This window comes from Enterococcus sp. C53 (genome assembly GCF_040887425.1).
GTDB lineage: Bacteria > Bacillota > Bacilli > Lactobacillales > Enterococcaceae > Enterococcus_B > Enterococcus_B hirae.
On record NZ_JBFOFT010000003.1, the window covers coordinates 173,015 to 288,357 of the forward strand.

General features: G+C 37.0%; 104 protein-coding genes, 2 pseudogenes, 1 riboswitch and 2 other annotated features (1 of these 109 cut by a window edge). Of the genes and pseudogenes, 76 read left to right on the plus strand and 30 right to left on the minus strand.

The annotated features are described in order from the left end of the window. A protein-coding gene (locus tag AB3I42_RS05815; RefSeq protein WP_081124984.1) for a hypothetical protein crosses the window boundary here: on the plus strand, positions 1-349 show its 3' portion. It extends 857 nt beyond the left edge of the window; the window shows 349 of its 1,206 coding nt (coding positions 858-1,206); its start codon lies off the left edge, out of view; the stop codon is at positions 347-349. Positions 350-674: 325 nt separating this feature from the next. On the opposite strand, the gene AB3I42_RS05820 is transcribed toward AB3I42_RS05815, so the two are convergent. Then, entirely contained in the window at positions 675-971 is a 297-nt protein-coding gene (locus AB3I42_RS05820) for a hypothetical protein (protein ID WP_368022375.1), read from the minus strand. Between the two features lie 237 nt (positions 972-1,208). Between AB3I42_RS05820 and AB3I42_RS05825 the strand changes: the two genes are divergently transcribed. The 3 genes from AB3I42_RS05825 to AB3I42_RS05835 all read left to right on the plus strand — a co-directional run bounded on the left by AB3I42_RS05825 (position 1,209) and on the right by AB3I42_RS05835 (position 3,132). Beyond that, positions 1,209-1,778 carry a GNAT family N-acetyltransferase gene (locus AB3I42_RS05825; protein ID WP_010720398.1) on the plus strand — a complete coding sequence of 190 codons (570 nt, stop codon included), beginning with the start codon at positions 1,209-1,211 and terminating at the stop codon, positions 1,776-1,778. Positions 1,779-1,850: 72 nt separating this feature from the next. Continuing rightward, positions 1,851-2,207: an iron-sulfur cluster biosynthesis family protein gene (locus tag AB3I42_RS05830; RefSeq protein ID WP_010736822.1), complete on the plus strand. Its 357-nt coding sequence runs from the start codon at positions 1,851-1,853 to the stop codon at positions 2,205-2,207. A gap of 25 nt (positions 2,208-2,232) precedes the next feature. Further along, the gene (locus tag AB3I42_RS05835) at positions 2,233-3,132 is read left to right on the plus strand and encodes a metallophosphoesterase (RefSeq protein ID WP_010736823.1); all 900 of its coding nucleotides are present in this window, start codon (positions 2,233-2,235) and stop codon (positions 3,130-3,132) included. A 158-nt stretch (positions 3,133-3,290) separates the two neighbouring features. Here the strand turns inward: AB3I42_RS05835 and AB3I42_RS05840 are convergent, their stop codons facing one another. Then, positions 3,291-4,427 carry a hypothetical protein gene (locus tag AB3I42_RS05840; protein WP_368022376.1) on the minus strand — a complete coding sequence of 379 codons (1,137 nt, stop codon included), beginning with the start codon at positions 4,425-4,427 and terminating at the stop codon, positions 3,291-3,293. Positions 4,428-4,580: 153 nt separating this feature from the next. Further along, on the minus strand, positions 4,581-5,315 hold the full coding sequence (locus tag AB3I42_RS05845; RefSeq protein WP_010720393.1) for an MIP/aquaporin family protein: 735 nt from the start codon (positions 5,313-5,315) through the stop codon (positions 4,581-4,583). Between the two features lie 314 nt (positions 5,316-5,629). On the opposite strand from AB3I42_RS05845, the gene AB3I42_RS05850 reads away from it, so the two are divergent. From AB3I42_RS05850 to AB3I42_RS05875, 6 genes are all read left to right on the plus strand, one after another. Beyond that, positions 5,630-6,046 (plus strand): CidA/LrgA family protein, encoded by a 417-nt coding sequence (locus AB3I42_RS05850; RefSeq protein ID WP_010720392.1) that lies wholly within the window; start codon positions 5,630-5,632, stop codon positions 6,044-6,046. After that, positions 6,039-6,740 carry an LrgB family protein gene (locus tag AB3I42_RS05855; RefSeq protein ID WP_010720391.1) on the plus strand — a complete coding sequence of 234 codons (702 nt, stop codon included), beginning with the start codon at positions 6,039-6,041 and terminating at the stop codon, positions 6,738-6,740. Before AB3I42_RS05850 ends, AB3I42_RS05855 begins: the two co-directional genes overlap by 8 nt. 63 nt (positions 6,741-6,803) lie before the next feature. Further along, positions 6,804-8,339, plus strand: a complete 1,536-nt coding sequence (locus AB3I42_RS05860; protein ID WP_010736825.1) for a helix-turn-helix domain-containing protein — start codon at positions 6,804-6,806, stop codon at positions 8,337-8,339. Then, positions 8,329-8,550, plus strand: a complete 222-nt coding sequence (locus AB3I42_RS05865) for a DUF2829 domain-containing protein (protein WP_010720389.1) — start codon at positions 8,329-8,331, stop codon at positions 8,548-8,550. The genes AB3I42_RS05860 and AB3I42_RS05865 overlap by 11 nt, the downstream gene beginning before the upstream one ends. Continuing rightward, entirely contained in the window at positions 8,547-9,308 is a 762-nt protein-coding gene (locus tag AB3I42_RS05870; protein WP_181914256.1) for a 3-oxoacyl-ACP reductase, read from the plus strand. Before AB3I42_RS05865 ends, AB3I42_RS05870 begins: the two co-directional genes overlap by 4 nt. Before the next feature lie 192 nt (positions 9,309-9,500). Continuing rightward, positions 9,501-10,010, plus strand: a complete 510-nt coding sequence (locus tag AB3I42_RS05875) for a QueT transporter family protein (RefSeq protein ID WP_010720387.1) — start codon at positions 9,501-9,503, stop codon at positions 10,008-10,010. 327 nt (positions 10,011-10,337) lie between these two features. Here AB3I42_RS05875 and AB3I42_RS05880 read toward each other — a convergent pair. The 3 genes and pseudogenes from AB3I42_RS05880 to rpsD form a co-directional block, all read right to left on the minus strand. Continuing rightward, positions 10,338-10,496 (minus strand): annotated as a pseudogene (locus AB3I42_RS05880) (transposase); the annotation flags it as partial. Positions 10,497-10,736: 240 nt separating this feature from the next. Then, positions 10,737-11,285: a biotin transporter BioY gene (locus tag AB3I42_RS05885; protein ID WP_181914257.1), complete on the minus strand. Its 549-nt coding sequence runs from the start codon at positions 11,283-11,285 to the stop codon at positions 10,737-10,739. 324 nt (positions 11,286-11,609) lie between these two features. Then, positions 11,610-12,221 (minus strand): 30S ribosomal protein S4, encoded by a 612-nt coding sequence (gene rpsD, locus AB3I42_RS05890; RefSeq protein WP_010720384.1) that lies wholly within the window; start codon positions 12,219-12,221, stop codon positions 11,610-11,612. A gap of 447 nt (positions 12,222-12,668) precedes the next feature. On the opposite strand from rpsD, the gene AB3I42_RS05895 reads away from it, so the two are divergent. The 7 genes from AB3I42_RS05895 to AB3I42_RS05925 all read left to right on the plus strand — a co-directional run bounded on the left by AB3I42_RS05895 (position 12,669) and on the right by AB3I42_RS05925 (position 20,799). Beyond that, entirely contained in the window at positions 12,669-13,304 is a 636-nt protein-coding gene (locus tag AB3I42_RS05895) for a DNA alkylation repair protein (protein ID WP_010736829.1), read from the plus strand. A 21-nt stretch (positions 13,305-13,325) separates the two neighbouring features. Next, positions 13,326-14,099, plus strand: coding sequence for a Cof-type HAD-IIB family hydrolase (locus AB3I42_RS05900; protein WP_010720382.1), 774 nt, complete (start codon positions 13,326-13,328; stop codon positions 14,097-14,099). A 167-nt stretch (positions 14,100-14,266) separates the two neighbouring features. Further along, the gene (locus tag AB3I42_RS05905) at positions 14,267-15,064 is read left to right on the plus strand and encodes a TIGR00282 family metallophosphoesterase (RefSeq protein WP_010720381.1); all 798 of its coding nucleotides are present in this window, start codon (positions 14,267-14,269) and stop codon (positions 15,062-15,064) included. Between the two features lie 15 nt (positions 15,065-15,079). Beyond that, entirely contained in the window at positions 15,080-15,454 is a 375-nt protein-coding gene (locus AB3I42_RS05910) for a YlbF family regulator (RefSeq protein WP_010736830.1), read from the plus strand. Next, entirely contained in the window at positions 15,438-18,050 is a 2,613-nt protein-coding gene (gene mutS, locus AB3I42_RS05915) for a DNA mismatch repair protein MutS (protein ID WP_034866492.1), read from the plus strand. Before AB3I42_RS05910 ends, mutS begins: the two co-directional genes overlap by 17 nt. Before the next feature lie 63 nt (positions 18,051-18,113). Continuing rightward, complete coding sequence (mutL, locus tag AB3I42_RS05920; RefSeq protein ID WP_181914393.1) at positions 18,114-20,213, plus strand: DNA mismatch repair endonuclease MutL; 2,100 nt, start codon at positions 18,114-18,116, stop codon at positions 20,211-20,213. A gap of 28 nt (positions 20,214-20,241) precedes the next feature. Next, on the plus strand, positions 20,242-20,799 hold the full coding sequence (locus tag AB3I42_RS05925; protein ID WP_010736833.1) for a nucleoside triphosphate pyrophosphatase: 558 nt from the start codon (positions 20,242-20,244) through the stop codon (positions 20,797-20,799). Positions 20,800-21,022: 223 nt separating this feature from the next. Here AB3I42_RS05925 and AB3I42_RS05930 read toward each other — a convergent pair whose 3' ends face one another. Then, positions 21,023-21,142: a putative holin-like toxin gene (locus tag AB3I42_RS05930; protein WP_288323030.1), complete on the minus strand. Its 120-nt coding sequence runs from the start codon at positions 21,140-21,142 to the stop codon at positions 21,023-21,025. 464 nt (positions 21,143-21,606) lie between these two features. Continuing rightward, positions 21,607-23,592, minus strand: a complete 1,986-nt coding sequence (gene treP / locus AB3I42_RS05935) for a PTS system trehalose-specific EIIBC component (protein ID WP_010736834.1) — start codon at positions 23,590-23,592, stop codon at positions 21,607-21,609. Between the two features lie 233 nt (positions 23,593-23,825). Between treP and treR the strand changes: the two genes are divergently transcribed. From treR to AB3I42_RS05975, 8 genes are all read left to right on the plus strand, one after another. Further along, positions 23,826-24,539, plus strand: coding sequence for a trehalose operon repressor (treR, locus tag AB3I42_RS05940; protein WP_181914258.1), 714 nt, complete (start codon positions 23,826-23,828; stop codon positions 24,537-24,539). 77 nt (positions 24,540-24,616) lie between these two features. Continuing rightward, the gene (gene msrB, locus AB3I42_RS05945) at positions 24,617-25,060 is read left to right on the plus strand and encodes a peptide-methionine (R)-S-oxide reductase MsrB (RefSeq protein WP_034698687.1); all 444 of its coding nucleotides are present in this window, start codon (positions 24,617-24,619) and stop codon (positions 25,058-25,060) included. A gap of 307 nt (positions 25,061-25,367) precedes the next feature. Next, a complete protein-coding gene (gene ruvA / locus AB3I42_RS05950) occupies positions 25,368-25,970 on the plus strand; it encodes a Holliday junction branch migration protein RuvA (protein ID WP_010720373.1) in 603 nt (200 codons plus the stop codon). 12 nt (positions 25,971-25,982) lie between these two features. Beyond that, entirely contained in the window at positions 25,983-26,984 is a 1,002-nt protein-coding gene (gene ruvB, locus AB3I42_RS05955; RefSeq protein ID WP_010736838.1) for a Holliday junction branch migration DNA helicase RuvB, read from the plus strand. Between the two features lie 92 nt (positions 26,985-27,076). Continuing rightward, entirely contained in the window at positions 27,077-27,658 is a 582-nt protein-coding gene (locus tag AB3I42_RS05960) for a TetR/AcrR family transcriptional regulator (protein ID WP_010736839.1), read from the plus strand. A gap of 13 nt (positions 27,659-27,671) precedes the next feature. Next, a complete protein-coding gene (locus tag AB3I42_RS05965; protein WP_010720370.1) occupies positions 27,672-28,136 on the plus strand; it encodes a low molecular weight protein-tyrosine-phosphatase in 465 nt (154 codons plus the stop codon). A gap of 136 nt (positions 28,137-28,272) precedes the next feature. Further along, entirely contained in the window at positions 28,273-28,647 is a 375-nt protein-coding gene (locus tag AB3I42_RS05970) for a hypothetical protein (protein ID WP_010720369.1), read from the plus strand. A 163-nt stretch (positions 28,648-28,810) separates the two neighbouring features. Further along, positions 28,811-29,146, plus strand: a complete 336-nt coding sequence (locus AB3I42_RS05975; RefSeq protein WP_010736840.1) for a hypothetical protein — start codon at positions 28,811-28,813, stop codon at positions 29,144-29,146. Positions 29,147-29,752: 606 nt separating this feature from the next. Here AB3I42_RS05975 and brnQ read toward each other — a convergent pair. The 5 genes from brnQ to AB3I42_RS06000 all read right to left on the minus strand — a co-directional run bounded on the left by brnQ (position 29,753) and on the right by AB3I42_RS06000 (position 36,550). Further along, positions 29,753-31,108: a branched-chain amino acid transport system II carrier protein gene (gene brnQ, locus AB3I42_RS05980; RefSeq protein ID WP_181914260.1), complete on the minus strand. Its 1,356-nt coding sequence runs from the start codon at positions 31,106-31,108 to the stop codon at positions 29,753-29,755. A gap of 408 nt (positions 31,109-31,516) precedes the next feature. Beyond that, positions 31,517-32,872: an amino acid permease gene (locus tag AB3I42_RS05985; protein ID WP_010736842.1), complete on the minus strand. Its 1,356-nt coding sequence runs from the start codon at positions 32,870-32,872 to the stop codon at positions 31,517-31,519. Between the two features lie 271 nt (positions 32,873-33,143). Further along, the gene (locus AB3I42_RS05990) at positions 33,144-33,884 is read right to left on the minus strand and encodes an amino acid ABC transporter ATP-binding protein (protein WP_010720365.1); all 741 of its coding nucleotides are present in this window, start codon (positions 33,882-33,884) and stop codon (positions 33,144-33,146) included. Between the two features lie 12 nt (positions 33,885-33,896). After that, positions 33,897-35,492 (minus strand): ABC transporter permease subunit, encoded by a 1,596-nt coding sequence (locus AB3I42_RS05995; protein WP_010720364.1) that lies wholly within the window; start codon positions 35,490-35,492, stop codon positions 33,897-33,899. Positions 35,493-35,741: 249 nt separating this feature from the next. Continuing rightward, a riboswitch (Lysine riboswitch) is annotated at positions 35,742-35,916 on the minus strand. 331 nt (positions 35,917-36,247) lie between these two features. Further along, the gene (locus tag AB3I42_RS06000) at positions 36,248-36,550 is read right to left on the minus strand and encodes a hypothetical protein (RefSeq protein WP_010736843.1); all 303 of its coding nucleotides are present in this window, start codon (positions 36,548-36,550) and stop codon (positions 36,248-36,250) included. Positions 36,551-36,771: 221 nt separating this feature from the next. Here AB3I42_RS06000 and AB3I42_RS06005 point away from each other — a divergent pair, with 221 nt between their 5' ends. The 4 genes from AB3I42_RS06005 (at position 36,772) to AB3I42_RS06020 (ending at position 42,185) form a co-directional block, all read left to right on the plus strand. After that, positions 36,772-37,497 (plus strand): NAD-dependent protein deacylase, encoded by a 726-nt coding sequence (locus AB3I42_RS06005; RefSeq protein WP_010736844.1) that lies wholly within the window; start codon positions 36,772-36,774, stop codon positions 37,495-37,497. After that, positions 37,484-38,338, plus strand: coding sequence for a chorismate mutase (locus AB3I42_RS06010; protein ID WP_223603318.1), 855 nt, complete (start codon positions 37,484-37,486; stop codon positions 38,336-38,338). The genes AB3I42_RS06005 and AB3I42_RS06010 overlap by 14 nt, the downstream gene beginning before the upstream one ends. After that, the gene (locus AB3I42_RS06015) at positions 38,331-38,852 is read left to right on the plus strand and encodes a transcription repressor NadR (protein WP_010720360.1); all 522 of its coding nucleotides are present in this window, start codon (positions 38,331-38,333) and stop codon (positions 38,850-38,852) included. The genes AB3I42_RS06010 and AB3I42_RS06015 overlap by 8 nt, the downstream gene beginning before the upstream one ends. 237 nt (positions 38,853-39,089) lie before the next feature. Then, positions 39,090-42,185 carry a hypothetical protein gene (locus AB3I42_RS06020; protein WP_181933797.1) on the plus strand — a complete coding sequence of 1,032 codons (3,096 nt, stop codon included), beginning with the start codon at positions 39,090-39,092 and terminating at the stop codon, positions 42,183-42,185. A 209-nt stretch (positions 42,186-42,394) separates the two neighbouring features. On the opposite strand, the gene def is transcribed toward AB3I42_RS06020, so the two are convergent. Beyond that, entirely contained in the window at positions 42,395-42,958 is a 564-nt protein-coding gene (def, locus tag AB3I42_RS06025; RefSeq protein ID WP_010720354.1) for a peptide deformylase, read from the minus strand. A gap of 248 nt (positions 42,959-43,206) precedes the next feature. Here def and rpsO point away from each other — a divergent pair, with 248 nt between their 5' ends. From rpsO to AB3I42_RS06045, 4 genes are all read left to right on the plus strand, one after another. Continuing rightward, positions 43,207-43,476: a 30S ribosomal protein S15 gene (gene rpsO / locus AB3I42_RS06030; RefSeq protein WP_010720353.1), complete on the plus strand. Its 270-nt coding sequence runs from the start codon at positions 43,207-43,209 to the stop codon at positions 43,474-43,476. Positions 43,477-43,658: 182 nt separating this feature from the next. Next, positions 43,659-45,782, plus strand: coding sequence for a polyribonucleotide nucleotidyltransferase (gene pnp / locus AB3I42_RS06035; RefSeq protein ID WP_081123139.1), 2,124 nt, complete (start codon positions 43,659-43,661; stop codon positions 45,780-45,782). A 234-nt stretch (positions 45,783-46,016) separates the two neighbouring features. Beyond that, positions 46,017-46,274 carry a GlsB/YeaQ/YmgE family stress response membrane protein gene (locus tag AB3I42_RS06040; RefSeq protein ID WP_010720351.1) on the plus strand — a complete coding sequence of 86 codons (258 nt, stop codon included), beginning with the start codon at positions 46,017-46,019 and terminating at the stop codon, positions 46,272-46,274. Positions 46,275-46,400: 126 nt separating this feature from the next. After that, positions 46,401-48,395, plus strand: a complete 1,995-nt coding sequence (locus AB3I42_RS06045; RefSeq protein ID WP_306690287.1) for a KUP/HAK/KT family potassium transporter — start codon at positions 46,401-46,403, stop codon at positions 48,393-48,395. Between the two features lie 199 nt (positions 48,396-48,594). On the opposite strand, the gene AB3I42_RS06050 is transcribed toward AB3I42_RS06045, so the two are convergent. After that, positions 48,595-49,512, minus strand: coding sequence for a hypothetical protein (locus tag AB3I42_RS06050; RefSeq protein ID WP_368022377.1), 918 nt, complete (start codon positions 49,510-49,512; stop codon positions 48,595-48,597). A gap of 387 nt (positions 49,513-49,899) precedes the next feature. On the opposite strand from AB3I42_RS06050, the gene AB3I42_RS06055 reads away from it, so the two are divergent. Next, positions 49,900-51,225, plus strand: coding sequence for a hemolysin family protein (locus tag AB3I42_RS06055; RefSeq protein WP_181933795.1), 1,326 nt, complete (start codon positions 49,900-49,902; stop codon positions 51,223-51,225). Positions 51,226-51,561: 336 nt separating this feature from the next. Next, positions 51,562-52,419, plus strand: coding sequence for a DUF2382 domain-containing protein (locus tag AB3I42_RS06060; RefSeq protein WP_010736851.1), 858 nt, complete (start codon positions 51,562-51,564; stop codon positions 52,417-52,419). A 122-nt stretch (positions 52,420-52,541) separates the two neighbouring features. Here AB3I42_RS06060 and AB3I42_RS06065 read toward each other — a convergent pair whose 3' ends face one another. The 3 genes from AB3I42_RS06065 to AB3I42_RS06075 all read right to left on the minus strand — a co-directional run bounded on the left by AB3I42_RS06065 (position 52,542) and on the right by AB3I42_RS06075 (position 55,343). Then, on the minus strand, positions 52,542-53,927 hold the full coding sequence (locus AB3I42_RS06065; protein ID WP_181914265.1) for an MATE family efflux transporter: 1,386 nt from the start codon (positions 53,925-53,927) through the stop codon (positions 52,542-52,544). Between the two features lie 268 nt (positions 53,928-54,195). Then, on the minus strand, positions 54,196-54,519 hold the full coding sequence (locus tag AB3I42_RS06070) for a DUF960 domain-containing protein (RefSeq protein ID WP_010720345.1): 324 nt from the start codon (positions 54,517-54,519) through the stop codon (positions 54,196-54,198). A gap of 215 nt (positions 54,520-54,734) precedes the next feature. Continuing rightward, positions 54,735-55,343: a 50S ribosomal protein L25/general stress protein Ctc gene (locus AB3I42_RS06075; RefSeq protein ID WP_010736853.1), complete on the minus strand. Its 609-nt coding sequence runs from the start codon at positions 55,341-55,343 to the stop codon at positions 54,735-54,737. 327 nt (positions 55,344-55,670) lie between these two features. Between AB3I42_RS06075 and AB3I42_RS06080 the strand changes: the two genes are divergently transcribed. The 14 genes and pseudogenes from AB3I42_RS06080 (at position 55,671) to AB3I42_RS06145 (ending at position 68,246) form a co-directional block, all read left to right on the plus strand. Next, on the plus strand, positions 55,671-56,387 hold the full coding sequence (locus AB3I42_RS06080; protein WP_014834347.1) for a 16S rRNA pseudouridine(516) synthase: 717 nt from the start codon (positions 55,671-55,673) through the stop codon (positions 56,385-56,387). An 11-nt stretch (positions 56,388-56,398) separates the two neighbouring features. After that, positions 56,399-57,094: a YjjG family noncanonical pyrimidine nucleotidase gene (locus tag AB3I42_RS06085; protein WP_368022378.1), complete on the plus strand. Its 696-nt coding sequence runs from the start codon at positions 56,399-56,401 to the stop codon at positions 57,092-57,094. Positions 57,095-57,177: 83 nt separating this feature from the next. Next, complete coding sequence (udk, locus tag AB3I42_RS06090) at positions 57,178-57,807, plus strand: uridine kinase (protein ID WP_010720341.1); 630 nt, start codon at positions 57,178-57,180, stop codon at positions 57,805-57,807. Positions 57,808-57,951: 144 nt separating this feature from the next. Then, a complete protein-coding gene (locus AB3I42_RS06095) occupies positions 57,952-58,551 on the plus strand; it encodes a TVP38/TMEM64 family protein (protein WP_010736855.1) in 600 nt (199 codons plus the stop codon). A gap of 23 nt (positions 58,552-58,574) precedes the next feature. After that, positions 58,575-59,066 carry a GNAT family N-acetyltransferase gene (locus AB3I42_RS06100; RefSeq protein ID WP_010736856.1) on the plus strand — a complete coding sequence of 164 codons (492 nt, stop codon included), beginning with the start codon at positions 58,575-58,577 and terminating at the stop codon, positions 59,064-59,066. 451 nt (positions 59,067-59,517) lie between these two features. Then, positions 59,518-60,807: pseudogene (locus tag AB3I42_RS06105) on the plus strand (hypothetical protein); the annotation flags it as partial. Continuing rightward, positions 60,791-61,255, plus strand: coding sequence for a YaiI/YqxD family protein (locus AB3I42_RS06110; protein WP_010720337.1), 465 nt, complete (start codon positions 60,791-60,793; stop codon positions 61,253-61,255). The pseudogene AB3I42_RS06105 and the gene AB3I42_RS06110, both read left to right, overlap by 17 nt. Before the next feature lie 126 nt (positions 61,256-61,381). Next, positions 61,382-61,747, plus strand: coding sequence for a DUF2512 family protein (locus AB3I42_RS06115; protein ID WP_181914266.1), 366 nt, complete (start codon positions 61,382-61,384; stop codon positions 61,745-61,747). A 169-nt stretch (positions 61,748-61,916) separates the two neighbouring features. Continuing rightward, on the plus strand, positions 61,917-62,993 hold the full coding sequence (locus AB3I42_RS06120; RefSeq protein WP_010736859.1) for a D-alanine--D-alanine ligase: 1,077 nt from the start codon (positions 61,917-61,919) through the stop codon (positions 62,991-62,993). A 76-nt stretch (positions 62,994-63,069) separates the two neighbouring features. After that, positions 63,070-64,422, plus strand: a complete 1,353-nt coding sequence (gene murF, locus AB3I42_RS06125) for a UDP-N-acetylmuramoyl-tripeptide--D-alanyl-D-alanine ligase (protein WP_010736860.1) — start codon at positions 63,070-63,072, stop codon at positions 64,420-64,422. 322 nt (positions 64,423-64,744) lie between these two features. Continuing rightward, a complete protein-coding gene (locus AB3I42_RS06130; RefSeq protein WP_010736861.1) occupies positions 64,745-66,256 on the plus strand; it encodes a DEAD/DEAH box helicase in 1,512 nt (503 codons plus the stop codon). A gap of 129 nt (positions 66,257-66,385) precedes the next feature. Further along, complete coding sequence (gene acpS, locus AB3I42_RS06135) at positions 66,386-66,736, plus strand: holo-ACP synthase (RefSeq protein ID WP_010720332.1); 351 nt, start codon at positions 66,386-66,388, stop codon at positions 66,734-66,736. 15 nt (positions 66,737-66,751) lie between these two features. Next, positions 66,752-67,873, plus strand: coding sequence for an alanine racemase (gene alr / locus AB3I42_RS06140; RefSeq protein ID WP_181914268.1), 1,122 nt, complete (start codon positions 66,752-66,754; stop codon positions 67,871-67,873). A 10-nt stretch (positions 67,874-67,883) separates the two neighbouring features. Continuing rightward, on the plus strand, positions 67,884-68,246 hold the full coding sequence (locus tag AB3I42_RS06145; RefSeq protein WP_010720330.1) for a type II toxin-antitoxin system PemK/MazF family toxin: 363 nt from the start codon (positions 67,884-67,886) through the stop codon (positions 68,244-68,246). Between the two features lie 323 nt (positions 68,247-68,569). Here AB3I42_RS06145 and rpsN read toward each other — a convergent pair whose 3' ends face one another. Further along, positions 68,570-68,839, minus strand: a complete 270-nt coding sequence (gene rpsN, locus AB3I42_RS06150) for a 30S ribosomal protein S14 (protein ID WP_010736862.1) — start codon at positions 68,837-68,839, stop codon at positions 68,570-68,572. Positions 68,840-69,061: 222 nt separating this feature from the next. Between rpsN and AB3I42_RS06155 the strand changes: the two genes are divergently transcribed. The 6 genes from AB3I42_RS06155 to AB3I42_RS06180 all read left to right on the plus strand — a co-directional run bounded on the left by AB3I42_RS06155 (position 69,062) and on the right by AB3I42_RS06180 (position 80,767). Beyond that, positions 69,062-70,006, plus strand: a complete 945-nt coding sequence (locus AB3I42_RS06155; protein ID WP_010736863.1) for an NADP-dependent oxidoreductase — start codon at positions 69,062-69,064, stop codon at positions 70,004-70,006. Between the two features lie 258 nt (positions 70,007-70,264). Further along, a complete protein-coding gene (locus AB3I42_RS06160) occupies positions 70,265-72,970 on the plus strand; it encodes a YhgE/Pip domain-containing protein (protein ID WP_306690284.1) in 2,706 nt (901 codons plus the stop codon). A 560-nt stretch (positions 72,971-73,530) separates the two neighbouring features. After that, a complete protein-coding gene (locus AB3I42_RS06165) occupies positions 73,531-75,354 on the plus strand; it encodes an amino acid permease (RefSeq protein WP_010736865.1) in 1,824 nt (607 codons plus the stop codon). Positions 75,355-75,513: 159 nt separating this feature from the next. Further along, a complete protein-coding gene (locus tag AB3I42_RS06170) occupies positions 75,514-76,224 on the plus strand; it encodes a hypothetical protein (protein ID WP_010736866.1) in 711 nt (236 codons plus the stop codon). 128 nt (positions 76,225-76,352) lie between these two features. Beyond that, on the plus strand, positions 76,353-77,384 hold the full coding sequence (gene queA / locus AB3I42_RS06175) for a tRNA preQ1(34) S-adenosylmethionine ribosyltransferase-isomerase QueA (RefSeq protein WP_010736867.1): 1,032 nt from the start codon (positions 76,353-76,355) through the stop codon (positions 77,382-77,384). Positions 77,385-78,130: 746 nt separating this feature from the next. Further along, entirely contained in the window at positions 78,131-80,767 is a 2,637-nt protein-coding gene (locus AB3I42_RS06180; protein WP_368022379.1) for a cation-translocating P-type ATPase, read from the plus strand. A gap of 132 nt (positions 80,768-80,899) precedes the next feature. Here the strand turns inward: AB3I42_RS06180 and AB3I42_RS06185 are convergent, their stop codons facing one another. Continuing rightward, a complete protein-coding gene (locus AB3I42_RS06185) occupies positions 80,900-81,901 on the minus strand; it encodes an acyltransferase (protein WP_081115146.1) in 1,002 nt (333 codons plus the stop codon). Positions 81,902-82,229: 328 nt separating this feature from the next. Beyond that, complete coding sequence (locus AB3I42_RS06190) at positions 82,230-84,983, minus strand: putative mucin/carbohydrate-binding domain-containing protein (protein WP_258924797.1); 2,754 nt, start codon at positions 84,981-84,983, stop codon at positions 82,230-82,232. A 419-nt stretch (positions 84,984-85,402) separates the two neighbouring features. On the opposite strand from AB3I42_RS06190, the gene AB3I42_RS06195 reads away from it, so the two are divergent. The 3 genes from AB3I42_RS06195 to AB3I42_RS06205 all read left to right on the plus strand — a co-directional run bounded on the left by AB3I42_RS06195 (position 85,403) and on the right by AB3I42_RS06205 (position 86,823). Beyond that, a complete protein-coding gene (locus AB3I42_RS06195) occupies positions 85,403-85,906 on the plus strand; it encodes a hypothetical protein (RefSeq protein WP_242623587.1) in 504 nt (167 codons plus the stop codon). Between the two features lie 291 nt (positions 85,907-86,197). Further along, positions 86,198-86,761, plus strand: a complete 564-nt coding sequence (locus AB3I42_RS06200; protein WP_181914269.1) for a hypothetical protein — start codon at positions 86,198-86,200, stop codon at positions 86,759-86,761. Continuing rightward, on the plus strand, positions 86,758-86,823 hold the full coding sequence (locus AB3I42_RS06205; protein ID WP_350281776.1) for a hypothetical protein: 66 nt from the start codon (positions 86,758-86,760) through the stop codon (positions 86,821-86,823). The genes AB3I42_RS06200 and AB3I42_RS06205 overlap by 4 nt, the downstream gene beginning before the upstream one ends. Positions 86,824-86,924: 101 nt before the next feature. Here AB3I42_RS06205 and AB3I42_RS06210 read toward each other — a convergent pair whose 3' ends face one another. Beyond that, a complete protein-coding gene (locus tag AB3I42_RS06210) occupies positions 86,925-87,626 on the minus strand; it encodes a DUF975 family protein (protein ID WP_181914270.1) in 702 nt (233 codons plus the stop codon). Positions 87,627-87,834: 208 nt separating this feature from the next. Between AB3I42_RS06210 and tgt the strand changes: the two genes are divergently transcribed. From tgt to AB3I42_RS06230, 4 genes are all read left to right on the plus strand, one after another. After that, positions 87,835-88,980 (plus strand): tRNA guanosine(34) transglycosylase Tgt, encoded by a 1,146-nt coding sequence (tgt, locus tag AB3I42_RS06215; RefSeq protein ID WP_010720296.1) that lies wholly within the window; start codon positions 87,835-87,837, stop codon positions 88,978-88,980. Positions 88,981-89,072: 92 nt separating this feature from the next. After that, positions 89,073-89,462 carry a preprotein translocase subunit YajC gene (gene yajC / locus AB3I42_RS06220; protein WP_010720295.1) on the plus strand — a complete coding sequence of 130 codons (390 nt, stop codon included), beginning with the start codon at positions 89,073-89,075 and terminating at the stop codon, positions 89,460-89,462. A gap of 272 nt (positions 89,463-89,734) precedes the next feature. Next, a complete protein-coding gene (adhE, locus tag AB3I42_RS06225; RefSeq protein WP_010736883.1) occupies positions 89,735-92,332 on the plus strand; it encodes a bifunctional acetaldehyde-CoA/alcohol dehydrogenase in 2,598 nt (865 codons plus the stop codon). 227 nt (positions 92,333-92,559) lie between these two features. Then, positions 92,560-93,696 carry a hypothetical protein gene (locus AB3I42_RS06230; RefSeq protein WP_081186349.1) on the plus strand — a complete coding sequence of 379 codons (1,137 nt, stop codon included), beginning with the start codon at positions 92,560-92,562 and terminating at the stop codon, positions 93,694-93,696. Positions 93,697-93,933: 237 nt separating this feature from the next. Here the strand turns inward: AB3I42_RS06230 and fni are convergent, their stop codons facing one another. The 4 genes from fni to mvk are packed head-to-tail and all read right to left on the minus strand — an operon-like array spanning position 93,934 to position 97,992. Continuing rightward, positions 93,934-94,980: a type 2 isopentenyl-diphosphate Delta-isomerase gene (gene fni / locus AB3I42_RS06235; RefSeq protein ID WP_034699329.1), complete on the minus strand. Its 1,047-nt coding sequence runs from the start codon at positions 94,978-94,980 to the stop codon at positions 93,934-93,936. Beyond that, positions 94,977-96,062 carry a phosphomevalonate kinase gene (locus AB3I42_RS06240; RefSeq protein ID WP_010720289.1) on the minus strand — a complete coding sequence of 362 codons (1,086 nt, stop codon included), beginning with the start codon at positions 96,060-96,062 and terminating at the stop codon, positions 94,977-94,979. Before AB3I42_RS06240 ends, fni begins: the two co-directional genes overlap by 4 nt. A gap of 12 nt (positions 96,063-96,074) precedes the next feature. Continuing rightward, entirely contained in the window at positions 96,075-97,052 is a 978-nt protein-coding gene (mvaD, locus tag AB3I42_RS06245; RefSeq protein ID WP_010736887.1) for a diphosphomevalonate decarboxylase, read from the minus strand. Beyond that, complete coding sequence (mvk, locus tag AB3I42_RS06250) at positions 97,045-97,992, minus strand: mevalonate kinase (protein WP_010720287.1); 948 nt, start codon at positions 97,990-97,992, stop codon at positions 97,045-97,047. Before mvk ends, mvaD begins: the two co-directional genes overlap by 8 nt. Positions 97,993-98,306: 314 nt before the next feature. On the opposite strand from mvk, the gene AB3I42_RS06255 reads away from it, so the two are divergent. The 7 genes from AB3I42_RS06255 to AB3I42_RS06285 all read left to right on the plus strand — a co-directional run bounded on the left by AB3I42_RS06255 (position 98,307) and on the right by AB3I42_RS06285 (position 105,113). Further along, positions 98,307-98,966, plus strand: a complete 660-nt coding sequence (locus AB3I42_RS06255) for a deoxynucleoside kinase (RefSeq protein ID WP_025480454.1) — start codon at positions 98,307-98,309, stop codon at positions 98,964-98,966. Between the two features lie 224 nt (positions 98,967-99,190). Then, a complete protein-coding gene (locus AB3I42_RS06260) occupies positions 99,191-100,096 on the plus strand; it encodes a magnesium transporter CorA family protein (RefSeq protein WP_010736889.1) in 906 nt (301 codons plus the stop codon). Between the two features lie 183 nt (positions 100,097-100,279). Continuing rightward, positions 100,280-100,405 (plus strand) — a sequence feature (ribosomal protein L20 leader region). Between the two features lie 43 nt (positions 100,406-100,448). Next, entirely contained in the window at positions 100,449-100,973 is a 525-nt protein-coding gene (gene infC / locus AB3I42_RS06265) for a translation initiation factor IF-3 (RefSeq protein WP_010720284.1), read from the plus strand. Positions 100,974-101,044: 71 nt separating this feature from the next. Beyond that, the gene (gene rpmI, locus AB3I42_RS06270; RefSeq protein ID WP_002289309.1) at positions 101,045-101,245 is read left to right on the plus strand and encodes a 50S ribosomal protein L35; all 201 of its coding nucleotides are present in this window, start codon (positions 101,045-101,047) and stop codon (positions 101,243-101,245) included. A 54-nt stretch (positions 101,246-101,299) separates the two neighbouring features. After that, entirely contained in the window at positions 101,300-101,659 is a 360-nt protein-coding gene (gene rplT / locus AB3I42_RS06275; protein WP_181914273.1) for a 50S ribosomal protein L20, read from the plus strand. A gap of 1,632 nt (positions 101,660-103,291) precedes the next feature. Beyond that, the gene (locus AB3I42_RS06280) at positions 103,292-103,849 is read left to right on the plus strand and encodes a DUF6056 family protein (protein ID WP_368022380.1); all 558 of its coding nucleotides are present in this window, start codon (positions 103,292-103,294) and stop codon (positions 103,847-103,849) included. A gap of 19 nt (positions 103,850-103,868) precedes the next feature. Beyond that, positions 103,869-105,113 carry a DUF6056 family protein gene (locus AB3I42_RS06285; protein WP_368022381.1) on the plus strand — a complete coding sequence of 415 codons (1,245 nt, stop codon included), beginning with the start codon at positions 103,869-103,871 and terminating at the stop codon, positions 105,111-105,113. Positions 105,114-105,245: 132 nt separating this feature from the next. On the opposite strand, the gene AB3I42_RS06290 is transcribed toward AB3I42_RS06285, so the two are convergent. From AB3I42_RS06290 to AB3I42_RS06300, 3 genes are all read right to left on the minus strand, one after another. Beyond that, positions 105,246-105,413, minus strand: coding sequence for a hypothetical protein (locus AB3I42_RS06290; protein ID WP_010720280.1), 168 nt, complete (start codon positions 105,411-105,413; stop codon positions 105,246-105,248). 132 nt (positions 105,414-105,545) lie between these two features. Beyond that, complete coding sequence (locus AB3I42_RS06295; RefSeq protein WP_014834326.1) at positions 105,546-105,977, minus strand: thioesterase family protein; 432 nt, start codon at positions 105,975-105,977, stop codon at positions 105,546-105,548. A gap of 2 nt (positions 105,978-105,979) precedes the next feature. After that, positions 105,980-106,828 carry an NAD(P)H-hydrate dehydratase gene (locus tag AB3I42_RS06300; RefSeq protein ID WP_010736906.1) on the minus strand — a complete coding sequence of 283 codons (849 nt, stop codon included), beginning with the start codon at positions 106,826-106,828 and terminating at the stop codon, positions 105,980-105,982. Positions 106,829-106,975: 147 nt separating this feature from the next. On the opposite strand from AB3I42_RS06300, the gene pepV reads away from it, so the two are divergent. Both pepV and AB3I42_RS06310 read left to right on the plus strand, forming a co-directional pair. Then, a complete protein-coding gene (pepV, locus tag AB3I42_RS06305; RefSeq protein WP_010720277.1) occupies positions 106,976-108,394 on the plus strand; it encodes a dipeptidase PepV in 1,419 nt (472 codons plus the stop codon). Between the two features lie 516 nt (positions 108,395-108,910). Beyond that, entirely contained in the window at positions 108,911-109,393 is a 483-nt protein-coding gene (locus tag AB3I42_RS06310) for a hypothetical protein (protein WP_014834325.1), read from the plus strand. Between the two features lie 701 nt (positions 109,394-110,094). Here AB3I42_RS06310 and AB3I42_RS06315 read toward each other — a convergent pair. Further along, positions 110,095-110,415, minus strand: a complete 321-nt coding sequence (locus AB3I42_RS06315) for a putative heavy metal-binding protein (protein ID WP_368022382.1) — start codon at positions 110,413-110,415, stop codon at positions 110,095-110,097. Between the two features lie 203 nt (positions 110,416-110,618). Between AB3I42_RS06315 and dhaM the strand changes: the two genes are divergently transcribed. From dhaM to AB3I42_RS06340, 5 genes are all read left to right on the plus strand, one after another. Further along, entirely contained in the window at positions 110,619-111,014 is a 396-nt protein-coding gene (gene dhaM, locus AB3I42_RS06320; protein ID WP_010736909.1) for a dihydroxyacetone kinase phosphoryl donor subunit DhaM, read from the plus strand. A 1-nt stretch (position 111,015) separates the two neighbouring features. Beyond that, a complete protein-coding gene (gene dhaK / locus AB3I42_RS06325; protein WP_014834323.1) occupies positions 111,016-111,999 on the plus strand; it encodes a dihydroxyacetone kinase subunit DhaK in 984 nt (327 codons plus the stop codon). A 14-nt stretch (positions 112,000-112,013) separates the two neighbouring features. Then, positions 112,014-112,616 (plus strand): dihydroxyacetone kinase subunit DhaL, encoded by a 603-nt coding sequence (gene dhaL / locus AB3I42_RS06330; RefSeq protein ID WP_010736911.1) that lies wholly within the window; start codon positions 112,014-112,016, stop codon positions 112,614-112,616. A gap of 224 nt (positions 112,617-112,840) precedes the next feature. Continuing rightward, positions 112,841-113,935, plus strand: a complete 1,095-nt coding sequence (locus tag AB3I42_RS06335; RefSeq protein WP_258924798.1) for a hypothetical protein — start codon at positions 112,841-112,843, stop codon at positions 113,933-113,935. 121 nt (positions 113,936-114,056) lie between these two features. Further along, positions 114,057-114,713 (plus strand): HI_0552 family protein, encoded by a 657-nt coding sequence (locus AB3I42_RS06340; protein ID WP_010736914.1) that lies wholly within the window; start codon positions 114,057-114,059, stop codon positions 114,711-114,713. A 375-nt stretch (positions 114,714-115,088) separates the two neighbouring features. Next, positions 115,089-115,294, plus strand: a binding site (T-box leader). Positions 115,295-115,343 lie beyond the last annotated feature (49 nt).

The window sequence follows — 115,343 nt, forward strand, 5'->3', positions numbered from 1 at the left end:
GCGAAAAAATCATCCAAAAAATGTAAAATTACAACAGAAGATGATGAAATTAGAAAAAATACGAAGTCAAAGAAAAAATAATATATATAAAAAAATAAAATACATAGTTTTAAAAAGAAGATATAACAATATTTATAAAAGAAATTGGAGGCTTTATAAACGGAATAAAATTGTTGAAGAATTTAAAAAAGATTCTCGTATTGTAGGAATCAACAATGAACAAATGCCACCTTCTATACCTCAATTAAAAAAAATGGGAGATATTCTTACCTTACCTAGCCAACAAAGAACTGAGCCTTCGTTACAATCATATGTTGTAAAGCAAGAGAAATACTTTTCTAGAACATAAGCTTGTTTAATAAAAGTACATTTTTTTTAAGGAAGATTAATGGTTATGGATTTGTATATAGATATATATATTTAGAAGATTTAAATAGGAGAAAAAATGAGACTGTCAGAAAATAATCTGTCAGTCTCTCTTTTGGTTATAAAGCAAGCTATTAGTAGCATTTAGGGAAGTCTGTCTTCAACATAAATTCATTTTCGACTTCATAAGGATTAATTCTAGGTTGATGCTGGGTAAATAATCGTGTGAAAAATTTTTTTATCATCTCGTTCGCCTCCTATGGTGTTGATAAGGATACTAAACGAATCATAAATAAAACTTAACTTTTTCACATTTTCGTTTCAGCTAATGTTTGGTAATTCAGAATCTTCAATGTACGATAAAATTCAGCTGGTAAATGTGCCCACCGTTTTAACAATTGGGAAAAATAACTTTTTCCGGCTTTGATTTTATACTCACCTAGTACCAAGCCAAAAGAAGGCATTAGTTTTTTTGATAATTGTTTAAATGTCGTGAGGGCTTGTTCTTTATCCTCGTTGACAAATAAGGTTTTTACTTCAATATAAGATCCTTCAATATTTTGGGTTTCTTCAATAAAATAGATTTTTTTCGTATATTCTCTCATAGGAACTCCTCCGATATCCATTGTATTTATTGGTTATTTCAACGATAACGAAAAGATGTTAATAAAACGTGAACAAAAAATTATTCTTTTTCAAGCAATGATTAAGGATTTTTTATTTTGAACTTTCCAGTCCTTTATTTTAGGCAGGTTTAAGAATTCTTTCAACGGAAGTAGTTGAAAGTTATAACAAATTTCGCTACAGTTAAGAAAACGAAAAAGCAAAAGGTGAGGATCGCGATGGAACAATTGATCAATCGAAATTTGGTTTTTGCGCAACATCAACGTATTGAAACAGAGCGCTTGATTTTACGCCCCGTTACATTAAATGATGCAAAAGACATGTATGACTATGCTCATGATGAAGAAACGACACGGTTTGTATTTCCAACACATCAATCCGTTGAAGATACGAAAAACAGCATCGCTAATTATTTTATGTCAGCACCTTTAGGGAAGTACGGTATTGAATTAAAAGAAAATCAACAATTCATCGGGACAATTGATTTAAGAGTACAAGAAAATGAAGATAACGCAGAGATCGGATATGCACTGAATAAGAACTATTGGGGAAGAGGATTTGTTCCAGAAGCGAGTCAAGCATTGATAAAATTAGGATTTGAAGAGTTAAACTTGGTCCGAATCTTTGCTTATCACGATGCAGAAAACCCTAAGTCGGGGCGTGTAATGGAAAAACTTGGGATGAAAAAAGAAGGAATCATCCCTGATGCAAGGCGTTTCAAAGGAAAAATCGTTTCAGTTGTCTTGCGAGGATTGACACGACAAGAATGGCAAGCAGGTAGAAGTTGATAAAGGTGTAGCATAAACAAGTTAGTTGCATCTGAGTTGTAAAATCATTAAGCTAAGTTTGAGGTGATAAGAATGGAATTATTACTAACAGATGAAGCAAAAGAAAAATTATTAGCACAACAAAACGAAGATGAACAGTTATTACTTGATATTGAAGACGGAGATGGTCCTTTTGCCGACAGTCGAGTAACTTGTCAGATTGATACATCCTTTCGTTTGATTCTCGTAAAGAAAGAGACAACAAAAGATTTGAGTTTATACTCTGTCAAAGTAGAAACAGCTGTTGGACCAATCTACATCAAAAAAAGTGCATTGATGTATCTAGATGATCCGACGACAATTGCAGTTGAACCGACTTATAAGAGTTTACAGTTAAAAGGCCCCAGTGGATTACTAAAAGGTAATCTTCAAATCATACATCACGAGTAGAAAATAGGAGACAGAAGGTAAGCGTATGGGAAACTTGGCAATTATCAGCGATTTACATGTAGATATCAATCAGTTTAGTGAACAAGAATGGCTGATTTTGTGGAAGGTTCTCACAGACAAAGGGATCACACGGCTTCACTTAGCAGGAGATGTGGCGAATAAAGTCGATCTTTGCCAAGCAGTTGTTGAATTTTTTGCCAAAAAAGGAATTCCTACAACGTTCAACTTTGGGAACCATGAATTGGCAGATGTTGAGGGAGAAGAAATGATGAATCATTTCCCGGATTCTCACTTTTTAAATGAACGATATCTGGCGTTGAATAAGCAGACAGTCCTACTTGGGATGAATGGTTGGTATGATTATCAATTCTCAGAGTTAAAAGAAAATAAACAAATTCTGCGTATGAAGAACCTTTACTGGTATGATCGTTTTATTAAACGAGAGGGAAGTGACATTGAAGTCAACGCTCGAGTTCTGATAGCAATGAAAAAGTTACTAGACCAGTTAGAAGCAAAAAAACTGGACGTTATTTTAACGACACATTTTGTTCCTAAAAAAGACTTTATTGTCTATCAAAACGCTCCATACGAACGCTGGAACAACTTAAATGCTTTTTTAGGTTCCGCTTCTTTTGGACAACTATTAGATCAATACGATAATATCAAACAGGTTGTTTTTGGACATACCCATCGCCGTTTTGAAGATAAACTCATTCATGGTACCCGCTATAGTTGCCGTCCTTTTGGCTATTATTATGAATGGCAATTGACGAGGGAGTTTGTACGAGAAAATCACTTGATCGATAGTTATCATCCCATGAAGTTACGCACGCTATTACGAAAACACGACCCAGAGTTTAATCGCTACCGCAATGAACATTTGTACGAAGAGTTTGCAAAAGCCATGACGACCATTTCTTATTAGAAGGGTTGTCATGGCTTTTTATTCCATTGTCAACGAGTAATATCATTTTTTGAAAATAGGGTTAGAACGGTCACGGTCTAACTATTTATTGCGGAGCTAGGCACTCGTTTATTTTTTCTTGTTGAGCACAATCGGATTATTGATTCACATTATCCCCTTTAGCGAATGAACTCATCTTTTGGCGTCCTTTTTTCGGTTCTTAGTCCGTTAGCTATCCTATTTTTTTCGTCAGTTATTTTTTCAAAAATATTGATCATATTTTTGGTATTGCCAGCTTTTGGATACTTACCCATTTTCGGATCTGCTATAATTGCTTTGTTTAACTGTATTGGTTTCTCTACTTTTGAAAGGTTACTAGAAGGCGTTTCTTTGAAGATTTCTTGAATTTCTGGATGATCGGCAAATATTTTTTTGTATATTTCATGTATTCTGTTTTTTTCTGTCATTGTTAAAGGCGAATGTTCATCATTCGCTCGTTTTCTCAATTTGTAAATTTCAAAGAAATAATCAGGAAGAGGAGATTTTATGTATTTTGATTTGATCACAGTTAAAAAACGTTTTTGGATCTCCAAAGTGGACTCGGGAACATCACTCCATTTTAATTTTTTTTTACCTTGTGAAGCGAGAAGGTTATGGCGGCAATGTAAGAGCGCAGTTTTTGCAGTAGCTTCTATTTCTTTGACCACACAATTTCCTTCTTTTTGTTCATGCATCGTATAGTCTAGTGACGAAAAGCTGTTAGAAGAGGAATGGTCAATAATTCTGTACAGAATATCATAACAAGTTTCGAGTTTAGGATGATCTCTCTGTGCAAACAATTCTTTACAAAGGGGAGCCATTTTCTCCGAAGGAATTTTAACCATATTTACAGATGAGTTTGACAGGTGCTTCCTTTTATCCACTAGAATAATTCTATAGTTTTTCGTTTCTTTGTAGATGAGTGCTCCGGAAACATGACCACTTTTTTTATTTTTCTTTATACTATAAGATAAGGGCAAAAGAATAAAATCTCGAGGATCATTTGAAATCATCCGCTTTAAAGTATGAAAAAGTTGTGTGTGACGAGTAAAAGAATAGAAATCCTTGCTTCGGTTGAGTGACTGAATCATTTTTAATTTGTCTTGCTTACGTACAAAAAATTCTTGTTCATCTTGTTGGATCATTTTAATATAAATAGAAAATAAAAGTGGGTAATTCACTTTATCATCTTCCGGAGACCATCTATTATTTTTCTTTAATGATAAAGAAAGAGCAAATATATCAAGATGTCGCTGAAGCTCTGTTTCGTAAGGCATAGGAGTTCCTCCATTTATAAAATAAATAGTAAAGTCTGCAATTTATTTTGCGTTCTTTGCATAGTATGACATAGGTTAAAAGAGGACAGAAATCAAATTTTTCTCCAAATAAAAAAACTTGGAATCGAAGTGATTCCAAGTTTTTTTGATAAATTAAGCCATAAATAAGAATTTGTATAAGAAGACAGCAACGATACCAGCACAAATCGGTGCAACAACAGGTACCCATGCATAACCCCATTGTGATGAACCTTTATGTTTTAATGGTAACAATGCGTGGACTAAACGTGGTGCGAAGTCACGTGCTGGGTTCAAACCAGGTCCAGTAGGTCCGCCGAGAGAAGCAACTAACGTCCATACTAAGAAACCAAGAGCTAAGTGTGCTGTACCAAGATTGTCTTGGAAGAAAGGTGCTTTAGTAATTCCTAGTGCACCAAAGAATAAAACAAATGATCCAAAGAATTCATTAACAAAACCATTGAATTTAGAACCAACACTGTTGATTGTTGAGAAAGTACCTAATACATGGTTTACATCGTCTGTTTGATCATAATAAGGTTTGTAGCAAGCTACAACGATCAATTGTCCAATTGCGGCACCAATCAATTGAGCAGCAATATAAGGTAATACTTCAGCCCATGGGAATAAACCATTTGAGGCAAGAGCAATTGTGAACGCTGGGTTAATATGATTTCCACTGATACCACCAAAAATCATTGCTGGCATCATTACACCACAGCCATAACCTACAGCGATCAACATCCAGTCACTTCCATAACCTTTTGTTCCTTTTAAATCTACGTTTGCTACAGCACCATTCCCAAGAATGATTAATAAAGCTGTACCGATCATTTCCGCCACAAGACGGGTCATAAGTGAATAATCCATATATACCTCCAAAATTTATAAAAATGCAAAAAAAAAGAAACAACAACACAATAGGTGTAGTGCTTCGCATCCGACGTTTTTATTGGTCATAAATAAGTGCAGATAAAAAAATGATTTCTATGTATAAAAGAAATCTGACCAACTTCCAAAACAACGTATGGAACTTTCCCACAAAACACCAACCTTAATTATAAATATACCAAAAAAAAACGATTATATTTTTCAAATATTGTACTTTAGAAACAGCACAATTTGAAAATTTCAGAAAAATATTGTTAGTAAAATGAAAGCTAACAATAAGGAGTGTTTCATAGATGAAATTTTTTCAAGAATTTTTTATTATCCTCTTTTTCTCAGTTTTAGGTGAAGGAACTCGTGTATTGTTCCATTTACCAATTCCTGGAAGTATCCTAGGTATCTTATTTTTGTTCCTAGCTTTTGAGATGCGACTAGTAAAGCCTGAGCATTTAGGAGGAACAGGTGATTTTTTATTAAATAATTTAACGATTTTATTCGTCCCGGCAGGGGTAGGTTTACTTGACTATTTTGGTGATATTGCGACAATTTGGCCTATTTTATTAGGTGCGGTAGTGATCTGTTCGATCGTAACGATGGTCGTAGCAGGCAAAACGGCAGAAGTAGTAGAAAAAATGTTACAATCTGTTCAATTGAAACAAACAAGTAGCCAAAAGTTGCAGAAAATCAAAAGGAAGGAGCAACAAATTGACTGAATTTATTCGTAACCCATTATTTGGATTAAGCTTAACGTTAGGTGTCTACGTATTATCAGATAAATTTTTACGCAAGTATAAATTGCCAATTATCAATCCGTTGGTATTGTCTATTTTAGTGATCATTCTTTTTCTTCATTTTTCTGGAATCAGTTACCAGGATTATAATGTGGGTGGGAATTTTTTGACCATGATGATTACGCCAGCAACAGTTGCATTAGCTATTCCCTTATATAAAAATTTTCATTTGTTAAAAGAAAATTTTTTCCCAGTCATTGCGGCAATCTTAGCGGGGATCGTAGCTAATTGCTTAGTCAGTGTGGGTATTGGCTATTTATTTACATTAAAAAAAGCGATGGTCATTTCTCTGCTACCTAAATCAGTGACAACAGCGATATCTGTTGATCTTTCTCATACGATGGGAGGAATCAATGCGGTCACGCTTGCAATTGTTGTTTCTACTGGCATCTTTGGGTCGTTGATCGCTACTCATATCTTTCGTCTTTTTAAGATCAGCAGTCCGATTGCTAAGGGGGTTGCGTTAGGAAGTACCTCTCATGCGATTGGTACAGCAAAGGCAATCGAATTGGGTGAGATCGAAGGGATTATTTCAGGCTTAGCCATTGGCGTCAATGGCATGCTGACCGTCTTTTTATTACCATTATTATTTCAGTTTTTTACTAACCTGTTTTGATGTTGTTTCCCAGGATTTATGCTACAATGAAAAAAACGTTCTAGCATAAAGGAGTGGTAAAAGTTGTATTTGTCATCTGAATATTTAAAACGATTTGATAAAGACCTTTATTATAAAATTCTCCTGCTGGAAAGTTTCGAGGATCATCAGTGGCACACGATTGCAGAACTGGCACAAACAGTCCAATTAGATGCAAGAAGTGTCGCTAAGTACTTAAACGAATTAACAAAAAATTACCATCAGTTCAACGAGAGCTCTCAAACATTGTTTATGAAAACCCCTCGTTCTGGCTATTCCTTTTATGATACGCTTGATTCTATCGAACATGAGCGTTTTTTGATTTTTCTCGTGCAAAGTACGCTGAAATACCAGCTATTGCACGATATTTTTTTTGAAGAGTTTCATACGATCTATCAATTTGCTCAAAAACAATATATCAGCGAATCAACTGCGCGTCGAAAGATCAACGAGTGGAGAGAACAATTAAAAAATTACGGGATTTATTTACAACGTGGGACTTATGTGGTGCAAGGAGAAGAAGAAATCATCCGGCTTTACCTTCACATGACGTTTTGGCAGTTGTTTCGTGGGAAAATTTGGCCTTTTGTAACGATTTCACAATTAGATGTGAAAAAAATTGCTGAACAAATCATGGCTTTTTTCAATGTTCGCCTTAATGAGATCAAAAAAAGAAGACTAGAGTATATGTTAGGAGCTTTCTTCTTGCGTAAATCTCAGAAGCATTACGTATCGTTAAACGAACGAAAGCGACAACTGATTACTGATAATCCTATGTTTCAAAAATTTTGTCATTGGATGCAACCAGTGTTTCCTAACTATTTTCAAAATGAAGAAGAATTAGGTGCGTTATTTTTAGTTTTGATGACACGAGAAGAGTACTATACGGATGAAGACATCCGAGAAGAAATGTTTGCTTTCCATCGAAGGAGACAAACACCACCCTACCATGCACTTTATGAAGCAAAAGAAGCATTAGCTCTCTATCAAGTGGAACAAGGATTGTCAGAAGAACCCTTAACAAAAGAAGCTGAAACCTATCTTTTTAGTAGTCATTTATTTGCCTATCTTTTTCCAGAAGCTAAGGAAACCATTGATGGGAACGACAGTGACTTTATAAATCATTTGATGATCGAAAACAGTGAAATTATCCAGTGGCTCGATTTGTTTTTTGAGACCGAGCAAAAAGTGGATCAGCTAGCATTTCAAAATACGTCTTTTTTGATGGGGCGGTATTTAACGGTTTTAAAGACAATGGGTGCATTTACACCAAAGTTACCGCAGATCACGATTCTTTTGATGACAGATTTCCCTCTGTTTGAAGAGCAGTTGTTAATAGAAGACTTACATCGTTTTTTTCGAAATGTTTATTGTTTGAAATTTTTACCAACAGATTATCGGGGACGAGAAGTTGATTTATTACTTTCAACGAGCAAAGTGCATCGTAAACCATGGTCTGATTTAGAATATTTTATCGTGAATGGAGAGTTACAGTTAAACGATTATATCCAATTGTACCAAAAATTTGTGTTGATCCAAGACCGAAAAGACAAAGAAAGGAACGAAATAAATGACATTTGAAGAAATTTTACCAGCATTAAAAAAAGGGAATAAAGTGATTCGAAAAGGTTGGAGTGGTTTTGAATTGTATGTCGTTCTTGTTTCAGGAGAAGAATTTGACGGTTGTCCCGTTACCCCTTACTTTTTAATCAAAACAAGTGACGAAGGATTTTCCAGTTTTGCGCCTACAGTCTGTGACATTTTAGCTGAAGATTGGATCATTGTGGAATGAAAAATAGATACAGTGATCTAACAGAGAAAGTTGTTTTTGTCACTGGAGCAGCTTCAGGTATCGGACAGGCACAAGCTAAAGGCTTTTTAGAACAAGGTTCGCGGGTGTTTGGTTTTGATCAGCAATTAGGCCGAATGGACGATCTATCCCAGCAATTTTCTGAAACCTTTGCTTATTTTTTAGGTGATATCACGAATCATTCTTTGTTAAAAAAGGCGGTTGAACAGTGTCACGAAACGTTTGGAAAAGTTGCGATCTTGCTGAATACAGCAGGAATTTTAGATGAGTACCAGCCATTGTTGGAAACAGATGAAGCTTTATGGGATCGAGTGTTTGCTGTTAATGTCAAGAGTATGTTTCAGCTAACGCACTTAATCCTTCCAGACATGCTTGAGGAAGAAACAGGGACAATCATCAATATGGCATCAATTGCTGGCTTTGTCGGTGGTGGTGGCGGGATTGCCTATACCAGCGCAAAGCATGCGATCGTTGGTTTTACGAAACAATTAGCATTAGATTATGCTTCTCAAGGTATTCGTATCAAAGGGATTGCGCCAGGAGCAATTCAAACACCTATGAATGCAGCTGATTTTGCAGGAAATGGTGAGATGGCGGAATGGGTAGCGAATGAAACGCCTGTTAAACGGTGGGCACAACCAGAGGAAGTTGCTGAACTAACGTTGTTTTTGGCAACCCCTCAAGCAAGCTATATCCAAGGGACGATCATTCCAATCGACGGTGGTTGGTTATTAAAATGATTTTGTCTTTTTTATTGTTTTCAGATAAGCTATGATTAGCGAATTTATTCGCACTACGGCACTTCAGTTGGAAGTCAATTCCCATCCTTTGGTCGTAGTTATTACCAAGAGTTGAGAGAGACGAGATCTTTTGTGGCATTTTTGACCACAAGGATGATCGATTGTATCCCGATCTTGTAAAGGAGAAAGAATATGGATCAAAAGAAAATTCGTTCTACTAATCGTTTTACCACAGCAGAAATTGCTCGAATGGCACTTGTAACAGGCTTATATGTGGCAGTTACATTCGTGTTGTCAGTTATCAGTTTTGGTGCCATTCAAATACGTCTTTCCGAAATGTTCAATTATTTGTCGCTCTATAATAAAAAGTATATTTTGGCTATCACGCTAGGTGTTGCTTTAGCCAATCTTTCCTCTCCATTGGGATGGATTGATGTAGTAGTTGGTAGTATCAGCACCTTACTTGTCTTATTGATTAACTATGAGATAACGAAACGAGTAAGAAACATGAAAATAAAAATGGTGATTACAGCTTTGGTCTTTGCATTTTCTATGTTTACAGTTGCTGGACAATTGAAGCTATTCTATCAATTACCCTTTTTCTTCACTTGGGGAACTGTTGCTTTGGGTGAGCTAGCTTCCATGCTAGTGGGAGGAGTCATCATTTATTGGGTCGGACAAAAAGTAGATCTAAAAAAATAAACGACGATTTAGCTAAGTCTAAAAATAGAAGATAAAAAGCTTACGATTGAAAGCTTTTAGATTGAAGGGACTGGGACAAAAGTTGTCTCAGTCTCTTCTAGTATCTCTAAAAAACGAATAAACGGTGAGACAAAAGTAGCATCTTCGGAAATAAGCCGAAATTTACCAAAAATTTGAGAAGCAATTTTCGGAAATTCCTTCTTATTTCTTGATGCTGAACACTTTTGTCTCAACCTCTTTTTTATATGTCTATTTTCAAAAACAAAAGAAAAATTTGTCTTCTTTTCTTTAGAAAAATACTCTTTTTTCGCTTGATATTTTTTGATTTAGCTTTTTCATATTTAGACAAGCAAAAGTAAGCCCGATTTTCATGTGCATTTTTACAATTCCTATTTGATTGGTATAACGTAACCCATGAAATTCTTTTGTGGTGCTGAATATTCGTTCAATCGTTTCTTCTCTTTTTTTATAGAGATCTTTAAACTTACTTTGTTTTGAAAGCATCAGGTACAGCTCCAATTTATCGTTCTGTTTTAACGTATAAAAAAGACAAAGCACTATAAATAAGTACTTTGTCTATAGTCTGAAAGCTTACGATTGTAAGCTTTTTTTATTTATTATCAATTCAAGGAATTTAGGTAATGCCACAATCAGTTTGAATCAGTGACGATTTTATTTTAAAAAATTTTTCGTAAAGGAATACAACGTAGTAGTTGTTTTGTCTAGTTATTTATCCATACTAAACAACTGAAGTCGAGACATACGTTTTTTTAGAAACAGACCTACCGAAGCGGCAGCAATCGATTTGATTGCTTCAGGGATTATAAAAGGAAGAAATCCACTTAAAAATGCAGTGTGAAGAGAAAGACTGCTACTGATCATTAACCAAAGCATGCCACAGCATAATGCGGCTGCTGAACCAACTAAGTTTGCGGATATTGTCAGAGGATAGCGAGAACCGACTTTCTCCATGATAAATCCAATTAGCCAAGACTGGAGGATAAAACCAACTAGATAGCCACCGGTAGGACCGAATAATACACCAATTCCTCCAGACATCCCCGAGAAAACAGGTAACCCAATAAGACCTAATAAAAGATAGATCAAGACGGAGACAGTTCCTGTTCTCTTACCAAGGAAAGTAGCAGTTAAACCAATGGCAAAAGTCTGTCCAGTCAAAGGAATTAGACCTAGAGGGAAAGTGAATTGTGAAAGAACGGCAATGATCGCTGCAAATTCTGCAGCAAGAATGAGTTCTTTGAGTGATTTTGTCATAAGTTCTCCTTTGTTAACCATTTTTATTTTCTAAGTTAACGAAATTGTATAAGAAAAATTATTTTTTGTAAAGTATATTTTTTAAATAAACGAAGTATTCCTTCAAAATATTAGTCTATCTTCCTTTGAGGATAGGTTATATGTTCAGTTAAATATTGTTTCATTTTGAACTTTTTGGCAAGTCTCAACATATGATTCTAGGAGAGTTACACGGGCGAATCAAATTCAAATAAAGAAGAGAGCTAGAAAAGAGAGAGGGAAATCTACATAAAAAAAGCCCAACTATCGAATAGATAGTGGGCTTGTAAGCCAAAGCTTTGAAAATTATAGGCTTTGGTTGTAGTATTCAACGACAAGAGCTTCGTCGATTTCTGGATATAGTTCGTCACGTTCTGGTAAACGAGTTAATGAACCTTCCAATTTTTCAGCATCGAAGCTTACGAATGCTGGACGACCAACAGTTGCTTCAACAGCTTCTTTGATTGTTGTCATGTTTTGTGATTTTTCACGAACTGAGATCACTTGACCAACTTCAACGTGGTATGAAGGGATATCAACGCGTTTGCCATCAACCATCACATGACCATGGTTAACTAATTGGCGAGCTTGACGACGAGTAGTTGCAAGACCTAGACGATAAACAACATTGTCTAAACGTTGTTCTAGTAAGATCATGAAGTTAACCCCGTGTTTACCTTCTTTGATTTTGCTAGCTTTAACGAACAAGTTACGGAATTGACGTTCGTTCATTCCGTACATGTGACGTAGTTTTTGTTTTTCAGTTAATTGCATACCGTATTCTGATTGTTTGCCACGGCTGTTTGGTCCATGTTGACCTGGAGCGTAAGGGCGACGTGCTAATTCTTTTCCTGTGCCTGATAATGAAATACCTAGACGACGAGAAATTTTCCATGATGGTCCTGTATAACGAGACATTAAAATTTCCTCCAATAAAATAAATTTAGTTTTTGGAGTAAAATAATCCGATAAAAAATTCATAATCGTGTAGTCCATTCTTCAATCTTCACCTTTGCAGCCGCGGTTACGCAATTGAACCCGAATCGGGGCAATGAACTAGGGACGAAATTATTATTTTTCCGCTGCATTATTTTACACAAAGTCCAGTATAAGGGAAACAAGGTGAAACTGTCAAGTACGTTTCTCTTTAAAAACGCTTTACAAACCTTGTTTCACTCTATAAAATAAGAGGGTATCTTTTAAAAGCATGAAAAATAAACGTACCAATCTTAAAAAGAAATAAATGAAGGATCATGCTTGTGTAAGCACAGCCTATTTTCAACCTACAGAGCCACTAAAAGGTAGTGACAGTGATTTTTCAGCTGTCACCTAAGATACGGGCTTGATTTTTCAAGGAGGACTGTCTTGGAACTTTTAGTTTTTCAAAAAAATGAAGAAAAAGCACATCCAATGGAAATGTATATGAGAAATCAGTTCTCATTTGCAGGTGTGCCCAAACCAGAACGTTGGAAATTGCAACAAACACTTTTGCGTGAAAGCAAAGTGCTTGATGTTCCAGACCTTTTTTTCCTTGTTTTCTATTATTATGAAAAAAAAGAACGGGAGTATCAGTACCTGGCGATTGATTTGATTCAACAAAACATCAAACGTTTATCATTGGATGAGTTGGTCGAATTGTCTGTATTGGTACCGGAAAAAGCATGGTGGGATACGATTGATGCTTGGCGGAAAGTTTATGCTACATGGTGTAAACTTCATATGGAACAATTAGAGACGGTTTCTCTTTTGTTTGAAAAAAAAGAAGATTTTTGGCTTCGGCGAATAGCAATTACGTTACAGTTAGGATTTAAAGAAGCTACCAATCAGCTGTTGTTGGATCGAGTGATTACTGAAGATCGCTCCTCAAAGGAATTTTTTATTCAAAAGGCGATTGGGTGGGCATTGCGCGATTACAGCAAGACAAATGTTTCTTGGGTAAAAGAACAATTGACAAAAGAATGGTCTGCTTTGACAAGAAGAGAAGCAAGCAAGTATTTATAAGAAAGTGAGTCGACTAAAAAAATGAAACGTAAATTATTTGCTTTTGATATTGATGGGACGCTACTGGACACAAATAAACAAGCATTAGACAGCACAAGAGAAGCCTTGGATAAGTTACGTAAAGCAGGACATTTGGTAACGATTGCTACTGGGCGTAGTCGTTTCCATGCGCAAGAGGTTATCCGAGATCTAGCATTTACAAATTATATCTTATGTAATGGCGCTGCTGGATTTTTAGATCATGAACAAGTTTATAAAAATTTGCTTGACCGTGAACAATTAGACAATTTTGTCAAAGAAGCACAAGATAAAAATATCGATACTGCTTTTGTGAGTCTAGATAATATCAAACGTTATTCTTCCAATCATGTGGGAATGATGGAAGAGGCAATGCATTCTTTTGGCGCTGTTTTACCTGAACTTGATCAGTACTTTGTGGAAGAACAAGATATCTATCAAGCTTTAGCATTTTTTGATCAGAATTACGATCATCATTTTTCTAGTTACGATAAGATTCGATTTGTTCGTTGGCATGAAAAAAGTGTGGATGTTGTTCCACATGACGGTTCAAAAGCAGCCACGATTTTACACCTAGCAGAACAAGTCGGAATTGCGCAAGAAGATATCATTAGTTTCGGTGATGGCCAAAATGACCGAGAGATGCTGCGTATGTCAGGCATTGGTGTTGCAATGGGAAATGCAGTTCCAGAGGTACAAGCAGAAGCGAAGTTGGTTACTGATACAAATGATGAAGATGGAATTTGGAAAGCATTGAAGCAACTTTCCATGATTTAAATAAACAAGTATAATCTAGGATAGTAAAAAGAACTAGTTGGAGACTGACTTCAGCTAGTTTTTTAGTAGTTTCAGATGAGGGTTACGCAGAGGATTTTTCTGCCCTTTTCTTTCTACAAAAAAACAACTATAATATAGAATGATGTTAAAAGAGAAGAGGAAAACGTGTGCGGGTTTTATTTATTGGTGATGTAGTAGGTTCAATGGGAAGAGATATGATTACAACCTATCTTCCTCGTTTAAAAAAGAAATATCAACCACAGGTCACAATTGTAAATGGAGAAAATGCAGCTTCTGGAAGAGGAATAACTGAAAAAATTTATAAAAAGTTTTTACAAGACGGTGTAGATGTTGTCACGATGGGCAATCATACTTGGGACAACCGAGATATTTTTGAATTTATCGATCAAGCAAAAAAAATCGTTCGTCCAGCAAACTTTCCTGAAGGAACGCCAGGTCAAGGAATGGTATTCGTGAAAGTCAATCAAGTAGAACTAGCTGTAATCAACATGCAAGCACGTTCTTTTATGGTCGACTTAGATGATCCATTCCGCAAGATGGATCGCTTGATCGCCGAAGCAAAAAAAAGAACGCCAATCATTTTCGTTGATTTTCATGGAGAAACGACAAGTGAGAAACAAGCCATGGGATGGTTCTTAGATGGAAAAGTCTCAGCGGTCATTGGGACCCATACGCATGTACAAACCAATGATGCTCGGATTCTACCGCAGGGAACTGCCTATTTAACTGATGTAGGTATGACAGGTCCTTATGACGGAATTTTAGGTATGCGCCGAGAACCAGTTATCGAAAAATTTTTAACAGCTTTGCCGAAACGTTTTGAAGTCGTTGAACGAGGACGAGGTATTTTGAGTGGCTGTTTACTGGAATTTGATGATGCAACTGGTAAAGCGAAAACCATCCAATTAATCCAGATCAACGAGGACCGTCCATTTTTAGAATAGAAAGTGAGACATCTTTTGCATAAAGAGCCGAATATTCAACGAGAAGCGGATAAATTAGCTCAACTTTTAAGTGAACATGAAACGATCATCCGCTACCACGAACTAGAGCGAAAAGTACAAACTAGTTCCTATTTAGAAAAGTTAACGGAAGATATCAAATCTGCACAAAAAGAAGCAGCAAACTATGCTTATTATGGAAAAAGAATAGCAGAAAAAGAAGCGAATGGTCGGGTTGAACAATTGACGAAACAATTTGATCAACATCCGATCGTAGTAGCTTATCGGAAACAATTGCTTGAAGCAAATGATTTATTGCATCATTTGACGAAAATGCTGCAAGATGAAATCAATAATTGGATAGAGGAGGAAGACAATGCCTCAAAAAACTAAGAATACTCCAATGATGGAACAATATTTAAGCATCAAGGCCCAATACCAAGATGCTTTTTTGTTCTATCGTTTAGGTGATTTTTATGAATTATTTTATGAAGATGCCATCAATGCGTCTCAAATTTTAGAGTTAACATTAACCAGCAGGAATCGTAATGCAGACGAACCAATTCCAATGTGTGGGGTACCCCATCATGCAGCACAAGGCTATATTGATATTTTAATTGAAAAAGGCTATAAAGTGGCTATTTGTGAACAAGTAGAAGATCCTAAGACCACCAAAGGGATGGTTAAACGTGAAGTGATTCAATTAGTAACACCTGGAACAGTCATGGATAGTAAGGGACTATCTGCTAAAGACAATAATTTTTTGACAGCAATTGTTAGCCAAGGCAACGAATTTGGATTTGCCTATGCTGATTTAAGCACAGGGGAGTTAAAAACTGCTCATTTGTTTGATGAAGAAGCTGTACTGAACGAAACGACGGCTTTGCAAACAAAAGAACTTGTTTTAGGAAATGAAATTAGTGAAAAACTTGCTGAGCAATTAAAGAATCGATTAGGATTAGTTTTCTCAAAACAAGAAACAAGTGAAGAAAATGCAGAGTTTAATTTCTTAACCAGTGAGCTATCCGATCCACTTGAAAAAGAAGTGACCGGAAAATTACTTACTTATTTAGCAGTGACACAAAAAAGAAGTCTTGCGCATATCCAAAAAGCGATCGAGTATCAACCGGATCACTATTTGAAAATGGATTACTATTCTAAGTTTAACCTCGAACTAAGCCAGTCCATACGTACAGGAAAAAAACACGGCACGCTTTTATGGTTGCTAGATGAAACGAAAACAGCTATGGGCGGGCGTTTACTGAAACAATGGCTTGACCGTCCGCTGATTCAACTCAATCAAATCAAGTCACGGCAAGAAATGGTAGCTTCTCTTTTGAATAGCTATTTTGAACGACTTGATCTACAAAGTGCATTGACGAAGGTTTATGATTTAGAACGCCTAGCAGGAAGAGTGGCTTTTGGAAATGTCAATGGGCGTGACTTGATTCAATTAAAGACTTCTTTAGAACAAGTACCGCTGATTCGTCAACTGATCGAAGGGATCGATCAAGGTCAGTGGACTGACTTATTGAAGGAAATGCAACCGATGGATGACCTGGTTCATTTGATTGATCAAGCAATTCAAGAAGACCCGCCCCTACAAATTACTGAGGGGAATATCATTAAAGATGGTTTTAATGATCAGTTAGATACGTACCGTTCTGCGATGACTAATGGGAAGCAGTGGCTAGCAGAGTTAGAAGCAAGAGAACGTCAGCAGACTGGGATCAAAAATTTAAAAGTTGGCTTTAATCGTGTATTTGGTTATTATATCGAAATCACTAAAGCGAATCTGGCAAATGTTGAACTGGAAAAATACGAACGTAAACAAACATTGGCCAATGCAGAGCGCTTTATCACACCAGAATTAAAAGAGTTAGAGACGCAAATTTTAGAAGCAGAAGAAAAGTCTGTTGATTTGGAATATCAGCTGTTTTTAGCAGTGAGAGAAGAAGTCAAAAAAGCGATCAAACCATTACAAATTTTAGCAAAATCAATCAGTACAGCCGATGTTCTGCAAAGTTTTGCTACGATCAGTGAGCGATACCAATATGTTCGTCCTGAGATGGTCTCGGATCGACACCAATTACTAATCCAAGAAGGTCGGCACCCAGTAGTTGAAAAAGTATTAGGACATCAAGAATATATTCCCAATAGTGTGGATATGGCTGAAGACGAAATGATCTTATTGATAACTGGACCGAATATGTCAGGGAAAAGTACGTATATGCGTCAGTTAGCATTAACTGTTTTAATGGCTCAAATGGGGTGCTTCGTCCCTGCGCAAAAAGCGATCTTACCAATTTTTGATCGGATTTTTACTCGGATTGGTGCAAGTGATGACTTGATTGCTGGACAAAGTACGTTCATGGTGGAAATGATGGAAGCTAATCAAGCGTTGCGGCATGCGACACCAAACAGCTTAATTCTTTTTGATGAATTAGGTAGAGGAACTGCGACTTATGATGGAATGGCATTAGCTCAAGCGATCATTGAATATATCCATCAACATGTACAAGCAAAAACGCTCTTTTCTACACATTACCATGAGTTAACAGTTCTAGAGGAAGAATTACCTCAATTAAAAAATGTACATGTAGGAGCTGTTGAAAAAGACGGCGAAGTAGTATTTTTGCATAAGATGATGGATGGCCCAGCTGATAAAAGCTATGGGATCCATGTAGCGAAAATTGCAGGGCTACCTTCTAATTTATTAGCAAGAGCTGCAGATATTTTGCATACATTAGAATCAGGAGAAGTGAGCCATCATTCCGTGGCTGTTACAAGTGAGCCGCTTGAAGCAATAGCACAACCAGTAACTGATACTGCATCGATAGAACAAGAAGAAACGCAACAACTGTCCTTGTTCAGTGAATTAAGCGATGCCGAAACAGCAGTTATTTCTACATTGAAACAAATGAATCTGTTAGAAATGACACCAATGGATGCATTGAATCAACTCTATGAATTGAAAAAACAGCTGTAAATCAACGATAAATAAGAAGAGTAAGCTCACTATAAATACTATATAGGAAGAAGGCGTAGAATGATGGCGAAAATCCAAGAATTATCAGAACGCTTAGCCAATCAAATCGCAGCCGGTGAAGTTGTCGAACGTCCAGCCTCGGTAGTCAAAGAACTTGTGGAAAATGCCATAGATGCAGGAAGTAGTCAAATCGATATTTTAGTTGAAGAAGCAGGATTAAAAACGATCCAAGTGATTGATAATGGAGAAGGTATTTTGACAGAAGATGTTGAGAACGCCTTTAAACGTCATGCAACAAGTAAAATCCACAATCGTGACGACCTTTTCCGAATTCGTACGCTTGGGTTTCGAGGAGAAGCATTGCCTAGTATTGCTTCTGTTTCAGAGATGACGGTAGAAACAGCCAATCAAGAAGAAACGCAAGGAACCTATTTAGAGCTTAAGGGAGGTGCGGTAATGGAACACCGCCCAGCTCCTTTAAGGCAAGGAACGAAAATCACAGTCAGCAATCTTTTCTTTAATACACCAGCACGCTTAAAATATGTCAAAACGTTGCATACTGAATTAGCGAATATCGGTGATATTGTGAATCGCTTAGCCTTAAGTCACCCGGCAATTGCTTTTCGATTAGTCCATGATGGGAATAAGATGTTAGCAACTTCAGGAAATGGCGAATTGAAACAAACGATTGCCGGAATCTATGGGTTGAATACAGCAAAGAAAATGTTGAAGATTGAAGCGAAAGATTTAGATTTTGAAATCTTCGGTTATATTTCTTTACCTGAAGTGACTCGTGCTAGTCGTAATTATCTTTCAACCATCATTAATGGACGTTTTATTAAAAATTTTTCCTTGAATAAAGCAATTGTAGCCAGCTATGGTTCAAAACTAATGGTAGGGCGATTCCCAATCGCTGTACTGGAAATCAAAATGGATCCATTGTTAGTGGATGTGAACGTCCATCCAACAAAGCAAGAAGTTCGTTTATCGAAGGAACAGGAATTAACTGAGCTAATTACTCAAGCGATTCAAAAAGCATTGGTACAGGAGAACTTAATTCCCAGTGCAGCTGACAACTTGCGATTCAAGAAAAAGGTTGCTGATCAACCAAAAGCGAAACAAATCGAAATTGATTTATCTTACGCTTTTGAAGAAGCGAAACCTAAGAAACCGCAAAGCTTGAATTTTGATCAAACAACCGGAACATTTTTTGTAGCGGAAGAAAAAAGCGAGTTTGTGCATGAATCTGTTGATAAGTCTGTGGATAATGTTGAAAACTCTCCTGTATTTTCTGAAGAAACTACTAGTTATCCAGAAAGCAAAAGAAAAACAGTGGATAACTCTGGTGATATTGTTGATAACTATGTAGAAAAACCAGTGGATAAGAGTGAAAATGAGTTATCCACTGTTGAAAACTTTTCCAACGAGCATGAAACTACAGCTGAAGAAGAAACTTCTTCAGAAACAGTTTATCGTGAGGATTTAGCGCTACATCCAGAGTTTGATTTAAGTCAAAATGGGCGCTCATTAGATCAAGCGATTCAGAAATTAGAAAATGAGCAGGTAACACAACGCTTTCCACAATTAGAATATTTTGGACAAATGCATGGAACGTACTTGTTTGCTCAAAGTCAGGATGGCTTATACATTATTGATCAACATGCAGCGCAAGAACGAATCAAGTATGAATATTTTCGAGAAAAAATTGGCGAAGTTTCTAACGATCTACAAGAACTACTTGTGCCGTTTGTATTAGATTATCCCAATAGTGATGCTTTGAAACTGAAAGAGAAAAAACAATTGCTTGAAGAAGCAGGTATTTATCTAGAAGAATTCGGTCAAAATAGTTTTATCGTCAGAGCACATCCTACTTGGTATCCATCTGGAGAGGAAGAAGCGATTATTCGAGAAATGATCGATATGTTATTAACAACGGGTAGTGTTAGCGTGAAGAAATTTAGAGAAGCCACAGCAATCATGATGAGCTGTAAACGTTCAATCAAGGCAAATCATTATTTGAATGAAGCTCAGGCGAGGGTTTTATTGAAGGACTTAGCCCAATGTGAAAATCCTTTTAATTGTCCTCATGGACGCCCTGTGTTGATCCATTTTACTAATTCAGATATGGAAAGAATGTTTAAACGCATCCAAGATCCACATTAATGAGTCTCATGAAAAGGAGAAGAAACAGATGAAAATTGTGTTAGCTTCGCAGTCCCCTAGAAGAAAAGAATTATTAGGGCGACTGGTTAGTGCATTTGATGTTCATCCGGCTGATATCGATGAAACACCTTTTGTTCAAGAAAAACCTAAAAATTATGTTGAGCGAATGGCAACTGAAAAGGCAAAAGTAGTCAAACATCAATACGATAATGATGTATTGGTGATTGCAAGTGACACGACAGTTGTTTTCAATGATGAGATCATCGGTAAACCAGCGGATGAACAAGAGGCAAAAGCTATCCTTCAAAAACTTAGTGGGAAAACGCATGAAGTATATACAGCCGTGGTGCTGACGAAAGGTGACCAAGAAGAAAAAATCTTAGCACAAGCTAAGGTGACCTTTTATCCTTTGACAACTAAGGATATCGAAGCCTATTTAGCAACCGGTGATTATATGGATAAAGCAGGTGCGTATGGTATTCAAAGTTTTGCAGGTGCATTTGTTAAAGAGATCCAAGGCGACTATTACAGTATTGTTGGATTTCCAATCGGTGCAGTTTACCAAGGTTTAAAAAAATTTATGTAGCTGCAGTTGACGGAAATCAGAAATTGAGATAGGAACGTTCAAGTTTGTGTCCACTACTTTCAGTCATATTTAGAATTGCAAAGTGTATGAGTGATTGGTATAATCAAGACGAAAGAGGAGTTGCGCTAACAACTCCTCTAGACAGCACCGCGAAAGACGGTGGCGGTTGAATTTAAATATTCGACAAAGAATAAGAATAGCCAGTCTCCCGCTAAAGTGACGGCTATTCTTTGTCGTTTTTAAGCATAGTGACGATCAAACTGACTAAAGCGATGGTGAACGTACCAAAGCCAAGTATGGTTTGAACGATCTCATATGCGGACAAAAAGTGAACTCCTTTCATAGATTTTAGTACTTATTCCCATAAGCACCACCACCTTTGTGAGAAGTTGCCACCGTCGATCCACTTTACTGTCGAATTTATTGTAGCATATTATCGCCACGAGAAACGTGTTTTTTAAAACATAAAAGTGTTATTTTTAGTTAAGGTTTTTAAGAGGAATTCTATCTTTGCGAAAGTTGTAAATACCTGAAGTAATTGGTATAATGAAAATGAAAGAGGGGTTGCGCTAACAACTCCCCTGGACAGCACCGCGAAAGACGGTGACCGTTTAATCAGATATTTCAAAGAGAAATAGCCAGACTTCGGTTAAAGTGACGGCTATTTCTTTTTGTCGTTTTTAAGCATAGTGACGATCAAACTGACTAAAGTGTTGATGAAAGTACCAACGCTTAAAGAGTGAAAAATAACCTGAAAAAATTCACTAAAAGAATTTTTTCAGGTTATTTTTCATATAGTAGTATTTTTTATTTTAGTTGCGCTTTTCCAATTTTTTCGCTATGACGAACGAGACCTGTTTGATCTAATGTTAAGGCAGCAACTTTTTCATTATTTGTTAATACAACTAAGATGTCCGTTTTCTTCCCAGCCTGCTCAATTGCTGTGAGGTCCATGTCGGCTAGTTGTGTTTTTGGCGTAACTGAATCGCCTTCTTTTACATGGATCGTAAAAGGCAGCCCATTCAATTCGACAGTATCTAGACCCATATGAACGAGAACTTCCAGACCTTCATTAGTTAAAAGACCAATCGCATGTTGTGTATCAAAAATATTTGTTACTTTACCAGCGACTGGAGCATAAACTTTTTCGTTGGAAGGTAGTACAGCATAACCTTCACCCATCATTTTTTGAGCAAAAACAGGATCTGCTACTTCGGTGATTTCCTTGATTTGTCCATCTGCTACAGCGAATAACTCTTCTGTCGGAGTAGAAACTGCTGTTGCATTGGCAGCTTCAAATTTTTGTGGTGAAACGTTGTTTCCATCAGCTGTTTGTAGTTGTAAGCCAGTTGTGTCTTCTACGGGTACAGCAGGATCGATTTTATTTAAGATCCCTTGACGTCTGAAGATTACGGTTAAACCAAATGGAACAATAACTGCAATGATCATAGAAATGATGAACGGAACCCAAGTTTCTGCTTGGATGGCTAGAATACCAGGTAGTCCACCAACACCAATTGCATTAGCACGTACATTCATCAAGTTGGCAAACATTCCAGCTAAACCTGAACCAACCATTGCGGCAACAAATGGGTAAACATATTTTAGATTAATCCCAAACATTGCAGGTTCAGTTACCCCTAGATAACAAGAAATCATTGCTGGAATCGAGATTTGTTCTTCTTTTTTATTTCCGCGATGTAAGAAGATGATCGCAAGAACTGCTGAACCTTGTGCGATATTTGATAAAGCAATCATTGGCCAAAGATTCGTAGAGCCGAAATCGGCAATCAATTGCATATCAATTGCATTCGTCATATGGTGTAAGCCGGTGATTACTAAAGGTGCATATAAGAAACCAAAGACGGCACTAAATAACCAACTGATTGAAGAAGTCAAGCCAGTATTAACAATATTTGAGATCCAACTACCGATTGTCCAACCCACAGGCCCTAAGATGACATGGGCAGCTAAGACTGTTGGGAGTAGAGAGAACAATGGAACAAATATCATAGAAATCGACTGTGGAATATATTTACGGAAGAAAATTTCAAGATAAGCTAACATAAATCCAGCAAGCATCGCTGGAATGACTTGTGCCTGATAACCAATCATATCAACTTGAGCAAAACCAAAATCCCAAAATGGAATATCAGCCGCAGCTGTTGATGCGACACTATAGGCATTTAATAATTGCGGTGAAACTAACGTAATCCCTAAAACAATTCCTAATATTTGTGTAGTGCCCATTTTTTTCGCGATACTCCAAGTGATACCAACTGGTAAGAAATGGAAAATTGCTTCGCCAGGTAGCCATAAAAAGCCGTTTACGCCGTTCCAAAATTGAGAGTGTTCAACAATTGTTCCACCAAGACTTTCAAATTGGATTCCTTCTAATACGTTCCGGAAACCTAAAATCAGTCCCCCTACGATAATGGCTGGAATCAATGGTGTAAAAATTTCTGCCAAAACAGCGATTGCTCGTTGGACAGGGTGGAGATTTTGTTTAGCAGCAACTTTACTTTGCTCCTTGGATACGCCTTCAACACCTGATACAGCAACGAAGTCGTTGTAAAAGGTTGAAACATCGTTACCAATAATGACTTGGAATTGCCCAGCATTGGTAAACATCCCTTTCACACTAGGAATATCTTCGATTGCTTCTTCATTGGCTTTTTTTGGATCATTTAAGACAAAGCGCATCCGAGTGGCACAATGACTAACTGCAGCAATATTTTCCTTTCCACCAATTTCCTTTAACAGTTTCTCAGCATCTGCTTGGTACTTTGCCATAGGAATAAACCCCTTTCTTTTTAAACTTGTATACACAAGTTATCTTATCCATACTATACTTGTTTCTTCCTACTATTGCAAGCGTTTTACAAGCGAAAAATGAAAAAATGTAATCGTTACACTTGGCTTAGTGTAGGGATATGTGAAAAGAGGGGGCGATTGAAATAACAAAAAAGCTGTAGTATAGTTTATATGCGAATAAAAGAAATTGAATATTAAGTGGAGGAAATGTAATGAATAAATTTAATGAAATTTTTTTAGATTTAGAGCAAAAAATTTTGGATCAACAATATCCTCCGCATACTTTGCTCCCTAGTGAAAATCAGCTGATTCAAATTTATGGTGTTTCACGAGAAACAATTCGAAAAGCGCTTAACTTGTTAACGACTGAAGGTTATATCCAAAAGAAACAAGGAAAGGGTTCGATTGTTTTAGACCGCAATCGATTTGATTTTCCAATTGCAGGATTAACAAGCTACAAAGAATTACAGGAAACACAACGAATCCCAAGTGAAACCATCGTTCAATTAATCGAAGAAACAGAAGTGGACCAATCATTGAGTGAAATAACAGGCTGGAAGAAAAAAACGCCGGTTTGGCATTTGATTCGTCAAAGGAAAATCAATGGAGAAGTGGTCATATTAGATCGTGATTATTTATTAAAAAATGTGGTACCAACTTTAACAGCAACACAAGCTGCTGGCTCGATCTACGAATACTTTGAAAATAAATTGCAACTAACGATTGCTTACGCCCAGAAAGAAATTACCGTTGAAGAAGTAACTCCTGAAATCGAAGAGATGATGGATCTACATGGAGATCGCTATGTCGTGGTAGTAAGAGGACTGGTTCACCTCGAAGATACAAGGTGTTTCGAGTATACAGAATCAATTCACCGTTTAGATAAATTTCGTTTCGTCGAGTTTGCTAGACGTCGTAAAGTCTAAGCAATTATTACTATGAGCAGAATGTTTGCTTCTGATACTTTTGTCGTTATGATTAAAAGAAAAAGGAGGCGTTTTTAGTGGGCGATTTCAAGAAAAATGAGCGTGATTTAAAAGAGGAATTATCTCCAATTTCATATGCTGTGACGCAAGAAAACGCAACAGAAAGACCATTTAGTGGGAAATATGATGATTTCTATGAAAAAGGGATCTATGTCGATATTGTCAGTGGGGAGCCATTGTTTAGCTCAGCCGAAAAATACGATGCGGGATGTGGCTGGCCGGCGTTCAGTAAACCAATCACTAGAAAAGATATTAAAGAAAAGGCCGACTTTTCTCATGGTATGCACCGAGTGGAAGTGCGAAGCAGTCAAGCAGATTCTCATTTAGGGCATGTATTCAATGATGGTCCTGCTGAAAAAGGCGGACTACGTTATTGCATCAATTCTGCGGCTTTAAAGTTTATTCCATATGAAGAAATGGAAGAACAAGGATATGGAGAATATCTATCACAAGTTGAATAAGGAAGAGCTTTATTTTTGGGTAAAAAATCTTGAGACAATTTTTGATTGTTTCAAGGTTTTTTCTTATTTATCTTTATTGAAGCGTTGTTTCCTGAATATTGATCCTTTGTTTTGAGGAAAGTGCTGAAACTCTGATCGTTCAAATTAAAATCTCTTGCAAAAAATGTTTATCCTAAAAACCTTGATAAACTTACGTTAAAAAGGAGAAGCGTAGCTCGATCTTCTGTTCTCTTTTTTCAAAAGAAAAAGTATGCTACAATGGAAGAAAATATGCGAACATACGTGTGTGAAAGAAAGAGGATAACAGATGTATGAATATCTTACAGGTGTAGTAACCTTTATCAATCCTTATTATTTAGTAATCGAAACAAATGGGATCGGTTATCAAATTGCATTAGGCAATCCCTATCGTTATAGTAGTAAGCTAAACAAAGAAATCAAACTTTACGTCCATCAGGTCATTCGAGAAGATGCACATCTTCTGTACGGATTTGATTCTTTAGAAGAAAAGCAATTATTTTTAAGGTTAGTTAGTGTTTCAGGAATTGGACCAAAAAGTGCCTTAGCGATTATGGCTAGTGATGATCATTCAGGATTGATTCAAGCGGTTGAAACAGGGGATGTGACTTATCTGACCAAATTCCCTGGTGTGGGTAAAAAAACAGCTCAACAAATGATTTTAGATTTAAAAGGAAAATTTGGCGAATTAAGTATCGATACGCCCTTCAATTTATTTGATGAAAGTACAGCACAAGATGCGACGGCATTATCAGAAGCAATGGAAGCTTTATCAGCACTTGGATATAGTGATAAAGAGGTCAAGCGGGTCGAGAAACAACTAAAAGAAGTAGAAAATCTCACAACAGATGAATACTTACGCCAAGCTTTAAAATTAATGATGAAAAAATAAGGAGGGAAAATGATGACCGATGAACAGTTATTATCCCCTGAAACGGGCGAGAATGAATTAAGTTTAGAGAAGACCCTCCGCCCACGGTTACTTTCCCAATATATTGGTCAAAAGAAAGTGAAACAGGAACTCAAAATATATATTGAAGCTGCCCGTCACAGGGAAGAGCCGTTGGATCACGTTTTGTTATATGGTCCGCCGGGATTAGGGAAAACGACAATGGCAATGGTGATTGCGAATGAAATGGCAGTCAATATACGAACAACTAGTGGTCCCGCAATCGAGCGACCAGGAGATCTGGTTGCTATTTTAAATGAGTTAGAAGCTGGCGATGTTTTATTTATTGACGAAATTCATCGATTACCTCGTGTAGCAGAAGAGATGCTTTATTCTGCCATGGAAGATTTTTACGTTGATATAATGGTTGGACAAGGACCAACTGCTCATCCTGTTCATTTTCCTTTACCACCTTTTACATTAATTGGCGCAACAACTCGTGCAGGTATGCTTTCAGCGCCACTTCGTGATCGATTTGGGATCATTTCTCATATGGAATATTATGAAGAAGCTGATTTAAGAGAAATCGTGATTCGTTCTGCTGATATTTTTCAAACAGAGATCATTGAAGAAGGTGCACTGGAAATTGCTAGACGTTCAAGAGGAACACCACGGATCGCTAACCGCTTATTAAAAAGGGTACGTGATTTTGCACAAGTACAGGGAGATGGCAAGATCAATCAAACCATTGCCAATCAAGCATTAACGTTGTTACAAGTCGATCAGGCAGGTTTGGATTATGTCGATCAGAAACTATTACGTACGATGATTGAATTATATGGTGGCGGACCGGTTGGATTGAGTACGTTATCTGTCAATATTGGTGAAGAAAGAGAAACTGTTGAAGATATGTATGAACCTTTTTTGATCCAAAAAGGTTTCTTGAAACGGACACCTCGTGGAAGGATCGCCACACCATATGCCTATGAACATTTTGGATATGATTATCAAGTATAAAAAAGGATACTTGAATCGACTGTCCATATAAATACTTTTTCAAGAAAATCGTAGAACTAGAAGTCTTTGTAAAGAAGATAGGAGATGATGAGATGGGCGATACACCGCATACTAAGCAATTGATTAAAAACGTATTGATTGATTTATGTCAAAAGCAGTCTTTTCAAAAGATCAGTGTACAGAAAATCGCCCATGAGGCAGGCATCAATCGCCAAACATTTTACTACCATTTTACAGATAAATACGATTTGTTGCGATGGGTGTATTACGAAGATTGTTTATGCTATTTAGATCCTCATTCTCTTTCTTTAGACAACTGGGAAGAGCAAGCATTAAAAATGTTGAAGGCAATTGCTACACAAAAAGAATTTTATGCGAACACTGTTACCTCTGACCAAGAAATACTACAAAAAGAGTTTACTGCTGTTATCCAGCAATCATTTATTAAGATTTTTGATCAAATGGATGAAGAAAAGCAGTTATCAAAAGCGGACAAATTGTTTTATGCTCGTTTTTTTTCTTATGGATGTAGTGGGGTTCTAATCAATTGGATTACACATGATTACGAAGAGACGCCTCTAGAAATCGCCGTCCAATTGTTCCGCTTAGCCAAAGATACAGAATTATATTCCTATCGGTTGTATGCAAAAGAAGAGCTGGAAACAAATGATTAGAAGGAGAGCAAACATGACGAAAGTTTTATTTGTATGTCTAGGAAATATTTGCCGTTCACCAATGGCAGAAGGTTTGTTGAAGAAAATGGTAGCTGAAGACGGACAATCTGATCGATTTTTGATTGATTCTGCAGCGACAAGCACTTATGAAGTGGGGCGTTCACCTCATAAAGGAACAAAGAAAATTTTAGAAAATGAGAACGTGGATACGAGTCAAATGATTGCACGCCAAATCACAGAAGAAGATTTTCAACGATTTGATTGGATCATTGGCATGGATCAATCTAACGTAGAGGATTTACAACGGATGGCACCGACCGACGCACAACATAAGATCCATTTATTTTTAAGTCGGGTTCCTGGAAAAGAAACACAAAATGTTCCTGATCCATACTATACCGATAACTTTGACGAAACTTACCAATTATTGACTGAAGGGCTCAAGTATTGGATGCAAGAATGGAAAAAAGATAAATAAAATAACGATATATTTATATAGGTAACGCTTTCTTTTTGTTGCTCAGTATAGATAATATTCTTGTTATTTCGTTAAATCTTAGGTAGAATATAGTTAATTAAGTAACACTTTCTTAGCTAAAGGAGGAGTGCATTCAATGAACGAAGAAACAGTATCACCAATGAAGAAATTGACCAAGTTAGTCACGCATACGTCGTATCAGCTTTTTGATTCTTTTGTAAATGACACTGAAAAAATAGCAGAGAATGTACGTTTGCAAGGAAAGTTTGTTTTAGAGCTGCAAAAAGCAGCTACTCAACATAGTTTAGTGATTTTACAAGTAAGAGCCAATCGAAAAAGTAATAAGTACGAAACGATTTCAGGCTGGGTAGCTACAAAAAATGTTGAAAAAGAAGTAGTCATGATTCGCCTACAAAACAAGGAACAACAAATACGAATGGTTCCAATTGATCAAATCGAAAAAATCACCAGTCTTTCTCCAGCAGGAGATCAAGAGCGGTTATCTAAATAGAAGCAAAAACAGCGATGGAATAGATTCTTCATTTTCCGTCGCTTTTTGCTTTTTGTCATATGATGTTGGCGACGAAGAGAAAACTTAAAATCAATATTAGAGCAGTACATAATTAAGTCATGAGGATAGATGGATTTTATCAATCAATAGAGAGGTGTTATGGATGCCAAAGAATCGTTTGATTAATTATATGACCAAAAATTGGAAGATAGCCGGATGGAATATATTTGATTCTTTATTCCTTTCTGCAGCTGCAATCGTTGTTTCTTTAAATATAGTGTTCGTCCTATTTCCAGATTTGGATAACTATTATACAAACGCATTAAATTTATTTTTGATTGGTCTGATGATGGTGTTTGTTGGCTTGGGAGAATCAGTAAAATCTAAAGTTGGAAAACGAATCGATGTCTTAGTTGGCAGTGTTTGGGTAATTTATTTCTGCCTCTATTACTTTACAGGTTTTCATAATCCTACTTGGATGAATTGGCAGTTTTTTTGATACAATAAAACGAAAACCAAGAATGATACTTTGAAAAATTGGTAAGACTACCAGGGATGACAAAAGCTGGCTAGTTGGTTATAGATAAACTAAAACACAAAATGGTTGAGACAAAACTATTTTTCAGGTTTGTCTCAGCCATTTCTAGTTCAATAAAAAAGTCCTGCTAGCCGGGGAGCTAGCAGGATAAGGAGTTAAAAATGAAAAAGTGTTGTTAGGGTTGTTTGTTGGTATGCTTATATATTACTCAGGAGTTGTGAATTTTTTGTGACGAAAGTTTTTGGAAGTTGGTAATTTTTTTAGGAAAATATATTTCTGCTAGCCATTTGACTAAATAATTAAATACATCCAATGGATTCATTCAAAAAGTAATTTTGTCAGTTATCTGTTGATTCTAATGACTTAGTAAAAAATTCAGAGCCGAAAATAGAAGTAAAATACACAGGTTCCTTCTTGTATATATAAATAGAGCATATTTGAAGCACTTTTCCACTGTTAGATGCAATCTAATAATGGAAAGTTACTTCAAATATGCTCTGTTCATTTCACAGAAGTGATGATAGCACACCGTTCCTTCTTTTAGAAGAATGATCGTTCTAGATGCCGTTACTCTACAACAGGTGTTTCTTTTTTAACCATACTCCAAATCAAGCCAATTACTAAACCAATCAATGCTGGGACGATCCAACCCATTCCTAATTTAAAGAATGGCAGATAATTCGTTGCGAAGTCTAACAACGTTTTGACAAAGCTGGTTTGCTTGATTCCGTCTGGGCAAGCATTTAAACCGTCTAAAATTGAAGCAATTAGTGTAAAATAAGTGGTCATGCGGTAAACAGCAGGACGTTGTTTAAACAATGGACCCACAAGAACGAGTAAGATCAAGGTCATTGCTAAAGGATAAATAAACATCAAGACAGGTAATGAAATTTGGATGATATTTGTCAATCCCACAGTAGCGACCAAACAAGCAAGTGCACTAGCTAGTGTCACAAATACAATGTAATTTCTTTTAGGAAACAGATCGGTAAAGGTTTCTGCGAAAGCAGTGATTAGTCCAATCCCTGTTTTTAAGCAAGCAAGGATCACAATAAGAGCGAGCAAGATGCTGCCATAAGTTCCTAAATAATGATCTGCGATTTGCGCTAAGGCGATCCCGCCATTTGAACTTAAAGCAAACCCACCGAGACTCATTGTTCCCACATAAGCAAGTAATGTGTAGATGATTCCCATCAAAACGATACTGATTGCACCAGATTTGATCGTATCCTTAGCAATCTCAGAAGGCTTTGTTACACCCATATTGCGAATCGTAGTAACAATAAGGATACCAAATGCTAAGGCAGCAAGTGCATCTAATGTATTGTATCCTTGAGTAAAACCAGTAAAGAAAGCATGTTCTTGATAACTAGGTTGGACAGTAGCATGATCGATTGCACCCAATGGATGAATAAAAGCAAGTACCAACAAGATTCCTAGTAAAATCAAAAAGGCAGGATTAAGGAATTTTCCTACATAATCAAGGATTTTAGTAGGCCGTCTGGATAACCACCAAGCAGTGAAGAAAAATAAAATACTAAAAATAACTAAAAATACATGTTGTTGCTTGGCTTGGATAAATGGAGCTAAACCAATTTCAAAAGAGGTAGTTGCTAATCTTGGTAAGGCGAAAAACGGTCCGATGACGAGGTAAAGCAAAACAGTAAAAACCAAAGCATATTTTTTGCCGATCCGTTCTGCTAATTCATAAACCCCTGATGTTTTTGAAACACCGATGGCAATTACACCTAAAAAAGGTAGTCCGATCCCAGTTACTAAGAAGCCAAGATTGGCCCAGAAAACGGCAGAGCCAGATTCTTGTCCCATGTGAACGGGAAAAATCAAATTACCAGCACCAAAAAATAAACCGAATAACATTGAACCGATAAACATACTTTCTTTGAACGTCAATTTTTTTTTCATAGATTTCTCCTTTACTTATTTATACTTTTTTTAAAGTAACAAAAATAACGTAGTTTAGCAATGTTTTTCTAATCAAATAATGAGTATAAAGTATTGATCTTGAGTTGAAATAATCATTATATCCTGAGTGGTTCTGTGAGAGAGTAATTGAAGGGGAGATGTTCTATAAGTAATTGACCAAAAAATCTGGAGGCTGAGCCAAAACTTGCCTCAGTCGCTTCTAGAAGCTCTAAAACCGAATAAATGGTGAGACAAAAGTGGCATCTTCGGAAATTCCTTCTTATTCTTGATGCGAAACACTTTTGTCTCAATCTCATATTCTAAAGATTTTTTGCGGCTTATAAAAAAGAGAGTCCTAACATACTTTTATCAATCTATTTTTTTTTAGTATGGATTGTTGTCTGTATTTCAAAGTGATTGTTTCTCGTATTTCATTCGATAAATGATCAATAACCCAATAAACCAAACAGGAGTTAAGAGTAAGGCAATACGTGTATCTTTGCCAAGAAATAAAACTAGACAAATGAAAATCATGTAGGCAAAAACAAGAAAATTACTATAAGGATAAAAAGGCATTTTGAACGTATGCTCTTTTTTACCTAACATACTTTTACGATATTTTAAGTGAGTGTAAACGAGTATTCCCCAGATAAATAAAAAGCAAGTAGTCGCAATACTGCTGACGAGTGTAAATACTTCACTAGGCATCACATAATTTAGGATAACGGAAATAAAAATCACAATAGTTGAAAAAACTAACGCATTTCCTGGTACACGGTGAGAAGTCAACTGACGGAATTTTTTAGGCGCGCTACCTTCTTGTGAAAGAGAGCGTAACATACGTCCTGTACTGTAGATCGCGCTGTTACAAGCAGAAGCCGCAGCACTCAATACGACTAAATTAATCAAAGAAGCGGCTACGGTGATCCCAATTTCTGAAAACACTTCGACAAATGGGCTGTTGTTCGCATCTAAGCTATTCCAAGGATAGATAGACATGATAACGAACAAAGAACCAAGGTAAAAAAGAATGATTCGAATAGGAATATTATTGATAGCTTCGGGTAAGACTTTCTCAGGGTTTTTGGTCTCACCAGCAACCAAACCGACTAATTCGATTCCTGTAAAGGCAAATGTGACCATCTGAAAGGAAAGAATGAATCCTTTCGTACCAGTTGGGAAAAAGCCGCCATGTGACCAGAGATTGGTGATACTAGCAGGTCCAGCACTTGTTTTGTAATGGGTAAGAATCATGTAAATACCAACGATAATAAATGCAATAATGGAAACGACTTTGATCAAAGCAAACCAAAATTCTAATTCACCAAATAATGAAACAGCCACCATGTTTAAACCAAGCAGTAAAATCAGAGCGATCAATTCAGGAAGCCATTGTGGGACTCCTGGAACCCAGTAACGGACATACATCCCGATCGCTGTCAAATCCGCCATGGCGATCGCAACCCAACAAAACCAATAAGTCCAACCTGTTACGAAAGCAACTTTTTTTCCAAGATATTCTGCAACAAAATCAAGAAATGAATGATTATTTGTATTAGATAATAAAAGTTCACCTAAGGCACGCATAATAAAGAAGCAAACGCACCCGGTAATAAGATAAGCCAGTAAAATAGAGGGACCAGCTAATTGAATCGTTTTTCCTGCTCCTAAGAAAAGACCTGTTCCGATCGCACCACCGATCGAAATCAATTGAACGTGTCTATTCTTAAGTCCACGCTGTAGTTCTTGTTGCTCTTCAACCATTGTTTAATCATCCTAACTAAAAAATTTGATAATTTCTATATTAATAGAATTTTCTAAAAATTACAACTTAATTCAGAAAATATTCAAAAATTCATTTTCAAACAAATGCAATCAGACCAATCAATCTAAGAAGAGAGGATTGATCGACTGATGAATTAATGAATGATGTTCAAATAAATTGCAGATAAACATGAGAAAATAGTGAATCATTTCCCAAAAAAGGAAAAGCCTTTATCAAAACGAACCTGTCGTTTCGGATAAAGGCTTTCTTCTATTTTTTTAAGATACGTGATAAAAACTCTTTGGTACGTTCTTCTTTTGGATGAACAAAAATATCATCAGAGGTTCCTTCTTCAGCAACAACACCTTTATCCATGAAGATGACACGATCAGAAACATCTTTTGCAAATTCCATTTCATGTGTCACGATAATCATCGTTAAACCAGTGTGAGCTAGGTCTTGAATGGTATTCAATACTTCTCCGACCATCTCAGGATCAAGTGCTGATGTTGGTTCATCAAATAACATTACATCTGGATCCATTGAGAGGGCTCTAGCGATTGCCACACGTTGTTTTTGACCACCTGATAATTGAGAAGGTTTGGCTTCAATATAACGTTCCATACCAACTTTTTCTAGATTTTCAAGAGCGACTTTACGAGCTTCGTCTTTGTTTCTTTTTAAGACAGTCGTCTGACCAGACATACAGTTTTCTAAGACATTCATGTTATTGAAAAGATTGAACGATTGGAATACCATTCCGACATTTGTTCGATATTTAGGCAAGTTATATTTTGGCGCAAGAATATTTTCACCATTATACATAATTTCGCCACCAGTAGGTTTTTCTAAAAGGTTGATGCAGCGTAAGAAAGTTGATTTACCAGAGCCAGAAGAACCAATGATGGTTACAACTTCACCTTTATGGATATCCATGCTGATGTCTTTTAATACTTCATTTTCACCGAAGCTTTTTCTTAAATGATTGATTTTAATGATTTCTTCACTCATGATTCTTCCTCCTTATTCCTGCAAGTTGGCGTTGTCAACTTCTTCAATTTTTGTATAGGCTGAAGGACCATCGATTTTTTTCTCCACTACACGCAAGATTCTGGTAATCGTAAAGGTCATAACCAAGTAAATGATACCTACGATTGTAAATGTTTGGAAGAATTGGAAGTTTGCTCCTGCAGCAGAGTTCCCTTGGAAGAATAGATCAGCTACACCAATAACACTTAAGACTGCTGTATCTTTGATATTGATAACAAATTCATTCCCGGTCGCAGGTAAGATGTTACGTAAGACCTGAGGAACAACTACTTTTCGCATTGTTTGTCCATGTGTCATACCAATTGCTTGCGCTGCTTCAAATTGTCCTTCATCGACAGCGAAAATACCACCACGGACGATTTCAGTCATATAAGCCCCAGTATTGATCGATACAATGAATAAGGCAGCAATTGTACGATCAAGGGAGATTCCAAAGGCTAATGCTAATCCGTAAAAGACGACCATAGCTTGAACCATCATTGGTGTTCCACGGAATATTTCAATATAAATCGATAGTAGTAAATTTGCTAACTTTTGGAAGAAACGTGTCACGGCATTGTCAGACTCAGGAATAGAACGGAAAACACCGATCAACAAGCCTAAGGTAGTTCCAATAACTGTCCCAATCAATGCAATAAATAACGTAAGTCCTGCACCACGAAGGAACATATTCCCATATTGATCCCAAATCGTTTTGAAATCAGTGAACAAACCAGCTTTTTCTCCCTCTGTATTTGTTGAAGCGGGTTGATCTTTGATTGCTTGATCCATAATTTCTGTACGTTCTTTTTGAGAGATACCGCTAAGAATTTGGTTAACTTTTTGGATATCTGGGTCACCTTTACGCATTCCAATAGCGATTTGGACATCTTCAGGATTTGTTTGAAAACCATTCTGACCAGTAAATTCTAACATTTTTAAATCTTTATTGACGCTAGTTGCTGTTACCCCTTCAGGTCGTTCGCTGACATAACCATCAATCATACCTGAAGCAAGAGCGGTACGCATCGCAGAGAAGTTATCCATTGCTTGTTGCTTTTGCACATCAGGAATTTGATCGATGACATTATAATGGAAAGTATTCAATTGAGCAGTAATCTTAGCATTTGATAGATCCGCCAAACTTTTTGCATTGGCATATTTACTATCTTTTTTGACGACTACAACAAGTTGTGATTCATAATAAGGATCGGTAAAATCAATTTCTTTTTTACGTTCTGCTGTGGGGCTCATCCCAGCAATGATCGCATCGATTTTGCCAGATTGTAACGCAGGGGCTAATCCATCCCATTTGGTTTGCATGATGACTAATTTTTTCCCTAATCCATCCGCAACTTTTTTGGCAATTTGGACGTCATAACCACCAGCATAGCTTTTTTGACCTTGGATCGGTACAGCGTTGTTGGCATCTGTTTGCTGTGACCAGTTGAAAGGGGCATACCCCGCTTCCATACCTACACGGAACTCATCTGTTGGTGTTTTCTCATCGGCATTCACGAAACTTCCTACAGTGAAGAATGAAAAAATAAATGCCATCAATAGGGTAAGTGTAACTGAACTTTTTTTCATAATCTTTCTCCTTTTCTTTTTACACATACGGCTCGACGATTTCATCAGGAATGAAACGGGCGAAGTTCCGCTTCAGCTAACTTAATTTTACTGTCAGATAGACGTACTTATCAAATTAACTGTTTACGCATAATTTTTTTACGAGCGGTTAAACAAATGCGTTGCAGTAGCTTATCAGGAGAAATAAAAAACGACCGCTTCAAGAATATAAAAGGGTCGCTAACATTTCACAAAAGTGATAAACCTCTCACAAAACATAGCGCAACTTAGCATCACTGCTAAGACAGTCCACAAGCTCTTAACTTGTGTCCCAACGTAAACTTCAAGCAAAGAAGAGTACATTTCGGCGATCTTCCCTAGTCCTGCTTCACGGTGTTTGCTTCACTCCACAGGGTTAATGATTCTCGCGACCTCTACCTCATTGATTGAGGTATCTCGTATTCAGTTATTTATACAAAAAATAGTTTACGATAGACAAAGCACTTTGTCAATCTATAACAGAAGTTTTCTTGTGAAGTATTGATAGCTATAGAAAATTTCTATAATTATACAAAAAATAAGAAAAATGATATTCAAAAAGAGCGAGAGTTGTAAAAGAATAATTATTCATTAAATAAATAAAAATTAGGACACGAATCTATTTAAGTGTCCTAATTCCTACTCATTATATAAATATAAAGTAAAGCAGTCGAAAAGATGAGCTGCTTAGCAATAGCTGACCCGATCAATCATTTTCGATCCTGGCTTTCTGTTTATTATGCTGTTTTACTAACTACTTTTTTTTCACGACCTAAGATTGCTTGAAGAATAATCGTTACGCCATAAATAGCCAATATTAGATAAATCAGACTTGAATATTGAGTGATTCCCCAACCCCATGTTCGGAAAATAACTAAGGTAATCGCTAAAACGATCGCAGCAAGTACATTGAAAAATGCAAATGCCCAAAGATTTCCATTTTCTTTACGAGCAAGGTAAAAAATTGAAAAATAAATACTTAATGCTAACCAGGCGATACAAGCTAAAATCACGCCCCAGTAAATAATGGATGGTACCATACCAACTCACCTCACTTTTGTTCTATATGCTTGGTTTATCGTACTATTAGATAGCAATAGTGATGATCATACCGAAGAATCTAGCAGTATTGTAGCACGTTTTCATTAGTTTGTCAGTCTATATTGTGAGATGTTTCTCAAAAAATGAAATCGTTTGAATAAAAAGTACGATCAATCAATAAACGAAAGATAGATGTATAATAAGAGAGAGGTGAAAGGAAATGAAAAAAGTAACCGTTGAAGAAGCGGTAGCAACAATAGCCACTAGTTCAAAAATCACTTTCCTAACTGGCGCTGGGGTATCAACGCCTTCTGGTATTCCCGACTATCGATCGTTAAAAGGAATCTATCATGGATTGGAACAACCCGAATACCTTCTAAGTCATGAAGCAATGAACAATGAGCCACAAAAATTTTATTCATTTGTGAAAAAAATATATCATCCAACAGCAAGACCAAATATTATTCACTTAGAAATGGCAAAGTTAGCCTCAAAAAAGCAAGTTTGGGTAGTTTCCCAAAATATCGATGGATTACATGAAAAAGCGGGAAGTCCAAAACTTGTGAATTTTCACGGAAATCTTTATCATTGCTATTGTAGGAAATGTGGGAACACCGTTTCTTGGGAAACCTATTTACAAACAGATCAACATGCAACATGTGGGGGACAAATTCGACCAGATATCGTGTTGTATGGGGAAGGATTTAATGATGAAGTCATAGAGCGAGCAACATCGGCTGTTCAACAAGCAGAGTTGATCGTCATCGTCGGAACGAGTTTTCAAGTACACCCGTTTTGTGACTTAATCCAATTTCGTAATACGAAGTCTCAAATCTTAGTAATCAACCAAGAGCCAATCCAGTTAGACCAAGAATATGATTTTCTGCAAACGGACGGTGCTATAGTATTTGAAAAATTATCAAAAGGAGCAAATTATGACCATTAGAACAGAAAAAGAAAAAATGATTGCTGGCGAATTATATTTTGCTAATGATCCGGAATTAGTAGCGGATCGTCAATACGCAAGAAGTCAAAGTACGATCATCAACCAAGCAGAAACAGCAGAGCTACGTTCTCAATTACTAAAAGAAACCTTTGGAAAAACGGGAGAAAAAATCTACATGGAGCCAACGATCAATTTTGATTATGGTTACAATATTCGTGTAGGTGAAAACTTCTATGCGAACTACAACTGTACATTTTTAGATGTAAGTACGATCGAAATCGGCGACAATTGCATGTTTGCGCCAAATGTTCAACTTTATACAGCCACTCATCCACTTCATCCAGTGAAAAGAAATAGTGGCTTAGAATATGCGAAACCAATCAAAATTGGTCATAATGTCTGGCTTGGTGGTGGTGTGATCATTACGCCAGGTGTTACGTTAGGAAACAATGTCGTAGTTGGAGCGGGTTCTGTTGTAACTAAATCTTTTCCTGATAATGTAGTGATTGCAGGTAATCCTGCTCGAGTAATCAAAAAAATATTAGAAGATCAACAACCAGAAAAACTTGAAGACTTACGTCAAACAATCGATCAGATTGATCAACAAATCGTCAAATTACTAGAAAAACGTATGGACACGGTAACGAAAATTGGCGAAACCAAACAAGCATCGAAAAAAGCAGTCTATGACGAAAAAAGGGAGCAAGAAGTATTAGAAAAAATCGCTAGTCGGTTAGAAAATACGAAATATAAAGAAACGATCACAGCGACATATATCGATCTGATGAAACATTCTCGTGACTATCAAAATGAATTAAATGGGGAGAAAGTGGATGATTGATGGAGAAGCACGGCGTAAAGAAATCCTGCATACCCTGGCAAATGAAGAAAAACCGGTCAGTGCCAGCAAATTCGCTTCACGGTTTCAAGTGAGCCGTCAAATTATCGTCGGAGACATTGCATTGTTAAGAGCATCAGGCGCGGCTATTATTGCAACGGCAAGAGGTTACGTTCTTGAAACCAATGAAACACAGAACGGCTTAGTGAGCAAGATTGCTGTCCAACATGGTCGTGAGCAAACAGAAGAAGAGTTGCGCTTGATCGTTGAAGCTGGTGGCGAAGTTTTAGATGTCATTGTAGAACATCCCTTATATGGTGAGTTGACAGGCATGCTTCATATCCAAACAACTCAAGAAATTGAATTGTTTATGAAACGCTATAAAAAAAGTAATGCTACGTTGTTATCTGAGCTGACCGATGGGATTCATCTGCATACCATCCGTTATCCAGATACTAATGTGTTGAGAACGATTAAGCAACAGTTGATAAAAGCAGGAATTCTCTACGAAGGCTAATGAAGAGCAGAGTAGTCTGGGATGAATATTTAAGAACATTAAATAATAAATAACTGGTATGATTTGTCCATTTATGAATCGTACCAGTTATTTTATTTTTTTGAAAAAGAAGGAAGAAACTAGTTTCATTTTCTAAGTAAAATGGGACAATAGGAAGTTTTGTAGCTGAATTTATTTTTTGATACTACTTCTTACAGAAGCATTCGTGACATAAATAAAATATAGGAGTTGAAGCGCATGATAGGATGGATTTATCAGTCTGAAAAAACAGTGATTAAAGGTGACTTTGAGGTGGTGGAATCCACAAATGATTATTCGAAGGATTTAGCAGAGGTGCTATTTGCCAATCAAGACAAACTAATGGATCATACCCGTAGACAACAATTTTTCAGGAATTTTTTGGATCATTTACCTCCAGCTGCAAAAGAAAAACGTTTGTGGAACGCCATTCAAGAGGTGACACGAAATTCTGAAGATTTTTCTTTCAATAGTATGTGGGATCAGGGAAGTCTCAGCGTTCATAATTTGTCTAAAGATAGTTTAGAAAAAGCAATAACGGATAAAATGGGGAAAATAGCTTTAGAAGTAGTTAAACGAACTCCTGATGTCCAACTACTTTGTTATTATGATCCTAAAATAAAAGCGTATACTCCTAACGATGAAATGCCCGTACATCAGTTATATCTTGCACGAGAAGAGTTAAAAGAACGAATGAGTGTGTTCAATCGTCAAGGAGAATGTTCACTTAATTTGCCGTGGGAAGAAAAAACGTCACTTGAAAATATTCTTTCTAATGGTAAAACCACACTTTTCTATGATCCAGAATCCAGCTTGAATTTAAAAGAAGCGGAAAATATAAACGATTATAAAAATATGATTGAGAATTTTATATATGACCATAGTTTGGTGTTAGATAATCCCTACGTTCGTCAAGACTTTCTTAAGAATTTTTCGCTGTATGTTCCTTTTGAGGAAAATGGTCTGACATTAGGAAAAGAGTTTCAGCAAGTTAGTACAAAATTTGAACATCTTTTATGTGACGATTTCTTTGATGGGCTAGATGCTTGGATAGAAGAAGTGGCTGTAATATTGGTCCGGCATAATCAAAACACCCAACTACTTATTCCTCATGAGCTAGAGGATGGTTTTTACAATCTACAGAATGATTCAGGACTAAACGGACGAGTATTCACTTTTGATCACGACCATCAGTTACACGTCCTCCCACAGGAGAAACCCTATACTTTGTTGGGACCAGAAATTGAGCAAGAACCTTCAATCATTGATAGTCATTTTTTAAGTCAAGATGTTTCGCCAGTTGAACTTCTGCAATTAACAACTAGTGTAAAATTTAAATTAACTATCTTAAGTGAACGATTCCCTCATTTAAAAGATCAAAAGATGGTTACAACTGTTACTAATGAGTTTTCTCAACTAACACAACAGCTTGAAGTACTTCATCGCAAAGTTGAGCAACAAAGTTTAGCAGACTTAAATCAATTTTCTGAAAATCGGTCTTCAATCCCTGCTTCTAAATTAGCTAAGCTGTTAAAGCTATCGAAAGATTACATAGATTATTACAGTTATTATAACGAAAATGAATTAATTGAGAATAAAAGTCATTTATGGAAAGATACGAAGAGAAAGATCGAAAACGAATTAAATAAACGGCAACGGGAAAAAGCTTGGCGCGAAGAAGCAGTAGCAGTTAATAAACTGTCAGAAAATGTGATTTGCTTTTCGGATGATGAAATCAACGTAAAATTAAAGGAAGCTAGCTTACAAATATCAATGTTAAATGGCTCTTTAAATAAAAATCAGACTGTAAAAAGTCTCCTAAATAAATGGAAGGATGCTCAATCTAAGCTAATAAAAGAACAATCTCAACGTTTATCTATGAAAAATTATGTACAGAAAGAGCTTAGTTATCTATCGAAAGAAAAGCTTGCTGAATGTGCAAATATAGCAGAACAGCGTATCAATGAATTAAAGACAAAAAATTTTGGAGATAACGCACTGGAACAACAGATTAGTTTTTGGATGAGATGCAAGAAAAGTTTACTATCTGAATTAAAGAGTATTGAAATGTTGGAAAAGCGGAAAAAAAACATAGCAGAATTCCCCTTTTTATACGAACAAAGCACCGTTGAACAAACGATCAGTTGGATCGATGACTACTGGGGATCGTTTTTCGATAGAAGTGAGCGTACAAAGAATCTCTTAAAAAAAAATCTTACCATTTGTCAAGAGGATCTAGAATTTAGAGCACAAGCAGATAAGCTACAATCTGAGATAAATCAACGACCTGTTTCAGAAATAAATGCGTTTTTACGAGCACTAGCAGAACGAATAGTTAAAATACAAACAAAACTACAAGAAATCAAATTAAACTCTTCTGAATATGACTGGCGGGACCCATATTCTGCAAAAAAAGAATTAGAGAAGTGGAAAAGTTTCGTGGTGGAAATATACAAGTCGCAGGCTGTTCTGATACAACCTGATCTATATGATAAAAATACAGTTGAGGATAAAATAAAACAATTGCCGAGTAATAATACCACGCTCTTTAATTTGATGGCTAGAAAAAGATGCGAGAAAGATCTTGCGTTACGATCTGAAGCAGAAACAATAATTGAAAATATAAAATGCAAAAATACTCCAGAAATAGTACATATATTAAAAAAAATAGAAGGTCAAATTGAAAAAATTAAAGTTGGGATCAATAAATTAAAAGTATCAAATTCTGAATTAGAGACAGAAATTACTAAAAATCAATTAATGCAAGAAGATGAGCCAATAGGAGAACGCAAAGATCAATTAAAAATCTTGACTCAGCAACTTCGTGCTCAGCGAGAGAATCAATGCTATGCGCAACAGAATGGAGAAAAACAGTTAGACAAATGGATGGAAATGATCGATGAAATAGAACGTTCGTTAAAAACAACCAACCGAATAAACCAAGCAATGGGGGAAAAGAAGAATCTCGAGCGAGAAATTGCTGAACTTAAAGCAAGAATCAATGCATTAGAGAAATCAAATGATCGAATAGAGAAAAAGGAGTTTATGTTAAACCAACTCCCGGAGAAACAAAATGACCGAATGGAGAAATTACAATGTAAGTCAAATTCTCTAACAGAGGAACTAGAGAAGACACACAATTTCCTATTTTATGTAAAGAATGGCGCCTACCTTTCTAAAAAATTTAGAGAACCAGAAAGTCCATGTAAGAAGAGAAAGTTGAAAGAACGTTTAGCTAGTTTGTGGATGAGAACCGTTCGACAAAAAGATCCAAAGGAAAAGACGGGTAGAGTACAGAGTGGAAGGGATCACTAATGAATCAAGAAAGCAGAACATTCCCAATCCGTTTTTTTAATCAGTTTAAAGTATAGCCTCGCTGATTCTTAGTAATATAAAAAAGGAGTGGGTCTCTCCACGCTAAAAAGCAGCATCTTCGAAAATCGCTACTTGTTTTTTCGAAGATGCTGCTTTTTAGTTCAATTTCTTACGAGTCATTTAGATTGAAATACAACTTTCAATCATTTTTATTCAATCACCAATACGCCTTCTTTAAGGGCAAATGGATTCTTTTCGTTGATATGGTCGTAGAACATCACGCCGTTGATATGATCAATTTCGTGTTGGACAACGATTGCCTCATAATTTTTCAAGCGGATTTTATGTTTCTCGCCATTCATATCTGTATAAGAAACCGTGATCTTAGCGTGGCGGACTACGTAGCCAGGTACTTCTCGGTCAACAGATAAACAGCCTTCTCCTTCGCCAAGGCAAGCATCTTGAACTGAGTGACTAAGGATTTTTGGATTATACATTACCGTACTTAGCGTGGGTTCTGTTACTTCTGGATCAGGGCTTGGCACGTGTACAGCAATGATGCGTTTAGAAATATCTAGTTGAGGAGCAGCTAAACCAACCCCTCCACGTAAGTTTAATTCTTCCGCTTTGATTGGATCTTGGCTATTTTTCAGGAATTCGAGCATTTCTTTTCCTAGGTCGATATTTTCTTTGCTTAATGGGAGAGCAACTTCTTCCGCTACTTCCCGCAAAGTAGGATTTCCTTCACGGATGATATTATCCATTGTGATCATGGAATATGTACCCCTTTCTTTTTAGACAGTTATACGTCTATTTTCGCATTATAGTTTAACATAAAATTTAAAAAGTAGGAGAAAGTTTGTTTAAAAACTAAATTTTCTTAATGATTCTTCACTTGATTTCTCCAGTATATTCAGGTAAAGTATAGCTGTATGCGTAAGGCATATCGCCTGTTACTTGGTTAAGCGAATCACCAACGTTTTACTCAGTCACAGGGGAATAATCGAAAGAGGTGAAAGAAATGGCAATTTCAAAAGAACGTAAAAATGAAATCATCAAAGACTATGCACGCCATGAAGGGGATACTGGTTCTCCAGAAGTACAAATCGCTGTATTAACGGAAGAAATCAACCACTTGAATGAACATGCACGTATGCATAAAAAAGATCATCATTCATACCGTGGCCTAATGAAAAAAGTTGGTCACCGTCGTAACTTGTTAGCTTACCTACGTAAGACTGATGTACAACGTTACCGCGAATTGATCAAACGCTTAGGTCTACGCCGTTAATTTTGACAAAAAGAGTGGGGTTCAAATGAATCTCACTTTTTTTACTGTAATACCTAATACAACCATTCTCGAAAAAAGCATGATAGACTCCTACTAACCAAATGAAAGCTGGATAAGCGACGTTTGGCGGTTTTCATTTGTTTAGTAGCGTCTTGCTTTCACGAGAAAGAAAAGGAGTAATTATGTCAGAAAAACAAATATTCAAAACGACATGGGGAGGCCGTCCCTTACAAATCGAAGTCGGTCAATTAGCAAAACAAGCGAACGGAGCAGTTTTAGTTCGCTATGGAGATACTGTAGTTTTAAGTGCGGCAGTTGCTTCAAAAGAAGCAAAAGATACTGACTTCTTCCCGTTGACGATCAACTATGAAGAAAAGATGTATGCTGCCGGTAAAATTCCTGGAGGATTTATCAAGCGTGAAGGTCGTCCAAGTACAGAAGCAACTTTAACGGCTCGCTTGATCGACCGTCCGATCCGCCCAATGTTTGCGGATGGCTTCCGTAACGAAGTTCAAGTAACCAACATCGTGATGAGTGTTGAAACAGATTGTTCACCTGCGATGGCTGCAATGCTAGGTTCTTCTTTAGCATTATCAATTTCAGATATTCCATTTGATGGACCAATTGCTGGTGTCGAAGTCGGCCGTGTAAATGGCGAATATGTCTTGAATCCAACAGTTGAACAAGCGGAACAAACAGATATTGAACTAAGTGTTGCAGGTACAAAACAAGCAATCAACATGGTTGAAAGTGGTGCGAAAGAAGTTTCTGAAGAAGATATGCTTGGAGCATTACTATTTGGTTTTGATGCAATCAAAGAATTAGTTGCTTTCCAAGAAGAAATCGTCCAAGCTGTCGGCAAAGAGAAAATGGAAGTTTCTTTGTTACAAGTAGATGCAGATTTGAAAAAAGAAATCTTTGATGCTTCTTATGCTACGATGAAAACGGCTGTTATGACAGAAGAAAAACTAGCTCGTGAAGACAATATCGAACAAGTAAAAATCGATATTCGTGAAGCTTATGCCGAAAAATTTATCGGGCATGCAGAGGAAGATCAATTACTAAAAGAAGTAAAACAAATTACTGAGGACTTAGAAAAAGATGTAGTTCGTGAATTGATCACGATCGACAAGATTCGTCCTGATGGGCGTAAATTGGACGAAATCCGTCCACTAGCTTCAGAAGTAAGCTTGTTGCCACGGGTTCATGGTTCAGGTTTGTTTACTCGAGGACAAACTCAAGCATTATCTGCTTGTACGCTTGCGCCACTAGGTGAACACCAAATTATTGATGGACTGGGAGTAGAAGTTAGCAAACGATTCATCCACCATTACAACTTCCCACAATTTTCTGTTGGTTCAACAGGGCGTGCGGGATCACCTGGTCGTCGTGAAATCGGACATGGTGCTTTAGGTGAACGTGCGCTAGCACAAGTGATTCCTTCAGAAGAAGATTTCCCTTATACAATCCGTTTAGTGGCAGAAGTTTTAGAATCGAATGGTTCTTCTTCACAAGCAAGTGTCTGTGCTGGGACATTAGCATTGATGGATGCCGGTGTGCCAATCAAAGCACCAGTTGCAGGGATTGCAATGGGACTTGTTTCAGATGGCGAAAACTATACGATTTTAACAGATATCCAAGGATTAGAAGATCATCTGGGAGATATGGACTTTAAAGTGGCTGGAACTAAAGATGGGATAACTGCTCTACAAATGGATATTAAGATCCAAGGAATTACGGAACAAATCCTAAAAGAAGCGCTAGCCCAAGCAAAACAAGCACGTATGGAAATCTTAGAAGAATTGACTTCAACGATTGCAGCACCTCGTGAAGAATTAAGCCCATATGCACCGAAAATCGAAATGATCCAAATCGACCCTGCGAAGATCAAAGATGTGATCGGTAAAGGTGGCGACACAATCAATGGTATCATTGAAGAAACTGGTGTGAAAATCGATATCGATCAAGATGGTAAAGTAAGTATTGCTTCATCTGATAAAGAAATGATCCAAAAAGCAATCAAGATCATTGAAGACTTAACTAAAGAAGTAAAAGTCGGTGAGGTTTATCTAGGAAAAGTAGTTCGTATTGAAAAATTTGGTGCTTTCGTTAACTTGATCAAAGGAAAAGACGGATTGGTTCACATCTCTCAACTTTCAAATGACCGTGTCAATAAAGTAGAAGATGTAGTCAAATTGGGTGATGAAGTCCTTGTCAAAGTAACTGAGATTGACAAACAAGGTCGCGTAAATCTTTCTAGAAAAGCGATGTTAACAGAAGATGGTTCTGAAAAAGAAACAAAATAATCGTTCAAACGATAAAATAGCAAAAAGAGTAATCTGAAGGGTGAAACGCCTACGCCAGTGAAAAATACTTGTTTTTGCTACATTGAAAAAGAAGGAGTGAGACAATGTCTTACTCCTTCTTTTTATAGCTAAAATCCCTCTGGAAAGTTTACTTGGATAAAAGCTATTCATAATCTTTGGTCTAATTTTCAAAATAACATAAAATAAAGGTGTATTTTTTAAGGAGGGAACGAGATGCTTTATTTTTTTCTGACTTTGATCGTTGGTGGCGTTTTAGGTCTGTTCGCTGGATTGATCTTAAATGAGGATGTACCTGGCGGTGTCACTGGAAATGTAGTGATCGGCTTTTTAGGAAGTTGGTTAGGAGAATTTGTTCTTGGTGAATTAGGTCCCTCGATCAAAGGATTCTACCTCATCCCTTCATTGCTAGGAGCTCTTTTTTGTCTCGGTGTGTATTCATTTTTAGCAGACTATATCCGTCGACATTACTAAATGAAATCTTGTATAATGATTTGACACTTCGTAGGGGTCTCTAGTTAAGTAAATCACATGAAATAAAAGATCAATGATTTGTGAAGAAAATACGATAGTGAACGAAAGTAGAAAAGAGGGGGACAATTGACAACAAAACACAACACTAAAAAAATTTCAATGGCTGGTCTATTAGTTGCGATGGGTGTAGTTTACGGAGATATTGGAACGAGTCCACTATATGTAATGAAGGCCATCGTAGAAGATAACGGAGGACTACGAGGTATCAATCCTGAATTTGTCCTTGGTTCGGTGTCATTGATTTTTTGGACACTAACATTACTTACCACAATCAAGTATGTGGTGATTGCGTTAAATGCCGATAACCACGGTGAGGGTGGGATTTTTTCTTTATATACACTAGTCAGGAAAGGAAGTAAATACTTGATCGTACCAGCAATGATCGGTGGAGCTGCTCTACTTGCTGATGGAGTATTGACCCCAGCGGTGACTGTCACGACAGCAATCGAGGGGTTAAGAGGTATCCCACAATTTTTTGATCGATTCGGTAACAATCAAAATATTATTGTCATTATTACATTAGTCATCATTTTCCTATTATTTATGGTTCAACGATTCGGTACCGAGATAGTAGGAAAAGCGTTTGGTCCGATCATGTTTTTATGGTTTACTTTTTTAGGTGTGATGGGTTTAATAAATTTCAGCCAAGACTGGACGGTGATCCGAGCGTTGAACCCCTACTACGCGATTCGCCTACTTTTTAGTCCAGACAATCGATTAGGTCTCTTTATTTTAGGAAACATCTTTCTGGCTACGACAGGGGCGGAAGCATTGTATTCTGACTTGGGGCATGTGGGGAAATTAAATATCCGTTTAAGTTGGCCTTACGTTAAACTTTGCTTAGTATTGAATTACTTCGGACAAGCGGCTTGGTTACTGAATATTTATCAAAATCAAGAGGTGCAACAAATCAATAATCTCAATCCATTTTTCCAAATGTTACCTAAAGGTTGGTTGATTATTGGCGTTGGGTTTGCTACGATCGCTGCGGTCATTGCTTCACAGGCTTTGATTACTGGATCATTTACATTGGTATCAGAGGCGATTAAGTTAAAACTCTTACCACGCTTGAAAATCATGTATCCAGGAAACAGTATCGGTCAGATGTATATTCCCGCGGTTAATTTGATTTTATGGTTGGCTTGTTCGTTGATCGTGGTTACTTTCCGAACATCACATCATATGGAAGCAGCCTATGGACTTTCAATTACTGTCACGATGTTGATGACGACGGTACTTCTTTATTTCTATTTGATCCAAAGCAACTATTCCAAATGGTTCGCCTGGATTGTGTCTTTCTTTTTTGGTGCGATCGAGATCATCTTTTTCATCTCAAGTATCGTGAAGTTTTTCCACGGAGGGTTTGTTGCGGTGTTGATGGCGATCATTATTTTAGCTGTCATGTTTATTTGGGAACAAGGAAATATCATCCGTGAGTCTGCTGCGGAAGATGTGGCATTAAAAGATTACATTCCACAATTAGCGGAATTAAGAGATGATCACTCATTGCCACTTTATCAAACTAATGTGGTGTTCTTAGTACCAGATATGGCCGAAGGAAAAGTTGGTAGACAATTTGTCTACTCGATTCTGGACAAACGACCAAAAAGAGCACGTGTATATTGGTTCGTACATGTGGAAGTGACGGATGAACCTTATACGAAAGAATACCAAATCGATATGATGGATACTGATTTTGTCGTACAAGTGAATCTCTTCTTAGGATTCAGAGTACAACAAGAAATCAATGTCTATGTTCGTCAAATCATTCATGATTTGATGAAACAAGGAAGATTACCAAAACAACCGCAGACTTATTCGTTAACTCCGGGAAGAGAAGTCGGTGATTTCCAATTTATCTTGATTGATGAAGTGATCTCAAATGTGACGACTCTCAGCAAATGGGAACGACAAATCATGCAAGCAAAACTTGCAATTAAAAAAATTGCGACCACGCCAGAAACTTGGTTTGGTTTAGAGTATAGTGAAGTAAAGCATGAAACAGTACCGTTACTAATTGGTGTAACAAGAAAAACGTGGTTAAAAGAAAGGAAAAATTAAACTTTAGCGAATAAAGTATTTACGTGAGGTTGTGACAGAAGTGTCTAGCTTTGAGAAATAAGCCGAAGAATCCGAAAATAGTTTCTCATATTTTTGGAATTCTTCGGCTTATTTCCGATAGAGCTACTTCTAGAACACCGTTTATTCATTTTTAGAGCGAAGAGTAAACTTTATGTCCTAGTCTCACTATTTTTAGTGATTAACGTTGTGGAGAGGTTTTATCTTTTTCCGTATTACTTAAAGGCTCGCTAGGGACACTATTTATGGCTTTTTCTGTCAAGTTTTTTATGCAAGATTTATTATGTAAGTCATTTTCCACTGTATTTGGTTTTATGTAAGTATGATAGATATAATCTTTCATATTGTTTCGTGTTTGTGGATTATTTTGGGTACTTGATAGTTTGTCTCTATTTTTGTCGGAATTCGCTATAATATTTGTTTGATTTGCTTCAATTATCTTTTTTGTTATAGTTTCTCGATCCTTTATTTCTGGCGAGTCAAGGTTAGCCATGATAAGTTTGATACTTATGGGCGTATAGCTTAATTCAGCTAAACATTCCAAGGTTTTGCTTAATTCACCTGTGTTAAGCATTTCTTTGAAATTGTCAATAGTTTTCAGTAACTCCTGGTTGGATGAAAAATCGGTTGACTTCTTTGATTTAGAAGCGTTAATTATTTTTTCTGTTTCAGCTATTCGATTGATTGATTTTGGTAACTGAAGGTTAGTCGTGATCATTTTGGTGACCGCTTTTCCATAGCCGAATGTAGCTAGAGCAGCTAAAGTTTCTGTTGGTCCATGAACTTTAAGCATCGCATTCCATATGTTGATAGTATCTAGTAACCTATCTTTGGATATGAACACCTCGGCGGTAGTGTTTTTGTTTGAAGGAAGAACTAGCTTTTTCCTAGATGTTCGATTACTTGGTTTTGGTAACCGAAGCTTATCCGCAATCAATTTGATGTCCGAATTTTTATAGTTGAATGCAGTTAAAGTCTCTAAAGTTTCGTTTTTTCCGTAAACTTTAAGCATTGCCTTCCATGCGTTAATTGTGTTTAGTAATTCCTGGTTGGATGAAAAATCGGTCGTTTCATTTGATTTATTCACATTATTTGGCATAAAAATGATCTCCCTCAAATTATTTTTTATTAAATTCATTGTAAAGTAATGATTCGGATATAGGAGATTTTTTTTTCTTTAATAAGAATTTTTTGGTTTTTTAACAAGAGTATGCAAGATGTTCCTAAAGTCTAGTAAAAGTTGCCTCTTCTTATTTAAGAATGACAAATATTGCGAAAGTAAAAGAAAAAAATGACATTTAATCACTGATTTATCAATCGTATTTATCAGATAGTTATCGCAAAAATGAAAAGAAAAATCAAAAGTAGGAGACCTTATGTGAAGAAAATCGGTCGTTTAAGAAGACGAAGGAGTTGTTTTTTAACCTATTTTCCCAAAAAAATTCAAAAAGAGGTACAATGGACATGAAAAGAGAGGTGGGAAGTTATGGTACTTAATTTTGCCATATTATTTTTGATGATTGCGGTGACTTCTTTTTTTGTAGCTAGTGAATTTGCATTAGTTAAAATCAGACGTTCACGTTTAGAACAATTAGAAAGAGAAAATGTAAAGAATGCCAAATTAGCATTATATGTCACGCATCATTTAGATAACTACTTGTCGGCTAGTCAATTAGGAATTACCTTGACTGGGTTGATCATTGGTTGGGTTGGCGAAGGCTCAGTGGCGGCGTTACTAGAGCCTTGGATCGGTCGATTGCCGTTTAGCTCAGCATTGAGCGGAACGATTTCTGTCGCATTAGGGTTTATCTTGGTGACATATATCGATGTGGTGATCGGAGAACTTTTACCTAAAAGTTATAGTATCGTGAATACAGAGCAAGTGGTCTTATTTGTTGTACGTCCGTTGCATTATTTTTATAAAGCAATGTTTCCTTTTATTTGGGTATTGAATCATTCTGCTGCGGCTTTAGGAAAAGTATTAGGTGTGAAATTAGTTTCAGAAGGAGAAGAGACATTATCTCAAGAAGAATTGACGTTAGTGGCTATGAATTCTTATGAAAAAGGAGAGTTGACGAAAGAAGAGTACTATTATTTAGAAAATGTCTTTGAATTTGATGATACGTTGGCAAAAGATATCCAAGTGGATCGAACCTCTATGCAGGTTTTTGAAGCTGGTGAGACAGTGAAAGATGCGATTCAAGCTTCTATTCAAAGAGGTCATACCCGCTACCCCGTTATTTCTGGGTCAAAGGATCACGTCCTTGGTTATGTTACTTTACCAGATTTGATTAAGCAGTCGTTTAAAGACGATCAATTAACAGTGGATGAGTTGGTGGAAGAACCAATCGTTACTTCAGAAACGATCCCCATCAAAAAATTATTGACGATCATGCGTAAAAAAGGAAAACATATTGCTATTTTAAAAGATGAGTACGGAGGAACGAGTGGTTTAGTGACGATTGAAGATATTTTAGAAGAAATCGTGGGGGAAATTCGGGATGAAACGGATTTGGATGAAGCATTGATAGCGAAACAAGCAGATGGGAGCTATATTGTTTCAGGAAAATTGACGTTAGATGATTTTGGTCGTTATTTCCACGTTACTATCCCTGAATTTGAAGAGTCTACTTTTATCACACTATCTGGATTTATGTCGAACCATGAAAAAAACATCAAGACAGGTACAGTGATCCAAATTGATTCTTTTCAATTTACGGTGTTAGAATATACCCATACACATGTGGACTATTTTAAAATCAAAAAACAAGAAATAGCAGAAAACAGTATCGATTCGAATAAAACAGAATGAAGAATCTGGGATAAACAAAATCCTACATTTCACGATCAAAAAAAATGAGAGAAGTAAGACAAAACATTCTAACCACTACCAAAAACGAATAAACCGATGTTTATACTTTCTTTTTGTCCCTTAGTCGGAAGCTTCCTACTCATTTTGGTGGACGGATCTCTTGATCATAAGATTTTAAACGATAGAACTGATGCCAATCTATTCGACTTAGCTGAATGGATTGGCATCTTTTTTACTTTGTAAACCATATATTTGTTCTAAAAAAAAATATCCGATAGAATAGATCTGTAAGCGGAATCACTAAATACAGACATACTATTAACAGGAGGGATTCACATGAATGAAAGAAATCTAACAGTTATTGGTAGTTACAGTACGAGGGAAGAAGCTTTATCAGTGATCGAACAATTGCGTGATGAAGGATACGATCGAGACGATATCATTATCTATACGACAAAAGATGCTGCTCAAAATTTTGGTTTTTCTGGTTTATCAGGAATTGATGTAGAAACGAATGTGGATGAGGTTGAAGGCACGCATGAAGAACGCTCGCTATGGGAACGGATCAAAGATACGTTCACTTCTAACACCTATGAGGAAGATTCGTATACAGAAAAAGCGGATGATTCTGTTAACGATGATCCATTGTATTCATACAAAGAGGATATTGCCGCTGGGAAAATAGTGATTACGGTTAAAGATTACAAAGCGCCAAATGAAGCAGTTGTTGAAAACGATCGGACTCAAAGTATGCCCGATCCAACGGATACATTAAATACAGATAATGAAAATATTCAACTCAAAGAAGAACAGTTAGATGTCAATACCCATGACGTGACAACTGGGGAAGTTGATATCCATAAACACGTTGTTAATGATACTAAAACAGTGGAAGTCCCTGTGAAGCGTGAAGAAATCGTTATCGAAAGAAAACCAGTAAATGCTGAAGCAAGCGATAATATTTCAGATGATTCTTTGGAAGACGAAACGATTACAATTCCTCTTAAAGAAGAACAAATTGATGTCAATAAACATACTGTAGTACGTGAAGAGGTAGGTATTCACAAAAAAGAGCATGAAGATATGAAACAAGTGACGGAAGAAGTAAGTCGTGAAGAGTTGGATATTGATACAAAAGGAGACGTTCGAGTAGAAGATACGGATGAAAATACTCGTAAAAATGATCATATATAATAATTGATCGCTAAAATCATCTAACCAGACTCCTTCGTTTTTTGAACGGAACATCATGTAAATTGCTAATAAAAAAGACATTTCTGCTTATCTGATCGATGAGAGAAATGTCTTTTTTTCTTTTATTGGATACTATTGTATTGGATTTCAGGATCATCCATAGCGTATTGTTGTTCATTCTCGAAAGATTTAAGTTGTTTCATTGAACGCAAGTAAGAGTATAGTAGAACAGTGACAGATCCTGCCCAAGCAAGTGGTGAAGCAGCTGCAGCACCCGTATAACCAAGTAAACCAGTTAAAATGATTGCTGCAAATGAACGCATGACTAATTCCATCATTCCTGCGAGTGTCGGAACCTTACTTTGACCAAGTCCTTGTAGTGTGTAACGTAAGATAAATAAAATCGCTAAGATCCAATATAAGGAACCATTGATATTGAAGTAAGTTTGAGCTAATTCAAAGACACGAGTCTCTGTCGGTGAAACAAACAACTGCATAAGTGAATGACCGAAGAAAATCACGATCGCACCTGCAACAATACTAAAGCCAATACTCATCATAAGTGTTTGCTTAACACCTTTTAAAATTCGACCATATTCTTTTGCACCATAATTTTGAGCAGTAAATGTTGCAATAGCAATCCCAAAGGACATCATTGGTTGGTTAGCAAATTGGTCAATTCTGCTGGCTGCTGCTTGAGCGGCTACGACATCTGTTCCTAAACTGTTCAACGCAGCTTGAAGGACGATGGCGCCAATGGCGATGATGGATGATTGAAAAGCCATTGGAAGAGCAGCGTTCAAATGAACACGAATCTCTTCTTTATCAAAGTGAAAATCTTTTTTACGTAATTGCAATAAAGGAATTTTTTTCTTGATATAAACTAAACATAGTAGGCTTGAGCAAACTTGGGCAATAACCGTTGCAATTGCTGCGCCTTCGACACCCATTCCAAAAGAAATGATGAAAATCAAATCAAGCACAACGTTGACAACCACTGCAATAATCAAAAAGAAAAGTGGTGTCCGGCTATCTCCAAGCGCGCGAATAACATTTGAAAGCAAGTTAAAACTCATAGATGCGAAAATCCCTAGTAAGATGATTGAAATGAACGTTTGTGCTTGGTCAATAATCTCAACGGGCGTTTGCATCAATTGCAGCATCGGACGAATAAATACTAAACTAAGGACGGTTAATGCAATAGTGACAACCAAACTGATAACAACACTTGCAGCAAAACTTTTCTTAAGACCACGATAATCTTTTGCACCATAACGCTGAGCTGTGATGATCGCTAATCCAGCAGTAAGACCTTGAGCGAAGCCAAGGATTAAAAAGGTCAAGCTTCCGGTTGCACCAACAGCAGCCAGCGCATTTTTCCCTAATGTTTGACCAACGATGATCATGTCGACCATGTTGTAAAATTGCTGAAAGACATTACCAATAAGTAAAGGAACGGTGAACATTAAGATTAGTTTAGCTGGACTTCCTTTTGTTAAATCGCGCATTTTTTAAACTCCTTATTGTCTATAAAATTTAGTTAGTAGTATATAGTGTTTATCCTGAGATTACTAGGTAAAAATGAAATAATTTTGATAACTTTCAATGTATTGCAGATTCATTTTCAAAGATATTTTCAATGATGTGCATCATAAAACAAGCCAAGAATTGAATCGCTGAATAAATTCAAAGAATGAAACGCAAAGAATAAATTCAAAGGATCAACTACTTGGCCTGGGCGTACAAATCAAAAGGGACAACGAATGGTTGTGAACCTTAATACTGTCTTATCTCGCTGGGTAAAAGAATGGTTTCTCTAGTACCATCATCATAAGCATATACTTGGCTTGGGAAACTTGATGAATAGTGAAACGGTAAATCGATTCCCATCTCAACATCACTACCAGCTTGCGAAAAATGCATAGTTACTTTTCCATTATTGTCGATTAAATCAAAGGCTAACATATTATCTAAGGGGATGACTCCCTTAAGGTCTAGGTCAATAATAAACCAGATACTATCAATCAGTTCATCTGGTAAACTTGATACAACACCTACAGAGGCATACCGGTTACGACTACTGTCAAAACTTTCAAACATCTGTTTAACCTCCTTCGTTTTATCGAATAGACATGTTTTATTTCTTCATTTAGGATAAACGATTTACTGTAACGATGGTTCATTCTAATAGACTTTTTTTAAAAATGCAACAAAAATCGTGTACTTTTTTTCAAAGTATAAGTTTTTTTTAAGGAGAGAAAAAAACGTGCCAAAAGCGAAGGTTACCAACGCTTTTGACACGAACAAGTCACTTGTTATTCTTCCGTTGAACCAATAACTTCTGGTTCGCTTTCTTCATCAGTAGTTTCAGCTTCCTCAGTTGGAGCTGCTACTGCAGCAATTTGTTCTTCACCATCAGAAACGACTTTATAATCGTTGTTTTCAGGTAGATCGGCTACTGTGATTGCATCGCCTAGATTTAGGTTTGTTACATCAACTTCGATACGTTCTGGTAAGTTGCTTGGTGTAGCAGAGACGATCACGGTGTAAAGGTTTTGTGCTAAGACACCACCAGCTTTTACACCTGCAGCTTCGCCAACAAGAACGATTTCAGTTTCGACTTCAGTTTCTTCTGACATGTTCACAGATAGAAATTCCACATGTTCAAAATGGTTGGTAAAGGTATTCGTTTGGACTTTATGAACCAACGTGTTGACTTTTTTTCCATCAATCGTCATTGTGATTACTGTATTTGCGCCATTTTCACGTAATAATTTACTGAATATTTGTCCATCAATAGCAATCGGAGTACTTTCAACATTGTACCCATAAACAATAGCTGGAACTTTACCTTCATGACGCAATTTATTTCTCAATGAACGGGGACGTACTTCTCTCTTACTTACTTCTAATGATACTGACATAACCAAAATTCCTCCTTAAAATGTGACTGTCGGCAACGTAGACCAACAGATTTTATTTAAGTGAACTTTCGACGGCTATTCTCGTGCACATTATTGGCTAGGACGCTTAAAAAACGCAAAAAGGTAGATGCGCGCATCTACCTTTAGAAAGTCAGGATTCAACTTTTCTCCACCAGGTCATTACGCTGTGTATGAGAAATCCAATTCACTTTACTCTTTAACCGTAGCGCGAATCTGAATTTAAGTCAAGGAATAACAATGGCTTTCTTATTTGCATCTACTCTCTTTCGGGTTATAATGCTTGTTAGGCTAAGAAAGGAAAGCACCATGCGTTTAGATAAATTAATTGAAGAAACTTTACAAACGACTCGGAAAGAGATGAAGCGTTTATTTGCATCAAAACAAGTTAAAATTGATGGTTGTGTCGAATTTTGCCAAAACCGAAATGTGGATAGTTTGATCCATGAGATCGAAGTCTCAGGTAAGCGTTTAACGACAAACGAAGTCTATTATTTATTGAATAAACCGAGTGGTTCTGTGACTGCAGTTAAAGACCAAACAAAAATGACCGTGTTAGACTTGATTGCTTCAGCGGATCGAACGAAGCCGCTCTATCCTGTCGGACGCTTGGATCGTGATACCACAGGACTACTATTACTGACATCAAATGGTCAGTTGGGATATGAAATGTTGCTGCCTGATAAAAAAGTCTTCAAAACTTATGAGGCGCAGATCAATGAACAAGTGACAGCTTCAGATATCGAAGCTTTTCAAGCAGGAATTGTTTTTGAGGGTGGCTATCGTTGTTTACCTGCACAATTAACAATCATGGAAACATCCAAAAACAGCAGTCGAGTACGAGTAACGATACAAGAAGGAAAATTTCATCAGGTAAAAAAGATGTTCCTTGCACGTGGTAAAAAAGTGACAAAGCTAAAGCGACTAATGATGGGACCTTTGCAGTTAGATGAGCAACTTGCTGAAGGTGCCTATCGTTCACTGACATTAACCGAATTAAAGCAATTGAAAATATATTTTAAATAGGAGAGAAAAAAATGAATTATCATACTTTATTATTCGATGTAGACGATACGTTACTTGATTTTCAGATGACAGAAGCAAAAGCATTAAATGAATTATTTGCAGAGCAAGGAATTGAATTGACACCAGAAGTGAAAACAAGTTATAAGGCATTAAATCATCACTTATGGCGTGAATTTGAAAAAGGGAATATAACGAGAGAAGAGGTTACCGGGAGTCGTTTTGGACTACTATTTCAACAATTTGGTAAAACAGTTGATAGTTTAGCTATGGAGAAAAGATACAGACATTACTTGAATCAGGGGCATGATTTGATTGAGGGAAGTCATGAACTGCTTCAGACGTTATCTTCACAAGCGGATCTTTATATTGTGACAAACGGGGTATCGAAAACGCAATATCAACGTTTGACTGATGCGAAAATGTTGGGCTATTTCAAAAAAATTTTTGTTTCAGAAGATGTGGGCGCCCAAAAACCAATGAAAGAATTTTTTGATCATGTCTTTTCACAGATTCCTCAATTTGAAAAAGAAAAAACAGTTATTATTGGCGATTCATTGACCTCAGATATTAAAGGAGGGAACTTGGCAGGAATTGATACGATTTGGTTTAACAAAAATCGGTTGCCGGAAATTCCAGAAATCGTACCGACTTATCGGATTGATTCGTTAGCAGAACTTTATCCTCTTTTGGAAATCGAGAAGCATTAATTTTCAGAAAAATATAGCATTTTCGTGTATTTTCGCTATAATAGATAAGAATGTAAAAACGGATATGAAAGAGGTTTTAGTCAATGACAAAAAGCAAGCCAATTATCATTGGTGTGACGGGTGGATCAGGAAGCGGTAAAACAAGCGTAAGTCGTGCCATTTTCAATAATTTCCCAGACCATTCCATCATGATGCTTGAACAAGATTCTTATTATAAAGATCAAAGCCATTTGAGCTTTGAAGAACGATTGAATACGAATTATGATCATCCCTTTGCCTTTGATAATGATCTGCTGATTCAGCACGTGAAAGAACTACTGAACTATAACGCCATTGAAAAACCAGTTTATGATTATGTTGCACATACAAGAAGTCAAGCAACAATCATCCAAGAGCCTAAAGAAGTAATTATATTAGAAGGCATTTTGATTCTAGAAGATGAAAATCTACGTGACTTGATGGATATCAAAGTATATGTAGATACAGACGATGATATCCGTATCATCCGCAGAATCAAACGAGATATGGAAGAACGTGGCAGAACGTTGGATTCCGTGATCGAACAATATTTGACTGTGGTTAAACCGATGTATCATCAATTCATCGAACCAACTAAGCGTTACGCCGATATCATCGTGCCAGAAGGTGGCGAAAATCACGTAGCGATCGATTTGATTACGACGAAAGTTGCTAGTTTTTTGGATCATAAATAAAACAAAGAAACCAATAGGATAAGTCGAAGAATCATGAAAATAGGAGAAGCTATTTTCGATTCTTCGACTTATTTATCAAGTGAAACGTTTACTTTTGCAACGATTCTTAATGAAAAGTAGCGCTAAAAGGTGGAGAGACTGAAAATGAACAATCACAATCATTTACATAAATATATCCGAATAATCCCGATTATTGGCTTATTGTTCTTTTTGGTGTTAATCATTTATGCTTATCAACATGGGATCTTTCGATCAACCACTTCTTTGCAACGCTTCATCCAACAATTTGGGGAGTATGCAGTAGTGATTTTTATTCTCCTGCAGATTATTCAAGTGATCATCCCAATACTACCTGGAGGAATTTCTTCAGTGGCAGGCTTGTTGATGTTTGGGAATGGCTGGGGATTACTTTATAGCTGTATTGGATTGATTATCGGTGAAGCCATTGGTTTTTTATTGGTTCGTTATTATGGCGTTAGTTTTGTACAACTTATTTTATCGCCCAAAAAGTACCAAAAATTCGACCAATTACTGACACAGAAAACGAAGGATATCAAAAAAGTACTGTGTTTGACCATGTTGATTCCTTTTGCGCCTGATGACTTGGTTTGTCTGGTCGCAGGGTTAACTAAAATATCTTTTAAGGAATATATCCAAATTGTCCTATTATTGAAACCTTGGTCTGTCGGTGCGTATAGTTTGATTATGTTGTATCTGTTCCAGAAAGCACAAGGAAATTTTTAGCAGTAAGAGAGGAAAGAAAAAGAATGTTAGAAAAAGTCAAGGTAACCTCAACTGAAATTGACGAGTTGGTATCAGTGATCAAGGAAGTTTGGCCAGAAGCATTTGTTCCGATCATTGGGCAAGCACAAGTGGACTATATGCTGGCTACCTATCAATCAAAACAACAGATTGAAAAAGAAGTGGCGGAAGGTGTGCAGTATTTTCTCTTAAAAGAGCAAGGGCAAACGGTCGGATATACCGCCTATGAGGTAATAGCATCCAAAATATATTTGAGTAAGTTATACTTAATGAATCAATTCAGAGGGAAGGGATTGACGTCGGCTCTTTTTCAGTGGTACGAAACTATCGCTAGAGAACAAGGAATCAAAGAGATTTTTCTACGTGTCAATCAAGGCAATGCTCAAGCCATCGCCGTTTACCTTCATCAAGGTTTTGAAATGGCTGGTGAACTGATCTCGGATATTGGTCAAGGATTTCAAATGGTCGATTATCAAATGAAAAAAAGACTCGCATAACTTTGGGATATGTGTTAAAGTAACGACATGCGACGGGTCGAGAAGGCCTCTGGTTTACAGATGCGCCTAATTGATTTTGGAGACACAAGATCATGATGTGATCACTTGCCGGAATGCAAGGGTGTCGGGCAAGACTTTTGTGGAGAAGGGCTTGTCTGCTTGAGTTCACAAAAACTCAAGTACCAGTAAGATAGGACATTAGTCAGAAGAGATTCTGGGTAATGTCCTATTTTTTATGGGTAATCTTTCGTGGTTTGTTTGGCTTGAGCGTTACTATTACTGACAAGAAGACGTGTCGCAATAGGTTATCGCTCGTTATAAGTCGAAATTCTTAGTTGATAGTATCGGCTAAAATTGGTTTCTACTTATGATTAATGCTAGAATGAATGAAAAATAAGTTTTGTAATTACTCGCTAAGGAGTTTTTTTATGTTCGAGAAAATCAAACAATTCTTTTATTTCTGAATTTGAGCGATGGGGCTAACTGGGCTTCGATTTTACCGTTTACCTTATTTTATACTTTCCGTATGACGGGATTGTTTTTGATCCGCAGTATTCGTTTAGGTCTAGATAGTTATACATTACTGATGATTGCTCTTTTGATGGGAGGGGCGGGTTCGTTATTAGGGATCTTTGGCGTGCTCTATTTCCCCTTGTTTTATTTGTCTAGTATTTTATTGGGATTTAGTGCAGCTTGGCTACTTCCAGCAAATGTGACTGTTAATTACCATGAAAAGCGACAGGGTTTTACGAATATGACAGGCAAAAAATATATCTTTGCGCTACTATTATTGGTTTTGCTTTTTCGCTCGATCGAGTTGTCAGGTACGACCCAAATCGTTGTGACGTTAGGGCTGTATACATTGTTTTATATCATGGCTTATCACACCATCAGCCATTATCCTAGGTATGAATTGGATTTTAAAGAGATGAAAACGACGATTTTTGTCACGAAAGAATTTGTGCTGTTTATTGTGTTTTTTGTCTTATTGTTTTTGTTTCGAAATGCACGCTTGCTCGTTGAGCCAGAACTGTTTGATCTTACAATTTATGTTTTTCTCTTTTTATTTGTTTTAGCCGCTTTTTATTTAGGGCGAGGCAAAAAAAATTGGCAGTTTCCAAGTTGGCTCAATCTCATGAATTTTTTGAGTGGAATGGTGGGGAACTTTCTCTTTTTGTTTAGTACATTTTATGTAGGAGTTTTGTATGGATTTGATCATTTAGCCACTTATATGTATCTACCTTATATAGCTGGAATGGTCGTCGCTAAGCTGATTGGTAATCGTATCTTACGTAGTTTCCCCTCTCCTCCAGTGATCGTCCAGTTGATCGGACTATCTCTCTCTTTATTGATTTTATTGATCCCGACTGCGTTTGTGATTGGATTGTTTTTCTTAAGTTTTTGTCATGCTGTGATCAGCGGTTGGTTAAATCGTGTGTGTTATGACACTGATACGGATATTCCCATGGATCAACGAGTCATCATTAAATTTACGACACAAAACAAAGGGAGTGTGGTCCATCAATTTCTCTTGATGGGGCTGTTACTAGTTCTTACCCGTTGGCTAGAACTACCTGTTGCAGTGTTGTTGCAGTTAACTGACAAGTTAAGAATTCCTACGATCAGTGTGCAATTAATGGAATACGCTAAGTGGGGGAACATCAGCTGGTTACTCCTTGGTGTGCTGGGTGTTTATCTATTATGGAAACGAGAGGTGCGGCATCATGCGAATAATGATTGATGGAGATGGTTCGCCGGTTAAGGAGGATGTAATTGAAATTGCTGGTTTGTATCAAGTGGAAGTCATGATCGTGACGAGCGTGGCTCATTACACCCATAAAGAATATCCAGCGTATGTTCATTTTGTGTACGTTGACCAAGGCGCAGATAGCGCAGATTACCGCATTGTGGGCTTGATTCGCAAAGGAGATATTCTAATCACACAAGATTATGGGTTAGCTTCTTTAGTTTTACCAAAGAGGGTACGAGTGTTTCATCAAACGGGTAAAGAATTTAGTGCAACAACGATTGACTCCTTGTTAGAACAACGTTACCAAAGTGGAAGGTTGCGCAAAGCAGGTCTGCGGACTAGAGGACCTAAACCTTTTACCACTCAAGATCATCAAAACTTTAGACAGGCATTAATTCAAGCACTTGAACAAGTCAAGTTATCTTCAAACAATGAGTAGCGACAATAGGTTTGTTCTCCCCTCAATTAGTACGATATCTTTGCTTGTATTGTCTTTAAAATGATAAAATAATTAAAGATATTTTATTATCTAATTTTTTTCTAATCTGAGGGGAGAGAGTAGAAAATGAAACATGTAAAAGCATTAATTGTAAAAGCAATCATGATTTGGGCGATTTTATGGATCGTATTAACAGGATTATACGGAGTTAGCTTCATGGATTCGACAATTGTTGGGGTCATTATCGTCGTGATGATTTATGTATTAGGTGATTTACTCATTTTGCGAAAGATGGGGAATATTGCGGCGACGATCGCAGATGCCGGTTCTTCCGCAGTCATTTTGTGGGTATATCTTTATTTTATGAATGATATGACGAACATCTGGATGAGAGTTTTGATTCCTGCTTTATTAATTGGCATAGGAGAATGGTTCTTCCATAAATGGTTATTAAATCAAGGGATTGTCCCTGATGAACGAAAGATGGAATAGATGAAAAACAACAATCGAAAAAGAGGCGCAGGCAGCGATGCCGTGCCTTTTTTCTTGATTTAACAAATAAGTTTATCGACTTTTTGAAAAATAAGCTGTTTGATTCTTTTGATTTTGTGCTAAAATATGAAGTAAAAGTGAAAGATATTGGATACGGGAGGACAATCTTTTGAAGATTACTTTACTATATGGTGGACGCAGTGCAGAACATGATGTTTCAGTTCTTTCAGCGTTTTCAGTCTTAAATGCTATTTATTATACGTACTATCAAGTTCAACTGATATTTATCAGCAAAGAAGGTCAATGGGTGAAAGGCCCTTTGTTAACAGAGAAACCAACGAGCAAAGAAGACTTACATTTGACATGGGACCCAAGCGGAAAAGTGACAGATGGCTTTACGGGAAGAGTGATCAATCCTGGAGAAATCAAAGAAGAAGGAACGATTGTTTTCCCTGTCTTACACGGACCTAATGGTGAAGATGGAACGATTCAAGGATTTTTGGAAACATTGAACTTGCCATATGTCGGCGCTGGCGTTTTAACAAGTGCTTGTGCAATGGATAAGATCATGACCAAATACATTTTGCAAGCGGCAGGGGTGCCACAAGTTCCTTATGTCCCTGTTTTGAAAAATCAATGGAAAGAAAATCCTAAAAAAATCTTTGATCAATGTGAAGGGTCTTTGCTTTACCCAATGTTTGTCAAACCAGCAAATATGGGTTCAAGTGTAGGGATCTCTAAAGCGGAGAACCGTGAAGAACTGCAAAATGCGCTTGCATTAGCTTATCAATATGATTCTCGTGCGATCGTTGAGCAAGGGATCGAAGCACGTGAAATTGAAGTAGCTGTTTTAGGGAATGAAGACGTGCGTACCACATTACCTGGTGAAGTAGTCAAAGATGTTGCATTCTATGATTATGATGCGAAATACATCAACAATAAGATTGAAATGCAAATCCCAGCTGAAGTACCGGAAGAGGTCTATCAAAAAGCGCAGGAATATGCAAAAATTGCGTATACAATGCTAGGTGGGAGTGGCTTGAGCCGTTGTGATTTCTTCTTGACGAATAAAAATGAACTATTCCTAAATGAGTTAAATACAATGCCTGGATTCACGCAATTTAGCATGTATCCATTATTGTGGGAAAACATGGGCTTGAAGTATGGCGATTTGATCGAAGAATTGATTCAATTAGGAATCAATCGTTTTAATCAACGACAAGGTTTTTTTGAAGCAAACGAATAGACAATTAAAAATAGAAGCTGGAGCGAATGTCATTCACATTTGTTCCGGCTTCTAAATGCGAAAAGGCGGGTTTTTTATGAAACTAACAGTACAAGAAATCGCTCAAGCTGTAGGAAGCGTAATGAATGATTTAACGGAAATCACAGGTGTGGAGTTCGATAGTCGCAAGATTGAAAAAGGTGGGTTGTTCGTGCCGCTAAAAGGAGCAAGAGATGGACACGAATTTATTCAACAAGCCATGGATAATGGAGCGGTTGCTACTTTTTGGAGTCTGGAAGCGACCAAAGCACCTAGTGGGATTCGAGTGATTCTTGTGGATGATCCACTAAAAGCAATGCAAGATCTGGCGAAGTACTACCTAGCGAAAGTTGGGGCTGAAGTGGTGGCAATTACGGGAAGTAATGGGAAAACAACGACAAAAGATTTGACTGCTTCAGTTTTAGCTCAAAAGTACAAAACCTATAAAACACAAGGAAATTACAACAATAATATTGGCTTGCCTTATACGATTTTGCACATGCCGATGGATACCGAAAAAATCGTTTTAGAAATGGGGATGGATCATGCCAGAGAGATCACTGAGCTTTCTTTGATTGCCCGACCTAAAGTAGCGGCTATTACGATGATTGGTGAAGCACATATTGAAAACCTTGGCTCACGAGCAGGAATCGCGCAAGCAAAAATGGAGATTGTTGATGGTTTGAGAGAAGATGGGCTGTTGATTATCCCAGAAGAAGAACCATTATTGAAACCTTTGACTGAAAGTTTGACTCAAAAAATTGAAACGTTTGGATTAAATACAGGGGAGCTACAGGCGGAGGTAACGAGTGAAGAGAAAACAGCCACACATTTTATCGTCAATGATGAATCGTTCATGATTCCTCTTCCTGGAAGTTATAATGTCACTAATGCGTTGATTGCTTATGCTGTTGGGCAATTTTTTGGTCTGCCAACGGAAGCCATCCGTCTAGGTTTAGCAAGTGTCACAGTGACGCAAAATCGTACGGAGTGGCTAAGTGCTGGAAATGGTGCGGGGATTCTAAGTGATGTCTATAATGCGAATCCTACAGCAATGGGATTGGTCTTAGATACTTTTGCCAACTTACCAACAAAAGGGAGAAGACTTGCTGTACTTGCGGACATGCTGGAATTAGGACCAGATGCTTTGAAGATGCACGCAAGTATGGCTGAACATCTTGATCCAGCTGATTTTGCGGGAGTCTATTTATATGGGCCCCAAATGAAAGCATTATATGAAAAGTTGAACGAAAAGTATCCAGATTTATACGTACAATATTTTGAAACAGATAAAGAACAACTCATTGCAACGGTGAAAGAAGAAATACGTCCGGAAGATAGCATCGTTTTAAAAGGAAGCAATGGAATGGGATTGATTGATGTCGTTAAACAATTGCAAGGAATGAAATAATAAACTGCAAACTTGCAGAAAATAAGAAATTATGCTAGAATAACCTATTGCCGAAAGATGAAGAGAAATTGGACTGGTTCTTTCGTTTATGTAAATTGCTAGAGCCAGATGTCATAACAATGATAAAGCTGAACGCGACCCGTTTGGCTTTTCTAATGCCTAAACTTCGCAAAGTGATTTTTCGGTGGTGCCACAGGGGCTAAGAATGAGTAAAAACGTACGTGGCCACTGTCAAAAAGAACCAAACACTTTGACCGAACAATCGACGGGGTAGCAAAAATTAAGCTACATCCTCAGTTAACAACCATATAGGAGGATTCATTTGAAATTTAAAGAATTAGAATTATCACCAGAATTATTGAAATCAGTAGAGCGTGCTGGTTTTGAAGAAGCAACACCGATCCAGTCAGAAACAATCCCTTTAGCATTGTCTGGAAAAGATGTGATTGGACAAGCACAAACAGGGACTGGTAAGACGGCTGCTTTTGGTTTGCCGATGTTAGAAAAAATCGACACTAATCGCCACGAATTGCAAGGGTTAGTCATTGCACCGACACGTGAATTAGCGATCCAAACACAAGAAGAGCTTTATCGTCTTGGTCGTGATAAAAGAGTACGTGTACAAGCTGTTTACGGAGGCGCTGATATCGGTCGCCAAATCCGTGGATTGAAAGATCGTCCACATATTGTCGTAGGAACACCTGGACGTATGCTGGATCACATCAACCGCCACACATTGAAATTAGGAACAGTGGAAACATTAGTTCTAGATGAAGCAGATGAAATGTTGAACATGGGCTTTTTGGAAGATATTGAAAATATTATTTCAAAAGTACCTGAAGAACGCCAAACATTATTATTCTCAGCAACAATGCCACCTGCAATCAAAAATATCGGCGTGAAATTCATGAAATCACCAACACACGTGAAGATCAAAGCGAAAGAAATGACAGCTGACTTAATCGATCAATATTATGTTCGAGCAAAAGAATACGAAAAATTCGATATCATGACACGTTTGTTCGATGTCCAAACACCAGAACTTACGATTGTTTTTGGTCGTACAAAACGACGTGTTGATGAATTGGCACGTGGATTAGAAGCTCGCGGTTATCGTGCAGAAGGAATCCATGGGGACCTTTCACAACAAAAACGAATGAGTGTTTTACGTTCATTTAAAAATGGTCATTTAGATATTTTAGTTGCTACGGATGTAGCTGCACGTGGTTTGGATATTTCAGGCGTGACTCACGTCTACAACTATGACATTCCACAAGATCCAGAAAGTTATGTTCACCGTATCGGACGTACAGGTCGTGCGGGTAAAGGCGGGATGTCAGTGACATTCGTTACGCCAAACGAAATGAGCTACCTACATGTTATTGAGAACTTAACGAAAAAACGGATGGCTACTCTACGTCCGCCAACTGAAAAAGAAGCATTCAAGGGACAACTAGGTGCTGCAGTGGAACAAATTGAAGCTAAGCTTGAAGAAAACGGCTTAGACAAGTATTTGCAAACAGCAGATAAATTGCTTGAAGAGTATTCTGCACAAGATTTAGTAGCTTTGTTACTAAAAACGACTGCAAAGGATCCTTCTGATGCAATACCAGTTAAAATCACTCCAGAACGTCCATTGCCAATGCAGAAAAAAGGCTATAATAAAAATGGCAAACGTGGCGGCGGAAATAACCGTAATCGACGCGATAATAACAACTACCGTGGCAACAAATCAAAAGGTGGCTACAGTAAAAATAATAACCATCAAAAAGATGGCGGTAAGCGTCAAAACGATAAAAAACGTGGATTTGTGATCCGTACAAATAACGATTAATAATAAATGATAAGCTTCTCTTTTTTAAGAGGAGCTTTCTTTTTAGTTATTTATGGACATATTGGTGGTAAAATACCGAGAATTTGGTAGAATGAGAGTGTTCTAAAATTTTTGAAAAGAGTAGAGTCTATGATTAAAGGAATTGGGATTGATGCAGTTGAGTTACCAAGGATTGCAAAGATCATCAAAGAAAAACAAAATTTTATCGACCGAGTGTTGACGCCAAATGAAATCGAGCAATTTCAAATCCTGCCTTTTCACCGACAAGTAGAATTTCTCGGAGGGCGTTACGCTTGCAAAGAAGCTTTTTCAAAAGCGTGGGGAACTGGTATTGGTAAGGTGACGTTTCAAGAAATTGAAATTTTAAAAAATGATGCAGGACAACCTGTAGTCACAAAATCACCTCATTCAGGTACTTGTTTTGTTAGTATCACGCATACGGATGAATTAGCGTTTGCACAAATTATTTTAGAAGATTAGAAAGAAGGAAAAATCATGGTTGTCGCTTGGCACCGACCTACAAGAGTCATTATACATACAAAAGCTATTACTGAAAATGTCAAAAAAGAATTAGCTAGATTACCAAAAGGAAAAGAGCTATTTGCTGTAGTCAAAGCAAATGGTTACGGGCACGGAGCAGTCCAGACAGCAGAAGCTGCACTGGCTGGAGGTGCTACTGGATTTTGTGTGTCTAATCTAGACGAAGGGATTGAATTGCGGGAAGCGGGATTCACACAACCTATTTTAGTGTTGAATATGATTCCCATTGACGCATTGACTTTAGCGGTTGTCCATGATTTATCGATCACTGTAGGAAACAAAGAATGGTTAGAACAGGCTGTTGAATATCTGCAAGAAAGAAAGCTGAAACATGCGTTAGCACTTCATTTGAAAGTTGATACCGGCATGGGACGGATTGGTTTTTTGACACCTGAAGAAGTCGTAGAGGCAGTTTCATTTATTCAAGAAAGTGCTGTATTGGAATGGGAAGGGATTTTCACCCATTTCTCAACGGCTGATCAAGCGGATGAAACGTATTGGCAACAGCAACATCAACGTTTTATAGAGACAATCGATGTATTGCCTGCTTTACCTAAGTATGTTCATGTAAGTAATAGTGCTACTGCTTTATGGCATGATGAAAAAATTGGTAACATGATTCGTTTTGGTGTAGCAATGTATGGGTTAAATCCTTCAGGGCATGCACTGCCAGAACCGTATCCATTGGAACCCGCACTAGAGTTAGTTTCCGAGTTGATCCAAGTGAAACGTTTGGCTAAAGGTGAAGGCATCGGCTACGGGGAAACCTATATTACCGATCAACCAGAGTGGATCGGGACGATCCCGATTGGCTATGCGGATGGCTGGTTACGAAACATGCAAGGCTTTTCCGTCCTAGTGGATGGAAATTTATGTGAAATTGTCGGACGTGTGTGTATGGATCAAATTATGATCCGTTTACCTCAGGAAGTTCCACTGGGAACAAAGGTTACTTTGATTGGTAAAAATCAGGAAAAAGAGATATCGATGCAAGCAGTAGCGGATCAATTAGGTACGATCCACTATGAGGTAGCCTGTGTACTAGGAACGCGCATTCCTAGAGAATATGAAGAGTAAGGAGAATCCTATGGTAAAAAGAGGAGACATTTATTTTGCTGACCTTTCTCCAGTCGTGGGTTCAGAACAAGGCGGGACACGACCTGTCTTAGTTATTCAAAATAATTTAGGGAATCATTTTAGTCCAACGATTATTGTGGCGGCCATTACTGCCAAAATGGCCAAACCTAAATTGCCTACGCATATTGGAATAAAAGCAACTGGTACTGGAATCGAACGTGACTCTGTCATTTTACTTGAACAGATCAGAACAATTGATAAATCAAGATTAAAAGAAAAAGTTTGTCATTTAGATCGAGGAATTATGTCAGAAGTCGATCATGCACTTAAAATCAGTGTAGGTATCGAAGCATTGACCCCTGTCGCTAAATAAGCACATTATGCCTTTACATATAAAAGGAACAAGCTAATTATCTTGAATGTCAATCAACAAAGGTTATAAGAGAAATCGTTGGATCTGAGCGTTAATGATGTCAATCGCTATACGGTCGTTTCTGACTCTTAATAAAAAATGCTGGATAATGATAAGAAAAAAGTTGAGTCAGCATTGTTCAACTTATAAAAAAGCCGTAAGGACCAAAAATAGTTTTCCTATCTTTAGTCCTTACGGCTTTTTTTATATGTGTTTGATTAGTTTATCTTATTCAGAGAGTGACTGCTATTTTGCCAGAATATCTTTCGTCTGTCTAATACTAATTACCAACTAGCTTTTTTGACACCAGGGATCAGTCCTTGATGAGCTAGTTCGCGAAATTTCACACGAGACATGCCGAATTTTCGCATATATCCGCGAGGACGTCCATCGATCAAGTCACGGTTTTTCAAACGCTCAGGGCGTGCATCTAAAGGTAATTGACGTAAGGCTTCATAATCTTTATTCGCTTTTAACTCTTGTCGTAAATCAGCATAGCGGGCAATCATTTCTTGTTGTTTTCTAGCTTTTGCAATTTTTGATTTTTTTGCCATATTTTCCTCCAATAATCTCTTTAATTTTTCAAATCGTAAAAATTACGTTTTAGTGTAGATACCTTAACATAGTGTGAGAAATAAAACAATTATTTTGTTTCTAAAAATGTTTAGTCCTTCTCTTATTCTCTATGAAAGAGAAAGGCCACCGATGCGATTAAAACAGTTTTTTTGTCAAATAGTGGTGTTACACGTAAACTAGAAGAAAAGGAGGGGGTAGAGATGCGTAGGTTTGCTATTAGTGGTTATGGACCAGCTGAAAAGGTGTTTCAAGAAATAGTAGACACACCAAGGGAGGTCACGCCAAATCATCTTCGTGTGGAATTGAAAGCGTTTAGTATCAATCCTTATGATGTCGCTTTGCGTTCAGGAAAGATGAAGGAAGTTCGAACCTTAACATTCCCTTACGTATTAGGGAATGATGGTGCTGGAATCGTGACGGAAGTAGCAAGTGACGTCGATTCATTTGCTGTGGGGGACCGTGTAGTCGTTCATCCTGTGTCAGGTGCTTACGGTGAAGAAATCGTCTTACCAGCAAGTAAAGTGGCTAAAATACCAGATGAAATGAGTTGGGTAGAAGCGGCTGCAATGGTAACGACGGGGATCACTGCTTACAATGTGATTAATCATCTGCTAACGATCCAACCAACTGACACGGTAATGGTGACCGGAGCTTCAGGAGGCGTAGGAACTAGTTTGATCCAATTACTTCATCAAAAAGGGATTCGGACGTTAGCTAGTGCATCAAAGACAAATGAAGAATTAGTCCGAAGTTTAGGCGTTACTCATTTTTCTTCTTATGATCAAGAAAATCCTGAAGAAGTATTCAGTAATCAAGCAGATATTGTGATCGATGCGACGAAAGGAAGCATCGCGGGAGACATGGCTATCAAAATTATGAAAGAAGAAGGTCATTATGTTGCGTTGAACGAATTGCCTTCCCTTGCATCTCGTCAGAAAAAAAATGGGTTTTATGAGACTTTTGTTCCTAGAAAAGAATACTCAGATCAAGAAGCTTTGACTCATTTAATTGCCGCATATAAAACAGGAAATTACCATATTTTTGTAGCAGAAGAATTAGCTGCAACTCTTGATCATTTAATCTGGGCGCACCATCAACTTGAAGGACACCCCTCTGCAGGTAAAATCGTATTAACTTATGATTAGAGCTGGGCTGGTAAAAGGAGCAAACTTTTTCTGGATGCGTTTTCTTCTTCTGATTTTTAGCATGAAAATTTCTTTCTGCTTTATTTAATGGTAAAGTGGTACATGTAAAATTTAACTATTTCTTCAATTCTATGGTCAGACAATCGGACAGTTTGACTATTATGTCTAAATTATCGAGCTTTTTGAAAAAAGGGAATTGAAAATTACATGATTTACATGGTAAAGTAATGCAGCTGAAAAAAGAAGAAGGGGATATTTATGCGGTCAATCAAAAACACATTAAAATTATATCTACTTGACTGGAAAAGAATTTTTAAAAATCCAATTGCTACACTTTTGATCATTGCAATTATGATTATCCCTTCATTGTATGCGTGGTTCAACATCAAAGCGTTATGGGATCCTTACGGAAATACCGGTGAATTGCCTATTGCGGTTTACAGTGCAGATCAACCGACAGAATTTCGAGGGAAAGAAGTCGCAATTGGGAAAGAAGTGATCAAATCACTTCATGACAATAAACAACTCGGATGGCAATTCGTTGACTCAAAAGCAGAACTGGAACAAGGGGTTCGTTCTGGGAAATATTATGCAGGAATCTACTTACCGAAGGATTTCTCAGAAGACTTGTTAAGTTTTACGAGTGGAGAGATCAGAAAGCCAAAAATCGAATACACGGTGAATGAGAAAATCAATGCGATCGCTCCTAAGATCACCGATAAAGGAGCTTCTGCGATCCAAACACAGATTACGGATGAATTTATTAAGACAGCTAGTTCAACGTTATTGAAGGTCTTTAACGAGATCGGTTATGACATTGATTCGAATCTAGTAAGTATCAATAAGGTCAAATCAATGATACTTTCAACGGATGAGAACCTTGATACGATCGATGGCTATACGCAACAAGTACTCGATTTACAAAAACAACTACCTTCTATTAAAGAAAAGTTAAACAAAGCCAATGAATTTGTGGACTATCTCCCACAAGTCGATGAAATGGGACAAAAAGTGGTTGCACTGAATGATAAAATGCCACAGCTCCAAGAGCAAGCGAAAATCATTTTAGATTTACAACAAAAAATACCGGAAATCCAAAATGCAGGTCGACAAATTGCTGAGATCGATCAGGATTTTTCATCGATCCAAGAAACGATGGATCAAGGAATCACTGAAGCGAAACAAGGGTTGTCGATCATTCAACAAGTCCAAGAAATCTTACCTGACGTGAAGAAATTAGAAACACAAGCAAAAGATCTAGCTACTCAAACAAAATCAGGTGCAGAGCAATTAAAAGACGCATTACCAGGTATCACAACAAGTGTGAATACAACGATACAATCGATTAGTCAGGTAGCAACGTCTATTGATTCATTCACAGCGAGTGTCGATCAGGCAATTGCAGATAATCAATTGACGGAAGAAGAGAAGGGAAACTTACTCAAATTATTGGATAATCTCTACAATAGTTTACCAGCACAGCAACAAGCGATTGATCAGTTGATTACCTTTTTGACACAGTTACAGAATCAAACGGGTAATACCAAACTTCAAAAAATAATTGATACATTAAATAGTATCAAACCAGTTTTAAGCGGCTTACAAAATCGCCTACCAGCGTTGAAACAAGCCATTCAAGAAGGAAATATCGATAACGTAAGAAATATCTTAGGGCAAATTCAAACTGCTGCTAAAAATGTCAATAACTTGATTTCTGGAATCGATGTGAACCAAGTCAGTTCAACCGTTGATTCACTATTAAATCAAGTCATCAGTACGATTGAAACAGCTCAAGGTGCGTTAAGCAAGGCTGACCAAATCGATTTTGATTCGCTGTTAAATTCAACAAAAGCAACAGTGACCAATGCAGTGGCGATATTAGAGAAGTACCAAAAAGAAATGCCAGCGATCGGACAAGAGATCCATGATGCAAACACCATGTTGAATGGTAATATGGAAACGATCGTCAATGGGATCAATAAAGGAGCCGATCTGTATAATAATGATTTGCCAGTGTTAGCCAACAAATTGAGTACAGCTGCTAACTTTATCCAAAATGACTGGCCAACGATCAAAAATGAAATCACAAGTACGATGACGACAGCAAATGAAAAAATGCCACAAGTCGAAACGGCAGTAAATGCAGCAGCTGATTTGATCAATAACGATTGGCCAAACATCAAGACAGGTATCCAAAAAGCAGCAGATGCTATTCGTAAAGGAGAAAAAGAAGTTGATCTAGGAGAAGTGATCAAATTATTGAAACTAGATGCCACGAAAGAGAGTGACTTCTTTACGCAACCAGTAGAATTAAAAACCAATACGATGTATCCAATTGCAAACAACGGATCGGCAAGTACGCCATTTTATACAGCACTTTGCTTGTGGGTGGGAGCTGTCTTACTCTCAAGTGTAGCGACAACCGATTATTATCTCGGTAAAAAAGAAAGAAACAATTTTACAAAACGAGAACAATTTGTTGCTCGAATGCTCACGTTCTTAACGATGGCTATCGCACAAAGTTTGATCGTTACTTTAGGAAATATCTTTTTATTAGGTGTAGATGTCCATAATCCAGTTTACAGCGTGTCCTTTGCCGTTTTGATCTCGCTAGCCTTTATGATGATCGTGTATGTTTTAGCGGCGCTATTTGATAATGTTGGAAAGGGACTTGCGATCATTATCCTCGTGCTATCGATTTCTGGTGGAGGTGGAAACTATCCTATCCAAGTATCAGGGAAGTTCTTCCAAATGATCAATCCATTCTTGCCATTCACTCATGCGGTTAATCTATTACGAGAATCAGCAGGAGGAATCTATTGGCCAAATGCTGCAAATGCGATTTGGATCATGATTGGTCTATTCGTTAGCTTTGGTGTTATTGGAACGGCTGTTGCGCCTTATGTCCAAGAAAAAATGGTCAAATTCAAAGAAGCAGCACATCAGAGTCATATTTTCCACTAGTAGTTAAAGCAATAACCAGTTTGAAAAAAGAAGACCTTGTTAGACAGAAATAGTCATGTATTTTCGTCTGATAAGGCCTTTATTTTATTAACAGAGCTTAGGTGATCAGAGGAGCTATTTTTTTCTTTTTGTAGAAACAACGAGTTTAATTGAAAAAATTGAAAATAGAAAAGTAAAGTTTGTTATGGCTGATTCCACAATGATTGATTATTGCTAGAAAAAATCACAGTCCGTTTACTTATTTTTTGGAAAGTGCTGGTTGTTCAAGTTCTACGAAAAGTAAAAGTTTTTATTGAATAGGAAAGAAAAATCTCGATGAGTGAGATGTTACATTTTTTGACAGAAAAGGAAAAAAGTCGTTGAAATGTAAGGCATTTGCTAATTTAACGTACGATTGAAAAAAATACTGTTTTTTTTCTAATTTTTTTCAATTAATTTTATGAAAGTTTATTGACTTTTATATTATGGGAGCGTACTATAACATCTTGTTTAAGATAAATTTTTTTTAATTTTGACAATAATAATTTTGAAGTAAATATGTGTGTAAAGGAGTAAAAAAATTGGACTACTTAAAAAGGTTGTTAGTAGGTAAGCCGTTGAAATCTGCTGAAAACGACGAGCATAAATTAACTCGTTTTGCCGCGTTAGCATTGCTGTCATCGGATGCCCTATCATCCATTGCTTACGGTACAGAGCAGATTGTGGTTGTTTTAGTTGCCTTGTCAACTGCAGCCATTTGGTATTCACTGCCAATTGCAGCATTTGTTATTATTCTATTGATTTCATTAACTCTCTCTTACCGTCAAATCATTCACGCGTATCCTCAAGGCGGAGGGGCTTACGTCGTCAGCAGTGAAAACCTTGGGAAAAATGCCGGGTTGATCGCTGGAGGTTCCTTGTTGATCGACTATATGTTGACGGTAGCTGTTTCCGTGTCAGCTGGTGCCGAAGCGATTACCTCGGCAATTCCCGCATTGTATGGTCACCAAGTAGCAATCTCAGTTGCAATCGTATTGCTCTTGATGATGCTGAATTTACGCGGGTTAAGGGAATCGGCTTCTTTCTTGCTATTCCCTGTTTACACGTTCATCATTGTGATTACGTTGCTAATTGCGGTCGGACTGTTTAATATCATTACTGGTGCCGTACCATTACATGCAACAGCCTTACCTGGAGCTGCAATCCCAGGGGTGTCGATCGCATTGATTTTGCGAGCATTCTCTTCTGGTTCTTCTTCTTTAACAGGGGTTGAAGCAATTAGTAATGCCGTACCATTTTTCAAGAAACCTCGAGCAAAAAATGCAGCAGCAACTTTAACAATGATGGCTTTGATCTTAGGCTTCTTCTTTGTCGGTATCACGTTCATCAACTATTGGTATGGGATCGTGCCTGAAAAAGAAGTTACTGTATTGTCTCAGATTGGGAAAGCTGTCTTTGGCCATGGCGCATTGTATTATGTATTACAATTTGCTACCGCTTTGATCTTGGCGGTTGCTGCCAATACTGGATTCTCTGCATTCCCAGTATTAGCATACAATTTGGCAAAAGATAAGTTCATGCCACATATGTATCAAGATCGTGGCGATCGTTTAGGATACTCAAATGGGATCATGACATTAGCTTTTGGTTCGATCATTCTCTTATTTATTTTCCATGGTTCAACGGAACGTTTGATTCCGTTATACTCGATCGGTGTATTTATTCCTTTTGCGCTATCACAAACAGGAATGGTCGTTAAATGGAAAAAAGAAGGAAAGAACTGGTTAGGAAAATCTATTGCAAATATCACAGGTGCGTTTATCTCTTATGCGATCATTGCGATTTTGTTCGTTTACCGCTTAGGTGATATTTGGCCATTCTTTATCATCATGCCAATTGTGATGTATATTTTCTATCGCATTCATGATCACTACAAAAAGGTAGCAGAACAGTTGCGACTTGAAACGGACGCCAAGTTACATGACTATGATGGAAATACCGTGCTGGTTTTAGTAGGAAATGTCACACGTGTTAACATCGGTGCGATCAATTATGCTCGTTCGATCGGGGATTATGTGGTGGCCATGCACGTGTCATTGGATGAAGATATAGCAAAAGAAAAAGAAATTGAAGCAGACTTCAAGAAACATTTTCCTGATGTCCGTTTTTCAGTTGTTCATTCTTCTTATCGTTCCATTGAAAATCCAATTATCCGCTACGTTGATCTGGTAAGTAAAAATGCCGCAAAACAAAACTATACGACGACAGTATTGATTCCACAGTTTGTACCAAACCGTCGTTGGCAAAATATCTTACACAATCAAACAAGTTTACGATTAAGACTTCGTTTATCTTGGCGAGAAAATATCGTGATAAGTACGTATAGTTATCATTTGAAGAAATAAATGTTAAAGACCAAAAAATGCTTGAGTGAGAAACTCAGGCATTTTTTTATTTATTTATTTTATAATTACAAAAAAAATAAATAAAAAAGTGTCACTTAATTGATGTATTTTTTTAGTAGAACATGTTTATCCAATTTATTTGAAGGAGCTGAAAAGACAATGGCACAATATTATAGAAATACTGAAAATGGAAAAGTCTTGACGGAAGATCAATATAAAGAAATCAAGGATCAAATGGGCAACTTTCAAAAAGTATCTGACGATCAACTCAATAAGTCAGAAATGTTGATGGCTAAAATTGCTTCAGGTGATCTAAATGATTATTCTTCTTTTTATGAAATGGAAGATCTAGCTCTAGATCCAAACATCGAAGTAGAGCCGGAAAATACACTAATAGTGATCAACATGGCGGAAGATGTTCACTGCTTAGAAGTGTTCAATAAACTTAAAAGAAATGATCTAAAGCCAGATGTTGAGGTTCAACAAGTGATGTTAGCTCAACGCGCGTTTGACGAAAGAGGATTTACAGTGATGGATTTTGAGAATCTTTCAGGCGAAAAGAATGAGTGGCGTGATAGTATTTTAGGTATTATCATTGGCTTTCTCGGTGGTCCATTAGGGGCGATCTTTGGCTGGGCGATTGGCGATGTCATTGGTTTTGGGCAAGCGCATCATGCAGAGAAAAAATCTAAAAATGTTTTTCATTATATTGCTAACTGTATCCCAGAAGGACAAGAAGGGGTCTTAGCGATTGTCAAAGAAATGGATGCAAAGAAATTGAATGACTTAATCACTACGGAATTTGGAGGCACAATTGAACGTTTTGAACTCAATCATATCAATGATGCAATCAAATCTATAAAAAAATAAAACGATTATTTGCAAGAAATCGGTTTGTTCGTTCGTTTCTCTTTCTTCTTTTTTCGAGTGCGGGTTTTGCCAAGGTAACAGTAAAAATGTTAGAATGACAAGGCAGAAGATAGAAAGTGAGTGACGATATGTTAACAACAGAAGATTTTGACTTTGATTTACCAGAAGAGTTGATCGCTCAAACACCACTAAAAGACCGTGACCATTCTCGGTTACTAGTTTTAGATCGTACAACTGGGGAAATGTCGGATAAACATTTCCATGACATCTTAGAAGAATTGCATCCAGGAGATGCGTTAGTGATGAATAATACACGTGTGTTGCCAGCTCGTTTATATGGTGAAAAAACTGAAACAGGTGCACACCTGGAAGTATTACTTTTGACAAATACAGAAGGAGATACTTGGGAAACGTTGATCAAACCGGCAAAACGAGCGAAAGTAGGTACACGAATTACATTTGGTGATGGTCGCTTACAAGCAGTTGTCAAAGAAGAATTAGAACATGGCGGAAGAATCATTGAATTTGAATACGAAGGTATTTTTCTTGAAACGTTGGAATCATTGGGCGAAATGCCTTTACCTCCTTATATCAAAGAACGTTTAGAGGATCCAGATCGTTACCAAACTGTTTATGCAAAAGAAAACGGGTCAGCAGCAGCTCCTACAGCTGGATTACATTTTACCAAAGAATTGTTAGCAGAAATCGAAGCAAAAGGGGTAGAACTCGTCTATTTGACACTTCACGTAGGCTTAGGAACATTCCGGCCGGTCAGTGTGGACAAGATTGAAGAACACCATATGCACAGTGAATTTTATCGTCTAACAGAAGAAGCAGCAAGTCGCTTAAATCAAGTCCGTCAAAATGGTGGCAAGATCATCGCCGTAGGAACGACTTCGATCCGTACACTTGAAACGATTGGAACCAAATTTGATGGTGAAATCAAAGCAGATAGTGGTTGGACAGATATTTTCATCACACCAGGTTATCAGTTTAAAGTGGTAGAGGCATTTTCAACAAATTTCCATTTACCAAAATCAACATTAGTCATGTTAGTGAGTGCCTTTGCTGGACGAGAATTAACATTAGCAGCTTACCAACATGCTATTGATGAACGTTATCGCTTCTTTAGTTTCGGCGATGCAATGTTTGTCAAATAAAGATAAAAAAGCTGTTTCAATACGATTAAACAAAATGGCAGTAATTGCCCATTATAAATTATCAGTCAAAGAATCCTCAACTAGAAAAATGGGTTCTTTGACTGATTTTTTTCTATTCTTTGTTTTAGTTGGAATTAAAAAGTGTAGGAGACATGGATTCGTTTCTTGCAGAAGATAAATAAACTCAGGCGACAAAAAAAGCTGGGCTCTCGATAAGCCCAGCTCTTCGTATGCGGAAGGAATCAAATAAACAAAATAAGTGTAACTTTCCATGACCCATGCAAAGTACCGTGTTGAATTTCTTCTTGATAAACAAAAAATCTTGTTTTTGTTACATCTTCAACAGTTGAAACATCTCTTGATTCTATTCAGTTTTCAGATATTCATGTTCTTCTTTTTTACGTATCATGTTACTTCTGGTTTAGATACTGCATGATCTAACGCCTCATACGCATTCACTATTTGTAAAAGATTATACTTCACATGACCTCATTGGTGAAACCTGTACCTTTTAACAACTTTGTTTGCTTATACTAATCTATCGAGAAATTCTTTTGTTTATTTGATGGTATCCTCCTTCCTTACACTTATAATATAGCACGCTTTGTTAACGGTTGCAAAAAAGAAGCTCACGAGATATGCTTATTTTAGAGAAGCAACAAGCGGTATAGTTGAATAAGGCAATTTAACAGTGGTATAGTAAAATAAGTACCTTTTTTGTGTGCTTAAAATAAAGGAGGAATAGGATGGATGATTTTAAGAAAACAGTGAAAGAAGTGGAGAGTGAAACAAAAACAACAATTGAACAGGGGTTAACGACCCAAGAAGCAGAAAAAAGAAGTCAAGAACAAGGGAAAAACAAATTTGAGGAAGCGCCTAAAGAGTCATTGGCAAAAAAGTTTTTACGAAGTTTATCTGATTTTACTACGATTATTTTACTTGTAGCAGCAGTCATTTCTTTTTATACTGCCTTTGCCACCGAACATGGGGATTTATTTGAAGGACTGTTGATCATTGCGATCGTAATCATTAATTCAGTATTAGCTATCGTACAAGAAGGAAATGCCGAAAAAGCGTTGGAATCTCTTCAGGATATGAACAAGCAAACTGCCACAGTCATCCGAGATGGCAAAGTTGAAAAAGTGGATGCTGAACACCTAGTTGTGGGAGATGTTCTGGTCTTGGAATCTGGCTCAGCCATTGCGGCGGATGCTCGATTAGTTGAAACCTCGCAATTAAGAGTAGAGGAATCGGCACTGACTGGTGAAAGTGAAGCGGTCGAAAAAGATGCAGATTATGTGAGTCAAGAAGATGATCCCTTAGGTGATCAAATCAATATGGTGTTTAAAGGGTGTACAGTCGCAGCTGGTCGTGGGAAAGCGATTGTGACCGCTATCGGGATGAAAACCGAAATGGGTAAGATTGCTGGACTTTTAAATGACAACACTGCTCAAAAAACACCATTACAAATTCGATTGAATCAACTAGGCAAACGCATCAGTTTTATCGCATTAGCTGCTGCAGCGTTAGTGTTTATTATTGGTGAACTCCAAGGAGAACCCTTACTGGAAATGTTTATGACATCCATTTCTTTAGCCGTCGCTGCGGTGCCAGAAACATTGACAGTTATCGTTACATTGACTTTAGCATATGGTGTCCAAAAAATGGCGAAGAAACATGCCATTATTCGTCAGCTCCCCGCAGTTGAGACTTTAGGAACAGCCAATGTGATTTGTTCAGATAAAACGGGAACGCTGACACAAAATAAAATGCGTGTCCGCCGAGTTTGGAGCAAAGAAGATGAAGTGACTGATGTAGAGGACTCAATGACCAACAGTGCGATGGAAATCTTGAAGATGGCTGCTCTTTGTACCGATGTGACGGTCGAAAAAGAAAATGATGAATTGATTGTCAAAGGAAACCCTACAGAAGCCGCGATCGTACGAGCGGTTGAAGAAAATTATCACACAAAAGAGGAATTAGAAGAAAAGTACCCGAGAGTGGCAGAACTATCCTTTGATTCAGACCGTAAGATGATGACAACGGTTCATCAAATGGGTGAAAAATACATTTCAATTACGAAAGGCGCTTTTGACGTCCTAGCTTCGCGTTTTACTTCAGGAGACATTGAACAGGCCACGATCGTCAATGATAGCTTTGGGAAAAAAGCTTTAAGGGTCATTGCGGTAGGTTATGCTACCTATGAAGAAGAACCGCAAGAAATCACTTCAGAAGCATTAGAAAAAGATTTACGTTTGATTGGTTTGATCGGTATGATTGATCCGCCTCGTCCTGAAAGTAAAGGAGCAATCAAACGAGCAAAAAAAGCAGGAATCAAAACAGTGATGATCACAGGAGATCATGTTGTTACGGCTAGTGCCATAGCCAAAGAATTAGGGATTTTATTCAATCCAGCCGAAGCACTGTCGGGCTCAGAACTACAAGCACTATCTGATGATGAATTAGACGAGCGTGTCAAAGACCTTTCTGTTTATGCTCGTGTTACGCCGGAAGACAAGATCCGGATCGTTAAATCATGGCAACGAACTGGTGCCGTGGTGGCTATGACTGGAGATGGCGTCAACGATGCTCCCGCCTTGAAGGCAAGTGACGTAGGGTGTGCAATGGGAATCACTGGAACTGACGTGGCACAGAGTGCATCAGATATGATCTTGACCGATGACAACTTTGCAACGATCGTCGATGCGGTTAGTCAAGGACGTTCCGTCTATCAAAACATTCGTAAAGCGATCAACTTTTTGTTGAGTTGTAATGTCTCAGAAATTTTTATTGTGTTGATTGCGATGCTAGTGGGCTGGGGAGCACCGTTTACAGCAGTTCAATTGTTGTTTGTCAACGTGGTTGCTGATGGGTTGCCTGGATTTGCTTTGGGGCGTGAACCAGCAGAAAAAGGGATCATGGACGAAGCACCGATTCCTAAGAATGAAGGGATTTTTGCTCGAGGATTACTACAAAAAATTGCGATCAATGCGACTATATTTACGATCGTGACTTTGTTTGGTTATTATTTGGGAAGCTATGTCGATACTATTAGCCCTTGGGTCGATGCAGGACAAGAAGTTGGACAGACAGTTGCCTTTTTAGTGTTAGCATACTCGTCAATCCTCCATGTATTCAATGTGCGTAGCAGTCAGTCAATTTTCAAAGTGAACTTAGCAACGAATAAATCGTTATTGGAAATGGCGGTACTTTCATTGGTCATCACTACGGTCATTGCACTTTTACCGTTTACCCAAGAACTCTTTGGCTTAGTGCATGTTAGCTTAAACCATTGGTTGTTAGTAGGCTTTTTATCAGTCGTACCTGTGGCTGTGAATGAGTTGATCAAATTTCATCAATTGCCTGAAGCAGAAGAAGAATAAATCAAAAGAGCTTGGGACAAAAACGAACAGCCCAAGCTCTTTCGCATGTAAAAAATGGCTAAAAGACGTTTAAACAGCTGACTTTCAGTAGGGAAAGTTGATGCGAGAGATTTTTCTTTCCTGCTTCTGCGGTTACTCGTCACATTCTACTTGGCGTGTTTTGTTCTTAATTTGTTTTACTTTCTTTTTGCCTTGATTGATCAAAAACAACGTAAGTAATGACATAGAAAGTAAATAGATAAAATTAAAGAACCAATTGTTTAACAGACTTCCTTCCTTTGGTAAATAAAACTCATAAATATAAATATAGAAAATATGAATAAAATAAAGTTCTTGTGAATGAAGAGAAAGATAATTACTGATAGGGGCGAAGAAATTCCCTTCATATTTAGCTAACATATACCATAAGAAACAGCCATATAAAATAAAAGGCAACTGTGGTGGGTATTTAAAGTAAGTTAATCCATGGAGTCCGTAGAGATAGAAACTAATGCTTAAGTAACATAAGATAACAATTGATAAGTGTAATAGTTTTTTTCGGTCTAATTGAAAAACAAGTAATCCTAGTAAAGCAATCGGACAATAGCCAAAAGCTAAAGGAACGAGTTGAGTATAAAGGATTTGCCATGAGCTTGGAACATAAGGAATCAAATAAACTAAAAAGATTTGGAGGATTAATAATAAAGTGAAAATACCAAGTATTTCCACAAAGTGCTGATATTTTTTGCTCAATTTATACAGGAAGGGCATGAGTAAAGATACAAGAAAAAACGTTCGCATAATCCAAGCATAACCATAACCTGTATCCATGAAAAAAGCGTGCAAAATATAAAAAATATTAAATTGATAAGGAGTATCGGTAATCTGAGCAATGAAAAAAAGTGATGTAAATAATAACGCCAGAAATATATAAGTTGGAACCATTAAACGAGTGAATCTTTTTTTGACATAGGAAATATAGGAGAGATTCTTGCTGCTATAGTAATAAGAAATAGCTAAACAAAAGGCCATTAATGGCACATCAAAACAACGCAAATTGAACAGGATTCCTTGTAATCCTGTATGAGCAAGAATGATACACAAAATTGCTAATGCTCTCAAGTGATCAATTTTTTGATTGCGTGATCGTTTCATAAAATAATCATCCTTAATAAAGTGGCTGGGGCAATAGTGACTCTATAATTTGAGGTTGAGACAAAATTATTCAGTATCAAGAAATAAGAAAGAATTTCCGAAAATTGACAAGAAATACAAACACTAGTTTTTGATGTTGATTGTTACCTGCTTGGTGCTCCTCAAATTTTCCGAAGATACTAGTTTTATCTCACCGTTTATTCGTATTTAGAAATACTAGAAGAGACTGAGACAAGTTTTGTCCCAGTCTCTTCATGATTGACAAAGAGCCGCAATCGTTGCTCCAGCTTCAGTTAAATAGTTAGTATAGAATTTTTAATAACATTTTTTACTTTCTTAGAACTAATTGTCCGTTACGTACATCGTAATGGTATGTTCCTCTTGTATTGTGTTTCAAGTTCTCATGATTGATGGCTAAACGAGTTGCATTTGCTTCTCGGTGTGTCACAGTAACTGTGTCGCCCTCCTTCAAATTGATCGTATCCGTTTTAGCATCATAATGACGATCTCCAATGTATTCTTTTTGATAGAGCGTTTCATTATTACGTGAAATAGTGATACTTGCATAGCGATCATTGAAGTAACTATGCGGAGTACCAGCTATTGTACGTACGGTTGCTACGCCATTTGCTACGTCAAAGGAAGCAAAATGGAAGTTTCCTAATCCTTTGAAAGTAAACTCTTGCAATTGATCAAAAGCATTATTTAATCGTGTCAATAAGTTATCTTTTTGGCTACTGTTTGGTAAAGCCGTTACTTTTTTCTTGGCTTGATCAATATCTTTTTGCATCAGATTTGTCTTGATTTTCGAATGATCATTGTCTTGGAATAAGTGGTCAACAGCTTCTGTGGCTTCTTTGAGATAGTTATTTAATGAAATAGTTACTGTACCATTGTCTTTCACAAAAAGATATGGTTTTTGGATATAACCAGTGTCTGTTCCCAATTCAAGAGAGTATACACCATTTGGCATGTTGTTGATCGTAACTGGGTCGCTACCTAAAGTAATTTCTTTATAAAGTTTATTTCCATCTAAAATACGCAATTTCATACCTTCGAACAAGTTGCCGTCTTTAAACTTCAATGTAACGTTGCTTGTTAGATTCAATGGTTTTAATTCTTCATTTGTAACTAAAGATAAAACGGAACTTAGACGATTATTTTGTGTCAATTGTTGAATCGCTGCATCTAATCGATTATCAGGAACCACTTGTGCCAAATGAGCCACTTGTTGGTAGCCATTATCTGCGGCTGCTTTTTTCGCTTTTTCTGATACTGATAAGCCCCAAGCGTTTAAGACAGCAGAAAAGTCCACTTTCTTCGGTGCACCCATTTCAGTTGTGATCAAATCTGGTAATGGATAGTTATTGGCATTGAATCCTGCCTGACTAGCAAATTTTCGGTAGTTTGTATAGAAATTTGTAAAGCCTTCATTTCCTGCTTTATCAACGATGTTTGAAAGAATGACTAATTTTTTACGTAAATCTTGACTATTGAATTTTGGATCAGCACTATTGATTGTATTCTTTAATGCATTTTCAATGGATTGTTTGTGTCCATAATCATAAAGCCAAGAATTTTTATCGGCAGCAGTTTTACCCATGTGTTTGTAATTATAAATTACACCATATAGATTATTCCAAACTTCACCGACATCCATTCCTTTGTTCATAAAGCTTCCTTGATAGCCGTGACCAGTTTCATGAAGCACTCCCCAACCATCGCCTAACCAAGCGTCGCCAGACGTACTAGTTTGTGCTGCCCAAAGGCCACCATAATAAAGAGCACCCGCACCTGAAGCATCTGCTTTATAGAAATATCTACGTTCTGAAGAACGGTTCAATGGATTTGGGTCATTGTCAGATAAACCTAATAATTCATTATAGGATCCGATAATATCATTATCATAGTTATCAATTAGACGGTTGAGGTCCACTTTTAAAGCTTGATTGCGATTTTGTTCAGGTAAGAAAGTTTGAAATCTCTTTCCTTTGATCAATCCATAACCTTTTGTTTGATTCCAAGTATCTTTAAATGCTTCGATATCCCCATTTTTACTAAAGACTGGTAATAGGATTTTTTGTCCTTCTACAGTAAATTCTAATTGTGGTTTTTCCCCATTTTCTTGATTATATGGCGTATAAACAAATGGTACTGCTAAAGCTTTAGCAGTTAGTGTGACATTGTTTGTTGTGAAATCAATAGCAGATTCAGTACTTGAATTATTGGTTAATAAACGCAACGTCATTTTTGAAGTGAATTTTGGATTCGTTTGTCTAATGGTAATTTTTGCACCTTTTGTTAATTGGATACCTAAATCTTGACGATCATGATCTTTCCCCATTAAAATTCCTGCAGCAGCAGTATTTCCTGGATATGCTGTGGTGAACATCGTTTTTTTATAGGTTTTTAACGCAAGATAAGCTTGGTCATATTTTTTTTGTAAAGCTGTTCGTTCAGCTAATCCGTTAGGTAAAGCATTGATTTTTTCTAAAGCTGTGTTTAATTGTTCTTGTGTATTTTCAGCTTTAGGTGTTTCGCCATCGAATAAATCATTGACGGCTTTCGTCGCTTCTGCCAGTTGCGAAGTGAGGTTTTCTAATTTGCCATTTTTAACAAGATAGGTGTAATTGCCGGCAGTATTGCCCTTTAAAGAAGGATCTGTAGCAACAAAACGAGTATCATTCGCTTCACGATGTGTGATCGTTACGATATCCCCATTTTGTAAAGGAATATCTTTTTGTTCGGCTGTCAATTTTTGGTTGCCGACAAAGTTTTTTTGATAAACCACTTGTGTCCCACGTTTAATTTGTAAACTTGCGTAAGTATCTCCATAGAAGCCCCAATGTGGTTGAACAGCGAAGATTTGCAAGTGAAGGTTACTGTTAGCAACACTGATTTGAGCAAAAGTTGTATTATCGTAGCCTTTTAATGTAAAACTTTGCGTTGAGGCTTTAGGAATAACTTGAGTATTAGTTGATGAGAGATTTTCTTGGGTAGCTAGTACTTGGGCACTTGGTAAAAGTAAATTTGAAAATAGCATGATACCAGTAGCTGAAGTAACAATTATTTTCTTTTTCATTGTATTTCATCCTTTCTCCTATCCAAATAAAGATTTCTGTTTAGGACCTAAGCATATTATTAGTGGCTCAGATATTTTTTTTTTATATTTCAAAAAAGATAGAAGAAATTTATTTTGCTAGGAATGAGTTAAGACATTGATGTAACAATATTTGATGTGGATAACTTTAGGAGAGCAATCATTTTTTATAGGAAAAAGGATAGACGTTTATTCGATTGGAGATTTTTATTTTTTAACATAAGTATTCTTGAAATTGAAAAAACGTGAAAAAATTTTTTTGGAGGTCGCCTATAATTTGTCTATCAATAAAAATTTATTGACAATTTAATAGGAGGTTTTAATGTAAAATGGGAAAGAAAAATCTATCAAAAAGCAAAAAACTTAGAAAATAACTACTTGCTGCGTCAGCTGCAGGCTTAGTGCTTGTTTCAAGTGCAGCTAGTGCAGGAACCTCATTGGTTTATGCAGCAGAAAAAAATCAAACAGCAACTACTGCTGAAAAAAATACAAAAAATTCGGAGGCTATTTCAAACGAGAACACGTTGACTCAAAAACAAAATCTAACAGCTACAGAAAGAAAAACAGTGAATCCTTCCAATTTTGATTGGAATATTGGAGAAGTATTACCATCAACACCGACGAATAATTATTCTGGGACACTACCAAATACTGTGCGAGGAGCTACTTTTCAAATTACTTTTTCAATCTTCAAACAACCTAGTTCAGTAAAAGCAAACGTTGCCTTGCTGAATCATGGAGAGGCAGATTTTACAATAGAAGTTCTTTTGACAGTCTTTATCAAAGATATGCCGAAAGATGAAGCAATACGTTTTGTTGAAGAAGCAGATCAAGTTTGCCCTTACTCAAAAGCTTTGCGTGGAAATGTAACAGTAAATTTAGAAATCAGTGACACTGACTTCTAAAATCGTTCCTTTCCATCAAAAGTAATGATGAAACATATTAGAAAAGCCATGGGGGAGCTTTTCTAATATGTTTTTTTTTTATTTGTTCATGACTAGATGGTAAAAAAATAAAAAAAATAAGATGAAAGATTTAAGTAGAATAAAGACATAGGGATATATTATTTGCTTTATCTCTTATATTCTCTCAATGAGGCTGGAGGATTCAATTCATCCAGCCTCAAACTCCTAAAAAAAGAACGATTAATCGTTCATTTCAAGAATCTAACAATTGATTGTGAAGGAGCGGAAAAGATGAAGTTGTTTGTATGGTGTTTAACGGTATTAACTAGTTTTAGTTTGGTGATGTTGGTGATGTTTGTTTTTAATTATCCTTATGAAAATTATGGGAATGAAACGAAAGAAATCAAGGTTGCCAATGTTTCTAGTTCGTCCACATCTGCGGAGGAAATTGAGGAGCCGGAAAAATTCAATGTATCATTAAAAGAAGCACTTGAAGCTTATCAGACTTGTTATCCTAATCAAGCGATTACTTCTGTGAAAGTTAGTCAGACTGTTGGTCCTTACTATTACGAAATTACTGGTAGAGATGCAACTAAAGAATGCAGCGTAAGAATTTCAACTAAAACAGCGAACATCAAAAAAAAAGTATATCGCATACGAAACAAACACGAACAAGCCACTACCGAGCAATCCGCAGATCTGTTCAATATCAAAAACTTAAAAAGTTTATCGGAAGTTACTGAAGTAGCTGAAAAAGTAGCTGAAAAAACGACTGGGACAGGAAAAGCAGTAATGTGGTATCTCGAAAGACAATCAGGAAAATCGTATTGGACAATTACTATTAAAAAAAAATAAAAAAAGTGACAGTCAAAGTTGATGCGTATACTGGCGAAGTTCTAAAAGCTGAGCAGAAGTGAGCGAAATGAAAAAAGCGACTGCGGCTGAAGCATGTGAAACGACCCTCAAAAGTTAGATTTTTGGTCTAACTTTTGAGGGTCGTTTCATTGGACATTGATTTTTATACGTTTTTTGGCAATTGTTCATAAAAAGCTGCTTTAGTTGCTGTAATATAAGGATTTAACCATAAATAACCAATTCCAGCAGTTAGCATGGCCAAGATATGCCAGCCAATAAAGGATAGATCAAGCCAGAACAATTTACCTTTGTAGCCATCCATTAATTTACGACTAGCAGTGATCGTATTTAGCACTCCTGGTTTTTCCCCTGTTTCAGTGATAACATCATAGTAAATGAAGTAACTTTGGGAATAAGAATAACTTTTGATGATACCAGGAATAACGAATAATAACGCCCATAAAGTAGTAAAGAGCGAAATCAAAATAGCTAGTAAAATCACACCCCCAAGAAATAATCCTGTAAAACCACGAAAGGCATCTTTAAATGGTTCGATGGTCGATTTGGTTCCACGCAGGATATCTAGATAGGTCCATGAGATCCCACTCATAAATAGTGCGCTGATAATACCAGACACAATACCACCACCGCTAGAAGCAGCACCTCCGTTGGTATTGTTTGCCATATCTTGGACAGCTGCAGGATCATTATAGGTATGAGCCAATAATAAAGCGGTCGGAATAGCTATGATCATAATGAGTGCAATTGTGATTAACGTTGGGACTAAATTCAATAATACAGCTTGTCCCCAGCGTCCTTTTAAACTGTCTTTTGCTTGTTGTTTCAGTTCTTTTGAAGATAGCATGAGTTTCACTCCTTTTTATTTATGCCATAAGTATAACAAAGAAGAAACAATTTGGCTTTCTTTATCTTTTATCTGTTATTATAATTTCTTTAAAAAATGAAGGTTAAATAAACACCTGTTACCCAATGAACCCTTGCAAAAAAGAGTTAGAACGATTATGATGATGGGAGTTGTCAATGCGATTATTATAGAGAAAGTAGGGAATTGAATGACACAACCTGCCATTCGTTATCGTTTAATCAAAAAAGAAAAACATACCGGTGCCCGTCTTGGTGAATTGATCACTCCTCATGGGACATTTCCCACACCAATGTTTATGCCTGTGGGAACACTAGCAACTGTCAAAACCATGTCACCTGAAGAATTAAAAGCAATGGGTGCGGGAGTCATTTTAAGTAATACGTACCATTTATGGTTAAGACCTGGAGAAGACTTGGTAGAAGAAGCAGGCGGCTTACACAAGTTCATGAATTGGGATCAACCGATTTTGACAGATTCAGGTGGTTTTCAAGTGTTCTCGCTAAGCGATATGCGTAACATCGAAGAAGAGGGTGTCCATTTTAAAAATCATTTAAATGGTTCTCGGATGTTTTTATCACCAGAAAAAGCAATTAATATCCAAAATAAATTAGGATCAGACATCATGATGAGCTTCGATGAATGTCCTCCTTTTGATGAAAGCTATGATTATGTCAAAAAATCAGTGGAAAGAACCTCACGTTGGGCTGAGCGAGGCTTAAAAGCCCATCTGAATCCTGATCGTCAAGGATTATTTGGTATCATTCAAGGAGCTGGGTTTGAAGATTTACGTCGCCAAAGTGCAAAAGATTTGATTTCAATGGATTTCCCTGGCTATTCAATCGGTGGTTTGTCTGTTGGCGAACCTAAATCAGAAATGAACCGTGTGTTAGAGTTTACAACACCATTGATCCCTGAGGATAAACCGCGTTATTTAATGGGTGTTGGTGCAGCAGATTCATTGATTGATGGCGTGATTAGAGGAGTCGATATGTTTGACTGTGTCTTGCCTACACGTATCGCAAGAAATGGTACTTGTATGACTTCGCAGGGACGCTTAGTTGTGAAAAATGCACAATACGCACATGACTTCCGCCCAATCGATGAGAAATGTGACTGCTACACATGTAAAAATTATACACGTGCGTATATTCGTCATTTGATCAAATGTGATGAAACATTTGGGATACGGTTAACGTCTTACCATAACTTGTACTTCTTATTAAACTTGATGAAACAAGTGCGTCAAGCGATCATGGATGACAATTTATTAGAATTTCGAGCAGCCTTTTTTGAGGAATATGGGTTTAATAAAGAGAATGCCAAAAGTTTCTAATCTTTTTCACTAAATTTATGTAAAAAACTAGTGTCTCACGCCTTTTTCTGCTAAAGTTGAGTGTGTAGATACATGTTAGTGAGGTGAAAAAAATGGGATCATTACCAATGTTAGTCATGTTCGTTGCTCTTTTAGCAATGTGGTATTTTATGTCACGTTCACAAAAGAAACAACAACAAGAACGACAAAATTTACTAGACAGTATGAAATCAGGCGATGAAGTAGTTACAATCGGCGGATTACATGGTGTTGTTTCAGAGATCGACAATGAAAAACGCACAGTTGTTATAGATTGTGAAGGGATTTTTCTAGAATACGATCGAGCAGCCATCAAAACGGTTAAACCTGGAACTGTCGTAACCAATGATTCGACAGTAAATACGGTAGAAAAAACAGAACCAAAAGTTGCTGAAACAGTAGAAGTGAAAGAAGAAGCTACTGAAACTGTTGAAACACCTGAAGATAGTAAAGAAAACAAATAGGTAAAGCTTAGTAGTTGAGTCTGAGACGGTGTCTCGGGCTCTTTTTTTATCCTAAATCTCTGACTTTGTTAAGCTTTGAATAATCTGTTTTTTTGATAAAATACTTTGGATAATTAGGATAATAAATAAAAACACTGATAAATAAAGGATTTAATCGAAATTTAAAAAACTGTGAAAAAAATCACAATAAAGGTTTACATCTGAAAAGGTTTGTTGTATGATGAGAATGTGAATTAATTAACAAACAACCATGACCCATTAGGAGGAAGACAATGGCTAAAGTAATGGAGAAAGAACAACCAAAAACTATTGATGTTCAAGGAATGATTGATGAATTAGCAACGAAAGCAAATGTCGCATTAAAAGAGATGGAAAACTTTGATCAAGAAAAAGTAGATCATATTGTGCATGAAATGGCAATGGCAGCATTAGATCAACATATGCCGTTAGCTAAAATGGCAGTTGAAGAAACTGGTCGTGGAATCTATGAAGATAAAGCGATCAAAAATATGTATGCTTCTGAATATATTTGGAATAACATCAAGCACGATAAAACAGTTGGTGTCATCAATGAAGATGTTCAAAAAGGCTTGATTGAAATTGCTGAACCAGTTGGTGTGGTTTGTGGGGTAACTCCAACAACTAACCCAACATCAACGACAATTTTTAAATCAATGATCGCGTTGAAAACAAGAAACCCAATCGTTTTTGCATTCCATCCAAGTGCTCAAAAATCTTCTGCTGAAGCAGCGCGTGTCGTTCGTGATGCAGCGATCGCAGCTGGCGCACCTGAAAATTGTATTCAATGGATTGAACATCCATCGATTGAAGCGACTTCAATGTTGATGAATCATCCAGGGATCGCAATTGTTTTAGCTACTGGTGGGGCGGGAATGGTAAAATCTGCTTATTCAACAGGAAAGCCAGCTTTAGGTGTTGGACCAGGTAATGTACCAGCATATATTGAAAAAACAGCAAAAATCAAACGAGCAGTGAATGACTTGATCGTTTCTAAAACGTTCGATAACGGAATGATTTGTGCTTCTGAGCAAGCAGTAATCGTTGACAAAGAAGTCTATGCTGCAGTTAAAGCAGAATTCCAAGCACATCAAGTCTATTTTGTGAAACCAGCTGAACTTTCAAAATTAGAAGATGCAGTGATGAATGAAGGTAAATACGCAGTAAATCCAGCAATCGTTGGACATTCTGCAATGGACATTGCAAAACTAGCTGGCATCAAAGTTCCAGAAGGGACAAAAATGTTAGTAGCTGAATTAGAAGGTGTCGGAGCGGATTACCCTCTTTCACGTGAAAAACTTTCTCCAGTACTTGCAATGGTTAAAGCAAACAATACAGAACATGCCTTTGAATTATGCGAAGGAATGTTGAACTTAGGCGGGTTAGGCCATACTGCAGTGATTCACTCAGAGGATGAAGAGCTGCATGTGAAGTTTGGTCTACGGATGAAAGCTTGCCGTATCTTAGTAAATACTCCTTCAGCAGAAGGTGGAATCGGAAATATCTATAACGAAATGATCCCTTCACTAACTTTAGGTTGTGGTTCATATGGTAAAAATTCTGTTTCTAGAAATGTAAGTGCCATCAACTTGATCAATGTCAAAACTGTAGCGAAACGGAGAAATAATATGCAATGGTTCAAATTACCACCAAAAATCTTCTTTGAAAAGAACTCTTTGCTTTATTTAGAAAAAATGGAAAACGTAGAGCGTGTCATGATCGTTTGTGATCCTGGTATGGTGCAGTTTGGTTACTGTGATACGGTTCGTGAAGTACTATCAAGACGTAAAAATGATGTGAAAATCGAAGTCTTCTCAGAAGTTGAGCCAAATCCTTCAACAAACACAGTCTATGCAGGAACGAAATTGATGGCTGATTTCAAACCAGACACAGTGATTGCATTAGGTGGCGGTTCTGCAATGGATGCTGCTAAAGGAATGTGGATGTTCTATGAACACCCAGATACTTCATTCTTTGGAGCAAAACAAAAATTCTTAGATATCCGTAAACGGACATATAAGATCGATAAACCAGAAAAAACACAATTTGTGTGTATTCCGACAACTTCAGGAACGGGTTCTGAAGTAACACCTTTTGCCGTTATCACAGATAGTGATACACATGTGAAATATCCATTGGCAGATTATGCATTAACACCAGATGTAGCAATCGTCGACCCACAATTTGTCATGTCAGTACCAGCTTCTGTCACGGCAGATACAGGGATGGACGTATTAACTCATGCAATTGAGTCTTATGTTTCTGTTATGGCTTCTGATTATACAAGAGGATTGAGCTTACAAGCAATCAAATTAGTCTTCGATTACCTAGAAAAATCAGTGAAAACTCCTGATATGGAATCACGAGAAAAAATGCACAACGCTTCTACAATGGCAGGGATGGCATTTGCGAACGCCTTCTTAGGAATTTGTCACTCAGTTGCGCATAAAATTGGTGGAGAATATGGTATCCCACATGGTCGTACAAATGCCATTTTATTACCACATATCATCCGCTATAATGCAAAAGATCCACAAAAGCATGCAATGTTCCCTAAATATGATTACTTCCGTGCAGATACAGACTATGCAGATATTGCTAAGTTCTTAGGGTTAAAAGGACAAACAACAGCGGAATTAGTTGAAGCTTTAGCAACAGCAGTTTATGAATTAGGACAATCAGTTGGAATCAATATGAGCTTGAAGGCTCAAGGTGTGACACAAGAAACCTTAGATTCAACGGTTGACCGTATGGCAGAACTTGCTTATGAAGATCAATGTACAACAGCAAATCCAAAAGAGCCATTGATCAGTGAGCTAAAACAAATCATTATTGATGCTTATAATGGTTAATTCAATACAAGTATAGTTAATCAAGCCCCTTTTCCAGATAAAGATGATCTGGAAAGAGGGGCTTTTTTTGTCGGAAAGAAGAACAATCTCGTTAGAACTAGCGTAGGAATTTCTTTTGTTAGAAAAAAACGATTAATTCGCTTTTTTAGAAAAAGTAGTTTTATCAAGACTAGTAAACCGTGTTACTTTAGATAAGTAAAAATGAAAAAAGAAAGGAAGTTGTTAGGATGACAAAACCAGTATTTGAGAAAACAAAAAATCAAGAAAATATGGGAAAAGAACAATTGATGTCAACCGTTGATTCATTAGAAGTCAAATTGCGGGAAAACTTAGAACCACTTGAAAACTTACACAAATACACTGAGCTATACATAGAGTTGAAACATGAACTAAAGAGAGAAATTGAAGAACGGGCTAAGAAAAGAGAGGATTGGTATAAGAAAAAGCATACTCAAATAAAAAAAAAGGAAGACTGTGAGCAGGAACTTCAAAACGCAGTGAAAGCAAAAAAAAATGCATTATATAAAAGCACCAAGCAAGTACATGGTGAAACGATCAAGAGCAAAAAAAACGAGCTTAACAAAATAGCAAAAGAAATCAAAAATTGCAAGTCTGAGATAAAAAAACTGACGAAGGAAATGCAGTATTTAACTGGTAGGAGAGGTGAAAAATGGATCGATCATTCTTTATTAAAGTACGTGGTGAACACTAAAGTTGTCGCAGATGAAAAAAATACACCGGGGGATGACAAACTAAAAGAGGAAGCAGCAACAAAAAATAATATAGTAACAGAAGAGGAAGCAGCAACCGAAAAAAATATAGCAGCAAAAGAAAAAGTAACAACAAAAGAACTAAAACTGGTTACTAAAGAATTGACTGAAAAACAACGAAAGCAACAATTAAAAAATAATCTCCACAATCTTAAGGAGCTAGATCAAACGTTAAAAAAATTAGGGAATGTAAAGAATTCTTGTTTTAATCAAAATAAAATAGACTATTACGTCATAATACGTTTATATCTTAAAAGATCTATGCAGCTAGAAAAAATTATACGATTCAGGATTAACCCTGGCGGAAAAACGCTCAATCTATTTAGTGGTGGTAAAGTGGATAAAAAACGAAAAAAAATAGAACGAGATCTTCAGATGAGTTGGAGAGATATTTATAGTTATCTACTAACCAATCCAGATAACTTTAAGCGTGAAACAGCAGTTCAGGAAAAACAGCAGGGGAAAAAACAATTGACTGATCTAATAAGCAAAGAACTAGGGAAAGTATGTGAAACGAGTAGTCCTGAGATAGGGAAGGGGATGGGTATAATAAAACCTAGCGCTCCGCCAATGATGCCAGGAATGGAATTATAGCCGTTTGTCAAAGATACATAGGTTTTATTTTTGTTTATCAGATGAAAAAGAATTGGTATCCTATTATTTATCGCATGAAAACTTGAACAAAAGTATGAAGTGATTGGTGAAGGATAAAATAGAGTCAACGCCATAAGAAAATCTCATTCTAAGAAAACTTTGTATTTTTGTAGACAAAAAAGGTCGTCATTCATCTTTTCGATGATTGGACAACCTTTTTGAGTTGAATCGATTTGTTTATTTCTTTCGTGTGCCATATTTGGTCAGAGGGATTCCTCGGGCTTCGCACCAATCTTTAGTAGTTCCAGATAAGATCAAGGGTTGGTGATGAAGTTCTTGGATAGTTTTAGCTCCTACCATGGTCAATAGCCGTTGAAGTTCTGCTTGCCATTGTTGGACTAGTTGGATCGTTTCTGCCACGCCGTGTGTCATGAGATGCGTTAAGATCGTTCCAGAAACGCCTACTGCATTGGCACCAAGACAAAGTGCTTTGAAGAGGTCGAAGGCATTGCGAATACCACCAGAAGCAAGAATCTCTACTTGATGTTGGGCTTCGTTTGCCTCTAGCAGAGAAGTAACCGTTGATTGTCCCCAATCGACTAAATAATCTAACTCTCTTTTTTTTCGACGAGCATTTTCGATTTGAGTGAAGCTGGTTCCGCTTCGGCCACTGATATCGATTGTCTGAACTCCCAACTCGGCTAGTTCATCAATCGTTTCTCTGGTCATACCAAAACCGACTTCTTTCACGATCAAAGGAACCGAAATGCCTTCGCTGATTTCTTTGATCAATTCTTTCCAATTGGAAAAATCACGATCCCCTTCAGGCATCACCAATTCTTGTGGTGCATTGAGATGGAGTTGTAAAGCATCGGCTTGAAATAGTTCAATCGCCTCTTTTGCTCGTGCTAAAGAGGTGCCGGCTCCTACGTTGGCAAGGATCTTTCCTTCTGGATAAACGTCACGCATGATCGTGTAAGAATCGCTTAAAGCAGGATCTTTTAAAGCTGCACTGACTGAACCCGTGGCAATCATTAAATTTGTTTCTTTTGCGATCATCGCTAAATCATGGTTGATTTTTTTAGTTTTTTCACTTCCACCAGTCATAGCATTGATATATAAAGGATAGTCTAAAGTTAAGCCAGCAACAGTCGTATGTAGATCAATCTCTGACATGGAAACTTCAGGTAAGGGGTTATGAACGATTCGAACCGTATCAAATTCATTTTTTTGTTTACTATGAAAAGCTTTAGCTAATGAGACATGTTCATCTTTTCGATTCATCCTTTTTCCTTTCGTTGGTTACTATAGACGTGTAATGGCAAGGGTGTAATTTCTGCTAATTCCCAAGCGCTCATCAAAGGCAAGATACCGGATTTTTGATCCACGATTACGATACCACAATCGCCACCACCTGCTCCAGATGATTTTGCTGCTCCCTCGTATTCTTCTGCTAAGCTACATAATTTATTTAAAGCAGGCGTTTCGATCAATACGCCCGTAATTGAAGATAGCTCATGGAGTAGTTGTCGGTTTTTTCTAATCATAGCTTGGATCAAATCAATGTTATTTTCTTTGAATCCTTTAATCATTTCATGAACGCATAAGGTACTATCTTGTAAAAATTTTTGATAGGCTACCATTTTTTCCTTACGTGAGCGATGGACTTGATCGACTAAATCAGAAGTTGATGCAGGACTGCCAGTCCAACCAATCAGTAAACGCAGATCTTTCGGTGTCGGAAGAGACTCAATGGATAAACCAGGCCAATCCATTTCGATGAGTTCAACGATTGTATGTTGTTTTTCTTGTTCTTGGAGCCACTGGTGATCAAAGGTTGAAAAAGCAATCCAACCACCATAACAACTAGCTGCAATATCTCCACAAGAGCCATTATCTTGAACCGTTAAATTTGCTAGTGCAGCAATTTTGAAAATTTCAATCTGTGTAAGATTTAACGCATAAAACATATTCAATGCCTTGACTGTTGCGACAGTTACGGCGCCACTTGAGCCTAGACCGTATTTGCGTCCGTTAGAACTATCCAATTCACTTGTCACTTTTAGGTCATAAAAAGAAAGTAAAATATTTTTTTCTCGTGCGTATTTTTCAGTCAAACGAATGGCAGCAAGGATATAATGAAATGGATTTTCACGAATATCCAAGACAAGTTCACCATCACGCCGAGTCCAACGAATCGGCATGCCACTATATTGCTCAGATTGGATGCTGCCGACTTTTCGTGCGGTTTCAACGGTTACAGTAACAAACTGATCAATGGCTACGATGATAGCCGGATGTCCGGTTTCAACAACTGCGTATTCTCCAGCAATATAAAGTTTTCCTGGTGCAGATACTTCAATCATAAAAATCTCCCTTTATTCAATAATCGTCATTCCTGGACCTGCAAAAGCCGAAATGACTTGTTGGCTACTAAATAAGTCACTAAATGTTGTTTTGACCTTATCTAGATGGTCTTTTTGAACTAGCACTTTCACATTTGGGCCAGCATCCATAGTAAAGTAACAAGGAATCCCCTGATTTCTTAAATCCCGTACCGCTTGCATGGCTTTTAAACTATCAGGAGACCAGTAGGTAAATGGCGGACGAGCAGCTAATGTCGTTCCGTGCATTTTTAACCCATTTTGTTCCATAGTTTCACCTAGAAGTTGAAAGTTCTTAGTTTTGATTGCTTGTTTTAGTTGATAAAGATCGGCTTCGACAGAATCTAACCATCCTTGATAAAAACTTGAAGTTTCAACCGTTCGGCGCATACCATCACGACTTGAGACATCCTTTTTTTGTTCATTCAACAATAGAAAGACCATCGCTAAGTGATCTTCAAAACCGTCTGAGGAAATTGGATGAGCATACGAACTTTGATCATCGTGTCCTTTTTCCCATTCAACAAATCCACCAAAAATACTCCGACAAGCGGAACCTGATCCTCTACGAGCCAGTCTTGATAAAGCTTGGTCATCTAACCCTAATTTCAATGCCTCGTTGCATGCTCCGGCTAAAGCCGCTAAGCCGCTGGCAGAAGAAGCTAAACCCGCAGCAGTCGGAACGAAATTCTGGCTGATCACTTTTGCTTTTTTCGTGGTACCCGCTTTTTCTCTCACAATATCCAAAAAAGTACTGATTTTTTTGGTTGCTTTTTCATCTTGCAATTGATTATCTAAATAAAATTGGTCTTCCGTGTAAGCTTCTGAAAAGCTGACTTCAGTTTCCGTATAAAATGCATCTAATGTGAGTGATAAGCTGTTATTCATCGGGAGAATTAACGATTCATTTTTTTTACCCCAGTACTTGATAAGGGCGATATTCGTATATGCTCGTGCTTTGCCTTTAAACATAGGTATGTACTCCTAATCCTTGAATCCAAGTTGCAGCTGCTCCCGCTTGTAAGAGGGCTTCGCTGATTTCTTGGGCTTTTGTTTTTGTTTGAGCTAGCGCAATCATGCAGCCACCTCGACCACCACCAGTTAGTTTTGCTCCCAAAGCGCCTGAATCTCTAGCGGTTTCGATCAATACATCAAGAAAATCGTTGCTGATCGTTAAATTTTTTAAAATTAGTTGGGCTTCATTCATCGCTTGGGCTAAATGCTCGGGGTTATTTTTAACAATGGCTTTTTTGGCTTGCCTTGTTAAGTATCCTAGTTGTTGGATTTTTTGTCCAACTTTCTGCTGATCTTTTTCAAATAAATGAGCAACGTCTTTGACCACTGCTCGCGTCTGACCTTTGATTCCGGTATCAGCGACAATCAAAAAAGCGTCGATATTTAAAGAGAAATAATCAAACGGGTGTCCTTTCACAAAGTAGATTGGTTCTAAACTGCTTGTTGCCGCAGCATCGATACCACTAGGATTACCATGGGCAATTTTTTCTGAAATTTGGACATTTGTCAAGAGCTGTTCGCGAGAAAGTGGTTGTTCGAGATAATCGTAAAAGGCACGAGTAACTGCCGTAGCTACTGCAGCGCTTGAGCCCATTCCACGTTCGGCAGGGATAGTGCTGTGAATAGTTAACTCTAATGATTGCTCAATTTGCAGTTCCTTTTTTAAGTTGAATACTAACTGCTTGATGTTTTTTAACGAATGTGGGGCATCACGCAGTATTCCTGTATAGTAGGAAGAAACAAGCTGATCTCCTGACGAAGTGATGTGTTCATTCAAGGAAGCAACTACTTTTGCTGCCTGAAAAGGAAAAGCGATTGCCGGTTCACCGTAGACAACTGCATGTTCGCCCATCAGAATAATTTTACCATTTGATTCCCCTTGGCCATAATTTGCCATAATCTAACTCCTTCTTTTATTCCCATAACTTTTTTGAGCAAAAAATAAAGCGCCTTGGATCCTTTGCGCTAACGAACAGATTGTATAACATAGAAGTTCAAAAAACAATTCATCTTTATTTTACTAAAACCTTCCCAGAAGTAAAATAAAGAATACGTTTTCTGTTGAAAAACCTCTTTTTTCTTAAGATTTTATTGAATTTTATGAATGGAAATATCCTGTTATTCCTAATTGACACCACCAGATATTGGGGGTATATTTAAAAAGAATTGGAAAAAGACACAACATTTAGTGATGAAGTGAGTTGGAGGTTAATGAGTGTGATTGTTTTAGCAGGTACCATTGGCGCTGGAAAATCAAGTTTAACAGAAATGATGGCTGAACACTTTGGAAGTCGAGCTTTTTATGAGTCAATCGAGGATAATGAGGTATTGCCTTTATTTTATGCCAATCCTGAGCAGTATGCGTTTTTGTTACAAATCTATTTTTTGAATAAACGTTTTGAAAGTATCAAGCAGGCAATGAAAGAAGACAACAATGTTTTAGATCGTTCGATCTATGAAGATTCTTTGCTTTTTCATTTGAATGCTGATTTGGGTCGGGCAACTGAAACAGAAGTTCGAGTATATGACGAGCTATTAGCAAATATGATGGAAGAGTTGCCGTATGCCGCACATAAAAAACATCCGGATTTATTGGTTCATATTCGTGTTTCATTTGATACGATGCTTGAACGGATCGAAAAAAGAGGACGATCATATGAACAACTTTCCTTCGATCCAAGCTTATATGATTATTACAAAGAATTGAATCGTCGCTATGATCAATGGTATGACGAGTACAATGAAAGTCCCAAAATCCAAATTGATGGCGATCGATTCAATTTTGTGGAAGATCCCCAAGCAAAAGTAGAAGTGCTGAACATGATTGAAGAAAAGTTGGCAGAAATTCGTCAAGAAGTCTTTGTTTCTTGAGTCCAATAAAAAATGATAGTATAAAGAAGACAGGATCTAACTTCGATAGCTAAGCCGAAGAAATTGAAAATAGGAGAGCTATTTTCGCTTTTCATCGGCTTATTTATTTTTAAGAGCGAGACAGCGGTCGGAAGGGCTAATGATTTGTAAATTCGCCAAGAATACTTAGAAGAATCGTCGTGAGATACCTAATGAATCTATCAGCACAGGAAGAAGGGGACGGTATGAGAGAAAAACATTTTTTTAATTTTGATCAAAATTTTTGGCTGAATGTGCCTAGAGATGATGTAATGGGAATCAAAAATCTTAAGGAAGAGTATGGCATTAGTGATGAGATGCTTACCTATTCTTTAGACAAAAATGAACGTGCTCGTGTGGAATATGATACTCTTGATGATATTTTACTTTTAGTCACCAATGTTCCTCATCAACAAAAAATCGAAAACCACTATGAAACAAGTCCAGTAGCATTTATTCTAAAAGAAAATGGTCTATTTACATTTACGACTCAAAATACAGAATATGTGATTCGCCTGATTCGTTCAATCTTAGATCGAGATTCCGAGATAAATGTATATAGTTTACTTTTTCGTACGCTCTTTCTGATTTCAGATTCCTTCTTCCCGTTGATTGAAGAAGTGAATAGTGAACGACAACGCTTAAACCAAAAGTTGCGAGAAAAAACTACGAACCGCAATTTACTAGCTTTATCTGACCTCGAAGTTGGTTTAGTTTATCTAGTGACTGGTACAAAACAAAATGTCGTGTTATTAGAACAAATCAAAGCATTAGCGATTTATCGAAAGCTCACTGAAAAAGAGAAGGAACAATTGGATGATGCATTGATCGAAGCAAAGCAGGCAGTGGAAATGACCAATTTGGCCTCCCAGATCCTTGATCAACTTTCGGGAACGTATAATAATTTGTTGAACAACAACTTAAATGACACAATGAAATTTTTGACAGTCTGGTCGTTGATTCTGACTGTTCCTACCATTGTGACAGGCTTTTTCGGTATGAATCTACAATTGCCTTTTACACATTCTGTCTTTGGTTGGGGGATCGCCTTATTCATCAGTCTGATATTGTCAGTTTGGATGCTGATCGCATTGTGGCGTAGGATTCGGTAGTTTCAAGGAAGACGGTCACCAAAAAAGTTGAGTGTCTGATGAAGGGTGTGTTTCGATAGCTAAAAGTTTTTTATTTGGACAAGTATATAACTAAAGTAATTAACTGATTAGGGAATGTTTCGAGAGTCTCTAGTGAAAAAGATTGACAAAAAAATATAGATTTGCTATACTGTTGAAGTTGAGAAATAAAAGCAGAAGCACCCGCTTCTCGCCTTAGTTGATTCAGTCACTGGGCTAGATAGTTTTCATCTATTGAATTAGGTGAAGTACGTGCGGGTTCTGGAAGAGAACTCGTTTTTTTATTGCCGAATATTCGGTACGCTTTTCTTTCTCTCATAATATTTGGAGGTGAATGACCATAGCAAAGGATATGATGGTTAACGACGGCATTCGTGCACGTGAGTTACGATTGATCGGTTCAGATGGTGAGCAATTAGGAGTTAAGACAAAAGCAGAAGCATTGAAAATTGCAGAACAAGCAAATTTAGATCTTGTGTTAGTTGCCCCAAGTGCGAAGCCACCAGTTGCGCGAATCATGGACTACGGAAAATACCGTTTCGAGCAACAAAAGAAAGACCGCGAGGCGCGTAAAAAACAAAAAGTGATCAATGTTAAAGAAGTTCGTTTAAGTCCAACAATTGACGTGAATGACTTCAATACAAAACTTCGTAATGCACGTAAGTTCTTAGAGAAGGGCGATAAAGTGAAAGCTTCTATCCGCTTCAAAGGCCGTGCCATTACCCACAAAGAAATTGGTCAAAAAGTCTTGGATCGCTTAGCTGAAGAAACTGCTGATATTGCGACAGTTGAGCAAAAAGCGAAAATGGACGGACGCAGCATGTTCTTGACGCTGGCACCGAAAAACGACAGTAAGTAATTTGAATGACTCACTGACTGTTGGACAGTCGATAGTCGGATAACGAAAGATTTTGAGGAGGAAATATAGTCATGCCAAAACAAAAAACACACCGCGGATCAGCAAAACGTTTCAAACGTACTGGTAAAGGCGGATTAAAACGTTTCCGCGCGTTTACAAGTCACCGTTTCCACGGTAAAACTAAAAAACAACGCCGTCAATTGCGTAAAGCAAGCATGGTTTCTAGTGGCGACTTCAAACGTATTCGCCAACAACTAGCAAAAATGAAATAAAAAAAACAAAAAGATCGAAATTTGAAGATTTATTTTTATTAGGAGGAATTAAACATGGCACGTGTTAAAGGTGGAACAGTCACTCGTAAACGTCGTAAAAGAATGCTAAAATTAGCAAAAGGTTACTACGGTTCAAAACACACTTTATTTAAAACAGCAAAAGAACAAGTAATGAATTCATACAACTACGCATATCGCGATCGTCGTCAAAAGAAACGCGACTTCCGTAAATTGTGGATTGCTCGTATCAACGCAGCGGCTCGTATGAATGGCTTAAGCTACTCAAAATTGATGCACGGCTTGAAATTAGCTGAAATCGACATCAACCGCAAAATGTTAGCTGACTTGGCAGTAAACGATGCAACAGCATTTACTGCATTAGCTGACCAAGCTAAAGATGCTTTAGCTAAATAAAGGGTATTCAATACCCACAAGCCCACTTTAATTAGTGGGTTTTTTTGTTATTTAAAATTTAATCTAAACTCATAAACTCCATTAGCTTATCAGCGGTTTGATCACTGTACTTATCATTTAAATGCGTGTATCCATTTAGTGTAGTTTTCACATTAGAATGAAATATTCCTGTACTTTTTTTAGATTTCTTTCTGATAACTAAAGTAGGCTTACATACGTATGCCTAAAACTATGAATAGTAATAAATGTTAGGTCTTTACTAGTCTTCTTTTTATACTCGGTTCTAATTTTCTTACTAGTTATAGGACTAGTGCCTACATAGTAATCAAACATGTAATTGATTGTGTTATCTGCTTTTTGTATTGTTTAATTTATATCATAAAAGATCTCCTTTTTATGGCATAGGATAAAGAGTTCTGACTAAACCGTAGATTGATAATTTATTCACATTTAAGTATAGAAATAAATGCGCTTTTATGATGGATTTTATAGAAACCTTTGTTTGTTTTATTCTTTCTAAAGAGATAGTTAATATGGGGAAAATTATTAATTAATAGAAGAAGTCAAGGTTTATAAGTGGCTTGACAAAAAAGAATTTAGAAAATACAATTAATTTGTAAATAAGAATTAACCGTATACAAATAATACTATTTTTCGGTGCATCAATTTAATTTTGATGGGACCCTTACACGAATGAAGTGTAAAAGATTTTTTATCCCTTGTGCTCTTAGCATAAGGGATTTATTTATGTTCTAAAAATTTGTGCGCTATGAAAAATGATGTTGGTGAAGAGAAATCTTAGAATAATTTGAACAGAAAGAAGAAAAGCTTCTTTCACGATTTCTTGCCCTAGAAGGTGTTTAAACATAGGCTAATTGAAATAAACCTTAATGTTTCAAAACATGAGAAAGTGTTTCGAAAAGTATTTTCTTATTTTCCTCGGAGTCCAAAACTCCCCTCAGTCTCTTCGGGTGTCTCTAAAAGTGAATAAACGGCGTTTAAAAAGCAACTCCTCAACAATAATCGATGGTTTTCTAAAATATGAGGAGCTATTTAAAAAATCCTCTCTTATTTGCTCGGAGTTAGTCGTTTCTTTCACAGCCTTTTGCTAAAAGGTGTTCAAACATCAGCTCCTTGAAATAAGCCTGAATTTTTCAAAACATGAGAAGCTGTTTCAAAAAATTCTTTCTTATTGTCATCAGAGCTACCCGATGTTTTCACGACCTCTGATTCACGGCGTTCAAGAAACAACTCCTCAACAATAATCGATGATTTTCTAAAATATGAGGAGCTATTTTAAAAAATCCTCTCTTATTCGCTCGGAGCTGAACGCTTCTTTCACAGCCTCTTGCTATTACGATAATCTTGCTTATGCTGTCTTATTTCGAATAACGAACAGGTCAGGTGCTTTGTCTTTATCTCCCTTTTTCAGGGTCGGAGAATAGGGTTAGTCCTTTGATTATTCGTACATAACACGCATTCATGATTACTGATGGTTTTTTCCTTATTTGATCTATGTGGCAGTCGAATACAAAAGTAAGAATGTAAGTTGAATCAAAAAATGCTATAATTTTCTTTGTGAATCACAGGAACCCTTTTTATAGCAAAATTTAAGAAGAAAGTAGGAGCGAAGTGAAACAAATAAAAGAGACTATCCGCAATAATAAAAAAATTTTAGTTCTTATTTCTGCCTATGTTATCATGGTTGTTTTAAATTTTTTGACACCGTTAATTGCGGATGATATTGAGTATATGTATAAAACAAGTAGTTTTTCGTCTATTTTACATGATGAATACACACAATATATGACTTGGACGGGAAGATCTGTTGTCCATATCATTGCACGTTTATTTTTGTTGATGCCTAAAACAGTATTTAATTTGGTCAATCCACTGATCTATGTTTTACTGACATTATTGATTTATAAAATGACCACAAAAGATAATACTACGTTTTATTCCTTCAAATATTTTTTAATTAATGTATTTTTATGGTTATTTGTCCCAGCTTTCGGTCAAACGATTTTGTGGGAAACTGGTGCTGCTAATTATTTATGGGGAGGCATCATCGTTGTCAGTTTCCTCTTTCTTTACCATCGCTATTATGAGAAAGAGCAGGAATTATCATTCAATCCTATAGTAAATAGTATATTGCTACTCACTTTTAGGAATCCTAGCTGGTTGGTGTAATGAAAACACTTCTGGTGGGATGATCTTGATCGTTCTTGGCTACCTCTATTTTTATTATCAAAAGAAAAAGCCTTTACGACCATGGATGTTCACAGGATTGTTAGGAGCAATTTTTGGTTTATTCATGATGGTAACAGCCCCTGGAAATGCTGTTCGAGCTACTTATTTTGCTCGTAGCCAGTGGTCCTTACCTCGGAAATTGTATTCAGGTGTTTTTTCAATCACAAAAACGCTATATGAAAATAGTTTAGCTCTTTTTGTGTTGATGGCGGTTCTGATCGTGTTGGGAATTTTCTTTAGTAAACACAAAGAATGGTTGAGACTATCCTATATCTATCTCTTTGCAGGGATAGCCACGATCTATGTATTATCTCTTTCACCAGCTGGACTTGATTGGGGAAGATCATTTTTTGGTGGTGTTTTATTTATCATTATGGCGATGGCGTTTGAATGGCCAGATAAAGTGTTGAAATCTACCCAGGGAGCGTTTTATGGGGTGATTAGTGGCGTATTGATTACCCAATTTCTATTTACTTTTGCTTTAGGAGTCAATGACATAGCACTTTCTTATAGAGAGATCAATCAACAATACCATTACGTCAGAGAGCAAAAAAAACAAGGGAATTTGAATCCGGTGATTGCCAACTTTACGATTTATAATCAAACTGATCATACTGCTTACTCGGGAGGACTATCCCACGTAAAAACGGATATAACGAAACAAGTCAATCGAGCGAATGCAAAATATTTTGGTTTAGAGTCCATTCATTCAGTACCAAAAGAGGCTTGGGAAACAATCTATCAACAGGGAGATCCAAAATGGATGAGTATTTGGAATGCTAACGCCTATTTTGAAGCATTAAGTCAAACTGATCATTTGATTGTGATGGCAGGTGCAGGAGACAAGACACAAATGAACCAACAGTTAGCTGAAGAGATCCGTAAGCTGTTCCCTGAGTTTAAAAATGGGGATTCAGAAAGTTCTTGGAATTTTTCGGGTATCCGTCTGTTAGGAAAAAATCCTGAATTTTCACAGACAAAGAACTATAATTCTGTTAGCCAAGAAATCAATGGGAAAGAGATCTCAGTTTCTTCAAGTTTTACACCGTATGCTGACCAACAGTTTGCTGCGATAAAAGTGGGCGATATAAATGTTGCAAGAAATAAAACGGGCATAAATATTGCTGTTTTGTCAAAAGAAGGAAAAATAGTAGATGCTGTTAATATTCAATTAACTGGTGACAAACTAACCCTCTCAAGATAGAAGAGAGAAAATAGTAAGAAAAACGAGCCTACCAAAAGGATCACTCTTTTTGGTAAGCTCGTTTTTTAAAGAAATTTTTTGGACAAGCAAAAACCTCAATCATGTTGACTAACTAATGATTGAGGTTTTATTTCAATCAGGGCGTACTTCGTGCAGTTGTTTGACACGCCCTCCGATCGATTTAGCAAAAGCTTCTGATGCTTTTTTTTCTTTGAAAATCAATAAGTTATCTGGATTTTTTTCTCTAGTGCGGCAGCCTGTTTTATCAATGTAACCGTGCAATACTTTCACAACATACATGATGATCACCTGCTTTTTATTTTATTATACGGATGAATCAAGCCAACACAAGAAAAAAGGCAGCTTTTTTGATTTTTTTTAAGAAAATCCGTAATGGAAATCCTAAAAAATACAAGAGTTAAATACTATTCTTTAGCTATCCAACTGTGCATACTCGTGGAATAAGCGATCTAATGCAGGATTTACCCGTTCAAGTTTGGTTAACTTCTGATTGTCAGCGAGTAAAAAACAATGTTTGCTAGAGCCAGTTGTTCGTAATTTTCCGTCATCTAAACCGTAGATTTCATAACTAAAATTTAATCTTGTACCACTATATTGTTCGATTTTAGGCAAAATACGAACAGTTTCACCATAACGAATCATTTCTTTGTACTGGCAAGTGACTTCTAAAACAGGGATGATCACTCCTAGTTTTTCAATTTTTGTATAGCTGAAACCTAAATGATCCAATAAAGCAACACGAGATTCTTCCATCCAACGGATATAGTTGCTGTGGTGGATGATCCCCATTTGATCGGTTTCATAGTAAAACGGCTCACGCATGTATCCAGTAAATTTTTCCATCATTAGAACTCCTTGTTTCCATCTTTTTTCTGACTAAAATAGTGCATCCATTGAGGGATTGCTTGACTGATTTGTGTCGGTAAAACAACATATTGTTTTTTTGCCAGTTGATCCCCAATAAAACTATGCAGGTAGACAGCTGCTGCGATTGTTTCATCGTTTTTAGGAAATTGTGCCAAGAATCCAGTGATCATACCAGCTAATGTATCACCAGTACCTCCAGTGGCCATTGCGGCAGAGCCAGTAGTATTTTGATAACATTCTTGTTGCCCGTAGATCGTGGTTCGATGACTTTTTAAAACAATCGTTGCGCCTAATTTGGCTTGCTGCTTGCGGTTGTTCTCAGGTGTTTGTTCCTCGATCTTAAGTGAGCTTACTCTTTGCCATTCCATTTGATGAGGAGTCATGACGGTTTGCTCGGGAAAATGGAGGGTTAGATTTTCTTTAGCGAATAATGTTAATGCTGAACCGTCCATCACTAACCACTGATGGCTTTTTTGATGTGCTAAAGTGAATGCTAATAATTCTAAACTCAATGAGGAGTCCCCTAATCCTGGACCAATCAATAGAACGTCTGCCGTGTCCATCACTGCTAACAGTTGTTCTTTTTCTTGCCAGTCGATGCACATGGCTTCAGGTAAATGCGTGTGAAGTGGTGCTTGATTCCACTGGTCCGTAGCAACAGTCGTTAATCCTGCGCCACTGTGTACAGCCGCTAGTGCACTCATGATGATCGCACCACCAAATTGATGGTTACCGCCAATCAAGACAGTACGACCGAAAGTTCCTTTATGTGACTTTTCTGGGCGTGGTTGAATTACTTTTTGTAATAAATCGCTATCTATTAACAATTTTTCCGCCTCCTTTCTTGTATTATAACTGAGTATTTTTAAATAAAATACCGTTTGGCTAAGGAACCACAAATTTTTTTGCACGTTTTTTTGGCAGGATTTATGGTATGATGGACAGGTAGACTTAATGAGTGGAGGATTGATTTTATGACAATCGATTGGCAAAAAGAAGTAGAAGCACGTAAAGAAGAACTACTTGAAGATTTAAAAAATCTTTTACGTGTGAACAGTGAACGGGATGATTCAAAAGTAACTCCTGATGCACCTTTTGGACCTGGACCTCGAGATGCGCTAAAACATATGTTGGCTTATGGCGAACGTGATGGGTTTGTCGTAAAAAATGTTGATAACTATGCAGGACATATTGATCTTGGTGAAGGCGATGAAACTTTAGGTATTTTTGGTCATATGGACGTAGTACCAGCAGGGGATGGTTGGGATACAGATCCTTATGAACCAGTAATCAAAGATGGGAAAATCTTTGCTCGTGGTTCTAGTGATGATAAAGGACCAAGCATGGCTGCCTACTATGCCATGAAGATCATCAAAGATCTTGACTTGGAATTATCCAAAAAAGTTCGTTTTGTAGTTGGTAGTGATGAAGAAAGTGGTTGGGCAGACATGGCTTACTACTTTGAACATGAAGAAGAACCTGACTTTGGCTTTTCTCCAGATGCAGAATTTCCAATCATCAATGGTGAGAAAGGAAATGTTTCTTTCGCACTACGTTTCCAAGGAGACAACGCAGGAGATTATGTCTTGAAGACATTTACTTCAGGTTTACGTGAAAACATGGTGCCTGGAACAGCAACAGCGACTCTTGAAGTACCAAGTGCGGAAGCTGCGATCCAAATGGAAGAAGCTTTTTATCGTTTTGTTGAAGCAAACCCAGTAAGTGGTTCGATCGAAGCGGATAATACCTATGTGAAAATCGAATTGATCGGAAAGGGCGCACATGGTGCAAGTCCTCAATCAGGGATCAATGCCGGTTCATTCTTAGCATTATTCTTAGACGATTATGAATTTATCGGTTCTGCTAAACAATTCATCCATGTAGCAGCAGCCTATGTCCATGAAGATTTTTATGGAGAAAAATTAGGAGTTGCCCATGAAGACGAAAAAATGGGTAAATTGACCATGAACGCTGGATTGTTTGCCTTTAAAGAAAATGGGTCAGAAGAAGATAACTATATCAACATGAACTTCCGTTTTCCAAAAGGGGTTACCGTTGATGGCTTAGAAAATGACATTGCAACAACGATGAAAGCAGAAGGAGCAACAGTTACTCGTGGCACACGTGTCATGGAACCTCACTATGTACCAATGGAAGATCCATTGGTAGCAACTTTATTGCAAGTTTATGAAGACCATACAGGCGAAAAAGGCTATGAACAAATCATTGGCGGCGGAACCTATGGCCGTCTATTGAAACGTGGTGTAGCTTACGGCGCAATGTTCCCAGGCTATACAGATACAATGCACCAAGCCAACGAATTTATGAGTCTGGATGACCTTTTCAGAGCAACTGCCATTTATGCAGATGCTATCTACCGTTTGGCGAAGTAAAAGTGAATGAAGCTCATGCTGATTCAGCGAATATCCTTGTTCTAAAAGATAGTTTTTGAAAAGGATCGTTGGAAAAGTGAATGAAAAAGATGTTCTAACATGATATGGATGTGATTTTTTGCTTGATGGGGCGAAAAATCACATCCTTTTTACTTGCTAAATAATATTCTAAATATTCAACATCGAAGATTGTTCCAAAAAAACAAATGAATGATATTTTTTATGAAGGAAAAAATAATATTTGTAGTTAATGATGAGGAGATAAAGATAAAAAACAGTTATTGGTTCAGCGATTCTCATCAATAAAGAAAGTCGCTAGGAATAAATATCATTAGCATAGAACAAAAAATCTGTTATTTAGAAATTTTTGGCTAAAAAAACTCTACATTTGTGTTACATTCAGATTATTAATCAAATAAGAGAAGGGGATCTAATGACAGAAATAGCAGAAGGTAGAGGATTTACAAAAGCAGTGATTGATAAGCAAAAAAAATAGTAGAGAACGCCTATAAAACAATGGATAGTCACGCTACCTATCCTCACGGAGAAAATTATAAAAAAGCAGCTCATATTCATGAAAAAGAAGAGGAAAAGTTAGCAACGATGCTAAGACACCCAATTAAAGCAACAGATAAGGAATATAGTCGTGAAGAATTGAAGGCGCAAAAAAAATTAAAAGCACAGCTCTTCTCAATTTATGACGTTGTTGAAGATAAGACAAAGGGACTACGAGATGTTAGTAAACACAGAAGAGAACAACTTGAAAAAATTAGTGGGAAATTAAACGTCATGGAGCAAAAGGTTGAGGACTTAGAAAGAAATGTACAAGGTTGGAAAGGAAAACATGAAAAATTTAAAGAAGAGCTTCTAGTGAGAAAGCAAGAGATAAACCAACTAAAAGAGAATGCTCAACAGCGGGTAGAAAAGCTCAGCAACCGAGGTGATAAACAAGATCAAATGCAAAATAGCAATAAAACGAATCGAACTTCAAGAGGATAATCGGATGGTGAAATGCCAGCAATCATAGATAGTAGAATAGAAAATAATCCATTGATGAAAAGAGCAACGTACATAAATAATTAGATAGCAGTATCTTACTTGGATAATCAATTAAATTTAGGGAAAAAGAGCATAGGTGTTCCCTAAAATTTAACGTTTTTACGTATATTTTTTAGGAAACACCTTATTTTATATCAATCTGTTTTTTGAATCGGTGTATTGGTAGAACAGGTTCGGTATATTTTTTAAGTGAGAGTTCTATCTCAGTCTCTTCTAGTATCTCTAAAAACGAATAAACGGTGTTCAAGAAGCAACTCCTCAACAATAAGAGAGGATTTTCTAAAATATGAGGAGCTATTTTAAAAAATCCTCTCTTATTCGCTCGGAGCTGAACGCTTCTTTCACAGCCTCTTGCTAAACGGTGTTCAAACATCAGCTCCTTGAAATAAGCCTGAATTTTTCAAAACATGAGAAGCTGTTTCAAAAAATTCTTTCTTATTGTCATCAGAGCTACCCGATGTTTTCACGACCTCTGATTCACGGTGTTCAAAGAGCTGACCTTCGGCGATAAGTCAAAAAATCTCAAAACATGATGAGCTGTTTCGAGATTTTCATCCTTAATGCTCCTGCGATTACTCGTCGCAGTTTTTACTTGGTGAGCGCTCAGGTCAAGACACTCTTTTCACAACCTCATGTCTGAACTAGTTTATTGTCACCGCTGTCCCACTACAGGTGACCATTAGCATTCCGTTATCGCTCCCCAATACTTCATAATCCATTTTCATCCCAATGACTGCATCTGCACCTAATGATCGAGCACGCTCTTGCATTTCTGCTAAGGCCTCTTCACGTGCAGCAAGCAATTCATCCTCGTAGCTTTTTGAACGTCCGCCAAAAACATTGCGAAATCCTGCCCGGATATCTTTTAATACGTTGATTCCAGTAATGACTTCACCAAAAACAATGCCTTTATATGCTGTTACTTCTTTATTTTCCACGTTGTTTGTTGTTGTAATGATCATTTGATCACTCCTTTCTTTAAAAATAGTATATCAAAATTTATTTCTTAAGTCGCAATTGGAATTAGCTAGTCAATTACAGCGCATCATTTCCAAAAAATGGACATTCTATTATATACTGGAACTATGCAAAAGAATGTAGTTGATGATCAAAAGAATGAAAGCGCAAACTTGGTGTGACCACAAAAGGAAGAAGGAGAAATGGCATGAAAAAAAGTATCTTACTTGTCTCCCATAGTCAACAGTTAACGGATGGACTCAAAGAAATGATTGAACAGATGCAACAATCAGAAGATGTGTTACTTTTTTCCTTAGGAGGAGTAGAGGGAAGAATTGGTTCTGATCCGATGAAAATCATCGATGCGATCAACCAATCAGCTGATTCCGCCATGTATTTTGTGTTTGCGGATATCGGGAGTGCGGTTTTGAACGCTGAAATGGCCAAGGAAATGTTGGATGAAGACCAACAAAAGAAATACTACCTTGTGGATGCGCCACTTGTTGAAGGGGCTTTTGCTGGAGCGATCACAGCAGGTATCACGGATGATCCTCAACAAATACTAACGGAAGCACAGAATGCGGGAAAGAAAGGGTGGACGTGAAATGAAAAAAATCATGAATAATCCTAGTACGATCGTAGAAGAAATGTTGTCTGGTTTAGTGATAAGTTATCCAGAAATGATTCACCAAGTAGCTGATTCTCGAGTAGTAGCAAAAAATGATCAAGTAGAACAAGTTGGCTTGGTTTCTGGGGGAGGAAGTGGTCATGAACCAGCGCATGCAGGTTTTGTTGGTGCTGGGATGTTGAGTGCTGCAGTTTTAGGAGATGTTTTTACTTCGCCGACACCTGATCAGATTCATATAGCTATCAAAGAAGCGGATCAAGGAAAAGGCGTTTTATTGATCATCAAGAATTATACAGGAGATGTACTCAATTTTGACATGGCTAAAGAAATGGCGGCTATGGAAGGGATTGAAGTAGAAAGTGTTGTAGTGGATGATGACATTGCGGTGGAAAATAGCACATATACTGCTGGCAAACGTGGAGTAGCTGGAACAGTTCTTGTGCATAAAATCTTAGGGGATGCCGCTAGGAAAGGTGCATCCTTGCAAGAATTGAAGGAACTAGGAGATAGACTAGTTCCAGCGATCAAGACGATTGGTGTGGCATTGCGTGCGGCCACGGTTCCTGAAGTAGGAAAGCCAGGATTTGAATTAGCCGAAGATGAGATCGAATACGGAGTAGGGATCCATGGCGAGCCTGGTTATCGTAGAGAAAAGTTGCAACCTGCTAAAGTATTAGCTGAAGAATTAGTAACAAAAATTTTAGCTGACTACCCAGAGAAACCAAAAGAAGTTGGAGTGCTAGTTAATGGGATGGGTGGCACGCCATTGATGGAACTCTTTGTTTTTATGAATGATGTCCAATCATTACTCGATCAAGAATCAGTCAAAGTGACATTTCATAAAGTCGGTGATTTTATGACTTCTTTAGACATGCAAGGATTATCTCTGACGATGATTGACCTAACAACTAAGAAATGGCAGGAAGCATTGGAAAGTGAAGTTCACACAATTTCGTGGTAGAAGGTGGGAGAATAATGGAACTAACGGTCAAAGAAATTCAAGCGTGGTTAACGGATTTTACAGAGAAAATCGATGAAAATAAAAGTTATCTGAGTGAGCTCGACACGCCGATCGGTGATGGCGATCATGGCAATAATATGGGGCGAGGGATGACGGCTTATCAAGAAGCGTTTCAAAAAGAACAACCGAAAACGATCAGTGACACGTTCAAGGTTCTTTCGATGGCAATGATCTCAAAAGTTGGAGGTGCTTCTGGACCATTATATGGTTCTGCCTTTATGAATATAATGAAGGCTACAAAAGACATTGATGTGATTACATCACAAGAACAATTAGGGAAAATCATTGAAGAAGGAAAAAATGGGATTCAAGCTAGGGGGAAAGCAGAAGCAGAAGAGAAAACGATGCTAGATGTCTGGTTACCTGTTACTGAAGCCTTGAAGAATAATCGATTAACAGAAGAAGTGATTGAAGAAGCGAAGGAACATACAAAAGATTTAGTAGCCAAAAAAGGACGTGCCTCTTATCTAGGGGAAAGAGCCATTGGCCATATCGATCCCGGAGCAGCTTCTAGTGCTATTTTCTTTGAAACTTTATTAACTAATATAGAATCATAAATAACAAAATATTTATATAGCTGACTTTTTAACCAGTAAAAATGGGAACAAAAGTCAGTTTTTTTCTATTCCAGAACACTTATGAGAATATGCTTTCAAATCAAAAAAACAAAGGATAAACAATTTTAAAACAAAAATTTCCAAACTGAGAAAATGTCGGAGAAATAACAGTTGTCGCGCGTGTTATTCTTAACACACTAAAGTAATAAAGGAGATAAGCAGATATGGGGGATTTAAATAACAAAAATAAAAATGCGGCAGTATCTAGTTTAGAAATGGAACAGGAAGACAAATTTAAGAAATATAAAAAGGAATGTATAGCAGCGTATGTCACTAACGACCAAGCTAAAATTGCGTCAATTGAACAAAACAAACAAAAACTGTTGAAAAAACACGAAAAATCAGATCTACGTCTAATGAGCGAATATTCTTTTGGTTCATATAAGGAATCATTAGTTGTTCCTAAAAAAGAAGTACAAAAGTGTTTTGAACTAAATAAAGACATGAGTTCAGTAATTAGTATGCAAAATAAGTTAGAGCGTGATGAAGACGACATGAAAATAAAAATTCAGTCGTTGGAAGAAGAGATAGGCGTAGAATTGACTAGCTACACTAGTGAAAAAAACAACATGGATAACAAATTGAATCGGTTAAATGCAATACCAGTACTAATCAAGGAGAAGACTGATGAAATCGATAAGATCAAAGCTTCACCGTTTAGAAGATTTTTAAGTTATTTTACAGGTGAAATAGGAGCTTTGGAAAAAGAGAAGCGTTCATTGGAAAATGAACAAAAGCTTATAAAAGGTAAACTGGAGTCTGATCTATCATCACTTTATGGGAAAGGCTATAGTTTGAGTGGGGAGGTTGATAGTAAAAAGATAAAGAAGAAATGGATAAATAAAATAACGAAAGAATATTCTGATTTGAATATGAATGAACAATTTAGTATGGTGAAGAAAGGTTTTATAGATTTAAATAATAAAGTATCAGCCAGTCTATTTCCGTACGTGGCACCGCTATTAGGCGAACTTGCTCGCTCAATTTATACGACCGAAAAAAATTTCTTAGAGACACAGCAGAGATTTGAAAATATCAAGAATCATCGCCCACAAGTACTAAATGCGGAGTTACATGAATATCAGAATAAGCTGATCGCCTCTCTGGAAAAGCATATGGAATCAGAACAAGGGAATGGACAGCCACAAAAAGCTCAATTAAAAGACAAAGTACAGAAAAATGAGACAACAAAGCAGAATCCAGTTAATAGACAACCAATTACACAAGCAAAACATGATCTAAATGATAAAGGAAGATGATTATCGAGTATTTTCACCGAAATAATTCCATGCTCACTCTTTTCTTGCTATTTTTGTTGTTTCTCTCATTGATAGTCTTTACAATGTAGGATAGGGAAATCGTTAAGAAAGAAGTGGCGGAATGGATTTATTAACTAGTGATTATGAATTGTTTGATCGTTCGATGTTTACCTTTAAGCAGTTAAAAGAAAGATATACTACTGAAGAATTAGCACAGCTTAAGGTGAGGTATCAAACACACTGGCAAAAGTGGAAAAAAATGAATGAACAAGTGGCGAAAGCAACACCCTTGCAATGGCAGATGAGGAAACCAAAAATCGAAAGTTGGACGAATGGTTGGAATCTCAGAAGCCATTTTTGGTGTGCGTACCGTAGTGAAGGACGCCAACAGGAAAATGCTTGTTTAGCTACTTTGCTAAATAAAAAACAATTTCAAATCTATTTGATGTTTCAACATTATAAAAGTGAAGAACGCCAAGGAAGTATTTCGTCCTTCAATCATCTACTAACGGTTTTAAAGGAATGGAGTAAGCACATCCCAGTTGAAGAGTATTATATTTGGCCGCAACCAGAACATGAACTGGTGGATCACCTGCCGTTAGCCACCTATTTGACGGATAAGCAAAAACAAATCGAATTAAAAAAAGCAATGGAGCATAAAACCTTCCAACTTGGTAAGCTTTATTTTTATCCGAATGAATTAAAAGATGCTGAAAAGTTGATTTTAGATGGTATGCAGGAATTGATGCCTTTATACCTTCGATTGAATGGGAAATAATAACATTAATTAGGGTGAGAGAAAGAGGTATTGGATCGCTTAGATGATCGAAAACGTTAAAATAATAAAATAAAAGAAGTAAATTTGTCGTTGATAAATACTAGTTTATAAAATTTTCTTAAGCTTCGAAAATTTTTAAAATTTTCATTTGATGGTCAAATGAGCGCCATTGAATGGATCATTCATCTTAGAAAAAACGGATGAAATAAAGGGATCAATGAGGTATTTTAGGTAATTGGATGCAAATGATTTAAAAAAAAGAATGTTCGGATTTTACTGTTTTATTCCATTGCTGAAGAAGTATAGAAAGAAATTTTTATCTTTTTTATTGACAAAGAAAAAATAGCGTTCTATGATAGACACATATTAACTTGATAACAGGCAATGATCAAAACGCAGTAGTTATTAAAGCCAATGTTTCAGAGAGCTAGTGGTTGCTGAGAACTAGTACAAGCTTTAAGACGAATTACATTTTAGGAGCCTTTGGCATTGATTTGTCACGTGACAGCGTTAAATGTTTGAGTGATATGTTTTGAATGAAACATATAAAATGGGTGGTACCGCGAGATTTCGTCCCTTGGTTAATTAACCAAGGGATTTTTTTATTGATTTTAATTAGTATGAATGATA

Bases quoted from the DNA above. Each gene is read 5' to 3' on its own strand.
- AB3I42_RS05820 (WP_368022375.1), bottom strand. From the start codon at position 971: ATGAGAGAATATACGAAAAAAATCTATTTTATTGAAGAAACCCAAAAT.
- AB3I42_RS05825 (WP_010720398.1), top strand. From the start codon at position 1,209: ATGGAACAATTGATCAATCGAAATTTGGTTTTTGCGCAACATCAACGT.
- AB3I42_RS05830 (WP_010736822.1), top strand. From the start codon at position 1,851: ATGGAATTATTACTAACAGATGAAGCAAAAGAAAAATTATTAGCACAA.
- AB3I42_RS05835 (WP_010736823.1), top strand. From the start codon at position 2,233: ATGGGAAACTTGGCAATTATCAGCGATTTACATGTAGATATCAATCAG.
- AB3I42_RS05840 (WP_368022376.1), bottom strand. From the start codon at position 4,427: ATGCCTTACGAAACAGAGCTTCAGCGACATCTTGATATATTTGCTCTT.
- AB3I42_RS05845 (WP_010720393.1), bottom strand. From the start codon at position 5,315: ATGGATTATTCACTTATGACCCGTCTTGTGGCGGAAATGATCGGTACA.
- AB3I42_RS05850 (WP_010720392.1), top strand. From the start codon at position 5,630: ATGAAATTTTTTCAAGAATTTTTTATTATCCTCTTTTTCTCAGTTTTA.
- AB3I42_RS05865 (WP_010720389.1), top strand. From the start codon at position 8,329: ATGACATTTGAAGAAATTTTACCAGCATTAAAAAAAGGGAATAAAGTG.
- AB3I42_RS05870 (WP_181914256.1), top strand. From the start codon at position 8,547: ATGAAAAATAGATACAGTGATCTAACAGAGAAAGTTGTTTTTGTCACT.
- AB3I42_RS05875 (WP_010720387.1), top strand. From the start codon at position 9,501: ATGGATCAAAAGAAAATTCGTTCTACTAATCGTTTTACCACAGCAGAA.
- AB3I42_RS05885 (WP_181914257.1), bottom strand. From the start codon at position 11,285: ATGACAAAATCACTCAAAGAACTCATTCTTGCTGCAGAATTTGCAGCG.
- rpsD (WP_010720384.1), bottom strand. From the start codon at position 12,221: ATGTCTCGTTATACAGGACCATCATGGAAAATTTCTCGTCGTCTAGGT.
- AB3I42_RS05900 (WP_010720382.1), top strand. From the start codon at position 13,326: ATGAAACGTAAATTATTTGCTTTTGATATTGATGGGACGCTACTGGAC.
- mutS (WP_034866492.1), top strand. From the start codon at position 15,438: ATGCCTCAAAAAACTAAGAATACTCCAATGATGGAACAATATTTAAGC.
- mutL (WP_181914393.1), top strand. From the start codon at position 18,114: ATGGCGAAAATCCAAGAATTATCAGAACGCTTAGCCAATCAAATCGCA.
- AB3I42_RS05925 (WP_010736833.1), top strand. From the start codon at position 20,242: ATGAAAATTGTGTTAGCTTCGCAGTCCCCTAGAAGAAAAGAATTATTA.
- AB3I42_RS05930 (WP_288323030.1), bottom strand. From the start codon at position 21,142: ATGAAAGGAGTTCACTTTTTGTCCGCATATGAGATCGTTCAAACCATA.
- treP (WP_010736834.1), bottom strand. From the start codon at position 23,592: ATGGCAAAGTACCAAGCAGATGCTGAGAAACTGTTAAAGGAAATTGGT.
- treR (WP_181914258.1), top strand. From the start codon at position 23,826: ATGAATAAATTTAATGAAATTTTTTTAGATTTAGAGCAAAAAATTTTG.
- ruvA (WP_010720373.1), top strand. From the start codon at position 25,368: ATGTATGAATATCTTACAGGTGTAGTAACCTTTATCAATCCTTATTAT.
- ruvB (WP_010736838.1), top strand. From the start codon at position 25,983: ATGACCGATGAACAGTTATTATCCCCTGAAACGGGCGAGAATGAATTA.
- AB3I42_RS05960 (WP_010736839.1), top strand. From the start codon at position 27,077: ATGGGCGATACACCGCATACTAAGCAATTGATTAAAAACGTATTGATT.
- AB3I42_RS05965 (WP_010720370.1), top strand. From the start codon at position 27,672: ATGACGAAAGTTTTATTTGTATGTCTAGGAAATATTTGCCGTTCACCA.
- AB3I42_RS05970 (WP_010720369.1), top strand. From the start codon at position 28,273: ATGAACGAAGAAACAGTATCACCAATGAAGAAATTGACCAAGTTAGTC.
- AB3I42_RS05975 (WP_010736840.1), top strand. From the start codon at position 28,811: ATGCCAAAGAATCGTTTGATTAATTATATGACCAAAAATTGGAAGATA.
- brnQ (WP_181914260.1), bottom strand. From the start codon at position 31,108: ATGAAAAAAAAATTGACGTTCAAAGAAAGTATGTTTATCGGTTCAATG.
- AB3I42_RS05985 (WP_010736842.1), bottom strand. From the start codon at position 32,872: ATGGTTGAAGAGCAACAAGAACTACAGCGTGGACTTAAGAATAGACAC.
- AB3I42_RS05990 (WP_010720365.1), bottom strand. From the start codon at position 33,884: ATGAGTGAAGAAATCATTAAAATCAATCATTTAAGAAAAAGCTTCGGT.
- AB3I42_RS05995 (WP_010720364.1), bottom strand. From the start codon at position 35,492: ATGAAAAAAAGTTCAGTTACACTTACCCTATTGATGGCATTTATTTTT.
- AB3I42_RS06000 (WP_010736843.1), bottom strand. From the start codon at position 36,550: ATGGTACCATCCATTATTTACTGGGGCGTGATTTTAGCTTGTATCGCC.
- AB3I42_RS06005 (WP_010736844.1), top strand. From the start codon at position 36,772: ATGAAAAAAGTAACCGTTGAAGAAGCGGTAGCAACAATAGCCACTAGT.
- AB3I42_RS06015 (WP_010720360.1), top strand. From the start codon at position 38,331: ATGATTGATGGAGAAGCACGGCGTAAAGAAATCCTGCATACCCTGGCA.
- AB3I42_RS06020 (WP_181933797.1), top strand. From the start codon at position 39,090: ATGATAGGATGGATTTATCAGTCTGAAAAAACAGTGATTAAAGGTGAC.
- def (WP_010720354.1), bottom strand. From the start codon at position 42,958: ATGATCACAATGGATAATATCATCCGTGAAGGAAATCCTACTTTGCGG.
- rpsO (WP_010720353.1), top strand. From the start codon at position 43,207: ATGGCAATTTCAAAAGAACGTAAAAATGAAATCATCAAAGACTATGCA.
- pnp (WP_081123139.1), top strand. From the start codon at position 43,659: ATGTCAGAAAAACAAATATTCAAAACGACATGGGGAGGCCGTCCCTTA.
- AB3I42_RS06040 (WP_010720351.1), top strand. From the start codon at position 46,017: ATGCTTTATTTTTTTCTGACTTTGATCGTTGGTGGCGTTTTAGGTCTG.
- AB3I42_RS06050 (WP_368022377.1), bottom strand. From the start codon at position 49,512: ATGCCAAATAATGTGAATAAATCAAATGAAACGACCGATTTTTCATCC.
- AB3I42_RS06055 (WP_181933795.1), top strand. From the start codon at position 49,900: ATGGTACTTAATTTTGCCATATTATTTTTGATGATTGCGGTGACTTCT.
- AB3I42_RS06060 (WP_010736851.1), top strand. From the start codon at position 51,562: ATGAATGAAAGAAATCTAACAGTTATTGGTAGTTACAGTACGAGGGAA.
- AB3I42_RS06065 (WP_181914265.1), bottom strand. From the start codon at position 53,927: ATGCGCGATTTAACAAAAGGAAGTCCAGCTAAACTAATCTTAATGTTC.
- AB3I42_RS06070 (WP_010720345.1), bottom strand. From the start codon at position 54,519: ATGTTTGAAAGTTTTGACAGTAGTCGTAACCGGTATGCCTCTGTAGGT.
- AB3I42_RS06075 (WP_010736853.1), bottom strand. From the start codon at position 55,343: ATGTCAGTATCATTAGAAGTAAGTAAGAGAGAAGTACGTCCCCGTTCA.
- AB3I42_RS06080 (WP_014834347.1), top strand. From the start codon at position 55,671: ATGCGTTTAGATAAATTAATTGAAGAAACTTTACAAACGACTCGGAAA.
- AB3I42_RS06085 (WP_368022378.1), top strand. From the start codon at position 56,399: ATGAATTATCATACTTTATTATTCGATGTAGACGATACGTTACTTGAT.
- udk (WP_010720341.1), top strand. From the start codon at position 57,178: ATGACAAAAAGCAAGCCAATTATCATTGGTGTGACGGGTGGATCAGGA.
- AB3I42_RS06095 (WP_010736855.1), top strand. From the start codon at position 57,952: ATGAACAATCACAATCATTTACATAAATATATCCGAATAATCCCGATT.
- AB3I42_RS06100 (WP_010736856.1), top strand. From the start codon at position 58,575: ATGTTAGAAAAAGTCAAGGTAACCTCAACTGAAATTGACGAGTTGGTA.
- AB3I42_RS06110 (WP_010720337.1), top strand. From the start codon at position 60,791: ATGCGAATAATGATTGATGGAGATGGTTCGCCGGTTAAGGAGGATGTA.
- AB3I42_RS06115 (WP_181914266.1), top strand. From the start codon at position 61,382: ATGAAACATGTAAAAGCATTAATTGTAAAAGCAATCATGATTTGGGCG.
- murF (WP_010736860.1), top strand. From the start codon at position 63,070: ATGAAACTAACAGTACAAGAAATCGCTCAAGCTGTAGGAAGCGTAATG.
- acpS (WP_010720332.1), top strand. From the start codon at position 66,386: ATGATTAAAGGAATTGGGATTGATGCAGTTGAGTTACCAAGGATTGCA.
- alr (WP_181914268.1), top strand. From the start codon at position 66,752: ATGGTTGTCGCTTGGCACCGACCTACAAGAGTCATTATACATACAAAA.
- AB3I42_RS06145 (WP_010720330.1), top strand. From the start codon at position 67,884: ATGGTAAAAAGAGGAGACATTTATTTTGCTGACCTTTCTCCAGTCGTG.
- rpsN (WP_010736862.1), bottom strand. From the start codon at position 68,839: ATGGCAAAAAAATCAAAAATTGCAAAAGCTAGAAAACAACAAGAAATG.
- AB3I42_RS06155 (WP_010736863.1), top strand. From the start codon at position 69,062: ATGCGTAGGTTTGCTATTAGTGGTTATGGACCAGCTGAAAAGGTGTTT.
- AB3I42_RS06160 (WP_306690284.1), top strand. From the start codon at position 70,265: ATGCGGTCAATCAAAAACACATTAAAATTATATCTACTTGACTGGAAA.
- AB3I42_RS06170 (WP_010736866.1), top strand. From the start codon at position 75,514: ATGGCACAATATTATAGAAATACTGAAAATGGAAAAGTCTTGACGGAA.
- queA (WP_010736867.1), top strand. From the start codon at position 76,353: ATGTTAACAACAGAAGATTTTGACTTTGATTTACCAGAAGAGTTGATC.
- AB3I42_RS06180 (WP_368022379.1), top strand. From the start codon at position 78,131: ATGGATGATTTTAAGAAAACAGTGAAAGAAGTGGAGAGTGAAACAAAA.
- AB3I42_RS06185 (WP_081115146.1), bottom strand. From the start codon at position 81,901: ATGAAACGATCACGCAATCAAAAAATTGATCACTTGAGAGCATTAGCA.
- AB3I42_RS06190 (WP_258924797.1), bottom strand. From the start codon at position 84,983: ATGAAAAAGAAAATAATTGTTACTTCAGCTACTGGTATCATGCTATTT.
- AB3I42_RS06200 (WP_181914269.1), top strand. From the start codon at position 86,198: ATGAAGTTGTTTGTATGGTGTTTAACGGTATTAACTAGTTTTAGTTTG.
- AB3I42_RS06210 (WP_181914270.1), bottom strand. From the start codon at position 87,626: ATGCTATCTTCAAAAGAACTGAAACAACAAGCAAAAGACAGTTTAAAA.
- tgt (WP_010720296.1), top strand. From the start codon at position 87,835: ATGACACAACCTGCCATTCGTTATCGTTTAATCAAAAAAGAAAAACAT.
- yajC (WP_010720295.1), top strand. From the start codon at position 89,073: ATGGGATCATTACCAATGTTAGTCATGTTCGTTGCTCTTTTAGCAATG.
- adhE (WP_010736883.1), top strand. From the start codon at position 89,735: ATGGCTAAAGTAATGGAGAAAGAACAACCAAAAACTATTGATGTTCAA.
- AB3I42_RS06230 (WP_081186349.1), top strand. From the start codon at position 92,560: ATGACAAAACCAGTATTTGAGAAAACAAAAAATCAAGAAAATATGGGA.
- fni (WP_034699329.1), bottom strand. From the start codon at position 94,980: ATGAATCGAAAAGATGAACATGTCTCATTAGCTAAAGCTTTTCATAGT.
- AB3I42_RS06240 (WP_010720289.1), bottom strand. From the start codon at position 96,062: ATGATTGAAGTATCTGCACCAGGAAAACTTTATATTGCTGGAGAATAC.
- mvaD (WP_010736887.1), bottom strand. From the start codon at position 97,052: ATGTTTAAAGGCAAAGCACGAGCATATACGAATATCGCCCTTATCAAG.
- mvk (WP_010720287.1), bottom strand. From the start codon at position 97,992: ATGGCAAATTATGGCCAAGGGGAATCAAATGGTAAAATTATTCTGATG.
- AB3I42_RS06255 (WP_025480454.1), top strand. From the start codon at position 98,307: ATGAGTGTGATTGTTTTAGCAGGTACCATTGGCGCTGGAAAATCAAGT.
- AB3I42_RS06260 (WP_010736889.1), top strand. From the start codon at position 99,191: ATGAGAGAAAAACATTTTTTTAATTTTGATCAAAATTTTTGGCTGAAT.
- infC (WP_010720284.1), top strand. From the start codon at position 100,449: ATGACCATAGCAAAGGATATGATGGTTAACGACGGCATTCGTGCACGT.
- rpmI (WP_002289309.1), top strand. From the start codon at position 101,045: ATGCCAAAACAAAAAACACACCGCGGATCAGCAAAACGTTTCAAACGT.
- rplT (WP_181914273.1), top strand. From the start codon at position 101,300: ATGGCACGTGTTAAAGGTGGAACAGTCACTCGTAAACGTCGTAAAAGA.
- AB3I42_RS06285 (WP_368022381.1), top strand. From the start codon at position 103,869: ATGATCTTGATCGTTCTTGGCTACCTCTATTTTTATTATCAAAAGAAA.
- AB3I42_RS06290 (WP_010720280.1), bottom strand. From the start codon at position 105,413: ATGTATGTTGTGAAAGTATTGCACGGTTACATTGATAAAACAGGCTGC.
- AB3I42_RS06295 (WP_014834326.1), bottom strand. From the start codon at position 105,977: ATGGAAAAATTTACTGGATACATGCGTGAGCCGTTTTACTATGAAACC.
- pepV (WP_010720277.1), top strand. From the start codon at position 106,976: ATGACAATCGATTGGCAAAAAGAAGTAGAAGCACGTAAAGAAGAACTA.
- AB3I42_RS06310 (WP_014834325.1), top strand. From the start codon at position 108,911: ATGGATAGTCACGCTACCTATCCTCACGGAGAAAATTATAAAAAAGCA.
- AB3I42_RS06315 (WP_368022382.1), bottom strand. From the start codon at position 110,415: ATGATCATTACAACAACAAACAACGTGGAAAATAAAGAAGTAACAGCA.
- dhaM (WP_010736909.1), top strand. From the start codon at position 110,619: ATGAAAAAAAGTATCTTACTTGTCTCCCATAGTCAACAGTTAACGGAT.
- dhaK (WP_014834323.1), top strand. From the start codon at position 111,016: ATGAAAAAAATCATGAATAATCCTAGTACGATCGTAGAAGAAATGTTG.
- dhaL (WP_010736911.1), top strand. From the start codon at position 112,014: ATGGAACTAACGGTCAAAGAAATTCAAGCGTGGTTAACGGATTTTACA.
- AB3I42_RS06335 (WP_258924798.1), top strand. From the start codon at position 112,841: ATGGGGGATTTAAATAACAAAAATAAAAATGCGGCAGTATCTAGTTTA.
- AB3I42_RS06340 (WP_010736914.1), top strand. From the start codon at position 114,057: ATGGATTTATTAACTAGTGATTATGAATTGTTTGATCGTTCGATGTTT.